At 67.8% G+C, this 115,343-nt stretch carries 90 protein-coding genes (1 of these 90 running past the window's edge); 50 read left to right on the forward strand and 40 right to left on the reverse strand.

Annotation, left to right across the window (positions count from 1 at the left end; translation table 11 throughout):
• Nucleotides 1-16,412: S-layer family protein (locus tag FBZ88_RS08530; protein ID WP_145616426.1), on the reverse strand; the 16,412-nt coding region annotated here is incomplete at its 3' end.
• 497 nt (nucleotides 16,413-16,909) lie between these two features.
• Complete coding sequence (locus FBZ88_RS08535) at nucleotides 16,910-17,284, reverse strand: LLM class flavin-dependent oxidoreductase (RefSeq protein ID WP_246138569.1); 375 nt, start codon at nucleotides 17,282-17,284, stop codon at nucleotides 16,910-16,912.
• 60 nt (nucleotides 17,285-17,344) lie between these two features.
• Here FBZ88_RS08535 and arsH point away from each other — a divergent pair, with 60 nt between their 5' ends.
• From arsH to FBZ88_RS08580, 9 genes are all read left to right on the forward strand, one after another.
• On the forward strand, nucleotides 17,345-18,094 hold the full coding sequence (gene arsH / locus FBZ88_RS08540) for an arsenical resistance protein ArsH (protein WP_145616428.1): 750 nt from the start codon (nucleotides 17,345-17,347) through the stop codon (nucleotides 18,092-18,094).
• Between the two features lie 5 nt (nucleotides 18,095-18,099).
• Nucleotides 18,100-18,453 (forward strand): ArsR/SmtB family transcription factor, encoded by a 354-nt coding sequence (locus FBZ88_RS08545; protein ID WP_145616429.1) that lies wholly within the window; start codon nucleotides 18,100-18,102, stop codon nucleotides 18,451-18,453.
• A 27-nt stretch (nucleotides 18,454-18,480) separates the two neighbouring features.
• Entirely contained in the window at nucleotides 18,481-18,690 is a 210-nt protein-coding gene (locus FBZ88_RS31515; RefSeq protein WP_145616430.1) for an arsenate reductase/protein-tyrosine-phosphatase family protein, read from the forward strand.
• Nucleotides 18,687-19,517 (forward strand): arsenate reductase (glutaredoxin), encoded by an 831-nt coding sequence (gene arsC, locus FBZ88_RS31520; RefSeq protein ID WP_145616431.1) that lies wholly within the window; start codon nucleotides 18,687-18,689, stop codon nucleotides 19,515-19,517. Before FBZ88_RS31515 ends, arsC begins: the two co-directional genes overlap by 4 nt.
• A 23-nt stretch (nucleotides 19,518-19,540) precedes the next feature.
• A complete protein-coding gene (gene arsB, locus FBZ88_RS08560) occupies nucleotides 19,541-20,566 on the forward strand; it encodes an ACR3 family arsenite efflux transporter (RefSeq protein WP_145616652.1) in 1,026 nt (341 codons plus the stop codon).
• A gap of 402 nt (nucleotides 20,567-20,968) precedes the next feature.
• Nucleotides 20,969-21,337, forward strand: a complete 369-nt coding sequence (locus FBZ88_RS08565; RefSeq protein WP_145616432.1) for a hypothetical protein — start codon at nucleotides 20,969-20,971, stop codon at nucleotides 21,335-21,337.
• Between the two features lie 107 nt (nucleotides 21,338-21,444).
• Nucleotides 21,445-22,716 carry a TolC family protein gene (locus FBZ88_RS08570; protein WP_145616433.1) on the forward strand — a complete coding sequence of 424 codons (1,272 nt, stop codon included), beginning with the start codon at nucleotides 21,445-21,447 and terminating at the stop codon, nucleotides 22,714-22,716.
• Entirely contained in the window at nucleotides 22,713-23,957 is a 1,245-nt protein-coding gene (locus FBZ88_RS08575) for an efflux RND transporter periplasmic adaptor subunit (RefSeq protein ID WP_145616434.1), read from the forward strand. The genes FBZ88_RS08570 and FBZ88_RS08575 overlap by 4 nt, the downstream gene beginning before the upstream one ends.
• Complete coding sequence (locus FBZ88_RS08580; protein ID WP_145616435.1) at nucleotides 23,954-27,070, forward strand: efflux RND transporter permease subunit; 3,117 nt, start codon at nucleotides 23,954-23,956, stop codon at nucleotides 27,068-27,070. The genes FBZ88_RS08575 and FBZ88_RS08580 overlap by 4 nt, the downstream gene beginning before the upstream one ends.
• Nucleotides 27,071-27,213: 143 nt before the next feature.
• On the opposite strand, the gene FBZ88_RS08585 is transcribed toward FBZ88_RS08580, so the two are convergent.
• From FBZ88_RS08585 to FBZ88_RS08655, 15 genes are all read right to left on the reverse strand, one after another.
• On the reverse strand, nucleotides 27,214-29,403 hold the full coding sequence (locus tag FBZ88_RS08585) for an NHLP bacteriocin export ABC transporter permease/ATPase subunit (protein WP_145616436.1): 2,190 nt from the start codon (nucleotides 29,401-29,403) through the stop codon (nucleotides 27,214-27,216).
• Nucleotides 29,400-31,556 carry an NHLP family bacteriocin export ABC transporter peptidase/permease/ATPase subunit gene (locus tag FBZ88_RS08590; RefSeq protein ID WP_145616437.1) on the reverse strand — a complete coding sequence of 719 codons (2,157 nt, stop codon included), beginning with the start codon at nucleotides 31,554-31,556 and terminating at the stop codon, nucleotides 29,400-29,402. The genes FBZ88_RS08585 and FBZ88_RS08590 overlap by 4 nt, the downstream gene beginning before the upstream one ends.
• On the reverse strand, nucleotides 31,556-32,530 hold the full coding sequence (locus FBZ88_RS08595) for an NHLP bacteriocin system secretion protein (RefSeq protein ID WP_145616438.1): 975 nt from the start codon (nucleotides 32,528-32,530) through the stop codon (nucleotides 31,556-31,558). Before FBZ88_RS08595 ends, FBZ88_RS08590 begins: the two co-directional genes overlap by 1 nt.
• Before the next feature lie 26 nt (nucleotides 32,531-32,556).
• The gene (locus tag FBZ88_RS08600; RefSeq protein WP_145616439.1) at nucleotides 32,557-33,408 is read right to left on the reverse strand and encodes a hypothetical protein; all 852 of its coding nucleotides are present in this window, start codon (nucleotides 33,406-33,408) and stop codon (nucleotides 32,557-32,559) included.
• Between the two features lie 12 nt (nucleotides 33,409-33,420).
• Complete coding sequence (locus FBZ88_RS08605; protein ID WP_145616440.1) at nucleotides 33,421-35,661, reverse strand: TOMM precursor leader peptide-binding protein; 2,241 nt, start codon at nucleotides 35,659-35,661, stop codon at nucleotides 33,421-33,423.
• A 35-nt stretch (nucleotides 35,662-35,696) separates the two neighbouring features.
• The gene (locus tag FBZ88_RS08610) at nucleotides 35,697-35,978 is read right to left on the reverse strand and encodes an NHLP leader peptide family RiPP precursor (protein ID WP_145616441.1); all 282 of its coding nucleotides are present in this window, start codon (nucleotides 35,976-35,978) and stop codon (nucleotides 35,697-35,699) included.
• Between the two features lie 48 nt (nucleotides 35,979-36,026).
• The gene (locus FBZ88_RS08615) at nucleotides 36,027-36,320 is read right to left on the reverse strand and encodes an NHLP leader peptide family RiPP precursor (RefSeq protein ID WP_145616442.1); all 294 of its coding nucleotides are present in this window, start codon (nucleotides 36,318-36,320) and stop codon (nucleotides 36,027-36,029) included.
• A gap of 8 nt (nucleotides 36,321-36,328) precedes the next feature.
• Nucleotides 36,329-36,610: an NHLP leader peptide family RiPP precursor gene (locus FBZ88_RS08620; RefSeq protein ID WP_145616443.1), complete on the reverse strand. Its 282-nt coding sequence runs from the start codon at nucleotides 36,608-36,610 to the stop codon at nucleotides 36,329-36,331.
• 7 nt (nucleotides 36,611-36,617) lie between these two features.
• Nucleotides 36,618-36,896 (reverse strand): NHLP leader peptide family RiPP precursor, encoded by a 279-nt coding sequence (locus FBZ88_RS08625; RefSeq protein ID WP_004272677.1) that lies wholly within the window; start codon nucleotides 36,894-36,896, stop codon nucleotides 36,618-36,620.
• Nucleotides 36,897-36,983: 87 nt separating this feature from the next.
• Nucleotides 36,984-37,271 (reverse strand): NHLP leader peptide family RiPP precursor, encoded by a 288-nt coding sequence (locus tag FBZ88_RS08630; RefSeq protein ID WP_145616444.1) that lies wholly within the window; start codon nucleotides 37,269-37,271, stop codon nucleotides 36,984-36,986.
• A gap of 38 nt (nucleotides 37,272-37,309) precedes the next feature.
• Nucleotides 37,310-37,564: an NHLP leader peptide family RiPP precursor gene (locus tag FBZ88_RS08635; protein WP_145616445.1), complete on the reverse strand. Its 255-nt coding sequence runs from the start codon at nucleotides 37,562-37,564 to the stop codon at nucleotides 37,310-37,312.
• An 83-nt stretch (nucleotides 37,565-37,647) separates the two neighbouring features.
• Nucleotides 37,648-37,935, reverse strand: a complete 288-nt coding sequence (locus tag FBZ88_RS08640; protein WP_145616446.1) for an NHLP leader peptide family RiPP precursor — start codon at nucleotides 37,933-37,935, stop codon at nucleotides 37,648-37,650.
• A 49-nt stretch (nucleotides 37,936-37,984) separates the two neighbouring features.
• On the reverse strand, nucleotides 37,985-38,260 hold the full coding sequence (locus tag FBZ88_RS08645) for an NHLP leader peptide family RiPP precursor (protein ID WP_145616447.1): 276 nt from the start codon (nucleotides 38,258-38,260) through the stop codon (nucleotides 37,985-37,987).
• A gap of 25 nt (nucleotides 38,261-38,285) precedes the next feature.
• Nucleotides 38,286-38,564, reverse strand: coding sequence for an NHLP leader peptide family RiPP precursor (locus tag FBZ88_RS08650; protein WP_145616448.1), 279 nt, complete (start codon nucleotides 38,562-38,564; stop codon nucleotides 38,286-38,288).
• 74 nt (nucleotides 38,565-38,638) lie between these two features.
• A complete protein-coding gene (locus tag FBZ88_RS08655; RefSeq protein ID WP_145616449.1) occupies nucleotides 38,639-38,917 on the reverse strand; it encodes an NHLP leader peptide family RiPP precursor in 279 nt (92 codons plus the stop codon).
• Nucleotides 38,918-39,105: 188 nt separating this feature from the next.
• On the opposite strand from FBZ88_RS08655, the gene FBZ88_RS08660 reads away from it, so the two are divergent.
• The gene (locus FBZ88_RS08660) at nucleotides 39,106-39,831 is read left to right on the forward strand and encodes a response regulator transcription factor (RefSeq protein WP_145616450.1); all 726 of its coding nucleotides are present in this window, start codon (nucleotides 39,106-39,108) and stop codon (nucleotides 39,829-39,831) included.
• Nucleotides 39,832-39,856: 25 nt separating this feature from the next.
• Nucleotides 39,857-41,812, forward strand: coding sequence for a sensor histidine kinase (locus tag FBZ88_RS08665; RefSeq protein WP_145616451.1), 1,956 nt, complete (start codon nucleotides 39,857-39,859; stop codon nucleotides 41,810-41,812).
• A 151-nt stretch (nucleotides 41,813-41,963) separates the two neighbouring features.
• On the opposite strand, the gene FBZ88_RS08670 is transcribed toward FBZ88_RS08665, so the two are convergent.
• Nucleotides 41,964-43,685, reverse strand: a complete 1,722-nt coding sequence (locus tag FBZ88_RS08670) for a chemotaxis protein (RefSeq protein WP_246138570.1) — start codon at nucleotides 43,683-43,685, stop codon at nucleotides 41,964-41,966.
• 375 nt (nucleotides 43,686-44,060) lie between these two features.
• Between FBZ88_RS08670 and FBZ88_RS08675 the strand changes: the two genes are divergently transcribed.
• From FBZ88_RS08675 to FBZ88_RS08715, 9 genes are read left to right on the forward strand one after another with little or no spacing between them, the layout of a single operon-like run.
• Nucleotides 44,061-44,549, forward strand: coding sequence for an STAS domain-containing protein (locus tag FBZ88_RS08675; protein ID WP_246138571.1), 489 nt, complete (start codon nucleotides 44,061-44,063; stop codon nucleotides 44,547-44,549).
• A complete protein-coding gene (locus tag FBZ88_RS08680) occupies nucleotides 44,549-44,917 on the forward strand; it encodes a response regulator (RefSeq protein WP_186464309.1) in 369 nt (122 codons plus the stop codon). Before FBZ88_RS08675 ends, FBZ88_RS08680 begins: the two co-directional genes overlap by 1 nt.
• Nucleotides 44,914-47,058, forward strand: coding sequence for a chemotaxis protein CheA (locus FBZ88_RS08685; RefSeq protein ID WP_145616454.1), 2,145 nt, complete (start codon nucleotides 44,914-44,916; stop codon nucleotides 47,056-47,058). Before FBZ88_RS08680 ends, FBZ88_RS08685 begins: the two co-directional genes overlap by 4 nt.
• Before the next feature lie 15 nt (nucleotides 47,059-47,073).
• Nucleotides 47,074-47,574, forward strand: coding sequence for a chemotaxis protein CheW (locus FBZ88_RS08690; RefSeq protein WP_145616455.1), 501 nt, complete (start codon nucleotides 47,074-47,076; stop codon nucleotides 47,572-47,574).
• 14 nt (nucleotides 47,575-47,588) lie between these two features.
• Nucleotides 47,589-49,328, forward strand: a complete 1,740-nt coding sequence (locus tag FBZ88_RS08695; protein ID WP_145616456.1) for a methyl-accepting chemotaxis protein — start codon at nucleotides 47,589-47,591, stop codon at nucleotides 49,326-49,328.
• Nucleotides 49,329-49,343: 15 nt separating this feature from the next.
• Nucleotides 49,344-49,859, forward strand: coding sequence for a chemotaxis protein CheW (locus FBZ88_RS08700; protein WP_145616457.1), 516 nt, complete (start codon nucleotides 49,344-49,346; stop codon nucleotides 49,857-49,859).
• 56 nt (nucleotides 49,860-49,915) lie between these two features.
• On the forward strand, nucleotides 49,916-51,892 hold the full coding sequence (locus FBZ88_RS08705) for a HAMP domain-containing methyl-accepting chemotaxis protein (protein WP_145616458.1): 1,977 nt from the start codon (nucleotides 49,916-49,918) through the stop codon (nucleotides 51,890-51,892).
• A 42-nt stretch (nucleotides 51,893-51,934) separates the two neighbouring features.
• Entirely contained in the window at nucleotides 51,935-52,777 is an 843-nt protein-coding gene (locus tag FBZ88_RS08710; protein ID WP_145616459.1) for a CheR family methyltransferase, read from the forward strand.
• A gap of 6 nt (nucleotides 52,778-52,783) precedes the next feature.
• A complete protein-coding gene (locus tag FBZ88_RS08715; protein ID WP_145616460.1) occupies nucleotides 52,784-53,866 on the forward strand; it encodes a protein-glutamate methylesterase/protein-glutamine glutaminase in 1,083 nt (360 codons plus the stop codon).
• 48 nt (nucleotides 53,867-53,914) lie between these two features.
• On the opposite strand, the gene FBZ88_RS08720 is transcribed toward FBZ88_RS08715, so the two are convergent.
• The 6 genes from FBZ88_RS08720 to FBZ88_RS08745 are packed head-to-tail and all read right to left on the reverse strand — an operon-like array spanning nucleotide 53,915 to nucleotide 62,389.
• Nucleotides 53,915-55,018, reverse strand: a complete 1,104-nt coding sequence (locus FBZ88_RS08720; RefSeq protein WP_145616461.1) for an amidohydrolase family protein — start codon at nucleotides 55,016-55,018, stop codon at nucleotides 53,915-53,917.
• Nucleotides 55,019-55,028: 10 nt separating this feature from the next.
• A complete protein-coding gene (locus tag FBZ88_RS08725) occupies nucleotides 55,029-58,052 on the reverse strand; it encodes a TonB-dependent receptor (RefSeq protein ID WP_186464285.1) in 3,024 nt (1,007 codons plus the stop codon).
• Between the two features lie 41 nt (nucleotides 58,053-58,093).
• Nucleotides 58,094-59,056: an N-acetylglucosamine kinase gene (locus FBZ88_RS08730; RefSeq protein ID WP_145616463.1), complete on the reverse strand. Its 963-nt coding sequence runs from the start codon at nucleotides 59,054-59,056 to the stop codon at nucleotides 58,094-58,096.
• Entirely contained in the window at nucleotides 59,056-60,213 is a 1,158-nt protein-coding gene (locus tag FBZ88_RS08735) for an SIS domain-containing protein (RefSeq protein WP_145616464.1), read from the reverse strand. Before FBZ88_RS08735 ends, FBZ88_RS08730 begins: the two co-directional genes overlap by 1 nt.
• A complete protein-coding gene (locus FBZ88_RS08740) occupies nucleotides 60,213-61,499 on the reverse strand; it encodes a D-tagatose-bisphosphate aldolase, class II, non-catalytic subunit (RefSeq protein WP_145616465.1) in 1,287 nt (428 codons plus the stop codon). Before FBZ88_RS08740 ends, FBZ88_RS08735 begins: the two co-directional genes overlap by 1 nt.
• Entirely contained in the window at nucleotides 61,496-62,389 is an 894-nt protein-coding gene (locus FBZ88_RS08745; protein ID WP_145616654.1) for a DMT family transporter, read from the reverse strand. Before FBZ88_RS08745 ends, FBZ88_RS08740 begins: the two co-directional genes overlap by 4 nt.
• A 200-nt stretch (nucleotides 62,390-62,589) precedes the next feature.
• Between FBZ88_RS08745 and agaR the strand changes: the two genes are divergently transcribed.
• Nucleotides 62,590-63,381 carry a transcriptional repressor AgaR gene (gene agaR / locus FBZ88_RS08750; RefSeq protein ID WP_145616466.1) on the forward strand — a complete coding sequence of 264 codons (792 nt, stop codon included), beginning with the start codon at nucleotides 62,590-62,592 and terminating at the stop codon, nucleotides 63,379-63,381.
• Between the two features lie 100 nt (nucleotides 63,382-63,481).
• Nucleotides 63,482-65,572 (forward strand): glycoside hydrolase family 36 protein, encoded by a 2,091-nt coding sequence (locus tag FBZ88_RS08755; RefSeq protein WP_145616467.1) that lies wholly within the window; start codon nucleotides 63,482-63,484, stop codon nucleotides 65,570-65,572.
• 90 nt (nucleotides 65,573-65,662) lie between these two features.
• Here FBZ88_RS08755 and FBZ88_RS08760 read toward each other — a convergent pair whose 3' ends face one another.
• Nucleotides 65,663-66,532, reverse strand: coding sequence for an SDR family oxidoreductase (locus FBZ88_RS08760; RefSeq protein ID WP_145616468.1), 870 nt, complete (start codon nucleotides 66,530-66,532; stop codon nucleotides 65,663-65,665).
• Nucleotides 66,533-66,783: 251 nt separating this feature from the next.
• Between FBZ88_RS08760 and FBZ88_RS08765 the strand changes: the two genes are divergently transcribed.
• The 15 genes from FBZ88_RS08765 (at nucleotide 66,784) to FBZ88_RS08835 (ending at nucleotide 84,073) form a co-directional block, all read left to right on the forward strand.
• Nucleotides 66,784-66,984 carry a hypothetical protein gene (locus FBZ88_RS08765; RefSeq protein ID WP_040847944.1) on the forward strand — a complete coding sequence of 67 codons (201 nt, stop codon included), beginning with the start codon at nucleotides 66,784-66,786 and terminating at the stop codon, nucleotides 66,982-66,984.
• A gap of 136 nt (nucleotides 66,985-67,120) precedes the next feature.
• Complete coding sequence (locus FBZ88_RS08770; protein WP_145616469.1) at nucleotides 67,121-67,813, forward strand: response regulator transcription factor; 693 nt, start codon at nucleotides 67,121-67,123, stop codon at nucleotides 67,811-67,813.
• A gap of 20 nt (nucleotides 67,814-67,833) precedes the next feature.
• The gene (locus FBZ88_RS08775) at nucleotides 67,834-68,961 is read left to right on the forward strand and encodes a hypothetical protein (protein ID WP_145616470.1); all 1,128 of its coding nucleotides are present in this window, start codon (nucleotides 67,834-67,836) and stop codon (nucleotides 68,959-68,961) included.
• Nucleotides 68,961-69,422, forward strand: coding sequence for a hypothetical protein (locus FBZ88_RS08780; protein ID WP_145616471.1), 462 nt, complete (start codon nucleotides 68,961-68,963; stop codon nucleotides 69,420-69,422). The genes FBZ88_RS08775 and FBZ88_RS08780 overlap by 1 nt, the downstream gene beginning before the upstream one ends.
• Nucleotides 69,419-71,227, forward strand: a complete 1,809-nt coding sequence (locus FBZ88_RS08785; RefSeq protein WP_145616472.1) for an ATP-binding protein — start codon at nucleotides 69,419-69,421, stop codon at nucleotides 71,225-71,227. The genes FBZ88_RS08780 and FBZ88_RS08785 overlap by 4 nt, the downstream gene beginning before the upstream one ends.
• Before the next feature lie 117 nt (nucleotides 71,228-71,344).
• Nucleotides 71,345-72,004, forward strand: a complete 660-nt coding sequence (locus FBZ88_RS08790; protein ID WP_145616473.1) for a thermostable hemolysin — start codon at nucleotides 71,345-71,347, stop codon at nucleotides 72,002-72,004.
• Entirely contained in the window at nucleotides 71,997-73,532 is a 1,536-nt protein-coding gene (locus FBZ88_RS08795) for an AMP-binding protein (RefSeq protein ID WP_145616474.1), read from the forward strand. Before FBZ88_RS08790 ends, FBZ88_RS08795 begins: the two co-directional genes overlap by 8 nt.
• An 18-nt stretch (nucleotides 73,533-73,550) precedes the next feature.
• On the forward strand, nucleotides 73,551-74,249 hold the full coding sequence (locus FBZ88_RS08800) for an iron-containing redox enzyme family protein (protein ID WP_211102578.1): 699 nt from the start codon (nucleotides 73,551-73,553) through the stop codon (nucleotides 74,247-74,249).
• The gene (locus tag FBZ88_RS08805; protein WP_145616475.1) at nucleotides 74,239-75,102 is read left to right on the forward strand and encodes an SDR family NAD(P)-dependent oxidoreductase; all 864 of its coding nucleotides are present in this window, start codon (nucleotides 74,239-74,241) and stop codon (nucleotides 75,100-75,102) included. Before FBZ88_RS08800 ends, FBZ88_RS08805 begins: the two co-directional genes overlap by 11 nt.
• A gap of 76 nt (nucleotides 75,103-75,178) precedes the next feature.
• Nucleotides 75,179-75,916, forward strand: a complete 738-nt coding sequence (locus tag FBZ88_RS08810) for a tetratricopeptide repeat protein (RefSeq protein WP_211102579.1) — start codon at nucleotides 75,179-75,181, stop codon at nucleotides 75,914-75,916.
• Complete coding sequence (locus FBZ88_RS08815) at nucleotides 75,916-76,614, forward strand: class I SAM-dependent methyltransferase (protein ID WP_145616476.1); 699 nt, start codon at nucleotides 75,916-75,918, stop codon at nucleotides 76,612-76,614. Before FBZ88_RS08810 ends, FBZ88_RS08815 begins: the two co-directional genes overlap by 1 nt.
• Nucleotides 76,615-76,894: 280 nt before the next feature.
• Entirely contained in the window at nucleotides 76,895-78,052 is a 1,158-nt protein-coding gene (locus FBZ88_RS08820) for a porin (protein ID WP_145616477.1), read from the forward strand.
• A 229-nt stretch (nucleotides 78,053-78,281) separates the two neighbouring features.
• Complete coding sequence (locus FBZ88_RS08825; RefSeq protein ID WP_145616478.1) at nucleotides 78,282-81,734, forward strand: hybrid sensor histidine kinase/response regulator; 3,453 nt, start codon at nucleotides 78,282-78,284, stop codon at nucleotides 81,732-81,734.
• Nucleotides 81,727-82,671: a response regulator gene (locus tag FBZ88_RS08830; protein ID WP_246138572.1), complete on the forward strand. Its 945-nt coding sequence runs from the start codon at nucleotides 81,727-81,729 to the stop codon at nucleotides 82,669-82,671. Before FBZ88_RS08825 ends, FBZ88_RS08830 begins: the two co-directional genes overlap by 8 nt.
• Before the next feature lie 91 nt (nucleotides 82,672-82,762).
• The gene (locus FBZ88_RS08835) at nucleotides 82,763-84,073 is read left to right on the forward strand and encodes a tetratricopeptide repeat protein (protein WP_186464286.1); all 1,311 of its coding nucleotides are present in this window, start codon (nucleotides 82,763-82,765) and stop codon (nucleotides 84,071-84,073) included.
• Between the two features lie 12 nt (nucleotides 84,074-84,085).
• Here FBZ88_RS08835 and urtE read toward each other — a convergent pair whose 3' ends face one another.
• The 5 genes from urtE to urtA all read right to left on the reverse strand — a co-directional run bounded on the left by urtE (nucleotide 84,086) and on the right by urtA (nucleotide 89,004).
• Nucleotides 84,086-84,808 carry an urea ABC transporter ATP-binding subunit UrtE gene (urtE, locus tag FBZ88_RS08840; RefSeq protein WP_145616480.1) on the reverse strand — a complete coding sequence of 241 codons (723 nt, stop codon included), beginning with the start codon at nucleotides 84,806-84,808 and terminating at the stop codon, nucleotides 84,086-84,088.
• Complete coding sequence (gene urtD / locus FBZ88_RS08845; RefSeq protein ID WP_145616481.1) at nucleotides 84,801-85,607, reverse strand: urea ABC transporter ATP-binding protein UrtD; 807 nt, start codon at nucleotides 85,605-85,607, stop codon at nucleotides 84,801-84,803. Before urtD ends, urtE begins: the two co-directional genes overlap by 8 nt.
• Nucleotides 85,604-86,716 (reverse strand): urea ABC transporter permease subunit UrtC, encoded by a 1,113-nt coding sequence (gene urtC, locus FBZ88_RS08850; RefSeq protein ID WP_246138573.1) that lies wholly within the window; start codon nucleotides 86,714-86,716, stop codon nucleotides 85,604-85,606. Before urtC ends, urtD begins: the two co-directional genes overlap by 4 nt.
• A gap of 22 nt (nucleotides 86,717-86,738) precedes the next feature.
• Nucleotides 86,739-87,647, reverse strand: a complete 909-nt coding sequence (gene urtB / locus FBZ88_RS08855; RefSeq protein WP_145616482.1) for an urea ABC transporter permease subunit UrtB — start codon at nucleotides 87,645-87,647, stop codon at nucleotides 86,739-86,741.
• A 151-nt stretch (nucleotides 87,648-87,798) separates the two neighbouring features.
• Entirely contained in the window at nucleotides 87,799-89,004 is a 1,206-nt protein-coding gene (urtA, locus tag FBZ88_RS08860) for an urea ABC transporter substrate-binding protein (RefSeq protein ID WP_246138574.1), read from the reverse strand.
• A gap of 345 nt (nucleotides 89,005-89,349) precedes the next feature.
• Here urtA and FBZ88_RS08865 point away from each other — a divergent pair, with 345 nt between their 5' ends.
• Both FBZ88_RS08865 and FBZ88_RS08870 read left to right on the forward strand, forming a co-directional pair.
• Nucleotides 89,350-89,946, forward strand: coding sequence for a nitroreductase family protein (locus FBZ88_RS08865; RefSeq protein ID WP_145616483.1), 597 nt, complete (start codon nucleotides 89,350-89,352; stop codon nucleotides 89,944-89,946).
• 237 nt (nucleotides 89,947-90,183) lie between these two features.
• On the forward strand, nucleotides 90,184-91,449 hold the full coding sequence (locus FBZ88_RS08870) for an MFS transporter (protein ID WP_186464288.1): 1,266 nt from the start codon (nucleotides 90,184-90,186) through the stop codon (nucleotides 91,447-91,449).
• A gap of 66 nt (nucleotides 91,450-91,515) precedes the next feature.
• Here FBZ88_RS08870 and wrbA read toward each other — a convergent pair whose 3' ends face one another.
• Nucleotides 91,516-92,118, reverse strand: a complete 603-nt coding sequence (gene wrbA, locus FBZ88_RS08875) for an NAD(P)H:quinone oxidoreductase (protein WP_145616485.1) — start codon at nucleotides 92,116-92,118, stop codon at nucleotides 91,516-91,518.
• 216 nt (nucleotides 92,119-92,334) lie between these two features.
• Between wrbA and FBZ88_RS08880 the strand changes: the two genes are divergently transcribed.
• Together FBZ88_RS08880 and FBZ88_RS08885 are read left to right on the forward strand one after the other, a co-directional pair.
• Nucleotides 92,335-93,192 carry a TauD/TfdA dioxygenase family protein gene (locus FBZ88_RS08880; protein WP_145616486.1) on the forward strand — a complete coding sequence of 286 codons (858 nt, stop codon included), beginning with the start codon at nucleotides 92,335-92,337 and terminating at the stop codon, nucleotides 93,190-93,192.
• Nucleotides 93,193-93,359: 167 nt separating this feature from the next.
• Nucleotides 93,360-94,238: an oxidoreductase gene (locus tag FBZ88_RS08885; RefSeq protein WP_145616487.1), complete on the forward strand. Its 879-nt coding sequence runs from the start codon at nucleotides 93,360-93,362 to the stop codon at nucleotides 94,236-94,238.
• A 71-nt stretch (nucleotides 94,239-94,309) separates the two neighbouring features.
• Here FBZ88_RS08885 and FBZ88_RS08890 read toward each other — a convergent pair whose 3' ends face one another.
• The 7 genes from FBZ88_RS08890 to FBZ88_RS08920 all read right to left on the reverse strand — a co-directional run bounded on the left by FBZ88_RS08890 (nucleotide 94,310) and on the right by FBZ88_RS08920 (nucleotide 103,716).
• Nucleotides 94,310-95,038, reverse strand: a complete 729-nt coding sequence (locus tag FBZ88_RS08890; RefSeq protein WP_246138575.1) for a cysteine hydrolase family protein — start codon at nucleotides 95,036-95,038, stop codon at nucleotides 94,310-94,312.
• On the reverse strand, nucleotides 95,038-95,868 hold the full coding sequence (locus FBZ88_RS08895) for a TauD/TfdA dioxygenase family protein (RefSeq protein ID WP_145616488.1): 831 nt from the start codon (nucleotides 95,866-95,868) through the stop codon (nucleotides 95,038-95,040). The genes FBZ88_RS08890 and FBZ88_RS08895 overlap by 1 nt, the downstream gene beginning before the upstream one ends.
• Nucleotides 95,869-95,874: 6 nt before the next feature.
• On the reverse strand, nucleotides 95,875-96,984 hold the full coding sequence (locus tag FBZ88_RS08900; protein WP_145616489.1) for an LLM class flavin-dependent oxidoreductase: 1,110 nt from the start codon (nucleotides 96,982-96,984) through the stop codon (nucleotides 95,875-95,877).
• An 18-nt stretch (nucleotides 96,985-97,002) separates the two neighbouring features.
• Entirely contained in the window at nucleotides 97,003-99,306 is a 2,304-nt protein-coding gene (locus FBZ88_RS08905; protein ID WP_246138576.1) for a TonB-dependent receptor, read from the reverse strand.
• A gap of 252 nt (nucleotides 99,307-99,558) precedes the next feature.
• Nucleotides 99,559-100,839: an MFS transporter gene (locus tag FBZ88_RS08910; RefSeq protein ID WP_186464289.1), complete on the reverse strand. Its 1,281-nt coding sequence runs from the start codon at nucleotides 100,837-100,839 to the stop codon at nucleotides 99,559-99,561.
• A gap of 187 nt (nucleotides 100,840-101,026) precedes the next feature.
• Complete coding sequence (locus tag FBZ88_RS08915; protein ID WP_145616491.1) at nucleotides 101,027-102,400, reverse strand: amidohydrolase family protein; 1,374 nt, start codon at nucleotides 102,398-102,400, stop codon at nucleotides 101,027-101,029.
• A gap of 14 nt (nucleotides 102,401-102,414) precedes the next feature.
• Nucleotides 102,415-103,716, reverse strand: a complete 1,302-nt coding sequence (locus tag FBZ88_RS08920; RefSeq protein ID WP_145616492.1) for a zinc-binding metallopeptidase family protein — start codon at nucleotides 103,714-103,716, stop codon at nucleotides 102,415-102,417.
• A gap of 274 nt (nucleotides 103,717-103,990) precedes the next feature.
• On the opposite strand from FBZ88_RS08920, the gene FBZ88_RS08925 reads away from it, so the two are divergent.
• From FBZ88_RS08925 to FBZ88_RS08940, 4 genes are all read left to right on the forward strand, one after another.
• Nucleotides 103,991-105,070, forward strand: coding sequence for an acetamidase/formamidase family protein (locus tag FBZ88_RS08925; protein ID WP_145616493.1), 1,080 nt, complete (start codon nucleotides 103,991-103,993; stop codon nucleotides 105,068-105,070).
• A 48-nt stretch (nucleotides 105,071-105,118) separates the two neighbouring features.
• Nucleotides 105,119-106,306 carry an aromatic ring-hydroxylating oxygenase subunit alpha gene (locus tag FBZ88_RS08930; RefSeq protein ID WP_145616494.1) on the forward strand — a complete coding sequence of 396 codons (1,188 nt, stop codon included), beginning with the start codon at nucleotides 105,119-105,121 and terminating at the stop codon, nucleotides 106,304-106,306.
• A gap of 146 nt (nucleotides 106,307-106,452) precedes the next feature.
• Entirely contained in the window at nucleotides 106,453-107,244 is a 792-nt protein-coding gene (ygiD, locus tag FBZ88_RS08935) for a 4,5-DOPA-extradiol-dioxygenase (protein ID WP_145616495.1), read from the forward strand.
• Between the two features lie 15 nt (nucleotides 107,245-107,259).
• Entirely contained in the window at nucleotides 107,260-108,240 is a 981-nt protein-coding gene (locus FBZ88_RS08940; protein WP_145616496.1) for a PDR/VanB family oxidoreductase, read from the forward strand.
• Nucleotides 108,241-108,321: 81 nt separating this feature from the next.
• Here the strand turns inward: FBZ88_RS08940 and FBZ88_RS08945 are convergent, their stop codons facing one another.
• Both FBZ88_RS08945 and FBZ88_RS08950 read right to left on the reverse strand, forming a co-directional pair.
• The gene (locus tag FBZ88_RS08945; RefSeq protein ID WP_145616497.1) at nucleotides 108,322-109,347 is read right to left on the reverse strand and encodes an AraC family transcriptional regulator; all 1,026 of its coding nucleotides are present in this window, start codon (nucleotides 109,345-109,347) and stop codon (nucleotides 108,322-108,324) included.
• 157 nt (nucleotides 109,348-109,504) lie between these two features.
• Nucleotides 109,505-110,494, reverse strand: coding sequence for a helix-turn-helix domain-containing protein (locus FBZ88_RS08950; RefSeq protein WP_211102581.1), 990 nt, complete (start codon nucleotides 110,492-110,494; stop codon nucleotides 109,505-109,507).
• Nucleotides 110,495-110,722: 228 nt separating this feature from the next.
• Between FBZ88_RS08950 and FBZ88_RS08955 the strand changes: the two genes are divergently transcribed.
• The 5 genes from FBZ88_RS08955 to FBZ88_RS08975 all read left to right on the forward strand — a co-directional run.
• Nucleotides 110,723-111,916, forward strand: a complete 1,194-nt coding sequence (locus tag FBZ88_RS08955) for a 4-hydroxybenzoate 3-monooxygenase (RefSeq protein ID WP_186464290.1) — start codon at nucleotides 110,723-110,725, stop codon at nucleotides 111,914-111,916.
• A gap of 87 nt (nucleotides 111,917-112,003) precedes the next feature.
• Nucleotides 112,004-112,507, forward strand: a complete 504-nt coding sequence (locus FBZ88_RS08960) for a MarR family winged helix-turn-helix transcriptional regulator (RefSeq protein ID WP_246138577.1) — start codon at nucleotides 112,004-112,006, stop codon at nucleotides 112,505-112,507.
• A gap of 31 nt (nucleotides 112,508-112,538) precedes the next feature.
• On the forward strand, nucleotides 112,539-113,255 hold the full coding sequence (locus FBZ88_RS08965) for a DUF899 family protein (protein ID WP_145616498.1): 717 nt from the start codon (nucleotides 112,539-112,541) through the stop codon (nucleotides 113,253-113,255).
• A gap of 266 nt (nucleotides 113,256-113,521) precedes the next feature.
• Complete coding sequence (locus FBZ88_RS08970; RefSeq protein WP_145616499.1) at nucleotides 113,522-114,286, forward strand: pentapeptide repeat-containing protein; 765 nt, start codon at nucleotides 113,522-113,524, stop codon at nucleotides 114,284-114,286.
• Between the two features lie 166 nt (nucleotides 114,287-114,452).
• Nucleotides 114,453-115,343, forward strand: partial view of an nSTAND1 domain-containing NTPase gene (locus FBZ88_RS08975; RefSeq protein WP_145616500.1) — the start only. Its footprint extends 2,400 nt past the window's final position; the window shows 891 of its 3,291 coding nt (coding positions 1-891); its start codon is at nucleotides 114,453-114,455; its stop codon lies beyond the right edge, outside the window.

Genomic DNA, 115,343 nt, shown 5'->3' on the forward strand with positions numbered 1-115,343 from the left:
CCCGAGGCGAAGGTCAGGTTGCTCAGGCTGTTGCGGATGGTACCGCCGCTGAAGCTGCCCACCGTGCCGTTGCTGCCGCCCACGATGACCAGGTCATTGGCGCTGGCGTTGACCACGTTGCCGATGATGGCGCCGCTGTTGGCCAGCGTGCCCAGGCTGCCGACACTGGTGATCAGCACCGCCGTGGCGGCGTTGATCGTGCCGGTGTTGGTCAACGTCCCCAGCGTGCCACTGACATAGTCGCTGAGCAGGGTCAGCAGCAGGTCGGTGGCGGCCCCGTTGGCGCCCGTGCCCAGCGTGGCGCTGAAGCCACTGGCGGCGGCGCTGAGGCCGCTGGTGGTCAAGGTCCCACCCACCTCGGCGATGGTGTAGCTCTGCCCCGCGATCAGGTTGCTGCCCGACAGCGCCGTCACCGCCACGGTGCCGCCGGTGAAGGCGGCGTTGCCGCTGACCAGCAGCTCACCCGCCGTACCACTGCCGATGCCCATGGCCAGGGTGCCGGCCGACTGGCTGTAGTTGCCCGTCACGCTGATGGCGTTGGTCAGCAGCACGTTGGCGCCGCTGTTCACCAGCGTGCCGGCACCAACGTTGACCTGGTCGTTCAGCACCAGGTTGCCGCTGGCCAGTTCCACATTGGCGCCGGTGCTGGTGATCGTGCCGATGCCCCCAGTCCCCGTCAGCGTGCCCACGGTGGACCCGGTGCCGCCGGTGATGCTGAGGCTGGCGGTGCCGGCGTTGGTGATGTTGCCGGATATCGTACCGCTGTTGGCCAGGGTGCCCAGCGTGCCCGTGCCGGCGATGTAGAGCGCCGTGGCGCCGCCGGCGGTGTTGGTCAGGCTGCCGGTGACGGCCAAGCTAGCCAGAGTGCCGCCGATATAGTCGTTGGCGGCGACGGCCAGCAGGCTGGTGCCGCTGGTCGTGCCGGTCGCCGCCAGGCCGGCGACACCGCTGACCACCGTGGCCCCGGTGTAGGTGGAGCCGTTGCCGCCCCGGATCAGGGTGACGCTGTCGCCCACCAGGTAAGTGCCGGTGCCGCTGAGAGCGGCGGACACCGTGCCGCCGCCGACGCCGGCGGTGCCGCTGACGTTCAGGCTATGGCCGGCCACGTCCAGTGTGCCCGCCGTCTGGCTGTAGTTGCCCGTCACCGCCACGTCGCCGGCCAACGTCAGGCTGGCCCCGCTGTTGCTGACCGTGTGGCCGGTGACGTCGATGGCATCGCCCAGGCTGACATTGCCCGACGCGAAACCGAGGTTGCTCAGGCTGTTGTGGATGGTGCCGCCGCTGAAGCTGCCCACTGCCGTGCCGCTGCCACCCGCGATCACCAGATCGTGGCTGCTGGTGTTGAGCAGGTCGCCGATCAGGGCGCCACTGTTGGAAAGATTGCCCAGGCTGCCGCTGGCCGCGATGTAGACGACCGTGGCGGCGGTGAGGGTGCCGGTGTTGGAAAGATTGCCCAGGGTACCGCCGACATAGTCGTTGCCGATCACCGCCAGCAGGTTGGTGCCCACCACGCCCTGGCTCACCAACAGCCCGGTCAGGGAGCCCTGCACCGCCACGCCGGTATAGCTGGACCCGGTGCCGCCGGCGACCAGCGTTGTGACACTGCCGGCCAGGAAGTTGCCTGTGGACGCGAAATCCGCAAGCACGGTGCCGCCGCTCAGGCTGGCGGCGTCGCTGACAGCCAGGGCCCCGCCGCTGGCGATTTCCAGGGTCAGGGTGCCGGCCGTCTGGCCGTAGGCGCCGGTGACGCTGACCAGGCTGTCCAGAATTACCGAGGCGCCGCTGTTGACCAGCGTGTGGCCGGCCACGTCCACGGCGTCGTTCAGCAACAGGTTGCCCGAGGCCAACACCACGTTGCTGAGGGTGCTGGTGATGAGGCCCTGGCTGCCGGCGGCATAGCCGGTCAGGGTGCCCACGATCGTCCCGCTGCCGCCGGTGATGCTGAGGGTGTTGGCCGACAGGTTCAGGATGTTGCCGGTGACGGTGCCGCTGTTGGCCAGCACGCCGAGGCTGGCGCCTATGTCGATGTACAGGGCCGTGGGTGCTGTGATCAGGCCGCTGTTGGCCAGGGTGCCGATGGTTCCGGCGTTGTAGACACCGTAGGTGGCACCCAGGATGGTGCCGCTGTTCAGCACCGTGGCGATGTTGCCCGTGTTGTACAGGCCGGCGGCGGTAGGGGCGCCGGCATCGATCAGGGCGCCCTGATTGTCCAGCACCTCGATGGTGCCGGCGTTGTAAAGGGCCATCTGGCCGGCGACGGTGCCGCTGTTGCTGAGCGTGCCGATGCTGGCCCCCGCCTGGTTGCCCAGGCCGGTGACGCTGCCCATCACTGTGCCCTGGTTGCCCAGGGTGCCGATGGATCCCGCGTTGCTGATGCCGGCGACGCTGCCCAGGACGGTACCGTCATTGCTGAAGCTGCCGACCCGGCCCTGGTTCAGCACGGCGATGGTGCCGATCAAGGTGCCGGTGTTGGACAGGCTGCCAACGGTGCCCCCGGCGGCGACGTGGACGGCCGTCGGGGCGTTGATCACGCCACCGTTGCCCAGGCTGCCCAGCGTATCGCCGACATAGTTGTTGGCGATCATCGCGACCAGATCGACACCGCCGCCGATGGTGACGGTGCTGAGCGTTACGTCCACGCCGCTCACATTCACCAGGGCCGTCAGCCCGGTATAGCTGGAGCCGGTGCCGCCCACCACCAGGGTGCCCAGCACGGCGCCCACCAACTGATTGCTGGACGCCGAAACCGAGGCCGCCACCGTGCCCCCGCTGAGCGCGGCGACGCCGGTGACCACCAGCTGGTTAGCGTCCAGCAGCAGGCTGCCGCTGGTCTGGCGGTAGTCGCCGGTGATGGTCAGGGTGCTGGCCAGGTGAAGCGTGGCGCCTGTGTTGGACACCGTGTGGCCCGCCGCGGCGATCATGTCGTTCAGCAGCAGGGTACCGCCGGCGAAGACCACGTCGCCGCCCGTGCTGGTCAGCGTGCCGATGCCGGCCCCCGGCCCCGACAACTGCCCCGTCAGCGTGCCGACCAAAGTACCGGCGCCGCCTGTGATCACCAGCGCGCCGGCGCCGCCGTTCAGGATGTCGCCGGCGATGGTGCCACTGTTGACGATGGTGGCGAGGCTGCCCAGGTTGACCAGGGCATGGGCGGTGCCGGTCAGCAGGCCGCTATTGACCAGGGTGGCGAGGGTGCCGCTGCCGGCCACATAGACGCCCGTGGCCGCCGACAGGGTGCCGCTGTTGGTGACACTGCCCAGCGAACCGCCGACATAATCGTTGCCGACCGTAAGGGTCAGCCCATTGCTGACGGTGCCCTGCGCGGCGGACAGGCCGGTGATGCCGCTGACCTGCAGTTGCGCCGCCACGGTGGCGCCGCCGGCCGCCTGCAGCAGGGTGCTGGTCCCCACCAGATAGTTGGCGGTGGAGGACAGGTTGGCCAGCACGGTACCGCCGACGGTGGCGGTGCCGCTGACCACAAGTTCAGCCGCCTGGGTGTCGTTCCGCGTCAGCACCAGGCTGCCGCCAGTCTGGCTGTAATCGCCGCTGACCGTCACGGCATTGGCCAGCGCCAGGGTCGCGCCGCTGTTCACCACGGCGTGGCCGGTGGCGATGATATCATCGTCCAGCAGCAGGGCACCGGCCGCGAAGACCACGTTGCCCCGGGTGTTGGTGATCGTGCCCCTGCCCGACAGGCCCGTCAGCGTGCCCAGGCCGCCCCCGGCACCGGTGAACACCAGGTCCTGCGCCGCGTCGTTCACGATGGCGCCGCGGATCAAGCCGCTGTTGGCGATGGTGCCCAGAGTACCGTCGTTGTACAGCGCCGTGACACCCGCCAAGGTGCCGCCGGCGGCGTTCATCAGGACCGCCAGCGTGCCGCTGTTATGGAGGCCGACGGTGCCGGTGATGGTGCCGCTGTTGGAAACGGTGGCGATGCCGCCGCCGTTGTACAGGCCGGCGCGGGACATGGCGCTGATCAGGCCCGTGTTGCTGACCAGGGTGGCCGTACCGATGTTGTGGACGCCATCGCGGCCGCCGGTGATGGTGCCGTTGTTGGCCAGGGTGCCCAGGGTGCCGACGTTGGCGGCCGCACTGCTGGCCCCCATGACGGTGCCGTCGTTCACCAGGGTGCCGACGACCCCGTTGTTGGCGACGCCGATCGCACCGCCCGACAACAGGCCGGTGTTCGACAGGGTGCCGACGCTGCCGGAGGCGGCGACGTAGCCGGCGGTGCGCACGCCGGAAATGGTGCCGCTGTTCGACGCGTTGCCGATGGTGCCACCGATATAGTCGTTGGCGAACTGCAGCAGCAAGGCGCTGGTGCCCGCCACCGTCACGATGGTGGTGTTGCCGGCGAAGCCGGCCAGGGCGGTGATGAGGTTGGCACCGCTGAGGTCGATGCCACCGCCGGCCTGCATCAGGGTATAGCCGTTGCCATAGAGATAGGTGCCGCCAGCGCTGAGCGTGGCCTGAACCACGCCACCGCTGACGACGATGCCCTGGCTGGCGACCAGGCGGCCGGTGCCGGGATCGATGCTGAGGGTGCCGCCGGTCTGGGCGTAGGCGCCGGTAATGCTGACCTGGTTGGCCAGCCGCAAGGTGGCGGCGTGGTTCACCACCGTGTGACCAGCGGCCTCGATGGCATCGGCCAGCAGCAGGTCGCCGGACGCGAACACCACGTTGGACAGGGTATTCACGATGGTGCCGCCGGTGAAGGTGCCCACCGTGCCGCCGGCCCCGCCGCTGATGGAGAGATCGACGGCCGACAGGTTGCGGATGTTGCCGGCCAGCGTGCCGGTATTGATCAGCTGGCCCAAGCTGCCGCCCGCCGCGATATAGACGGCCGTGGCGGCCGACAGGCTGCCGCTGTTGGTCAGGGTGGCGTAGGCGCCGCCGATATAGTCGTTCTCCGCCACCAGCAGCAGGGTGTCGCCGCTGACGGCACCTGTGCCGGTCAGGCCGGTGAGGACTGAGCTGACAGTGGCGCCGCTGTAGTTTGACCCGTTGCCGCCGGCCACCAGGGTGCCCAGCGTACCCGCCAGGTAGTTGCCGTTGGCGTCCAGGGTGGCCAGCACGGTGCCGCCGGTGATGCTGGCGGCACCGCTGGCCGTCAGCCCATTGTTCACGGTGGCCCCCAGGGTGCCGTCCGTCTGGCTGTAGGCGCCGGTGACGCTGAGGGCGTCCGCCAGCTGCAGGTTGGCGCCGGCATTTGCCACGGTATGGCCGGCGGCCTGGATGCCGTCGTTCAGCCAGATGTTGCCGATGGCAAGGACCACATCGCCGCCGACGGCGATGGTGCCCTGGCTGCCCAGGGCGCCGCCGGTGAAGGTGCCCTGGGCAGCGCCGCTGCCGCCGACGATGGTCAGGGTGCCGGCGGCCACCCGGATGTCGCCGGCGATGGTGCCGCTGTTGCCCAGGGTGTCGAGGCGCCCGCCCCCGGTCACCACGATGCCGCCGCTCAGCTGGCCCTGGTTGTCGAGGGAAAGCAGCGTGCCGGTGCCGCCGATGGAAACGGTGGCGATGCCGCCGACGTTCAGGGCGGAGGCGACCACGCCGCCGTCGACAGCCAGGCCGGCCGTCTGCCCGGTCAGGGTGCCGACATTGTCGAGGAAAGTGATCAGGCCGCCGCTGTTGCGCAGGCCATAGCTGCCGCCGCCAATGGAGCCGTCATTCACCAGCGCACCGACGGTGCCGACATTGCGCAGGCCAGCGTTCTGGCCGACCAGCGTGGTGCTGTTGGTCAGGGTGCCCAGCGACCCTGTGGTGGCCACATACAGCGCCGTGCTGGCGTTGTTGACCGCGCCGGTGATGGACAGCGTGGCGAGCGTGCCGCCAATATAGTCGTTCAGCGCCACAGCCTGCAGGGCGTTGCTCACCACCGTACCGCCCAGACCGAAGCCGGTCACCAGGTTGGTGATGCTGAGGCCCGTATAGTCGGACCCCACCCCGCCCTGCACAAGTGGCCCCAGGATGCTGCCGGCCATATAGTTGGCGGTGCCCGAGGCGCTGATGACGGTGGCGCTACCACCTGTGAACCGTGCCGCCCCGGTGACGGACAGCATGTCGCTGCCGATGCCCAACCGCAGGCTGCCGCCCGTCTGGTCGTAGTCGCCGGTGACGGCGACCGTGCCGCCGAGCGTCAGGTCGGCACCGCTGTTCACCACCGTGTGGCCGGCGGCGTCGATGGCATCGGCCAAGCGCACATCGCCGGACGCGAAGACCACGTTGGACAGGGTATTGACGATGGTGCCGCCGGTGAAGGTGCCCACCGTGCCCCCGGTCCCACCGGTGATGGACAGGTCAAAGGACGAGAGGTTGCGGATGTTGCCGGCCAGCGTGCCGGTGTTGGCCAGCTGCCCCAAGCTGCCGCTGGCGGCGATGTAGACCGCCGTCGCGGCCAACAGGCTGCCGCTGTTGCTGAGCGTGGCGTAGGCGCCGCCGATATAGTCGTTGCCGCCCACGAACAGCAGGCTGTCGCCGCTGGCCGCACCGCTGCCGATCAGGCCGGTCAGGGCGGAGCCCACCACAGCGCCGCTGTAGTCGGAAGCGGCGGCGCCGGCCACCAGGGTGCCCAGCGTACCCGCCAGATAGTTGCCGCCAGCATCCAGGGTGGCCAGGACGGTGCCGCCGGTGATGCCGGCGACGCCGCTGACCGTCAGGCCGTGGTCCAAGGTGACACCTAGGGTGCCGGCCGTCTGGCTGTAGGCACCCGTGACGCTGATGCCGCCGGCCAACGCCAGATAGGCGCCGGTATTGGCCACGGTCGCCGCCTGCACGCTGTCGTTCAGCAGGACATTGCCGCTGGCCAGCACCAGGTTGCCGCCGGTAATGCTGAGGGCACCCTGGCTGCCCAGGGTGGCGCCGGTGAAGATGCCCATCACCGTGCCGCTGCCGCCGGTGACGGTCAGGTCGCCCGAGGTGGCCACGTCGCCGGCGATGATGCCGGTATTGGCCAGCAGGCCGATGGCGCCCGCGGAAATGCCGATGCTGCCGCCGGCGATGGTGCCCTGGTTGATGAGGGTGCCCAAGGCGCCGGCCTCCACACCCACCACGCCGCCGCCGATCACACCCAGACTGGTGATGGACAGCAGGCCGATGGCGCCGGCACCGCCGATGCCGGCGTTGGTGGTGCCGAGGATGGTGCCGCTGTTGACCAGGGTGCCAAGGGAACCGGCATTCCCTATGCCGCTGGCGGTACCGCTGATCACGCCGCCGATGGTGTTGATGAGGGTGCCGATTCCCCCGGTCTGCTCCACATGAATCTGGGTGCCGATGCTGCCGCTGTTGGACAACAGGCCCAGCGTGCCACCGACATCGAACGTGTCGCCGATGGCGCCGCTGTTGACGGCCGTGTCGATGACGCCGTCCGCGAACAGGCCGCCCAGGGTGCCGGCGTTGGTCAGCCTATGGATGAGGCCGGTGTTATGGAGGCCGACCCCGCCGCCGGTGATGGTGCCGCTGTTCAACAGCGTGCCGATGGTGCCCAGGTTGGCGATGGCGGTGCTGCCGACGCTGCTGATCACACCGCCGGTGTTGGCCAAGGTCCCCAGGGTGCCGGTCTGGGCCACGTAAACAGCCGCGCCATTCTGGACACTGAGCGTCCCGGTGTTGCCCAAGCTGGAGTAGGTGCCGCCGATATAGTCGTTCCGCGCCACGCCCACCAGGGCGGTGCCGGCGATGGCGCCGCTGAGGGTCAGGCCGGTGGCGTCATCGGTCACCACCACGCCGGCGTAGTCGGAGCCGGCATCGCCGGCAACCAGGGTCCCCACCGTGCCGCCCTGCAGGCAATTGCCGGCGGCGGCACCGATCAGCTGCACCTGCCCGTTGGTCAGGCTGGCGCTGCCGCTGGCCGCCAGCTGACCAGCGCCTGTCACCAGGACCAGGGTGCCCCCCGTCTGGGCATAATTGCCGGTGATGCTGACGGTGCCGGTCAGGGTCAGGTCCGCGCCGATGTTCCGTACCGTGTTGCCGCCGACATTGACGCTGTCGTTCAGCAGCACGTCGCCCGATGCGAAGAGCACGTCGCCCAGCGTGTTGCTGATGATGCCCTGGTTGGTCAGGGCGGCGCCGGTAAAGGTGCCGGTCCCGATGGTGGTATTGCCCAGCGTGCCGCCCATGATGGTCAGGTTGGGCGTGGCCGTGGCGTTGTTGATGATGTTGCCGGCGATGGTGCCGCCGTTGGCCAGCGCGAAGAATTGGCCTTGGGCGCCGATGCTGAGGGCGGTGGCACCGCTGATCAGGCCGCCGTTGAAGTTGAGGATGGAGCCCAGTGTGCCACCGTCCTGCACCTGGACGCCGCCACTGATCCGCCCGATATTGCCAAGCGCGAACATCGAACCGCCGCCGCTGATGGCGACGGTGGCGATGCTGCCGTCGTTCAGGGCAAACATCACGCTGCCGCCGTCCACCGCCAGGCCGGCTGTCTGGCCCGCCAGGGTGCCGTGGTTGCCGAGGAAGGTGATGGCGCCCCCGCTGTTGCGCAGGCCATAGGCACCGCCGGCGATCGTCCCGTCGTTCAGCAGCGCGCCGATGGTGCCGAAATTGCGCACGCCGGCGTTCTGGCCAACCAGCGTTGTGCTATTGGTCAGCGTGCCGCTGATGGAGGCAGTGGCGGCCACATACAGCGCCGTGCTGGCATTGCTGACGGCGTTGGTGATGGTCAGGGCGGACAGCGTGCCGCCGATATAGTCGTTCAGCGCCACGGCCTGCAGGGCGTTGTTCGCCACCGTGCCGCCCAGCCCGAATCCGGCCACCGTGTTGGCGATGCTGATACCGGTGTAGTCGGACCCCGCCCCACCCTGCACCAGGGTACCGAAGATGCTGCCGGCCATATAGTTGACGGCGCCTGAGAAACCGGTGACGGTGGCCACGCCGCCCGCGAACCGGGCCGCCCCGGTAACGGACAGCAGGTCGCTGCCGATACCCAGCCGCAGGCCACCGCCCGTCTGGCTGTAATCGCCGGTGACGGCCACGGTGCCGCCCAGGGTCACGGCGGCGCCGCTGTTCACCAGGGTGTGGCCGGTCACGTCGACGGCATCGGCCAGGCGCACATTGCCGGATGCGAGCACCACGTTGGACAGGGTGTTGATGAGGGTGCCGCCGGTGAAGGTGCCAACCGTGCCCGTGGTTCCGCCAGCGATGGAAAGGTCGACAGCCGACAGGTTGCGGACGTTACCCACCAGCGTGCCGGTGTTGGAAAGATTGCCCAGGCTGCCGGTGGCCGCGATGTAGACCGCCGTCGCGGCCGACAGGCTGCCGCTGTTGCTGAGCGTGGCATAGGCGCCGCCGATGTAGTCGTTGCCGCCCACGAACAGCAGCGTGCCGCCGCTGAGCGCGCCGCTGCCCACCAGGCCGGTCAAGGCAGAGACCACGCTGGCGCCGTAGCTGGACCCGTTGGCCGCCGCCACCAGGGTACCCAGCGTGCCCGCCAGGTAATTACCGCTGGCGGCCAGGGAGGCCAGGACCGTGCCGCCGGTGATGTTGGCGACGCCGCTGGCCGTCAGACCGTTGTTTACCGTGACGCCCAGGGTGCCGACCGTCTGGCTGTAGCCGCCGGTGACGCTGACGGCACCGGCCAGCTGAAGGTTGGCGCCGTTGTTGATCAGGGTGTGGCCGCTGACGACGACATTGTCGTTCAGCAGGATGTTGCCACCGGCCAGCACCACATTGCCGCTGGTGACGGTGATGGTGCCCCGGTTGGTCACGGTGGCGCCACTGAAGGTGCCCGCCACCGTGCCGGTGCCGCCGGTGATGGTCAGGGTGCCGGACGTGGCCTGGATGTCGCCCAGGATGGTGCCGCTGTTGTTCAGCAGATCCGGCTGGTTGGTGAGGGACAGGGCGTTGGCGCCACTGATCAGGCCGCTGTTCAGGATGGTGCCGAAGGCGCCGGACAGGGCCGTGCCGCCGGCGCCGGTGGCACGGATGGTGCCGCGGTTGTCCACCGTGCCCGTGGCGTTGGAGGAAAAGACGCCGTACTGGGCGCCGCTGATCAGGCCTCGGTTGACCAGGGTGCCTAGGGAACCGGCATTCTCAATGCCGCTGGCGGCACCGCTGATCACGCCGCCGACGGTGTTGACGAGGGTACCGACACCGCCCGTCTGCTCCACATAAATCTGGGTGCCGATGCTGCCGCTGTTGGACAACAGGCCCAGCGTGCCCCTGACATCGAACACGCCGCCGATGGTACCGCTGTTGACAGCCGTGTCGATGACGCCGTCCGCGAACAGGCCGCCTAGCGTGCCGTCATTGGTCAGCGTATGGATGAGGCCGGTGTTGTGGAGGCCAATCCCGGCGCCGGTGATGGTGCCGCTGTTCGACAGCGTGCCGATGGTGCCCAGGTTGGCGATGGCGGTGCTGCCGACACTGCTGATCACGCCGCCGGCGTTGGCCAGGGTGCCCAGAGTGCCGGTCTGGGCCACGTAAACGGCCGCGCCGTTTTGGACGCTGAGCGTCCCGGTGTTGCCCAGGCTGGCGTAGGTGCCGCCGATGTAGTCGTTCCGCACGACGGCGATGAGGTCGGTACCAATGGTGACCCCGGCCAGGCTGAGGCCGGCGCCATCGCCACTGAGCGTCACGCCGGCATAGTCGGAACCGGCGCCGCCGGTCACCAGGGTTCCCACCGTGCCGCCCTGGAAATAATTGTTGGTGGCGGCCCCAACCAGTTGCACCTGCCCGTTGGTGAGGCTGGCGCTGCCGCTGACGGCCAGCAGGCCGGCCCCCACCGCCACGCCCAGGCTGCCCCCTGTCTGGGCATAGTCGCCCGTGATGTTGACGGTGTTGGCGACGGTGATGCCGGCACCGGTGTTCCGCACGGTAAAGCCGTTGGTGGTGATGTTATCGTTCAGCAGCAGATCGCCGCCGGAGAAGACCACGTCGGCATACCGGGTGGTGATGTGGCCTTGATTGGTCAGGTTGGCGCCGGTCAGGGTGCCGATGGTGCCGCCGGTACCCCCAGCGATGGTGAGGGCGGCCGCCAGCGTGCCCGGTCCGGCGTTGTTAGGGTCGAAGTTGTTGTCGATGTTGCCGGCGATGGTGCCGCTGTTGACCAGCAGGTCCACCTGGCTGCCCACGAAGATCTCCAGGGCCGTGCCGCCCTTGATCAACCCGGCATTGGCGAGGGTGCCGATCTTGCCGCCGTTGAAGAGGCCGATGCCGAAACCAGGGGCGGTGATGGTGCCGCTGTTGGCCAGGCGGACGATGGTGCCGGGGCTGACCAGGGCGAAGGACGCGCCACTGCTGATGGTGCCGCCGTTGTTGTCCAGCAGGCCGATGGTGCCGTTGTTATAGAAGCCCACCCCGTTGGTGGACATCAGGGTGCCGCTGTTGGACAGGGTGGTGATGGTGGCGTAGTTGCGCAGGGCGACGTTGGTCCCCCCACCGATCAGGCCGCTGTTGGTCAGCGTGTCAATGGTGCCGTTGTTCACCATGTCCGACCGGACGGCGGTGACCCTGCCGCTGTTGTCGAAGGTCCCGATGCTGCCGAAGTTCATCATGGCCAGCCCGTTGGTCACGGTCGCCGCGATGGTGCCGCTGTTGGACAGCCGGGTGATGGTGCCGCTGTTCCAGATCCCGTAGGACTGCCCAAGGATCGTGCCGCTGTTGTTGATCGAGCCGACGGCGACGACGGTGCTGGCCAGGGACAGGGCGGTCCGGCCGCTGATCAGGCCCAGGGTCTGGTTATCGATGGTGGCGAGGGTGTACTGGTTGCTGCCCAGGATGGCGACCGTGCCGCCGGTAATGGTGCCGGCGTTGATCAGCGTGCCGATGCTGCCCATCGACACGGCGTACGCCCCGCCCTGGATCAGGCCGCTGTTATCCAGCAGGCCGATGGTGCCGCTGGCCTGACCGATGACGCCGTAGGTGCTGCCGGCCAGCGTGCCGCTGTTGGTGAAGGTCCCCAGTCTGTTGGTCAGATACAGGGCGGTGACGCCAGTGGCGACACCGGTGTTGCCGATGCTGGCGAGGTTGCTGCGGATGTAATAGTTGCCAGCCACGGCCAGCAGGTTGGCGCCGTCCGATCCCAGGTTGGCCGTCACACGCTCGGTCGAGGCGATAAGGGAACCGGCCAGGCTGGTGTAGCTGCCGCCGGCGGCGCTCACCAGGGTGCCCAGGGTGTCGCCCAGCAGATAGGTGGCGCCATTGTTGACCGCCACGGTGCCGGTGACCGTGGCGCCGGTGATGCTGGCGCTACCGCTGACGGCCAGGGCGGTGTTGTTGGTGACGATCAGGGCGCCACCCACCTGGGTATAGTCGCCGGTGATGGCAAGGTTGCCGGTCGCGTCGACGATGCCGCCGGTGTTGACCAGGGTGTGGCCGCTGACGTTCACATTCTCGGCCAGGCGCAGGCCGCCGCTCAGCATCACGTTGCCGAGGGTGTTGATGATGGCGCCGCCGGTCAGCACGCCCACCGTGCCGGCCGTCCCGCCGATGATGGACAGGTCGTGCGCCGACAGGTTCAGGATGGTGCCGGACAGGGTGCCGGTATTGACCAACTGGCCCAGGCTGGCGGTGGCGGCGATGTAGACCGCCGTGGGGGCCGACACCGTGCCGCTGTTGGTCAGGGTGGCCAGGGTGTCGCCGATATAGTCGCTCTGCGCCAGCAGCAGCAGGTTGGCGCCGTCGTTCCCGCCGGTGAGGGTGATGCCCGTCTGGGGCGCCACCGTCACGGACGCGCCGGTGTAATCGGAGCCGGCGCCGCCCACCACCACCGTGGTGGGGGCACCCACCACGTAGTTGGCCTGCGTCGGCAGGCTGCTCAGGCTGACCTGGGCGCCGGTCAGGCTGGCGGCACCGCTGACCACCAGCTGGGCGCCGTTGGACAGGCTCAAGCTGCCGCCGGTCTGGGCGTAGTCGCCGGTGATGCTGACGGTGTTGGCCAGCGTGATGCCGGCACCGGTGTTCATCACCGTGTGGCCGGCGGCATCGATGGTGTCGTTCAGCAGCAGGGCGCCACTGGTGAAGACCACGTTGCTGAAGGTGTTGCTGATGGTGCCCTGGCTGTTGGCGGCATAGCCGGTGAAGGTGCCGATGGTGCCGCCGCTGCCGCCCGCGATGGTCAGGCCGCCGTACGAATAGCTGTCGTTCAGGGTGCCGTTGACGATGTTGCCGGCGATCAGGCCGGCGTTGACCAGGGTGCCGATGCTGCCGCCGAAGACCATCGCCACAGCCTCGGGCGCCAGGATGGTGCCGGTGTTGGACACCGTGCCGATGGTCCGCAGCGACTGCAGGAGGCCGTATTGGTTGCCGGTGCCACCACTGACGGTGATCAGCCCGCTGTTCAGCACGGCGGCGATGGACCCGACGTTGTAGATGCCGACACCGTCCAGGATGGCCGCGATGGTGCCGCTGTTGCTGACCGTGGCTACGGTGGCGTTGTTGACGATACCTAAACCGCTGGCGCCCACGGCGATCCGGCCGCTGTTGGACAGGACGCTGGCCACGGTGCTTTGGCTGAGGATGCCGACGTGGGCCAGGATGGTGCCGGTGTTGGACACCGTGCCGATGGCGGCGGCGGTGCCGACGCGGATGCCGAACTGGGCGGTGCTCGCGCTCACGCGCGCGTCGATCAACCCGTCGTTGGCCAGCGTGCCGATGGTGGCGGCACGCACATCGATCCCCGCGCCCACGGTACCGGAGGTGAGATGACCCCGGTTGAGCAGCGTGCCGATGGACGCGCCATCGGCGACATAGGCCGCGATGCTGCCGGTGTCCACGGTGCCGGTCAGCGTCAGGCTGGCGGCGTTGGCGCCGATATAGTCGCTGGTGGCCACCGCCAGCAGGTTGGCGCTGTCGGTGCCCAAGGCGGCCGTCAGCGGGCCGAGGCCGCTGGCGACGGTGCCGCTGAGACCCGTGTAGGCGCCGCTGACCGCGGACACCAGGGTGGACAGTGCGTCACCCACCAGGTAGGTGGCGCCCGCCGACAGGGTGGACAGCATGGCGATGACGCTGCCGCCCGTCATGGTGGCGCCGCCGCTGACCGCCAGCCCGGCACCCGGCTGCAGGACCAGGGTGCCGGCCGTCTGCGCATAGTTGCCGGTGACGCCAACGACGCTGGCCAGCGTGACGGAGGCACCGCTGTTGGCTAGGGTGTGGCCGCTGACATTGACCGCATCGTCAAGCAGAAGGCTGCCGCCGCTGAGCACCAGGTCGCTGAAGCTGTTGGTGAGGGTGCCGCCCGTCAGCGTGCCCACCACGCCGCCGGTGCCGCCGCTGATGGACAGGGTATTGGCCGAGAGGTTCCGGATGTCGCCGGTCAGCGTGCCGGTGTTGACCAGTTGGCCCAGGCTGCCGGTGGCGGCGATGTAGACGACGGTGGCGCCCGACAGGCTACCGCTGTTGGTCAGCGTGGCCAGCGTACCGCCGACATAGTCGTTACCGGCCACCACCAGCACGCCGTTGCCGGCCACGCTGCCGGTCAGGCTGGCACCGGTCAGCGCACCGAGGGAAACGGACACGCCGGTGAAATCGGATCCGCCGCCGCCGACCACCACGGTGACAGGGCTGCCGACGACGTAGTTGCCAGCGGCGTTGGGGGCGATGCTGACGGTCGCGTTGGTCAGGCTGGCGGCGCCGCTGACCGTCAGCGCGCCGCTGTTGGTCAGGACCAGGCTGCCGCCCGTCTGGGCGTAGGCGCCAGTGACGTTGATGGGGTTGACCAGCGTGAGGGCGGTGCCGGTGTTCAGCACCGTATGCCCTGTGGCGTTGATGCGGTCGTTCAGCAGCAGGTTGCCGCCGGCGAAATACAAATCACTGTTGGCGTTGGTGAACACACCCACGACACCGGTGCCGCCGGGATTGAGCGTGCCGGAGAAGCCGGTCAGGGTGCCGACCGTGCCGGCAGTGCCGCCCAGGACGGTCACGTTGGGCACGCTGGCGGTGAGGGTGCTGGTGCTGATGTTGCCGGCGATGGTGCCGGAATTCACGATGGTCAAGAACGCGCCGCTGGGGCCGCTGGCAATGGTTTGCACGACCAGGGCCTCAGGCGCCGAAATCAGGCCGCTGTTGACCAGCGTGCCGATCGTGGCCGTCCGTTGCACGATGCCATAGTTGTAGGTGCTGTTGGCGCCAAGAAGAATGGCGCCGCTGTTGACCAGCGTGCCGAGGGTCGCGCTGCTGAGGACACCGGCGGATCCGGCGCGCATGTCGATGGTGCCGCTGTTGACCAGCGTCTGGATGGTGCTGACCGTGGTGTAGATGCCGATGCCGTTGGTCGTGCCCGTGATCGTGCCGCTGTTCGACAGCAGGCCGACGGTGGCGTTGAAGGCCGTGATGCCGTAGCGGATCTGCTGGATCGTGCCGCTGTTCGACAGGGTGCCCACGACGGCGTTCCGCGCGACGGCAATGCCGGTCTGCGGCATACCGTTGAGGGACACATGCAGGTCGATCAGACCGGCGTTGATCAGGGTGCCGATGGTGGCGCCGGTGCCGATGCTCAACCCGATGGTGTCGCCGGTCAGGTGCCCGGTATTGACCAGGGTACCGATGCTGACGCCGGGCGCCACATAGGCGGCGACGGGCGTGGTGCCGTTGGTGTCCACCGTACCGGTCAGCATCAGGCTGGGCGTGCCGGCGCCGATATAGTCGTTCAGAGCCTGCGCCACCAAGTTGCCGCCGGCCGTGCCGAGGGTGGCGGCCAGGCGAGCCAGACTGCTGGTGATGCTGCCGGTCAGGCCGGTATAGGTGCCGCTGCCGGCAGCCACCAGGGTGGCCAGGGCATCCCCCACCAGGTATGTGGCGCCGGCCGACAGGGTGGACAGGGTGGCGGTCACCTGGCCACCGGCCAGGCTGGCATTGCCGGTGATCACCAGTTCGCCCGAGGCGCCCAGTGCCAGGGTGCCGGACGCCTGGGTGTAGTCGCCGGTGACGGTGACGATGCTGGTCAGGGTGACGGCAGCGCCGCTGTTGATCAGGGTGTGGCCGCTGACGTTGACGGCGTCGTTCAGCAGGAAACCGCCCGTGAGAATCAGGTTGCTGAGCGTGTTGGTGATGGTGCCCTGGTCGCTCATGCCCGTGTAGGTGCCCACGGCGGTGCCGCCACCCAGGGTCAGATCCGTGCTGCCGTTGTTGATGACGGCGCCCAGGATGGTGCCGCTGTTGCGCAACACGCCCAGGGTGCTGTCACTGGAAATGGAGACGGCGAAGCCGGAGCCGCCGATCACGCCGCTGTTGACGATGCTGGTGATCGACGATCCGTTGCCCAGCGCGATGCCGCCCAGGCCGGTTTTGATGGTGCCGCCGGCGGTGATCAGCAGCGGATTGACACGGGCGTTTTTGAAGAAGGCGCCGATGGTGCCGGCACCGATCACCGTATTGCCGGTGAGGGTTACACCGGTGGATAAAAAATTGCCGCTGTAGGTGGTGAAGGCGATCTGGGCGTGGACGGGCCGGGGCGCCGCCATGCCGATGGCCACCACCATTAGGGATGTTCCAGCCAACAGGGTCTGCCGGGTGGAAGGGGACCGCGACCTTTGCTTGTTTTCTACGTCTTCAGGATAGGTTGCCGCCTTGCCAAATCCCCACAACCCCATCACGTCCCCCTGCCCCGGATCGCTAGTGAACCATGCGCCCGCAACACCAAGCCCCAACGTGCTACGCGCATGGTTTCACTGCATTTTTTGCCAAATGGCCGCCAGCCGCGCTGGCCTGAAAGCACCCGTAAATATACGCAATAATTACATGCAATATCTTTAGTATTATAGGACGACACCCAGTTCAAACCAACACAACCTGCGTACACATACAGCATATTCCCCAAAGCAACGTCGCGCATTTGTGCTACAGACACGAATGGATTCTGGCGTCCATTTGGGACGATACTCCCGTCCCCATCCGTATTGTGATCAGTTCTGATGAACGCGACTCGGCGGACGATTTTTAGCGAAGTATGGCAAATGGCATAAGTGTGACGTGGCCGTTACGCCGAGATGGCCCCCGAAGTACCGCGGCGGCAGTTCGCGGCGGAGAGCTGTGCCGTCTTCAACTGGGTGCTGAAGGGGGAAGCGCTGGATCTGCTGCGCGCCGAATGCCCGCGCTTCGTGGCGTGGGTCAATGTGTAGAATTCACCGCTATGGTCGATGGTCTGGCCATTCAGCAAGGCCCGCAGGACGGTCATGACCTCCGTCGCACGGCGGCAGCGCGGGCCCGACGCCGGCGTCTCGCCCCGGAGATCACTGGAGATGATGTTGACGGCCAGGCGCCCGCCCAGCATGCGGTCCAGCGTGGCCAGTTGGCGCGCGGCTTGCTGAGGCCACAGTTCGCCGCAGCGGATGCCGGTCAAGGTGCGCAGCAACCATCCCCACCCCAATAAAGGGCATTGATTTTTCCATAATTGTCGAAACATAGTAGGACTATGATCGACCTACCCAACATCGACGCTCTCCGGTTCGACGCCCCCGACCTGGACAAGCTCACGCCCAAGCGGATTTCCACCCATCCACCGCGCATCCTGCTGCTCTACGGTTCGCTGCGGGAGCGGTCCTACAGCCGCTTCCTGACGCAGGAGGCCGCCCGCCTGCTGGAGCGGTTCGGGTGTGAGACCCGCATCTTCGACCCCGCTGGCCTGCCGCTGCCCGACAGCGTGCCGCCCACCCATCCCAAGGTCGCGGAACTGCGCGAGCTGTCCATCTGGTCCGAGGGCCAGGTGTGGTGCTCGCCCGAGCGCCACGGCACCCTCACCGGCGTGTTCAAGAGCCAGATCGACTGGCTGCCGCTGGAGACGGGTAGCGTCCGGCCCACCCAGGGCCGCACCCTGGCGGTGATGCAGGTGTCGGGGGGCAGCCAGTCCTTCAACGCCGTGAACGCCATGCGGGTGCTGGGCCGCTGGATGCGGATGGTGACCATCCCCAACCAGTCGTCGGTGGCGAAGGCCTATCAGGAATTCGACGACGACGGCCGCATGAAACCGTCCGCCTACTACGACCGTGTCGTGGACGTGATGGAGGAACTGGTGAAGTTCACCCTGCTGGTGCGCGACCGCGCAGACTACCTGGTCGACCGCTACAGCGAGCGCAAGGAGGCGGCGGCCAAGGAGCCGAAGCCCGACCTGGGTGTCGTGGCCATGAGCCATGAGAGGCCCACGCCAACCTCCGGAAAGGCGTGACCGCCATGGAACCGAAAGCCGCCATCGACGCCTTTGCCGCTCTCGCCCAGGAGACCCGCCTGAGCGTCTTCCGCCTGCTGGTGCAGGCGGGCCCCAACGGCATGACCGCCGGTGAGGTCGCCGCCCGCGTGGCTGTGCCGTCCTCGACCCTGTCGCACCACCTGGGCCTGCTGGAACGGGCGGGCCTGCTACGCTCCTGGCGGGTGCAGCGGCAGATCTTCTACGCCACCGACTACGAGGGCACCCGCCGCCTGCTGGCCTTCCTCATGGAAGATTGCTGCCAGGGCCTGCCCGAACTGTGCGGCACCGGTATCACCGAGGTGATCGACTGCTGCCCGAAACCCACCATCGACGCCTGACGGCCGCCATCCAGCCCGGGGCTCCCCATGACCGACCGCGTCTTCAACGTCCTGTTCCTCTGCACCCACAACAGCGCCCGCAGCATGATGGCGGAGAGCATCCTGAACCGCATCGGTGGCGGCCAAATCGAGCGGCGCCTGCAGGCCTTCACCAGCCTGCCCCTGGCCTCGCTGGACCGCATGGCCATCAAGCGCCACCTGGACGACCTGGCCACCCATCGGGAGCCGGCGGCATGAGCACCATCACCATTTACCACAACCCCGGTTGCGGCACGTCGCGCAACGTCCTGGCCATGATCCGCCAGACCGGCGCCGAGCCTGAGGTGATCGAGTACCTGAAGGTCCCGCCCAGCCGTGAGGAACTGGCCGACCTGATCCGACGCGCGGGCCTGACGGTGCGCCAAGTGCTGCGCCGCAAGGGCACACCCTATGCCGAGCTGGGCCTGGACGATCCGAAATGGACCGATGACGACCTGTTGAACTTCATGATGGCCCACCCCGTCCTGATCAACCGGCCCATTGTGGTGACGCCGCGGGGTGTGACGCTGTGCCGGCCGTCCGACGTCGTGCTGGACCTGCTGCCCGACCTGCCGCATGCGGATTTCGACAAGGAGGAAGGGGCGCCCTTCCTGGTGGATGAGCCAATTCCGGCCACCGATTCCGGCCTGGTGGCGGCACTGACGGCCGCCGGCCTGCCGGTGGAGGATCTGACCAACGGCGAGGGCCGCTTCTTCGCCTACCAGACCCTGGGCGGCACGCCGGCGGGCTATGGCGGCTATCTGTCGTTGGGGTCGGACATCCTGGTCCGTTCCATCACAGTACCGGAGACGATGCGGGGCAAGGGCGTGGGGCGCAATCTGGTCACCCTGCTGCTGCGCCGCGCCTGGGAGGAAGGCCACCAGCGGGCCTGGCTGTTGACCACGTCCGCCGGCGGCTTCTTCGAAAAGGCTGGATTCAAGCCCGTGGCCCGCGACCAGGCCCCTGCCACCGTCCTCGCCACCCCCCAGGCCCAGGGCCTGTGCCCCTCCACCGCGACGCTGCTGTCGCGCACCATCACCGTCTGAGGACCGCCCCCATGTCCGGCGCCATGTCCCGCTTCGAACGCTACCTCAGCCTGTGGGTGGCGCTGTGCATCGTCGCCGGCATCGCCCTGGGCCATCTGCTGCCGGGCCTGTTCAGCGCCGTGGCGGCGGCCGAGGTGGCCAAGGTCAACCTGCCGGTGGCGGTGCTGATCTGGCTGATGATCATCCCCATGCTGCTGAAGATCGACTTCGGCGCCCTGGCGCAGGTGAAGGAGCATTGGCGCGGGGTGATGGTCACCCTGTTCATCAACTGGGCGGTCAAGCCCTTCTCCATGGCGCTGCTGGGCACGCTGTTCATCGGGACCCTGTTCGCCGACCTGCTGCCGGCAGGCCAGGGCCCATCCTACATCGCCGGCCTGATCCTGCTGGCGGCGGCGCCCTGCACGGCCATGGTGTTCGTCTGGTCCAACCTCTGCGAGGGCGAGCCCCACTTCACCCTCAGCCAGGTGGCGTTGAACGACCTGATCATGGTGTTCGCCTTCGCGCCGCTGGTGGGCCTGCTGCTGGGCGTGGCCTCCATCACCGTGCCTTGGGCCACCCTGGCACTGTCCGTCGCGCTCTACATCGTCGTGCCGGTGGTGGTGGCGCAGGCCTGGCGCCGGGCCCTGCTGGCGGGTGGCGAGGCGCGGCTGCAGCACGTCCTGTCCGTGCTGCAGCCCCTATCCCTGGTGGCGCTGCTGACCACCCTGGTGCTGCTGTTCGGCTTCCAGGGCCCGCAGATCCTGGCCCAGCCCCTGGTGATCGCCCTGCTGGCCGTGCCCATCCTCATCCAGGTCTACCTGAACGCCGGCCTGGCCTACCTGCTGAGCCGCCAGTTCGGCGTGGCCTGGTGCGTGGCGGCACCGGCGGCCCTGATCGGCGCCAGCAACTTCTTCGAGCTGGCCGTGGCCGCCGCCATCAGCCTGTTCGGCCTGAACTCCGGCGCTGCCCTGGCCACCGTCGTGGGCGTGCTGGTGGAGGTGCCGGTCATGCTGTCGGTGGTGCGCCTGGTGAAAGCCAGCCGGCCCTGGTACGAGCGCGGGACCGTGTGATGGATGCGTCGGTCGGAGACGGTCCCGTGGTGCACGGCCCTGCGCGTCACGGGTTCATCTCCGGCCTTGGCGTGGCGCAGATCGTCTCTTGGGGGACGCTGACCTACGTCCTACCAGCTGGTCCTGGCGGCGTCTCTGGGATGTGGCCTGGTGATCGCCGCCAGGCTTCCTGTTTGCTGCCCGAGCATCGACCCACTGATCCCCTGCTCCGCGATCTCGGCCCTCATAGGGCGCTCCCACGACGTCCGGTCGCTGCGCACCGCCGATCCAATGCCTGGCAAGCCCCTGGTCACACCTGCCGCATTGCATTCCTGGTCAGCGCAGCCTACCTCTAGGCGCATGTCACGCCGTCGGCTTGCCTCTTCATTGATTCCAACCAGCCTGCCGGGCCACCGGTCAAGGATGGTGGCGGCGTGCCTGCGCGGCGTGGTGATGGTCTTTTGCCTGCTGGCCTTCCTGGGCGGCACCACGGTCCAGGCCATGCCCCTGGACTCGCCTGCGGCCACGCCCACGGCCGCGACGGCCATGGCCATGCCCGATGACTGCCCCATGGCGCAGGTCGCCGGCACCCCAGCCAAGGACGGTCCCTGCCATGGCCTGAACGCCGCTTGCCTGAAGCAGATGGGCTGCCTGGGCATCTCCCTGCTGCCGGAGCGGTCCGGCCAGCCGGGGGCGCCGGCGGTCTTCGGCGTGGTCCTGTTCTGGCCGCCATCGACGACCTTGGCCGGCCTGTCCATCGCGCCGGAACCCTTCCCTCCCATCGCCGCGTGACCGGGGCGCCCTGAGGGCGCCCCCGCGACCTGGGGCTTTGCCCGAGGTCCGTCCGCGCCGCCGGCATCGCACGCCGGCCCCGATGCCCTTTCGGGAAGGGAAGCTTCATGACCCGATACACCCATGCCCGCACGGCCAGCGCCGTGACGGCGCTGGCCCTGCTGCTCGCCTTCAGCCCCCACGCCCAGGCCGCATCCGACCCCGACACGCCAACGCTGGGCGCTGATCTGGACGGCCTGCTGGATGCCGGCCGCCACCTGAACCCATCCCTCCAGGCCGCAGCCTTGGAGACGGCGGCCATGGATGCCGAAGCCTCCGCCGCCGATGCGCTGGAGGACCCCACCTTCCGCGTCAATTCCGATGAGGTGGACCGCACCAGCGGCCCGCGCCTCAACAAGACCTACATCACGGTGGAGCAGGAATTCCCCCTGTGGGGCAAGCGCGACCTGCGCCGCAGCGTCGCCCTGGCGGCGGTGGACGCGGCGCGGGGCCGGGAACGGGCGGTAGGCCTGGAGCTGGAGGAGCGTATCAAGGGCGCCTACGCCCTGTACGCTGCCGCCTCGGCCGCCTTGGCCATCAACGGCGATGTGGGGCACCTGGATCGCCAGATGGCCCGCAACGCCGCCGACCGCTACGCCCATGGCCTGGGCAGCCAGGGCGACGCCCTGACGGCCACGGCCGAAGCGGCCCGCACCGAGGTGGAGGCCGCCCGCCTGATGGCCGACCGGACCGCCGCCACCGCCCGCCTGAACACCCTTCTGGCGCGTCCGGCGGATATGCCGTTGGCCCCGCCGACCGGCGCCCGTCCCCTGCCGGCGTCCAATCCACCCCTTCCGGTGTTGGCCGACCGGGCCCAGGCCGACAACCCCCGCCTGGCTGCCGGATTGGCGGAGGTGCGCGGCGCCGAGGAAGAACGCCGCCTGGCCGCCAAGGCCTGGTACCCCGACCTGACCCTGGGCGTGGGCGCCATCCAGCGCGACAACGGCCCCTCCGGCTATACCGCCACCATCGGCTTCAAGATCCCCTTGCAGGCGGAGCCCAAGCGCGCCAAGGAGCGCCAAGCCGCGACCAAGGCCAACGCCAGCCGGCAGAGCCTGGCCGCCACGGCGGCGGACATCGAGGGCGACTTGGCCGAGGCGCTGGCGGCGCTGAACGCCGCCCGCCAGCAGGCCGGCATCTACCGCGCGCAACTGCTGCCCGACCTGGGCGGTGCTCATGAAGCCGCGCTCGCCGCCTATGGCCGGGGACAGGGCAGCCTGGCCGCCGTGCTGGAGGCGGAACACCGCCTGCACCAGGCCCGGCTGGACCTGCTGCGCATCGAGGTGGAGGGTCAAAAAGCCCTGGCTGCCCTGGAACGCCTGGTGGGAGGTCCGCTATGACCCGCGCCCGTTTCCTTGTCGGCTTGGCCATAGCCCTCGCCGCTGCCCAGGCGGCCCAGGCTGAGACGTCGCCCCAGGCATCTGCCGACAAGGGCAAGGTTCTGTACTACCGCAATCCCATGGGGTTGCCCGACACCTCGCCCGTGCCCAAGAAGGACGGCATGGGCATGGACTACCTGCCGGTCTACGCCGAGGGGGCGGAGCCCGCGGGCACGGTGCGCATCGCGCCCGGCAAGCTGCAAACCCTGGGCGTCAGGACGGCCCTGGTGGAAGAGATGCCGGCCCTGGTGGGATCGGTGCAGGCCACCGGCACCATCACCCTGGATGAACGGCGCCAGGTGGTGGTGACCACACGGGCGGAGGGTTGGGTAGAGACATTGGCCGTGGCCGCCACCGGTGATCCCGTCCACCGGGGCCAGGTCCTGGCCCAGCTTTACGCCCCCGACCTGCTTACGGCGGAGAAGGAATACCTGCTGGCCCTGTCCTTGGCCGCCGACGGCCATGCCGACATGGGTCATGGCCAGCCCGCCGATCTGGTGGCGGCCGCCCTGTCCCGCCTGCGCGCCCTGGACATTCCGGCGGAGGAGATCGCGCGCCTGCAACGCAGTGGCGAGGCCGCCCGCCAGATCGCGATCCGGGCGCCGGCGGATGGCGTGGTCATCGACAAGCCGGTGGTGGCGGGCATGCGGGTGGCGCCGGGTGAGCCGCTGTACCGCCTGGCCGACCTGTCCACCGTCTGGCTGGTGGCGGAGGTGGCGGAGCGCGAGGTGGGCCTGGTGCGGCCCGGCCAGGCGGCCCACGCCACCCTGACGGCCTATCCCGGCCGCCGCTTCGACGGGGTGGTGGATTTCATCTACCCCGCCCTGTCGCGGGAGACGCGGACGGCAAGGGTACGCATCATCCTGCCCAACCGCGACCGCGCCCTGCTGGCCGATATGTACGCCAGCGTGACCATAGAAACGCCGCACCCCGGCGGCGACGGCCCCACCCTGCTAGTGGTTCCGGAGTCCGCGGTCCTGGACGGCGGCGCCCGCCAGACGGTGCTGCTGGACCTGGGCGACGGCCGCTTCCAGCCGCGCGCCGTCCATCTGGGCGTACGGGGCGATGGCGAGGTGGAGGTGCGCGACGGCCTGCGGAAAGGTGATCGCGTGGTGGTCGGCGCCAATTTCCTGATTGACGCGGAAAGCAACCTGAAGGCCGCCCTTCAAGCCTTCACCTCCAACAAGGAGGGCCAGCCATGATCGCCCGCCTGATCGATTGGTCGGCGGCCAACAAGGTGCTGGTGCTGGCGGCCACGCTGTTCATCGCCCTGCTGGGCGCCTGGTCCCTAAGGCACACGCCGCTGGACGCCATTCCCGACCTGTCCGACACCCAGGTCATCGTCTACACCGACTATCCCGGCCAGGCGCCGCAGGTGGTGGAGGACCAGGTGACCTACCCCCTGTCCACCGCCCTGCTGGCGGTGCCCCGGTCCAAGGTGGTGCGCGGCTTTTCCAACTTCGGCGTTTCCTTCGTCTACGTGGTGTTCGAGGAGGGGACGGATCTCTACTGGGCGCGCTCACGCGTGCTGGAGTATCTGAACGTCGCGCAAAAACGGCTGCCGGCCGGCGCCACGCCTTCGCTGGGGCCGGACGCCACCGGTGTGGGCTGGGTCTACCAGTATGTTGTCCAGGGCGCGGGCCGCACCCTGGCCGAGCTGCGCAGCATCCAGGACTGGCTGGTGCGCTATCAGCTGGCTAAGGCCGACGGCGTGGCCGAGGTGGCGGCCCTGGGCGGGTTCGAGCGCCAGTACCAGGTGGTGGTCGATCCGCGCAAGCTGCAGGCCTATGGCATCCCCCTGCCAGCGGTGTCGGAGGCCATTCGCGCCAGCAACCATGATGTGGGCGGCCGCACGCTGGAGATGACGGAGACCGAGTACATGGTGCGCGGGCGGGGCTACCTGCGCGACACCCGCGACCTGGAACGGGTGGTGCTGAAGGTGGATACCGCTGGCGCCGCCCCCGTGCTGCTGGGCGATGTGGCCCGGGTGGAACTGGGACCGGATGAGCGGCGCGGTATCGGCGAACTGGATGGCCAGGGTGAGGCCGTGGGCGGCATCGTGGTCAAGCGCGATGGTGCCGACGCCCTGACCACCATCGCCAGCGTCAAGCGGCGGCTGGCGGAGCTGCTGCCGGCGTTGCCGGAGGGCGTGACCCTAAAGGCGGTGTACGACCGGTCCGACCTCATCGGCCGCGCCATCGAGACACTGAAACATACCTTGTTGGAGGAAAGCCTGATCGTGGCGGCGGTCTGCGTCGTCTTCCTGTTCCACGTGCGCAGCGCCCTGGTCGCCATCATCACCCTGCCCATTGGCATCCTGGCGGCCTTTGCGGTCATGCGGCCGCTGGGCATCGGCGCCAACATCATGAGCCTGGGCGGCATCGCCATCGCCCTGGGCGCCATGGTGGACGCCGCCATCGTCATGATCGAGAACGCGCACAAGCATGTGGAGCGGCTGGCGCCGGGCGAGCCCCGGGGGCCCGCCCTGCTGGCGGCGGCGCGGGAGGTGGGGCCGTCGCTGTTCTTCAGCCTGCTGGTCATCGTCGCGTCCTTCCTGCCGGTGTTCGCGCTGGAGGCGCAGGAGGGGCGGCTATTCAAGCCGCTGGCCTACACCAAGACCTTCGCCATGGCCGGCGGCGCCCTGCTGTCCGTCACCCTCGTACCGGTGCTGATGCTGTTCTTCGTGCGCGGCCGCATCGTGCCGGAGGCGCGCAACCCCCTGAACCGCATGCTGATCGCGGCCTATCGTCCGTTGATCACGCTGGTGCTGCGCTGGCCCAAGGTGACGGTGGTGGCGGCCGTCCTGGCCCTGGCGGCGACGGCCTGGCCGGTGTCACGCCTGGGCTCGGAGTTCATGCCGGACTTGAACGAGGGCACGCTGCTGTTCATGCCCGTCACCCTGCCCGGCATTTCCGTCACCAAGGCAGCGGAACTGCTGCAGACGCAGGACCGCATCCTGAAGTCGTTCCCCGAGGTGGCGTCCGTCTATGGCAAGGCGGGACGTGCCGCCACCGCCACCGACCCCGCCCCGCTGGAGATGAGCGAGACGGTGGTGACCTTGAAACCTCAAGACCAGTGGCGGCCGGGCCTGACCCTGGACGGCCTGGTTCAGGAGATGGACCAGGCGCTGCAACTGCCGGGCGTCAGCAACGCCTGGACCATGCCCATCAAGGCCCGCATCGACATGCTGTCCACCGGCATCCGCACGCCGGTGGGGATCAAGGTGTTCGGTCCCGACCTTGCGGTGCTGGAACGGCTGGCCACGGCGGTGGAGACGGCGGTGCGCGGCGTGCCCGGCACCACCAGCGCCTATGCCGAGCGCCTGGGCGGCGGGCATTACCTGGAGATCACGCCTGATCGCGACCGCATCGCCCGCTATGGCCTGGGCATCGACGCGGTGCAGCAGGTGGTGGCCACGGCCCTGGGGGGTGAGACGGTGACCACCACGGTGGAGGGGCGGGAGCGCTACGGCGTCATCGTCCGCTATCCTCGCGACCTGCGGGGCGATCCGCAGGCCATAGCCACCCAGGTGCTGGTGCCGGTGCCGTCCGGCGCCATGGTGCCGCTGGGTGACCTGGCCAGTGTGGCCGTCACCCAAGGCCCGCCGTCCATCCGGACGGAGAACGCGCAGTTGGTCGGCTACGTTTATGTCGATATGCACGGCCGCGACGTGGGCGGCTATGTGGCCGAGGCGGCACGGACCGTGGCGGCCCAGGTGACCCTGCCGCCCGGCTATCGCCTGGAGTGGAGCGGGCAGTTCGAGTACCTGCAGCGAGCCAAGGCCAAGTTGGCCCTGGTGGTCCCGGCCACCCTGGGCGTGATCTTCCTGCTGCTGTACCTTAACTTCGGCCGCCTGGCGGAAACCCTGATCGTCATGCTGTCGGTGCCCTTCGCCCTGGTGGGCGGCGCCTGGCTGGTGTGGGCGCTGGGCTACAACCTCAGCGTCGCAGTGGCCGTGGGCTTCATCGCCCTGGCCGGCGTGGCGGCGGAGACGGGGGTGGTGATGCTGATCTACCTGGACCACGCCTGGTCGGCCGCCCAGGCCCGCCGGACGCGGGAGGGCGCCCCGGCGTCACCCGCCGACCTGCGCGCCGCCATCCTGGAAGGGGCGGTGGAACGGGTGCGGCCCAAGATGATGACCGTGGTCGCCATCATGGCCGGCCTGCTGCCCATCCTGTGGAGCGGCGGTACGGGCTCGGAGGTCATGCGCCGCATCGCCGTGCCCATGGTGGGCGGCATGGTCTCCTCCACCGTCCTGACCCTACTGGTGATCCCGGCGTTGTATGCCTTGGCGAAACGGCGGGCGGCAAGGTAACGGCAATCCCAGGGGGCGCGGGCCATCCGCACCCCCTTCCGCCTTTGATAAATTTTCGCTCTAATAACGAAGTATAATCAAAATATTTTCACTCCGATTTCCCACGTATAAGACGGATTTTTAAAATAGACATGGCGCATCGATCACACCATCTGCCGCCGCGCCAAATCGGCGAAAACGCCGCCCCGGGCAATAAGGTCGGCATAGCTGCCGTTTTCTACCAGGCGCCCCTGGTCCATGACGAAGATGCGGTCAGCCTCGATGATGGTGGACAGGCGGTGGGCGATGACCACGCGGGTGGCCCGCAATTCCCGCACGCTGTGGGTCACGATGGCCTGGGTGGCGTTATCCAGGGCACTGGTAGCCTCATCGAACAACAGGATACGCGGCCGGCCGGCAAGGGCGCGGGCGATTATCAGCCGCTGTTTCTGCCCGCCGGAGATGACGCCGCCCCCTTCCGCGATCACGGTGTGCATGCCCATGGGCATGGCGCGGATGTCCTGGTCCAGGCCGGCCAGCCGCGCCGCCTCCCACGCGTCGTCCACCGTCAGGCGGGTGGAGGCGCCGATGATGTTGGAAGAGAGCGGCCCGGGGATCAGCTTGCCGTTCTGCAGTACCACGCCCAGTTGCCGGCGCACCGCCCCCAAATCCAGCCCCGCCAGATCCTGACCGTCGTAATAGATGGCCCCGCCCTGCGGCTGCTCGAACCCCAGCAGCAGGCGGAACAGCGTGGACTTGCCGGAGCCCGAGGCGCCGACGATGGCCACGAATTCCCCCGGACGGACGCTGATCGACACGTCGTCCAGGATCAGCGGGCCGTCGGCGCTGTAGCGGAAGCTGACATGGCTGATGTCGATGGCGCCCGTGAAGGGCCGCGGCGCGGCCTGCACCCGGTTGGGTTCGGGCATCGCCTGCAGCAGGGGGCGCAGGCGTTCATAGAGGGGGGCCGCGCTCAGCGCGTTGGTCAGCGCCATGGTCATGGCCAGGGTGGCGGCGAAGAACTGGCTGAAGGCGGCGTTGAAGGCGGCGAAGGCGCCGGTGCTGAGCGGCGTCGCAGCCTCCACCGCCGCGAACAGGCAGAGAGAGGCCAGGACGACGTAGCCGGCGTTGAACACCTCCAGCCGGTTGGCCAGGCGCTGCACGCCAAAGCTGAGCGTCTTCTGCTGGGCGAAACGACTGGCCCATAGGGAAAAGGCGCGCTTCTCCGCCCCATTGGCGCGCAGCTTGGCCATGCCGGTCAGCAGTTGGAAGACACGGGACGCCAGGTCGCCCTGCACGGCGATCATGCGCCGCTCCAACCGTAGGCGCAGCAGGTTGATGCCCGCCGCCGCCGCCATGGCGATGCCGGCCAAGACGGCCACCAGCAGGCCCAGACGCCAATCTATGGTGAACAGGAAGGCGAAGCTGGCCAGGCTGAAGATCCAGCTGATCAGGGCCGACTGGGCGCTTTCGCTGATGCTGTGCAGGATCTGCGTGGCGCCCAAGATGCGCTGCGTCAGATCGCCTGCCGCGTAAGTGCGGAAGAAGGGGGCCGGCAGGTGCAGCACGCGCTGCATCACCGCCGCCTGGACACCGATGGCCGCCCGCGCGTCCACCCGCAGCAGGGCGATGGCGCGGGTCAGCTCAAAGGCGCTGACGCCCAGGGTGGCGGTCAGCAACAGCAGGATGAACTGGCCCAGGCGTCCCGGCTCCCCCGCCGGAATGACCGTGTTGATCAGGGCGCCGGTGGCCACGGGCACGCCCAGGCCCAGCACGCCGCCCAGCGCGCCCAGCAGCAGCAGGCGGGCGATGTCGCGGCCGCTGCCGCGGAGGGCGAAGCGCGCCAAGCCCCATAGGTTGACCGGTTCATCCGGCAGGGGGCGATAGAAGACGAAGGCCTGAGTTTCCAGCCCGGCCGCCTGTTCCGCACCCAGCCGCACCCTTGTGCCGGCGGCGGGGTCCCAAAGCCACAGCCCGTCGCCGCGCGCCACCGGCAGCAGCGCCACGGGCGCGCCGTCCTTGCGGAAGGCCAGCAGGGGCATGGCGCCATCCCGCCACCAGTCGCGGCCAGTCAGGGCCACAACGCGCCAGGCGGCCCCGGCCTGGCGGGCCAGGCTTTCCAGGCGCTGGATGGGGTCTTCGGCGGCGGGGGCCGACACGGCCGGCGTGATGCCGGCAGCGCGGAAGACCTGCCGGCAGGCGTCGACCAGGGCGTCGCCCGTACCCAGCAGGACGGCGGAATCCGCCGCCTGCCCGGCCAGCACCTGGGCCAGGTCGCCGATGGATGAGGCGAACATGCGGCCGTCGGCGCGGGCCTTGTCCTGTAGCCGTTGATCGAGGGGCGTATCGGTCATTGGTCGGTCGCGATCAGGGTGCTGTAACGGCCGCCCAGGGCCATGAGCGTGTCATGGCTGCCCCGTTCGGCGATGCGCCCGCGATCCATGACGATGATCTCGTCACAGTCGCGGATGGTGGACAGGCGGTGGGCCACGATCAGGCAGGCGCAGCCACGGCGGCGCAGGTTGCCGTCGATGGCCTTCTCGGTCAGCGGATCCAAGGCGGACGTCGCCTCATCCAGCACCAGCACCCGCGGCCGCCCGGCCAGGGCGCGCGCGATCTCCAGCCGCTGGCGCTCCCCACCGCTGAAGTTGGCCCCCGCCTCCTCCACCGGCGCGTCATAGCCGCCGGTCCGGGCCGCGATGACCCCGTGGATGGCGGCATCGCGGGCGGCATTGACCATCTCCTCCGGCGGCAGGGTGCCGTCCCACAGGCTGAGATTGTCGCGGATGGTGCCGGCGAACAGGTAGACGTCCTGGTCGACGCTGCCCAGGGTGGCGTGCAGCCGCTCGCGGGCGATCTCCTCCCTTGGGATGCCGTCCAGCAGCACCTGGCCGTCCCAGGGCTTCAGCACGCCGGTGACCAGGCGGGCCACGGTGGACTTGCCGCTGCCCGAGCCGCCCACCAGGGCGACGCGGCGGCCGGGTTCCAGCGTCAGGCTGAAATCCTCGATCAAGGGCGCCTCCAGCCGGCTGTAACCGAAGCGCAGGTTGCGCAGCTCCAGCCGCCCCACCAACGCCCCGCCCTCGGGCACGCCGTCCCCAGACCCGCCAACGGCGGCGGGAAAGTTGAGGACATCGTCCAGGCGGGCCATGTCGCCCTGGGCCTCCTGCAGCTTGCCGGCCAGGCCCATCAGGTTGGTCACCGGCTGGGTGAAGCTGGCCATCAGGCCCTGGAAGGCGACCAGCATGCCGATGGACATGCGCCCGTCGATCACCCGCAGCCCGCCCAGGCCCAGGATGGCGACGGAAACCAGCGCGTTCAGCAGGTTGGGCAGCACGGCCAGCAGGCGGGTGTTCAGTTCCAGCCGCTGTTCGCCATTGATGACCTTGGCCAGATGGCCGGACCAGCGGGCGAAGAAATCCCCCTCGCCGCCCGTGGCCTTCAGGGTTTCGATGGTCTCGACGCCCCCCATGGTGACGGCCATCAGCTTGCCCCGGTCCTGCAGCAGCCGCAGATTGTCATCCCGCCGCTTGCGCGCGATGGCCCTGAGGACCAGCAGGTTCAGGGCGGTGATGGCGATGCCAGCCAGGGTCAGGCCCACATCGTACGTCGCCATGATGGCGGCGTAGAACAGGACGGACAGGACGTTGACGGCGTTGGTGGCGAGATCACCGGCCAGCAGATGGGCCACGCGATCGTTGGCGGTCACGCGCACGCTGATGTCACCGACATAGCGCTGGTTGAAGAATTCGATGGGCAGGCGCAGGACATGCCAGAAGAAGCTGGCGGAGGATTGCAGCGACAGCCGCATTTCCAGGCGCAGTAGTTGCGACTGCTGCAGGGCCGTCAGGCCCATGCGCAGCAGCGCCGTGACCAGCATGCCCAGCAACAGCGGCTGCAGCCAGCCATCCAGGCGCTTGATCAGGATCTCGTCGATGAACACCTGGGTGAACACCGGCAGCGCCAGGCCCGGCAGTACCAGGGCCAGGGTGGCAATGACGACGAAGGCGAAGGCGGCGCGCACGCCGTGCAAGCGGCTGGCCAGCGCCCTGGCCAGGCTGGGCTCGTTGCCGCCCTTCTGGAAATCGGGGCCCGGCGCCATGGCCAGGGTGACGCCGGTGTAGCCGTCGCTGAATTCCGCGTCCGTCACCGTGCGGGGGCCGGTGGCCGGGTCGTTGATGTGGACCACGCCCTTGCCGAAACCCTCCACCACCAGGAAGTGGTTGAAGTTCCAGAAGACGATGGCGGGCATGGGCGCCTGGCGCAACTGCCCGATGTCATAGCGCTTGCCGCCGGCGGTCAGGCCGTAGGCGCGGGCGGCCTTGACCACGTTGCTGGCCTTGCTGCCGTCGCGGGAGACGCCGCAGGCGGCACGCAACTCCTCCAGCGAGACATGGCGGCCGTAATGGGCCAGCAGGATGGCCAGGCTGGCGGCGCCGCACTCCACCGCCTCCATCTGCAGGATGGTGGGGGTGCGCAGCCGGCGCTTGAAGGGAAGACCGGCCATCAGTCGCGCACCCGGCTGGGCGAGGACTTGTCCAGGAAGGGGAATAGCAGGGCGATGGGTCGGCGGCTTTCCAGCACGAAGCTGCCACTGCACAGCGTGCCGCTGCTGATCTCCAGCGCGTCGCCGGCGGGGGAGGACCAGCGGTAGCCGCTCTGCGAGCCTGGATCCGGCACCAGTTCCACCTCCACGGCAATGGGTGGGCCCTCCGGCGCCAGTTCGTCCACCAGGGCGGGGTTGGGCAGCAGGGCCAGCATGCCGGCCTGGGTGGCCGGGTATTTCGACACCGAGCGCACCCGGCCGATGAGATAGCCGTCGCGCTCCCTCAGGCTGGTGACGGGTGAGATTTCCGTGGTCATGCCCGGCCGCAGCAGCTTGGCGTTGCTGGAGGGCGGCAGGTACAGCACAGCGCGCAGTGGGGACTCCCCGTATTCCATGCTGACGATGGGGTCGCCGGGCTTCACGGCATGGCCGTTGGTGGCCATCACCTCCACCACCTCGCCGTCATGGTCGCTGATCACCCGGTGGTCCAACGCCGCCTCGAAGCGCAAGCGGTCCAGTTCCTGTTGAGCCTGGGCGCGGGTTTCCTGGGCGCCCGGCCCCGTGGCGGCCGCGAGGGTGCGCACGTAAGCCTCGGCGGAGGCGATCTGCTGCGCCAACGCCGGGTCGATGATGCGGCCCAGAACCTGGCCCTTGGCGATGTGCTGGCCGGGGCTAAGATGCTCCATGTCGGCCACCACCCCATCGACCACCGCCACGACGTTGAAGGTGCCACCGTCATGGATCAGCACACCGCGCCCCATCATGCGCGACGGCAGGGTGCCCAGGATCGACCAGGCCAGGATAACCGCCAGGATGGCGGCCGACGCCCCCAGGGCGATCCAGGCGCGCGCCGGCGTCACCTGGACCAGCCGGTCCAGCTGTTCCGGCGAGGACAGGCCGTCCAAAGCCGCCTTGCGGAATATCGGATTACTCATGCCCCCAAACGCCCCTTTATCCCGGTTCAGGCGCAGGCCAGCGCCGGTGTCGGCTGCATAAGCTCGGCCAGCATGTCGCGCATGGCGTCGTCGCCGGGGTAGTCGTCGCCCCCGCCCATGACGCGCGCGGTGTTGAACGCCTCCCGTGCGATGATGGCCCGGTCCCGCGCGTCCAGGCCGGCGATGAACTCCAGGCTTTCATCGACATGGCCGATGTCGCTGCCCACGGCGCTGTGCACCCGCAGGCAGCGGGTGGCGAAGACGCCAGCCGGCAAGGCGGCCTCCACCTCGGCGATGACCTCGGCGGTCACGTTCAGGCTGGTGCGTTCCAGGACATAGGCGTAGCCCAGCACGGCGATGGGCTCCGCCGCCTCCGCCAACTCCCGGTGCCGTTCCGCCAAGGCGATCGCCGTGCGGGGGCGGAGGCGTTCCACGAAGGTCGCGGCCGGCAGGCCCAAGGCCTCCATGTCCAGCCAGGCCAGGGTATCATGGCCCGTCTCCTCCTCCGCCACGTGGCGACAGTGGGCGGCGACGGCGTGCTGGCCCCGCTCCTCCAGCCGGTCGGCCGCGCGGCGCATGGCGCCCGGCGTGACGCCCGTGGTGCGCCAGCCGGCGGCCAGGCCGTGGACGTAGCGCAGGAACACGTCGCGCTCCGCCGAGGACGGCCGGGCCCCGGTGGCAGTAGTGGCCGCGGCGGAGAATCCGGCGTACATGGCGCCGGACATCAGCTGCCGGGTCGACCGCGCCAAGCCCTGCGCCGACAGGGCGTCGGCCGGGCTGGCTTGCCATGGCGGCAGACGGTGCAAGCGGAACCGCTCCTCGGAGGCCTCCAGATACAGGCCGCCGGGCAAAGACAGGCTTTCGGAAAAGTCGCTCATGGTCGGGTCCCCTCATACGAAGATGGGAATGGGGTTGAGGTCAGTCTCGGCCAGCGGCCGGTCCAGCCAGCCCATGCGCACCGGCACGTCGTACAGCCGGCCCGGGGCGTAGCGCGCCCAGAAGTGGCGCAGGCCGGGGACGACTACCTTGACCACCGGCAGGCCCAGTTCCGCCCGCGTCTGGTCCAGAACCAGCATCTCCAGGCCGGCGCGGTCCAGGATGGACAGGCAGTGGTTGATGTCGGCCAGGAAGTCGCCGCTGTGCTGCACGGGGAAGTCCTCATGCCGCGCCGGCGCCTGGGCCGGGTCGGGCGCCAGATAGGACTGGTTCTCCACCGTGGCCGTCTGCAGCCAGTGCAGCGTCTCCGGATCCTCGATCTTGCCTTCCACCTCGGCGGTGGCCAGGCCCAGCATCTGGTTCATCTCGGCATAGGCGCGCTGCAGGGCGATACGGGCGTCGAGGTGGCAGCCCAGGCCAAACAGGATGCGTTCCTGCGGGGCGTCGACCTCACGGGACAGGGCCACGAACACCGGGATGCCCAGATCCGACGTCAGGTCCAGCGCCCAGGTCTCCCGCCCATGCTTTTCCCGGTAATGCCGGGCGATGCGCGGCAGGTAGGGATCGTTGAAGGTGTCGGTCGCGACACCCCGGCGGCGCAGGCGGTTGTACCACCACAGGGCGGTGGCATCGCGCTCCACCAGTTCGAAGAAGCCCTGCAGCAGGGCCTCCTCCCGGGTGTTGCCGGCGGCGTTGCCGTTGGAACAGCCCATGGCGTAGAAGTCCGGCCCGCTGCGCCCGCCGTCGACGCCGTAATAGACCAGCTGCGTCGGCAGGTGCTTGAACCGTTTCTCGGTCAGCGACCATAGGGGCGTCCAGTCCACCGCATGGTCGTCAGGCAGTGGACGGGGCGTGATGTTGAAGACCGATTGCCTGGCGTTCTGCGCCTCACGGTCAGCGAACTGGGCCTCGCTGTAACCCATGATCGCGTTGGGGTGGATGGCCTCCCCCGCCGGCCAGTCCCGCCAGGCCCGGCGCACCCGCACCTCATCGCCCGCGATCTCGCCGCTGCTGCGCTCCAGCGCCTCGCACAGGGCGCTGACCTTGGCCTGCGCCTCCGACACGCCCTTGCCGGCGCTGCTGCTGCGCAGGCTGCGCTTCAAGTCGCGCAAGCTGCCGATGGGCCGGGCGGCGTTGGAACCCGCGACATAGACATGGGCCAGCGTCTCATCCGGCGGCGTCGCCGGCTGCAACATATTGACCACCCCAGTGATGGGGCTGACCAGATGCCGATACGCCGCCAGCGTCGCTTCCGGCGAGACGCTGCGGTGTCCACCGTCAGCCTGAAACGCCGCCCGGCCGGCGCCCAACTCCATCGCCCGGGCGGCCGGTTCCGCCGGCGTGCCGCAGGCAGGGCAGAGCGGGTTGCGCGACAGGACATGGATTTGCTGGGCATGGGTCACCCAGTCACGGCTGATCACCTGGCCCTTCAGCACACTGGAAAGGCCCGTCAGGATCAGCGCCGCCTCCAGCGCCATGGCGTGGCCGGTGGCGGCCAGGGTGATGGGCAGCCCGACAGGCGGCACCAGCGGACCTTGGGTGTCCAGCTTGGCGGCCGCCAAGCGATGGGTGGCGCGGTTGCGCGCCAGCCGCCGCTGCAAGCATTCCCAGCAACCGGTGGCGCCAGGCTGGAAATACGGGCCCAGCCATTGCTCCCGCCCGCCGGCCCGCGCCAGCAGCCACGGCCTGCCCGCCGCCAGCGCCCGCGCGTTGATGTCCTGAAGGTCCGGCCGCAGGTAATCATCGGCCAGAACGACCCACAGGTCGGCCATCCCGGGCCGCTCTTCCACCAGGCCCACCGTCGCCAGCGCGGCGCGCAAGGGACCCGCCTCCACCTCGCCGACGGTCATGACAGCGACACGCCGGGTGGCGTGCGCGTCACGCGCCGCGCGGGCGTCGGCACCCGCTGCCTGCCAGAAGCCGACCACCGCTGGGGCCACGTCCCGCATGGGGGCCGCCAGGTGGCCCTGCTCCTCCATCCGCGCCAGGGCGAAGTAGACGCGCGCGGCGTCCACCTCGCCGGCCAGGGCGTCGGCGATGTCGTCGGCCGTGCGATGCCCATCGATCAGGGGCACGATCTTTTCATACGCGGCACCGTGCAGCACCTTGGCGCCGTCCTCGGTCAGCATCAAGACGCCTTCGCCGGGGATGACGGCCGCGCGCAGGTGCGCCTTCAGGGCGGGAGTTTTCAACATGGATAGGGTGCCGCGTTCGTCTGGGTGGGGATGGGTCAGAACATCGGCGCGCAGGCCGAGTGGGCCGCCAGGTCGAAGCCGCCCGAGACCACATCCAGTACCTCGTCACTGAGGTCGGCCGGCCGGGCCGGCAGCACCAGCGTGTAGGTGGTGGCGGTGTTCTCCGCCACGGTGACGGCCATGCCCGCCGGAATGTCCACGCCCTCGCCCCGGAGGATGGTCACAGGGTCGGCCTTAAGGCGGGCCTTGAAGGCGTCGTCAGCCCAGGCCTTGGCGACGACACGGCCATAGGCTTTGGCTTTCTCTTCATGGGTCATGGCGCAATTCCTCTCGCGGTCAGGGGTTGAATGGCTATGCAAGCCCGGTCAAATCGCGCAGTTGGCGCAACACAGGCACCAGTTGGCGCAGTAGGAGGGCTCGCCCCCGCCCACGACGCGGCCCAATTCCTCTTCCGTCAGGTCCACGGGCTTGGCCGGCAGCACCAGGGTCCGGACGGCGTCCGTATCCACCGCCACCCGGACGGTGACGCTGGCGGGCAGATCGACCCCCTCGTCCCGCAACACCGCCTCCGGATTGGCCAGCAGGCGCGCCTTGAAGGCGTCGTCAGCCCAGGCCTTGGCGACGATCCGGCCGGTGACGGCGGCGTTCCTCTGGCTCATCCCTTCCCTCATGGCCACTGCATGAAGCTGTCGTAACAGACGGCGGACAGGACACCGGCCGCACCCTCCAGCGCGTCCTCGGCCAACTCCCAGGGCCGTGTCGGCAACACCAGGGTCTGGACGGTGGCGGTGTCCTGCAGCACCTGGACGAGGACGCCGACTGGCAGGTCGACGCCCTCCTCCCTCAGAACCGCCGCGGGATCGGCCAGCAGCCGGGCCCGGTAGGCCTCGTCCCCCCAAGCCTTGGCGATGATGTCGTCGATCGCCGCGTCGCTTTCCGCCTCCGTCATGTCGGCGTCAAAAAGTCGAGCCGCAGGGGATGACGCACAGGATGGCGCCGGCGGCGGTGTTGTCCAAATCCTCGTCCGACAGGTCGGTGGGCCGGGCCGGCAGCACCAGGGTGTAAGCGGTGCCGCTGTTCTCCACCACGTTGAGGGTGACGCCGGCCGGCACCTCCACCCCCTCGGCCTTCAGCACCGCGGCCGGATCGGCCAGCAGGCGGGCCTTGAAGCCTTCGTCGGTCCAGGCCTTGGCGATGATGCGGCCGCCAACCTTGGCGTTCTCTTCGTTCAGCATTTCCTTATTCCTTTCCGAAATATCGGCGCACCGGGATGGGCGGTTCGGTGGCGGCGTTAACCGCCACCGGACGCCTCGTTCCATGTCTTAGAAGCAGAAGACGCCGCCGCCACGGGGGTCGCCCGGAAAGCAAAGTCCGCCCGCGGCACGATCCAGGTCATCATCGGACAGGTCCGCCGGCCGAGCCGGCAGCACCAGGGTCTGGACGGCGGCGGTATCCTCAACCACCCGGAAGGTGATGCCCGCCGGCAGATCGACGCCCTCGGCCGTCAGCACGGCGGCGGGATTGGCCAGCAGGCGGGCCTTGTAGCCCTCGTCAGCCCAGGCCTTGGCGATGATCTTGCCGGTGATTTTCAGGTTTTCTTCGTTCGTCATGTCACTGTTCCTTGCATGATCCGGCACAGCACCGGATCTTAGAGGGTGAAGCACCAGCCGAAGCCGCCGCCGATGCCGTCCAGTTGATCGTCCGACAAATCGGTGGGCGGTGTGGGTAGGATGAGGTTGAGATGCGTGGCGGTGTTCTCCACCACGCTGACGGTCACGCCCGCTGGGAAGTCGACGCCTTCCGCCTTTAAGACAGAGGTCGGGTCGACCAGCAGCCGGGCCCTGAAACGATCGTCCGCCCAGGCCTTGGCGATGATCTGGTTGAAAATGTTCGCGCTCAGCATCACGCCCTTCCTCGGCATTCCTTCGGGAGGTGATCCGACGAAGGACGCGCCGGAGCGTTCAGGGGTTGGCCGGTCAGAAGGTGTCAGTACGTATAAAGCTTCGGCGGAACCGGGGGCCCTGGAAGTGGGCGGCCCCCGGCCACCTCGCCGAGGTCATCGTCGGACAGATCCGCCGGCCGGGCCGGCAGCACCAAAGTCTGAATGCCCGCAGCGTCCTGGACGACCCTGAAGGTGACACCCTCCGGGAGATCCAGACCCTCGGCCGTCAGCACGGCGGCGGGATCGGCCAGCAGGCGTGCCTTGTAAGTTTCGTCCGCCCAAACCTTGGCGATGATCCGGCCAGTGATCTTCTGGGTGTCTTCATCCGTCATGTCTTGGTTTCCTTCGACTTTCAATGTCGGCGCCCACGGCGAGATTCGGTCAGGGGCCGCACAGGCACATGCAGCGGGGCCAGGGCGTTCCGCCCGCGATGCCCGCCAGGTCGTCGTCGGACAGGTCTGCCGGCCGCGCCGGCAGCACCAGGGTCTGGATGGTGGCGCTATCCTCGACCAAGGTCAGGCGGACGCCGGGCGGCACCACCACCCCTTCGGCCGCCAACGTGCCGGCCGGGTCGGCCAGCAGGCGCGCCTTGAAGGCGGCATCGGCCCACGCCTTGGCGACGACCCTGCCGTATGCGTTGTCGGTATTCCCCGTCATCTCCCCGCCCTCCCCGCCGGATGCCTTAGAGGCAAAAGTCGCTGGACATGACACAGCCGCACCAGCCGCCCGCGACCTCGTCCAGGTCATCGTCGGACAGGTCCGTCGGCCGCGCCGGCAGCACCAGGGTGTACCGGGTCGGCGTGTTCTCCAGCACCGTCACGGTCAGGCCCGCCGGCACGGCCAGGCCCTCGGCCTGCAGGACCGCCACCGGATCGGCCATCAGCCGTGCCTTGAACCCGTCGTCGGACCAAGCCTTGGCCACCACCCGGCCATAGGCCCGGGCGCTGTCTTCCCCCACCATCTCGTTTCTCCTCGATGTCAAACGCCTTGATGCCAAAAGGAAGGTTTGGGCCCCGTCAGATCTGGGCCCGGAACTCAGAGGCTGAGTTCACAGAAAACGCACCAGCTACAGGCGCCCCCGGCGGCCCGGTCCAGGTCCTCGTCGGACAGGTCGGTCGGCCGCGCCGGCAGGACCAAGGTCTGGACCGTGGCGCTGTCCTCCACCACCTTGAAGGTGACGCCGGCCGGCAGCGCCAAGCCTTCGGCCTTCAGGATGGCGGCGGGATCGGCCAGCAACCGGGCCTTGAAGCCGTCATCGGCCCAGGCCTTGGCGATGACACGACCGGTGATCTTCAGGTTTTCTTCCGCGCTCATGCCCATACTCCCCGACATTGAGTGGCGCAGCCGACTGCTTGCCCAATACCGGTCGCCTTCGTACCGTTATTGATGTGGCCATGTACTGGCTGCCGATCTCGAGTGAGAGTATTTACGGGGTCGGATCTTGTCTGTAGAACAAACGCGCGACACTGGCTGTCGCACACCCCTGTATGGCAGTGTCCCTCATGCAGCCCATGCCCACCACAGCCCAGGCACCGTCCCGTGTGGCCGTTGCGATCGTCGAGGACGACGCCGGCTTCCTGGACGCGCTGCGCCAGGCGGTCCGGACCGCCGACGATCTACGGCTGTCAGGCGTCGCCGCCACCCGCGCCGACGGGCTGGCGTTGCTGGACGGGCCGCCGGCCGACGTGCTGCTGGTCGACCTGGGCCTGCCGGATGGCAGCGGCATCGACATCATCCGCGCCGCCTCCCAGCGCTGGCCGGAATGCGCCATCATGGTCAGTTCCAGTTTCGGTGATGAGACGCACGTCATGCGCTCGATCGAGGCCGGGGCGGCGGGCTATCTGCTGAAAGACAGCGCGCCGGTCCGCATCGTCGATGAAATCCGCAGCCTGGCCGCCGGCGGCAGCCCCATCAGCCCCATCATCGCCCGGCAGATCCTGCTGCGCTTCCGCGACCGTGGGACGGACCTGACGCCCCCGCCGATGGCCGAGACCGGCCCGGCCGGGACGGAGGCCCCGGAGGAGATCCCATCCCTGCTGTCGCCGCGCGAGAAGGAGGTGCTGTCCCTGATCACCAAGGGCTTCACCACGGTGGAGGTGGCGCGGATGCTGGACCTGTCACACTTCACCGTGCGCACCTTCGTGCGGCGCATCTACAGCAAGCTGGAGGTCACCTCCAAGGCGGAGGCCATTTATGAGGCCAGGACGCTGGGCCTGCTGAACGGTTGATCCCTTGGCCCCGCGACCGCCGCTGATGACCTTCCGTCCCGCCTCCCTGCTGGCCGCCGCCGTCCTGCTGTTCTCCGCGATGTCGCTGCTGATCGCCGGCGTCCATGATATGGTCGGTGAACCGGGGAAGGCCGTGCACCTGACGCGGGCCGAGATTCTGCTGGCCGACGGCGGCACGCCGTCCCGGCCGCCCACAACGCTGGATGGCGGGTCGCCGACCGGCGCCTGGCGGCCGATCGGCTTGCCTTATGCCGAACCCATGGTTCCGGTCGATCGCACCGTGCCGGCCATGGCGTCCGGCTATCCCGCCACCACCTGGATCCGGCTGTCGGCGCCCGACCTGGCGGCGGGGTCCGGCCCGATGGCCCTGTATGGCGCCCGCATCGACACCGACGGCCCCTACGCCATTTACGTGAACGGCAGGCTGGTGGACTGGAAACAGCGACAGGGCCGCCCGTGGAACGGCCTGTTCACGCCCCTTTGGGTGGTGCTGGACCAGGACGCCAATGGCGCGCCGCCGACTGACATCCTGATCCGCCTGGACCACGCCCCGACCACGCCGGTTGCCCTGTCCAGCCTGTGGCTGGGACCGGAACCGGCCTTGAACCTGCGCCACCGGGTGCGTCAGTTGCTGCAGCGTGAACTGCCCATGGCGCTGAACTCCGCCTTCCTGGCGGTCGGTGTGTTCGCCCTGGTCGTCTGGTTCCGGCGCCGGCATGATACCGGCTACCTGCTGTTCTTCGGCCTGGCCGCGATCTCGTTCGCGGCCCACCTGCACTTCTACCTGGACGTGCCCATCACCAGCGACTGGTTCGCCTGGCTGACCATCAACGCCCTGTTCTGGCTGATCGTCATCCTTCACCTTTTCCTGCGCATGTTGCATGGCCGGCCGCTGACGCTGCTGACCGGCGCCGTGGTGGGCGTGACCAGCATCCTGACCCTTCTGACCCTGCCCATGGTCGGCGTCCTTCCGGTGCTGCCCAGCACGCCCGTCATCGTGCCCCGCATCTACGCCGTGGCCCTGGTGATGGCGGCCACGGTCAGCGTGGTGGGCGTGGCCTGCGCCTGGCGCCGCTTCCCCGAGGCCAGATTGCTGGCCGCCGCCCTGGCCATCTGCACCGTGCTGGGCCAGACCGATTGGATGATGCACAACCATGTGCTGAGCCCCGAGGGATGGTTCCTGGGCGCCTACACCAACGCCGTGACCTTCGCCATGTGCGGCACGGTGCTGTACCGGCGCTATATCGCCGCCATCGCGGAGGTGGAGCGGGTGAACGCCAGCCTGGCGGAACGCCTGCGCGCCCGGGAAGCCGAACTGGAGGTGAGCCACCAGCGCCTGCGCGAGGCCGAACGGCGGCGGACCATCAGTGAGGAGCGCCAGCGCCTGATGCAGGACATGCACGATGGCGTGGGCGCCTCGCTGATCAGCGCCATCCGCTCCGTCGAGAAGGGGGCGGTGGACGACACCAAGGTCTCGCAAATCCTCAAGGGCTGCCTGGACGACCTGAAGCTGGCCATCGATTCCATGGAACCGGTGGATGCCGACCTGCTGCTGCTGCTGGCCTCGCTGCGCTACCGGTTGGAACCGCGGCTGGAGGGCTCCGGCATCGCCCTGGTGTGGAACGTACAGGACTTGCCGACCCTGGAATGGCTGGACCCGTCCAGTGCCTTGCACATCCTGCGCATCCTGCAAGAGGGCATCGCCAACATCCTGCACCACGCCCAGGCCAGCCGCATCCGTCTGGACACCATGCCCGATACCCAGGGTGATGCGCCCGGTGTCCGCGTCACCATCGAGGACGACGGCCGGGGCTTCGACGCTGAAGCAACCGTATCCTCCCCTTCCGGGCGCGGCCTGCGCAACCAGCAGCGCCGTGCCCAGGCCCTGGGCGGCATGGTCGCCTGGAATTCCGGCCCCTCGGGCACCCGTTTCAGCCTGTGGCTGCCACTCAACCGCGACATGCCCGTGACTGCCGGCTGACGCCGTCCCGAGCGACGGAACTTAAGCTCCCTTGGCGGTCGCGCGTGACACGGCCGGCGCTCGGACACCCGAGGGCCGCGCCAATGGAGCGTGAATCCGTCCGCTGATTCCGGACGGGGACCAACCCGTATCTGGATAATACGGCTGGACCCTAGAAAAAGATGTCTTCCAGATCGTCCGCCGTGGCGGCCGGTCCGGGCACCGCCGCTGGCGCCTGGTTCTTTCCGGGCGCGTACCGGTCCAGCACCTGGCGTTCGCGGGCCATGGTATAGCTGCGGGCCATCAGGGCGACCAGCGGCTCGGCCCGCGCCGGAACATCACCCAGGTGCGGGCCCGGCGCGAGGAGGGCCAGGTCGGCCGCGGCCTGCCGCAGCACCTGGCCCATTTCACCGTGTGCGGCGGCCCGATCCACCGTTTCCTGCAGCAGATCCACCACCGTCTCGCCATCCCGTTCCAGGGTTTGCAGGGCGGCGGCGAGGTTTTGGCCCGCGGTTCCCAAGCGGGCAATGGAACGCGTCATGACGTCGGCCATGGCCGCGGTATCCGCAGCACCGGTGTCGCGTGCCTGCCCCGACAGGCTGGCGGCGATGGCGGCGATTTGGTCCAGTTCGCCCATCACGCCGTTGGCCTCCACGGCGATCTCATTGGCGTAGAGGCGCAATTCCTGCGCGATGATCGACAGCGGTCGGCCAATGGCACCCAGGCGGCCGCAGCGTAGGCTGGTGTTCAGGCCCATGATGCGGATGTCCGCCTCCAGGGCTCGCATGGTGCCGATCTGGCGGGCCAGCCGCGTGGTCGCTTCCGACACCGACGCCGCCACCTCGTCAGCCTGGCGCCGCGCCGCGCCATAGCCCTGCAACAGGGCATCGACCTCCGCGACCTCCCCTTCCAGTTCACCCACGAAAGTGCCCCGCTGGCTGCCGGAGGCACCGAAAGCGTCATGCCCCAGGTTCAGGATGTCCCGGGCATCGCGCGCCAGGTCGCGCAGCGAGGTCAGTATCTGCCCGATCTCCTGCGCCAGTTCGTCCGCCGTGTCGTCCAACTGCGCCGCCTGCAGGCGACAGCAAAACCCGGCGGTCGTCGCCACGTCATCGGCGGCGGCGGCGTCAGGCTGGAGTGGACCGGCTTGGGCCACCATTTCCGCCACCAGGCCCAGGGCGTAATCGACATGTTCCATGCGCTGTCGCGTGATGTCCCCCACCTGCAGCGCCATGACCGCCAGGCCGATGCGCTTGGCGATGTCCTGGGCACGCTGGCCGACGGTGGCGGCGATGGCGCCCGCCCGCCCGCCACGATCGACCACCGTGCCGATGCTGTGGGCCAGCCGCTGGGGGACGGTGCGGATGGCGGTCGCCTGCCGCGCATCCAAGGCGGACTGGTCGGCGGCAGCCGCCTGCAGGTGCCGGCCCACACCCGCCAGTTCGGCGGCGAACTGGTCCAGGCTGGCCTGCGCCAGTCCCAGCGTGCGCCGGATTTCGGTGGCGAAGTTCATGAACTCGGCACTGGTGTCGCCGATGACCGCCGCGGCGATCTTGGCGTTGGTGGCCAGCATGCCGACGCCCTTGATCGACTTGTCCATACGCGCCAGCCTGCCGGCTATGGCGGTGACCAGCGCCGTCAGCGTGCGGAAGGCCCCCGCCTCCCCACCCGGGGTCAGGGCCGACACGAAGCGCGCCACCTGCGACAGATCCTGGGTGGCCAGGCGCAGGCCGTCCCCCTTCATCTCGTCGGACAGCGTATCGAAGGTGCGGGTCAACGCCGTCAGGATGTCAGCCGAGGTTTCCAGGCGGCGGCCGATATCCAGGAAACGCGTGTCGGTCGAAATGGACGCGGCCCTGATCGCCTTGGCCACGGTATCCAGATCCCTGCCCATGCGTATCCCCAGTCAATTTTTCGGCGTGTTGATGGCCACTTTTCATCAAACAGGTAAATTGGTGGTTAATCCTGGAGCGACCATTCACCCCCATGGCGATGCTACGTCATAATGAACCCGTGAACGTTGGGCCGCACCGCGCGCGCCTAACGTCTCCCCAGAAAGGGTCGGCCTACGTCAATTGTGATGAAGTGTGACTTCTGAGCGATGACTGTAATGGTTCCTATCATTTTGTTAATTACCTATTTACATTGAATTTTATTCAAAATTCTTTTCGGCCATATTGATATAGATCAGTCAATATGCCGGTTGGCATTTACACTTTATCAACCAACTACCCATAAGGTGCGTCAAGCCATCAGGTTTGATTGGCATTTGCGTTGGGAAAATTCTTTTAACGGCAAATCCTTATCAATATTCAATAAATCTGTGGCTGGCAAATACCTGCCACCAAAGGCGGACGCATGTTCTTTTCAAAGAAACTCAAGCGGGGTGCTTATGATGCCAAATTCCTCGAATGACGATGTCGGGAAAATCGTTCTTGAGGGCGCCCGCACACTGCGCAACGCCGAAGAGACACATGCGGCCCTCGTGAGCGCGATGAAGGCCCACGCCGTCCTGGAAATAGACTGCGGCGCGCTGGACGAGGTGGACCTCAGCTTTGTCCAACTGCTGCTCGCCGCCCGGAAAAGCGCCAGGAATGCCCAGCGGATACTCAAGCTGGCGCAGCCGGTTTCCGGCGCGCTGCGCGACACGCTGCACCGGGGCGGTTTCCTCATGACCGCCGAACTGGTGGCCGGAATCCCCGCCCCCGCCGACCAAACCACCGATAGCGATTTCTGGCTGCACACGGAGGCACGATGATGGCCAAGACCGTCCTGAGCGTTGATGATTCCTCCAGCGTGCGCCAGATGGTGAAGCTGACCCTGTCCGGCGCCGGATACGACGTCGTGCAGGCCAGCGACGGCGCTGAAGGGCTGGCCAAGGCCAAGGACACGGCGGTCGACCTGGTGGTCACCGACCTGAACATGCCGGTGATGAACGGGCTGGACCTTATCCGCGCGCTGCGCCAGCTGCCCGCCTATCGCGGCGTGCCGATCCTGTTCCTGACCACGGAATCCGATGCCGACATGAAGCAGGCGGCCAAGGCGGCGGGCGCCACCGGCTGGATCACCAAGCCCTTTCAGCAGGAACAGCTGGTTGCCGTCGTGCGCAAGGTCCTGGGCGCATGAGCACGCTGGACCCGGCCGCAATCTTCCGTCAGGAAGCGCAGGAACTGCTGGAGCAGTTGGAGCAGGCGCTGCTCGACCTTGAGCATGCGCCGGATGACGACGACCTGATCAACAGCGCCTTCCGCGCCCTTCATACCGTGAAGGGATCGGGGGCGATGTTCGGCTTCGACGCGGTGGCCGCCTTCACCCACCATGTGGAGACGGCGTTCGACCTGGTGCGCAAGGGCAAGGTGGCGCCCAGCCGCGCGCTGATCGCCGTGGGGCTGGCGGCCAAGGATCATATGCGGCTGCTGATCGAGGCGCCCGACCTGGCGGAGACCGCGGATGGCGATGCCATCCTGCAGTCGCTGAAGCAGATCGTGGGCGGTCCGCCGGCATCCACGGCGGCGGCTGAAACCGCGCCGGAGCCGGAGGATGCACCGCAGAGCACGTCCCCGGAAGGCACGTCCACCTGGCGCATCCGCTTCCGGCTGGCCCGGGACGCCATGGCGATGGGCACCAATCCCCTGCTGCTGCTGGATGAGTTGCGCGGGTTGGGCGTGGCCACGGTGGTGGCGCGGACCGAGGGTGTGCCGGCGCTGGAGGAAATGGCGGCGACGGAGTGCCACTTGGCCTGGGACGTCGTGCTGACCACCAGCCGGCCCCGCACCGCGATCGAGGAAGTCTTCATGTTCGTGATCGACGACATGGAGTTGTCGATCGACGCCATCGGCAGGACCAGCGAAGGCCGCCGCATCGGCGAAATCCTGGTGGACCGGGGGGATGTGGCGCAGCGGGCGGTGGACGCCGCCGTGGCCGCGCAGATGCCCCTGGGCACGCTGCTGGTCAAATCGGGCGAGGTTTCCCCCGACACCCTGGCAGCGGCGCTGGCGGAACAACAGCATGTGCGTACCGGCCTCGGCGCCGGCGCGGGCCCGTCGGCTCTGCCGGGGAACCCGCAGGGTGGGGCCAAGGGCGCCGCCAAGGGGGCGGACAGCATCCGGGTGCCGGCCGAGCGGCTGGACGAGTTGATGGACAGGGTCGGCGAACTGGTGATCGTGCAGTCCCGCCTGTCGCAGGTCGCGGCGTCCAGCAACGACGTGGAAGTGAAGGCGATCGCCGAGGAGATCGAGCGGCTGGCGCACGAGCTGCGGGACACGACCATGGGGGTCCGCACGGTGCCCATCGGGTCCCTGTTCGGGCGTTTCCGCCGGCTGGTCCACGACCTGGCCAACGAGCTGGGCAAGCGCATCGAACTGGTGACAGTGGGTGAGGAAACCGAACTCGACAAGACGGTCATCGAACGCCTCAACGACCCGTTGATCCACCTGATCCGCAATGCCATCGACCATGGCCTGGAGGCACCGGAAGGGCGCGCGGCGGCGGGCAAGCCGGCGGCGGGGCGCATCACCCTGACCGCCTGCCATGCCGGGGCCGAGGTCATGGTGTCCATCAGCGATGACGGCCGCGGCCTGGATCGCGCGCGCATCCAATCCCGCGCCGAGGATCAGGGGCTGGTCCCGCCCGGCGCCAAGCTGTCGGACGCCGAACTGTTCCAGCTGATCTTCGAGCCCGGTTTCTCGACCGCGAAAGAGGTGACCAGCCTGTCCGGCCGCGGCGTGGGCATGGATGTGGTAAAGCGCGCCATCGAGGGGTTGCGCGGCAAGATCGATATCGCCAGCACGCCCGGCGAGGGCACCCGGCTGACCCTGCGGCTGCCGCTGACGCTGGCCATCATCGACGGCCTGCTGGTGCGCGTCGGCACCGGGCGCTACGCCCTGCCCCTGTCGGCGGTGGAGGAATGCGTGGAACTGTCGGCGGAAGAGGATGCGCGCTCACGCGGGCGCAGCTTCCTGAACATCCGGGGCGACCTTGTGCCCTTCCTGCGCCTGCGCGAGCTGTTCCAGGTGTCGGAGCCCCCGGACCGCTACCAGAAGGCGGTGATCGTCTCCTTCGGCGGGCGGCGGGTCGGCCTGGTGGTGGACCAGGTGATCGGCAATCACCAAACCGTGATCAAGTCGCTGTCCAAGCTGCACGCCGATGTCGAGACCTTCGCCGGCGCCACCATCCTGGGCGACGGCGCCGTGGCCCTGATCCTGGACATCGCCAATCTGGTCAAGCTGGGCATGGCCTACGAGAACCGCTTCAAAGCCGCAAGCTGACGGCAGGGGAACATCATGACAGCGTGGAAAAGCGGCGCGCCGCTGGAAGTCCTGACCCTGGGCCTGCAAGGCGAGATTTTCGCCCTGGAGGCGGCGCAGGTACGCGAGATCCTCGACCTCATTCCCGTCACCGGCGTGCCCAACAGCCAGCCCTTCGTCGGCGGGCTGATCAATGTGCGGGGCAAGGTGCTGCCGCTGGCGGACCTGCGCCTGAAGTTCGGGATGGAGCTGCAGCCGCCGACCATCGACACCCGCATCGTCGTCACCGAGGTGATGATCGACGGGGACCCGGTGACCGTCGGCATCCGCGCGGACAAGGTGTACGAGATCACCCAGGTGGCGGCCTCCGCCCTGGAAGAGACGCCGCGCATCGGCATGCGCTGGCGGCCGGAATACATCCGCTGCATCGCCAAGCGCGGTGCCGAATTCATCGTCGTCCTGGACCTGGAACGCATCTTCTCCCGCGGTGACGCGCGGGACGACGCGGCCACCCCATCCCAACGCTCCGCAGCCTGACGGGAGAACCTGACATGCGTGTTACCATCAAGCTGAAGCTGGCGTTGACCTTCGCCTTCATCATCATGCTCAGCACCGCCACGGCGGGGCTGGGCATCAGCAGCCTGGCCACCATCAACACCACCATGCGCGACATGATCGCCGGCCCGGTGCAGAAGCTGCAGTGGGCCGAAGAGGTGCTGGTTGACCTGGTCCAGATGGTGCGGGCCGAGAAGAACATGCTGCTCTCGACCAGTCCCGAGCAGATAGAGAAGTACGACCGCGATATCCTGGGCTATCGCCAGGACTTCGCGGAGCTGGTCGGAAAGGTCCAGGCCATCATCAGCGCGGAAGGCAAACCGAAATGGCAGGCGCTGCAGGCGACCTGGCAGCAGTTCCTGGCCGCCAACGATAAGATACGGGAGTTGGCCAAGCGCGGAGAGCAGGCCAAGGCCGTGGAGATATCCGTGGGGCCGGCGCGCGAGGCGGTGAATGAGGCGGAGCGGCAGCTGGCCGACATCATCGAACTCTACCGCGCGCAGATGGCCCGCGCCGATGCCGACGCCGTCGCCCAATACGAAAGCGCGCGCCTGATGCTGGCCGTCGCCGTGCTGGCGTCGCTGCTGGTCGCCATGGCGGCCGGGACCTGGATCGCGCTGGGTATCAGCCGTGGCCTCAACCAGGCGGGCGCCTTGGCGCAAGCCGTGGCGGACGGTGATCTGACCCGCACCGCCGAGGTGACGTCACGCGACGAGGTCGGCGACCTCATGCGTCACGTCAACACCATGGTCGAAAAGCTGCGGGATGTCGTGGGCGAGGCGGCGTCGGCCTCGGACAACGTGTCGTCGGGCAGCCAGGAGCTGTCGGCGACGGCGGAGGAGCTGTCGCAAGGGGCGACGGAGCAGGCGTCGGCGGCGGAGGAAGCGTCGGCGTCCATGGAGCAGATGGCGGCGAACATCAAGCAGAACGCGGACAACGCCAGCCAGACGGAGAAGATCGCGCGGCAATCCGCGGCGGACGCGCAGACGAGCGGCGAGGCGGTGACGCGGGCGGTGCAGGCCATGCGGACCATCGCGGAGAAGATCACCATCGTGCAGGAGATCGCGCGCCAGACGGATCTGCTGGCCTTGAACGCGGCCGTGGAGGCGGCGCGGGCGGGCGAGCACGGCCGGGGCTTCGCCGTGGTGGCGTCGGAGGTGCGCAAGCTGGCGGAGCGCAGCCAGACGGCGGCGGCGGAGATCAGCACCATGTCGTCGCAGACGGTGCAGGCGGCGCAGGAGGCGGGCGAGATGCTGACGCGCCTGGTGCCGGACATCAAGAAGACGGCGGAGCTGGTGGCGGAGATCAGCGCGGCCTGCCGGGAGCAGGACATCGGCGGGGAGCAAATCAACCAGGCGATCCAGCAGCTGGACAAGGTAACGCAGCAGAACGCCAGCGCGTCGGAACAGATGTCGGCGACGTCGGAGGAGCTGGCGGCGCAGTCGGAGCAGCTGCAGGCCAGCATCGCCTACTTCCGGGTGGATGGCGCGTCGCCCACAGCGGTCACGGCCGTGCGCCGGCCGTCGCGGCCGGTGGCCAGCGCCGCCAAGCCGGCGCCCTCCCCCGCGCGCCCGGCGAACCTACGGGCCGCGAATGGGCACGGGCACGGACACAATGGCCGCGTGGTCCCGGCGTCGGTTCGCGTCGGGGCCGGGCGCAAGGCCGCCGCCGGCTTCGCCCTGGACCTGACCACCGGCGCCGGCGATGCCCGCGACGCCGAGTTCGAAAAGTACTGAGGTCTCGAGGCCATCATGAACAGCCTGACTCAAACCTCGCGGGAGGCGCAGTTCGTCACGCTCGGCATCGAGCGCGAGATCTACGCCGTCCCGGTCGAAGCGGTGGTGGAAATCCTGGACATGCGGCCGGTGTTCCGCATCCCGGAAACCCCGCCTTACCTTGTCGGACTGATCGACGTCCGGGGCCGGGGCGTGCCGGTGATCGACCTGCGGCTGAAGCTGGGCCTGTCGCCCAGTGTCCCCTCGGAACATACCCGCATCCTGGTCCTGCATGTCCCGATCAACGGGCGGGACATCGCCCTGGGCCTGATGGCGGACCGGGTGTTCGAGGTCCTGCCGCTGGACTTGAGCCAACTGGAGACACCGCCGGACATCGGGGTGTCGTGGCGGTCCGACTACATTCGTGGTGTGGGCCGCCGCGGCGACGGCTTCGTCATCGTCTTCGACCTGGCGACCCTGTTCACCGCCGACGAAGCCTCGGTCATCGGCCGCAAGGCCCCGCCCGACCTGGCGGCCAGCACCGCCGCATAGCCGCTGCCGGCAGCCAGCGCCCTTTAAGACAATCCGACGATCAAGGATCCTTCGCGATGCGCATGACCATCAAGCTGAAACTGGGGCTGACCTTCGCGGTCATCGTCGCCTTGTCGACCACCAGCGCCGTGTTGGGCATACAGAAACTGGCCGCCCTGGATGAAAGCCTGCACCACATGGCCCAGGGGCCGATGCAGCAGATCAAGGTGGCCCAGGATCTCTACACCGACCTCATGACCGTGACGCGGTCGGAAAAGAGCCTTCTGCTGGCGGACAGCAAGGAGCTGGTGAGCCAATACGAGGCGCGGATCGCCAAGGAACAGCAGGCACTGGAAACCGACCGTGCCAAGCTGGACTCCCTCACCAGTGGTGAAAGCAACAAGAAGGTGGCCGCCTTTACCGCCGTGTGGAAGCAATTCCTGCCCATCCAGAACCGGGTCATCGCCCTGGCGAAAAGCGAGCAGCGGGACGAGGCTGTCCGCCTGTCCCGCGTCGAGGGGCGGCAGGTGCTGGACAGCGCCGACGCGGCGCTGGACGAAGTGGTGGCCCTGGCCCAGGCGAACATGACGCAGACGGAGGCCGCCGCCAGCGCCCAGTATGACGCCGCGCGGACGGTACTTACCGCCACGGTCGCCGTCTCGCTGTTGATCGCGCTGGCCGCCGCGACCTGGATCCTGATCAGCATCAGCCGGGGCCTGCAGGGCGCCATCCGCCTGGCCAACGGCGTCGCCCGCGGCGACCTGGACCAGTCGCTGGCCGTCAGGTCCGACGACGAGATCCGGGACATGGTGACCGCACTGAACACCATGATGGACAATTTGCGGGCGACGGCCGGCATCGCGGACACGGTGGCCAACGGCGATCTGACGGTGGAGGCCACGCCCCTATCCGACAAGGATACGCTGGGCATCGCACTGAAGCGCATGATCGCCAACCTGCGGGCCACGGCGCAGGTGGCCGATACGGTCGCCGATGGCGACCTGACGGTGGAGGCCACGCCCCTGTCCGACAAGGATGTCCTGGGCCTGGCGCTGAAGCGCATGGTCGAGAAGCTGCGGGATGTCGTGGGGGAAGCGACGTCGGCGTCGGACAACGTGTCGTCGGGCAGCCAGGAGCTGTCGGCGACGGCGGAGGAGCTGTCGCAAGGGGCGACGGAGCAGGCGTCGGCGGCGGAGGAAGCGTCGGCGTCGATGGAACAGATGGCGGCGAACATCAAGCAGAACGCCGACAACGCCAGCCAGACGGAGAAGATCGCGCGGCAGTCCGCGGCGGACGCGCAGACGAGCGGCGAGGCGGTGACGCGGGCGGTGCAGGCCATGCGGACGATCGCGGAGAAGATCACCATCGTGCAGGAGATCGCGCGCCAGACGGACCTGCTGGCCTTGAACGCGGCCGTGGAGGCGGCGCGGGCGGGCGAGCATGGCCGGGGCTTCGCCGTGGTGGCGTCGGAGGTGCGCAAGCTGGCGGAGCGCAGCCAGACGGCGGCGGCGGAGATCAGCACCATGTCGTCGCAGACGGTGCAGGCGGCGCAGGAGGCGGGTGAGATGCTGACGCGCCTGGTGCCCGACATCAAGAAGACGGCGGAACTGGTGGCGGAGATCAGTGCCGCCTGCCGCGAGCAGGATATCGGCGGGGAGCAGATCAACCAGGCGATCCAGCAGCTGGACAAGGTGACACAGCAGAACGCCAGCGCGTCGGAACAGATGTCGGCAACGTCGGAGGAGCTGGCGGCGCAGTCGGAGCAGCTGCAAGCCAGCATCGCCTACTTCCGGGTGGATGGGGCAGCGCCCGCGTCGGTCGCGGCCGCGCGCCGGCCGTCGCGGCCGGTGGCCAGCGCCGCCAAGCCGGCGCCCTCCCCCGCGCGCCCGGCGAACACGCGGGCCGCGAATGGGCACGGGCCTGGACACAATGGCCGCGCGGCACCGGCAGCCGTGCGCGTCGGGGCCGGGCGCAAGGCTGCTGCCGCCGGCTTCGCCCTGGACCTGACCAATGGCGCCGGCGATGCCCGCGACGCCGAGTTCGAGAAGTACTGAGTGTTGGCGGATCACGGGGAGGCGGTTTCCAGGGCGGCAGCGGTGGCTGCCACCGACCGCCTCGGCGCGCGCGACTTTCGTCGGCTGGCCGCCTTCATCCAGGATTACAGCGGCATCAAGATGCCCGAGAGCAAGCGGACTATGGTCGAGGGCCGCTTGCGCAAGCGGGTGGTGGCGACCGGTGCTGCCGACCTGGCGGACTATTGCGCGCGTCTTTTCGACGGCGGCGGCCTGGCGGACGAGGCCATCCATCTGATCGACGTCGTCACCACCAACAAGACGGAGTTCTTCCGCGAGCAGGAGCATTTCCGCATCCTGGAGGAGGTGGCGCTGCCGGAGCTGCTGGCCCAGCGCCGCGCCGGGCCGTATACCAGCCTGAAAGTCTGGAGCACCGCCAGCTCGATCGGGGCCGAACCCTACACCCTGGCCATGGTCCTGGCCGATGCCAGCCAGCGTCATGGCGGCTTCCGGGTCGACATCGTGGCCACCGACATCTCGACCCGCGTGCTGGAAACGGCGGCCACGGCCATCTATCCGGAGGAGATGATCGCCCCCGTGCCGCCGGAAATGCGCCAGCGCTATCTGCTGCGCTCCAAAGAGCGGGCTCGGCGCCTGGTGCGCATCGTGCCCGAACTGCGCCGCATGGTCCGGTTCGGCCGGCTGAACCTGATGGACGCGACATATCCGGTCGATCGCGACCTGGACGTCATCTTCTGCCGCAACATCCTGATCTACTTTGACAAGCCGACGCAGCAGGCGGTGCTGGCCCGCCTGTGCGACCACCTGCGCCCCGGCGGCTACCTGTTCCTGGGGCATTCGGAATCCCTGGCGGGATCCGGCCTGCCGATGCGTCCGCTGGGTGCCAGCGTCTTCCGGCGGGAGTGATCGGCCATGCTCCGCAAGATCCGTGTGCTGGTCATCGACGATTCCGCATCGGTCCGCCAAGTCATGACCGACATCCTGCAATCCGATCCTGAGATCGACGTGATGGCGACGGCGTCCGACCCGTTCGTCGCCGCGCGCCGCATCCAGCAGGAGGTGCCGGACGTCATAACCCTGGATGTGGAGATGCCGCGCATGGACGGCATCACCTTCCTGCGGCGGCTGATGTCGCAGCGGCCGGTGCCGGTGGTCATTTGCTCCTCGCTGGCCGAGGCCGGTTCGGAGACGGCCAACCAGGCCTGGGACGCCGGCGCCGTCGACATCATCCTCAAGCCCCGCGTGGGCACGGCCGAGTTCCTGCAGGATGCGAAGATCCGCATCTGCGATGTCGTGAAGGCGGCGGCCCGGGCCCGGCTGAAGCATGTGCCCACGGCCCCGCGCGTGCGCGAGCCGGAGCGCAAGCTGACCGCTGACGTCGTCCTGCCGCCCCCGCTGGCCCGCCACCACGCCATGGCCCGGACCACGGAAACCGTGGTCTGCATCGGCGCATCGACCGGGGGCACGGAATCACTGCGGGTGGTGTTGGAAATGCTGCCGGCCGCCAGCCCGGGCATCGTGGTGGTGCAGCACATGCCGGAGAAGTTCACCGAAGCCTTCGCCCGCCGGCTGAACGGCCTGTGCGAGATGGAGGTCAAGGAGGCGGAGGACGGGGACACGGTGATGCGCGGGCGGGTGCTGATCGCGCCCGGGAACCGCCACATGCTGCTGCAGCGCAGCGGCGCCCGTTATTACGTCTCGGTCAAGGACGGCCCCCTGGTGTCCCGCCACCGGCCGTCCGTCGATGTGCTGTTCCGGTCGGCGGCCACCCATGTCGGCCCCAACGCCGTCGGCATCCTCATGACCGGCATGGGCGACGACGGCGCGCGCGGCCTGCTGGAAATGAAGGGGGCCGGCGCCCATACCATCGCCCAGGACGAGGCCACCTCCGTCGTCTTCGGCATGCCGCGGGAGGCCATCGCCCTAGGCGCCGCCGGCAAGATCCTGCCCCTGGATCAGCTGGCCGCGGAAATCATCCGGGCGGGCAGCCGGTGATCCCATTCCATGACGCGGGACGGCCCATGACACGGGCGTGGCGGTGACCTACGGCCGCAGATGGAACTCGCGGCGGGCGTTGGACCAGTAGATCTTGTCGATCACGGCCTTCGGCAGGCCCAGGCCCTTGACCTCGGCGTTCAGCGCGTCGATCCGCTGGCTGCCGGTGGTGGCCAGGTATCGCCAGTCCGAACGCCAGAAATGATCGGCCTCCGCCGTGATGCCGCCCTCTTCACGGGGCGGATTCTGGGCGCGCTCCTGCGGTGAGGGCGGGTTGTCGGTCAGGTCGGTGCCATACAGCAGCCGGTCCTGGTAGCGGATGAAGAAGGCCCGCACCTTATCGTGATCGCGCACCGACTGGTACTGCACATTGGTCAGGCGCGCGGCCAGATCGACCACCGCGTTGGGGTGGGCGTCCAGAAACTTGGCCAACAGATCGACGTCCCATTCCAGGCTGCCCATATGCGCCCCGTCCACCGCCAGGTCGGGATGGCGTTCGATCATCCGGTCGCGCGCGGCCAGGATGGTCTCCAGGCTCGGCTGCTCGGGATGCAGATACATGTGGTATTCGGGGTGCTCGCGGAAATAGCTGCGGTCATTCTCCGTCGTCATCTGGTCCAGGGGCAGCCAGCAATTCTTCGGCTCGCCCTGATGCGCGATCAGCGGGATGTGCCTTTCCGCCAGATGGTTCATCACCGGGTCGAAACCGGGATCATCCAGCATGATCAGCCGGCCCTGGGCGTTCCTTTCCACCATGCCGATGTTCTTCCACACCTTGACCGCCAGCGCGCCCCGGGCGAATTCGGCGTCCAGGTGGCGGATGGTGGCGGCGGCCCATCCTTTCCCGCCATATCCCTTCATGGAAAAGGTGGTCGCGAAATGGAAACGCCCGGGGTCCAGCGCCTTCAGCGCGTGCGCCACCTTGGCCTGATCGGCCAATGGCGGGAAATCGGGATAATCGACGTTGATCGACAGCAGCTCGAACCCGTCCTTCCGGGCGATGTCGAGGAACTCGGATCCCTGCCGGTTGGCGTGGACATGGGCGTCGAATTTGGGCACCGAGGCGAAATCCGCCTCGGTGTAGAGCAATTCGTCGGCGTTCGCCGCGAACGCGATCAGCGTCACGGCGAATGCCAGTGCAAGCTTGGACATGGGTTCGCCCTCAGAACTGATAGGCCGCGCCGGCCACGAAGGTGCGGCCATAGGCGGAATATCCGGCGCCCACGCCGCTGGTGCTCTGCCCCACGGACTGGCCGGGCGCCCAGGGCAGCAGCGGGTTGCCGTTGAGGTAGGTGCGCGCCACCGAATTGGTCAGGTTCTTAGCCTCGACATAGACGTCGAAGCCATGCAGGAACTTGTAGTGGACGCTGGCCGTGACCCAGTCGAAGGAGTCGGCCTTGGCCGGCCAGCCGGGCACCTCGGTGCACATCGAGCAGGCGTAGGTGTAGCCCGACGCGTGGTCCCAGGTGATGTCGCCGGACAGCCCGTCCTTGTCGTAAATCAGGCTCAGCGACGAGGTGATCGGCGGCACCGGGTCGATCGCGCCCAGCGATTTGCCGTTCTGGTCGTAACCCTGGCTGCTGGTGGCGGTGAACTGGGCATGGATGCCGACGCCCAGATCGGTCATGTGCTGCCAGGTCAGCTCGATGCCGGCGAAGGTGCTCTTGGCACCGTTGGAGGGGGCCGTCACTGTCCACAGGAAGGGCGTGCCGGGCACGGTGCCGGGCGGACCACCGACATACTGCATGGTGCCGAGATCCACATTCGTCGACACGCCCTCATAGATGTCGTCGCGGATCCGCTTGCCGAACAGGGCGACGGTGAAGGCGGCGTGCGGCATGTAATACCATTCGGCCGACAGGTCCGCCTGCCAGGCCTTGATGGGGCGCAGGCCGGCCGTGCCGCCGTAGAACAGCTGCGGCTCGCCGTTGATGGCGTTGTTTGATGAGGTCGGTGCCAGCTGGTTGAGATTGGGGCGCGACAGGGTCTGGGCCACCGCGGCGCGCAGCTGCAGCTCCTCCGGCATGGCCCAATAGGCGAAATTGGCGGACGGCAGCGGGATGATGTAGGAGCCGTGCGAGGTCGAGGCCTGGCCGGCGGCATATTGCACGTTCCAGGTCTGGGTGGCGCCGACGTCGGTCGGGGTCCATAGCGACACCGGCACGGCCGCGGCGGTGCTGGCGTCGGTTTCGGTGCGCACCACGCGCACACCGATGTTGCCCGACCACCGCGTGCCCGACATCTCCGCCTCGACATAGAAGCTGTCGGTGCGTTCCTTGACGCTGTAGGAGTTGTAGGGGTTTTCCTGCGGCAGGGTCTGTGAGAAGTCGAACGAGGTGTAGGGTGCTGCGCAGACGGTCGGGTAATTCTGGCAATAGAAGGGGTTGGGCTTGCCGTTCAGGCTCCTGAGGAAGTTCAGCAGCGCCGCCGAATTAAGGCGCGGCAAGGTGGTCGGGAAGGACCCGCCGGCGCCCTGCATGAAATTGGGCGGGCTGACCATGGTGACCACGTCATAGCCCTGCGAGGCGAAGGAATAGGGGCTGCATTGGATGGGACAGCCGGCGGTGTTGTACAGCGTGCCGTACTGGCCCGAGCCGTTGTCCCAGTCGTTGCTGATATCCAGGCGGCTTTTCTCACGCCGCGTCTCCCCCCCGCCGAAGGTGAGGCGGTCGATGAAGAAGGCGTTGACGTCATAGGTGCCGTCGAGATTGATGCCGCGCACCTGGTCCTTCACGGTGTAGCCGTTGAGACCGACATAGTGGGTCGACCAGTATTTGTTGTCGTTGAGGAAGCCGGAGTTCATCAGCGCCGTGTAGGAGCAATATCCGGCATTGGTGGAACTGGCCGTTCCCGACGGGCAGGCGCCGAGGCCGAGCTGGCTGGGCGGGATGGCGACGTTGAGGCTGGGTAGCCCCCGCACGGTATCGGACATGTTCAGGATGTCTTCGGCATAGGGCGTGGCGGACACCAGACCGGCGGTCATGAAGGTGTCCTTGCCGCCCTCGGGCCGGTCGGCGGCGGAGCGGTAGGCGTCCAGCGCCAGGGATAGCCGCGACGTGGCCTGCCACTTGGCATTGATGCCGACCAGGCTGGTATCGACCTTGCGGGCCATGGTGTTGTTGACCATTTCCGGCTGGAAGTCGTTGACCGACACGCCGCTGATGATGCCGTTCTGGTAGGTGGCGTTGTTCCAGGTCGGATTGCCGTTCTGGTCGCTGCCGTAGGGGAAATAATAGCTCTCGTTATAGCCGACCTGCGGGTCCTGCAGCCGGGTCCACAGGCCATCAACGGCGATCTTCAGCGTGTCGGTCGGACGCCATTCGATGCTGCCCGACACCGCGTCGCGCTTCTTCTCGTCATAGATCGAGCCGAAGGTGATGCAGCAGGGCGTCGCCGCCAGGGCGTGCGGATTGCCGCTGCCATCGAACGGATAGGTGTTGGGGCCGTAGATGTTCTGCTGGTAGGCGTTCAGCGAGTCCGTACGGATATTGTTGTCCGAATGCACGGCGCCGATCAGGATTCCCCAGGTGCCGGTTGAATCGGTATCGGACAGGAAGGCCGTATATTTCTGGCCGTGCAGGGTCGACATGTCGTTGTAGTCGCCCTCGGCGTGGACGCCGCCATGCAAGCCGGGATTGTCGAAGGGGCTGGCGGTGCGCAAATTCACCGTGCCGCCAATGCTGCCCTCCAGCGCCGACGCCTGGGGCGATTTCAGCACATCGGCGGCGGTGATCACCTCGGACGGCAGCACGTCGAAGGCCAGGTCGCGGCCGTCATCGTCGGTGGCCAGGACGCGGTTGTTCCAGGTGACGATATTGTACTGTGCGCCCAGGCCGCGCACGCTGACCTTCTGCCCCTCGCCGCCGGTGGTACGCGAAATGGTGATGCCGGGCAGATGCGCCAGTGAATCGGCGACGTCCGCGTCGGGGAAGCGTCCCAGCTCGGTGGAGTTGATGGAATCAAGGACGACGGAGGCGTTCCTTTTCACCTCCAGCGACTTTTCCAGGTCGGCGCGGATGCCGGTGACCACGATCTCCTCCAAGTCGCCCGTGGCGGAGGATGCATTGGCGGCACCCGAACCCGCCGACTGGGCCCAGGCCCCGCCCCCGCATCCCATCGCCAGGATCAACGGCAGGATCCAGGCGCTTTGCGGCGTTCTGCGGGCCGTCTTCAGACCTCTCCTCATTCTTTCCACCTCCTGTTCGGTCGCGGCATTCGAGGCCGCTTTCATTTTGATGCGAGCGTCGTCACCTGCTCGCGGCTGAAACGGATCCCGGCGGCGCGGGCGGCATAGAGTGCGGCGCCGATCACGGGGGTCAGCAGCGGCGGCCGCAGGCGATAGCGATGGCCGCCGGCCTCAAGCGCCGCGGCGAAAGGGTCGAGCACCAGCGCGCCGGCGCGGAACACCCCGCCGACATATGACAGGGCCAGTTCCTCGCCCTCCGGCACGCCGAGGCCCGCGCGGACGGCGTCGGCCAGACGGGCCAGTTCGCCCCCGGCCTGGATGAGGATTGCCCTGGCCGCCCCGTCGCCGGCCTGCGCGGCGGCGGCCACGGTCTGCGATACCTGGGCGACGGCGCTGCGCGCGGCACCGCCCGGCGTGTTGACCAGGCCGCACAGGTCGATGTCGCGGGTCAGCTGGAAGCGGGCGCGGACCAGATCGAGCAACGGACCGGGCGACACGCGCCCGTCGCTCATCTTCGAGAACAGGCCCAGCCCCTCGCGGCCGATCCAATGGGCCGAGCCCTCGTCGCCGAAGACCTCGCCCCAGCCGCCGGCGCGGGCGCCACGGCCCTGGTATTCGCCGTAGGCGATGGAGCCGGTGCCGGCGGTGATGACGATACCGTCCTCGCACGCCAGGGCGCCCGCCCAGCCCCCGACCATGTCGTTGCCGCAGCTGTACCGGCCGAAAGCCACGGCGGCACCGGCCGCATCCGCCAGGACGGGATCGGTGGCCGGATCCTCACCCAGGGTGGGCAAGCCGAAGAAGGCGTGGCGGATGGCGGCGGTCGGCAGGCCGGCCTGGGCCAGCACCGCGCGCACGCCATCGTTCAGCACCGCGCGCACCCCCTCGATCCCCACCTCGGGATGGTAGGAGGAGCCTCCCTCATGGTGCGCCAGCACCGCGCCCTCGGGGCTGAGCAGCAGGAAAGCGGTCTTGGTGCCGCCGCCATCGACGCCGAGGAACATCAAGCCCTCCCCGGCTCGGGATAGATGGTCACGCCCTGCACCACCCGGTTGACTGCGCCGGTGCGGCTGGGGTTGTCGGGCGTGCGGCCCAGGGCCAGCGAACCGCCGAGGGCGAAGGCCTGGGCCCAGGTCAGATAAGGGAAGCTCAGCTCGGCGTCGGACGCGGCTTCCAGCCCGGGCAGCAGGTCGGCGCCCAGCCCGTCCAGGCCGTCCCCCTGCCCCGCCAGCACCAGCAGCCTGCCGGCGATGCCGTCGCCGGCGATCTCGCGCGCCACGTCCAATTCATAGCGGCGCGCCTGCGGGTCGTTGGACAGGAACAGCACCACCAGAGTCTGGCCGTCGACGAAGGTTTTCGGGCCGTGGCGGAAGCCCAGCGGCGTCTGGGCCATGGCCATGATCTCGCCATCGGTCAGTTCCAGCAGTTTCAGCGCCGCCTCGTCCGCGATGCCCGCCAGGCCACGGCTGCCCAGATAGACCACCCGCTTGAACCCGCCCGCGGCGGTGGCGGACAGCGAACCGCCGTGATCGGCGCAAACCAGATCCGCGGCCGCGCCGATGCGAGCGATGTCGATGGGCTGCGCCGGCAGCAGGATGCGCCGCGCCGCCAGCGCCATGGAGGTGAAGCTGGATGTCATGGCGAAGCCGCGATCGTGGGTGGCCTCGGGCAGCAGCGCGACCAGGCTGCCCGGCCTGCCGTGATGACGCCGATACAGGGCGCCGTCACCATTGCAGGTGATGATCAGATGGCGGCATTCGGCCAGATGGGCCTCGGCGATCTCCGTGGCGGCGACGCTCTCGGGGCTGTTGCCCGAGCGGGCGAAGGACACCAGCAAGGTCGGCACGTCGCGCTGCAGCAGCTGGGCGCCACCAACCACCAGGTCGGTGGTGGCGATGGCCTCGACCCGGCGGCCGAGCCCGGCCAGCAAGTCCGGCACCAGCGAGCGGCCGATATAGTCGGAACTGCCGGCGCCGCTCAGCACCACCCGCAGGTCGGTGCGCGCCAGCAAGGGCGCCAGGAACGCCTCGGCGCGTGGGCGCAGCACCTGCACAAGCTGCTCGGTGGCGGCCCACATGGCAGGCTGCTGGCGTATCTCGCGCGCCGTCCACCCGCCGCCGCGCGCCTCCAGCTCGTCGGCGGCCAATACGGTGAAAGTCATTAATGGGTGCTCCGTTGATCGCAGGCGCGGGAGTACGGGGTCAGCGTCTCCCGGATGTGGTGGATGACGAGATCCTCGCCCTTCAAGGCCAGCGCGCCGGCGCGGATCGCCTCGTAGGCGGCGGGCATGTACTGGCTGACCAAGGCCAAGGGGGGCGGGTCGGCATCGAATGCGGCGCACAGCCGGCGGACCGCGCGGGCGACCCTGCCGGTCGGCCAGTAGTAGCGGATGCGGTCGGACAGGCTGTATTGCAGCTGCAGGTCCAGCTCAGCGCCCCGCCCCTCGTAATAGGGCTTCCAATAGGTCGGGTCGTCACGCATGGCCGCCAGCACGGTGTCGCGCAGGCTGGCGGACCGATCGTCGCCCTGCCATTCCTGGCCGATGCGGTCCAGGGCCCACAGCGCCTCCCTGAGGGCGAAGGTGACCCCGGGACCGACCTTGAGGATGGCGAAATGGTCGCGCACCAGGGCAGCCAGGGCGGCGGCGCTTTGGTAATCGGTGGAGTGGGCCTCGAACACCAGATGCGGCTGGCCTTCGATCGAGGCGCTCAGCTTCTCGGCCTTGGCCGGCACGTAATCGACCACATGGTGGTTGTCGAACTCGACGCCCGGCTGGACCACCAAGCCGACCACCCGCTCCCATGCCGCCTCCAGCCCGTGCCGGACGAAGGCTTGGCGATGCGCCTCGATGGTGGCGCGCGCGGCATCGGGATCGGTCACCGCCAGTTCATTCAGCGCCTCCTGCGCGCCGCCGGGGACCGGCACTTCCGAGCCGATGACATAGACCGGCGGTTCGCCGCCGGCGTCTTTCCAGGCCGCCTCGGTGCATTCGCACAAGGTGGCGGTGCGTTCGGCGATCACCGCGTCCGAAAGGCCGCGCGGATCACCGCCGCAGGACATCGAGCAATCGAGATGGATCTTGCGGAAGCCGGCCGTCACATAATCCGCCACCATCACGGCGGCGCGCTTCATCGCCTCCCCGGCATCCATCGCCCGCCAGGCATTGGGGCCGAGATGGTCGCCGCCCAGCAGCACGCGGTCACGCGGCAGGCCGGCCTCATCCGCCAGGCCCATGACCAGGTCGCGGAACCCGTCGGGGCGAAGGCCGGTATACCCCCCCTCCTGGTTCACCTGGTTGGAGGTCGCCTCGATCAACGCCTGGCCGCCCGCCTCGCGGGCGTGGCGCAGCGCCGCCTTGATCGCCAGCGGATGGGCGCAGCAGACGGAATAGATGCCGACCGGTTCGCCGGCGCGGTGCCGCTCGATCAGATCGAGTATCGCTTTCATGCCTGGTCCTCGGGTTCAATGGTCAGGAGGGCCGCCGCGGCGAAGGCCAGTCCGATGCCGGCCAGCTTGGGCAGGGCCGGCACCAGCCCCAGCGCCGCCAGCGAAATCAGCGCGGTGATCAGCGGGGCGCCGGCATTGGCCAGCGGTGAGACGACGATCGCCCGGCCGTGGCGGAAGGCGTAGACCAGGGTCAGCGCCCCGATCGAATTCAGGATTTGGGTGGCGGCGGCCAGGCCCGGGCCCGACCAGCCGTAATTGATCGGCTGCGAGAAGTCGGTCATGGCCAGCGCGACGGGGGCCAGCAGCAGCCCGGTCAGCGCCATATAGGCGAAGATGGCCTCGGCACTCATCACCGGTGCCGCATACTTCATGAAGAAGCCCTGCACGCCCCAGGCGACCAGCACCAGCAGCGCCAGCACGAACCAGGCCAGGCCCTGCCCGGTCCCGGCGCCGCCCGGCGAAAAATCGAACAGCGGCAGCGCCATCAGGGCGCACAAGATGCCCAGGCCCCCGATCCAGGTCACCCGCTCCCGCAGGATCGCGGCCGACAGGACGATGGTGACCAGCGGCGACAGGGCGATGACTGGGAAGATCAGATAGGTCGGGCCGATCCGCACCGCGTGGAACAGGACCATCTGGCCGCCGGCGCCCAGCAACCCGACCGCCGCGCCATAGATCAGGGAGCGGCGATCCCATGGCCAGTTCCAGTCGATCCGCCACAGGGCGTACAGCGCCGGCGGGATCATAGTGAACGCCCACACGACATAGATCAGCGTCTCGGGAAAACCGTTTTCCGCCGGGGTACCGGCGAAGGCGCCCCACACGCCCCACAAACCGGTGGTCAGCAGCGCGAAGAGCAGCCAGGGACGGCGATAGGCGGGGATGGCCATACTGGACACGCGGCACTCCCTTGAGGTTCGTTTTGCTAAGTTTCGTTTTCTTGCCACTTCGCGACCTTACTGAAAGAAGATGGAAAACGCAACACACTGAATCGCGCGCTTTGAAGCGGAACCCTGGCGGGCGGTTTTTCCAATTGACGCGCCTGGGCAAGTGCCGCACTCGTAGGCGTCCAAGGCCAGGAAAACGAAAGATGAGCATCAAGCGCGATACCAGCGAGCGGCGCAGCCAGATCAGCGCCATGGTGCGCCAGCACGGCAGCGTCCAGGTGGCGGACCTGGCCAAAAGGTTCCGCGTTTCGATGCAGACCATCCGCAAGGATTTGCACTTCCTGACGGAGCATGGCGTCATGGCGCGCTCTTATGGCGGCGCCATCGCCTCCGACGTGGTCGGCTCAGCGACGACGGCCGCCATTGAATCCCCGGTCGCGGCCAAGCTGGAACTGCAGCACGCGGAGAAGGAGCGCATCGGCCGCTACGCCGCCAGCCTGATCAACCCCGGCGAGTCCATCGTGCTGGATTCCGGCACCACCACCCTGCAAATCGCCCGTTTCCTGCCGGATATCGAAGACCTGACCGTCGTCACCAACGACCTCAACATCGTGACCGAGCTGGCCGGCAAGAGCCATATCCGCGTAGTGCTGATCGGTGGGGAACTGCGGCGCAAGAACATGGCGTTCTACAGCGCCCAGACAGTGGCGGCGCTGAGCGAACTGGCGGTCGACAAGCTGTTCCTGGGCGTCGACGGCATCGACATCGACCGGGGTGTCACCACCCATCACGAGGCCGAGGCCATCCTGAACCGCAAGATGGCCGACGTGGCGCGCCAGACCATCGCCGTCACCGACAGTTCGAAATTCGGCCGGGTCTGCCTGCATCGCATCATCGGCGTGGGCGAGATCGACATGCTGATCACCGACGAGGCGGCACCCGATACCATCGCCACCGCCTGCCGGTCGCTAGGCGTGGATTTGCGGCGGGTATAGCGACGCAAGTTTCGTTTTATTGCGATATTCATATTGAATTTCGATTTCGTTCGCCATAGCTTTGGCAAACGAACGACATCGACAATCGTCTGGACTCGCCATGAAGCAGCCCTCCTCGCGCCGCGCCTTTCTCAAGATGACGACGAGCCTGGCGCTCACAGCACCCATGGCCACGCCGATGCGGGCGCTGGCGGCGCCGGGGAGGGTGGTGGTTTTCGCGGATGACCGGCTGCGCATCGAATTCGACAATCAGATGCGATCGCGCATCGCCCTGGTGACGGAGGGCAAGCCGCTGTGGCTGACCGGTTTCGACGCCGGCGAAACCCTGTCCCTGGTCGGTGGCCACGACGCCGTGTTGTTCGAGCTGCGCGAAACAACCTCGCAGGCCATCAACGACCGCCATGGCCCCGGCCGCCAGGTGCGCCTGACCGGCCTGTCCGGGCAGGGCATCGAAAAGACCCTGACCCTGCGCCAGTACGCGCGCTACCCCGGCGTGGCGTTCATGCAGGTCTCTTACCGCAACATCACCGCGAAGGCCGTGGCGGCGACCGGCTGGCGCAATGGCGCGCATCGTCTGTTGCCGCCGGGGCTGCCACCGGGCGATCCGGCCCCCGCCTTCTGGTCCTATTCCGGTGGCACCTATGCCGACCGGCGCGACTGGCTGCAACCGGTGAAGGCAGGTTTCGCCCAGGACAATTACCTGGGCATGTCGTCCTCGGACTACGGCGGCGGCCCGCCGATCGCCGACCTGTGGCGGCGCGAGGGCGGCCTGGCCGTGGGCCATCTGGCGCCGGTGCCGGAACTGGTGTCGCTGCCGGTCAGCGAGGACAAGGGCGGCGCGCGCCTGGCCCTGACCGCCGAGCGCGATGTCGTGCTGGCGCCCGGCGGGACGTTCGACACGCTGGAGACGCTTCTGGCCGTGCATGCGGGCGATTACTTCGCGGCGCTCGACGCCTACCGCCGCATCGCCGCCGATCGGGGCGTGCGGCCACCGCAACCCTCCGCCGCCTCTTTCGAACCCATCTGGTGCGCCTGGGGCTATGAGCGGTCGTGCACGCCGGAGCTGATCGAGGCCACCTTGCCCAAGGCCAAGGAATTGGGGCTGGACTGGGCGGTGATCGATGACGGCTGGCAGAAAGCGATCGGGGATTGGGTGGTCGACCCCGCCAAATACCCGGGGCGCGAGGCCGATTTCCTGAAACTGGTGGGCAGCATCCGTCAGGGCGGCCTCAAGCCGCGCCTGTGGTATGCGCCGCTGGCGGCGGCGCCCGGCAGCGACCTGCTGCACGACCATACCGACATGCTGCTGCTGTCCAAGGAGGGCGCGCCCCAGCTGGTCACCTGGTGGAACAGCTTCTACCTGTGCCCGGCCTATGAGCCGACCCGCGCCCACACCGTGGCGCTGGTGAGGAAGTTCCTCGGCGACTGGGGATTCAAGGGGTTGAAGATCGACGGGCAGCACCTGAACGGCGTGGCCCCCTGTTACAACCCTGCGCACAACCATGCCCGGCCCGAGGAGTCGGTCGAGGCCTTGCCCGGCTTCTTCCGCGCGATCTACGAAGCGGCGATGGCCATCGACAAGGACAACATCGTCGAACTGTGCCCCTGCGGCACCGCCTACAGCGTCTACGACTTCCCCTACGTCAACCAGGTGCCGGCCTCGGACCCTGAGTCCTCGTGGCAGGTGCGGTTGAAGGGCAAGACGCTGAAGGCGCTGATGGGCCCGTCGGCGCCCTTCGCCGGCGACCATGTCGAGTTGTCCGACGGTGGCGACGACTTCGCCTCCACCGTCGGAATCGGCGGGATCGTCTCGACCAAGTTCACCTGGCCGGTCGACCCCAAGCCCAAGGATTCCTTCCTGCTGACGCCGGAGCGCGAGGCCCACTGGAAGAAATGGATTGGGCTTTACCGCGACAAGCGGCTCGCCGAGGGCCTCTATCGCGGCGACGTCTACGATATCGGCTTCGACAAGCCGGAAGGCCACCTGGTGGAAAGCGGCGGGCGCTATTACTACGCCTTTTACGCGCCACACTGGAGCGGCCCCCTGACCCTGCGCGGGCTGCCGGCCGGGGGCCGCTTCCGGGTGCGTGACTATGTCGAGGAGCGCGACCTTGGCCTGGTGCCGTCGGCCCATCCGGTACTGACGGTCAGCTTCGAGAAATCGCTGCTGCTGGAGGTGTCGCCGGCGTGAGCATGGGGCATTCATTCTCCGCTGATGCGTTGCTTTCAAGGCGCGCCCTGGGCCGGTAGCCCGGGGCGCGCCTTTGAGCGAAGTTTCGGTTCAGGCCGAGGGTACGATCCCACGCGCGACGTCGCGGTAGGAATGCAGCGGACGACCCAGGATGCCGGTCAGCCGTTCGACATCGCCGGCTTCGGGGATCATGCCGTCGCTGACATAGCGCTCGGCCATCAGGCACATCTCGTAGGCCATCCACGTCGGCATGAAGCTGGCCATGGTGCGCTCGAAGCCGCTGGGGTCGTCACCACCATAAGCGACCGGCCGCCCCAGGATGTCCGACCAGATCGCCGCCACGTCAGTACCGGTCAGCGTATCGGGGCCCACCAGGTTGATGGTTTCGACCGGCAAATCGGCTGCCCCCTGCCGGCGGCGGATCAGCTCGATGGCGGCGACCTCGGCGATGTCGCGGGCGTCGACCATGGCGACACCCTTGCCGCCGATCGGCATGGGATAGACGCCATGATTGATGATGACGTCCTTGATCATCAGTTCATTGTCGATGAAGTAGGTGGGCCGCAAGATGGTAGCGCTGAAGCCCATCTGTTCGATCATGCGCTCGGCGCCCAGCTTTACCGCGAAGTGAGGCACGTTCACGAAGCGGTCGGCGTGGATCACCGACAGGTAGACCAGCCGCTGCACGCCCGCCTCACGGGCGATGTTGAGGGTGATGATCGCCTGCGTGAATTCATCGCCGGTGACTGCGTTCAGCAGGAACAGCGTGTCCACGCCGGCGAAGGCGGCACGCAGGGCGTCGATGTCCAGCAGATCGCCCTGCGCCACCTCCACACCGGCCGGGAAGTCGGCCTTGGACGGGTCACGGGTCAGCACCCGGACAGGGGCGCCGCGTTTGACGAGCTGGTCGACGACATGGCGGCCGACGCGGCCGGTGGCGCCAGTAACAAGGATGGTCATGGGGATCACTCCAGGTTGGGGTCAGAAGACACCCCTGTAAATGACCGATCCAAATTCCACTCAATAGACGCCGATTTTGGACATACCGTCCCGCTGATAAGACAGTCAGCCGAAGCCTGCGGTGCGTCCGATCAGCCGCAATTCCGCAGGACTCGACAAAACTCCACAATTGGTCTCCAGGCCGCAGGGTATATTGCCCTCGAAAGCGACAACGCACCCGAACCGACCAACACTTCCGTGGAGTTACGATCATGAGCATTTCTTCCATTGGCGGGTACGCCAGTTCCGTCGCCGCCCTGTACCGCCCCGCCGCCCCCGCCGCGACGACCGACACCACCGCCAGCCAGGCCGCCCCGCAGCAGCCCGCCACCCTGGATCGGGATGGCGACGGCGACGTGGACACGGGCGCCGTCGACAAGGACCGGGGCAACAACATCAATATCAAGGCTTGATCGCGTCCGCGTCGCGGGCGGCGGCACATCCCTTTCAGAGACGCCCCTGTCGCCGCCCACGCCGCGCCCAACCCAATATTCGCCCCCACCATGGGTCGGCAGTCGACTTGGCTGCCCTGTTCGCCAATAATCAGGCATGGATCGAATACTGCTCGTTGACGATGATGTCGCGCTTGTGGACATGCTGCGCGAGTATCTGGAACAGGACGGGTTCGCCGTCGACGCGGCCCATGACGGCGCCGCATGCTTCGACCATGCGCCGGAGGAATTGGACCTGATCGTGCTGGACGTCATGCTGCCCAAGCTATCGGGTTTCGATGTCCTGAAACGCCTTCGCCAACGATCCGACGTGCCCGTCATCATGCTGACGGCCCGCGATGACGACGTTGACCGCATCGTCGGTTTCGAAATCGGCGCGGATGACTACGTGCCAAAGCCCGTCAATCCGCGCGAACTGGTGAGCCGAATTCGCGCTGTCCTGCGCCGCGTCAACGGCGGGGCCAACAAGGCGCCGGCGGACCTGCAGGTGGGCAGCGTCCGGCTGAACCCGACCGCCCGCGTCGCCTGGAACGGGGAATGGCGGCTGGACCTGACCTCGGCGGAATTCAGCCTTCTGGAACACCTGCTGCGCGGGGCGGGCCGCATCATTTCCCGGGACGAGCTTTCGGCGGCAGCGTTCGGCCGACATCACGCGGCCGGCGCCGACCGCAACGTCGACACGCTGGTGAGCAAGGTCCGGCGTAAACTCGACGCCACCGCCGTCGATGGTGAGCAGCCCATCAAGACCATCCGCAATGTCGGCTATCTTTACGCCCTGCCCCCATCGTGACGGGGTGGGGATCCGTTCCGATGGCCATGACCTTCCGGCACCTTTCCCGTCTTGCGCGGGCCACCAGGCTGTCCAGCGCCATCGTGGTCGCCGCCCTGGCGGCCGGCACTGCCCGGGCGCAAGACGCCGAACCGGCGGACAGCTATGTGCCGGGCCAAGGGTTCAACGTCGGCCCGGTCAACCTGGCGGGCTATTCCAGCCTGGTCGCGAGCCTGCCCGACCAAGGCCGCAAGACCCTGAGCCTTGAGGATCTCAGCCTCTACGCCAGCGCGCATGTCGGCATCTTCGTCAACCCCTTCATGGAAGCCGAACTGACGGGGCTCAACCTCCTGCCTTGGGCGAAGGGGAATGACGGCGGCGATGGCGGAAAGGGTCATGGCTATGTCGTGCTGGAGCGTCTTTACGACGACGTCCAGTTGCCGGACGGCTTCACCATACGGTTCGGCAAGATGCTGGCGCCGGTCGGCGACTGGAACCAAATCCACGCGGCCCCGCTGGTCCTGTCAACGGTCCGGCCGGCGGCGACCTACCGCGGCTTCAGCCAATACGCCACCGGCCTGTCGGTTCTGTATAACGATCCCGAGGCCCATTGGCCGGATGTCCAGGTCTACTGGCAGCCCATGGACGAATTCTCCGCGCGGCCGGACAGCATCGTCGATGATCATTACCGCCTGGTCGAAGGCCTGCACGTCAGCTTTCCCCTGGCCCTGCTGGACAAGGTGGGATTTTCGGTCCAGCGCACCATCGACCGGCTGGGGGTGGAGCAGCACCTGGCGGGCGTCGACTTCCGGTATACGATGGGCCCAGTGACACTGCAGGGTGAAGGGGTGGTGTCGTCCCTTTCCCAGCCGGCTGGCGTACAGACGCCGCGCAGCCTGGAGTGGAGCGCGTACGTGGCGCCGTCCTACGCCTTCGATGACCGGTGGTCCATTTACGGCTGGTACGAGATTTATGATGGGCGCGGCACCGCGTCCGCCAGCGCCGGGCAGGCCGTCCCTGCGAGCGACGGAACGGCCCAGGACGTCCTGGCCGGCTTCGCCTTCCGGCCGCAGCCGGCCATGGTCTTCAGGCTGGAATATCTGCTGAACGTCGGTGGGCCGCCGGTCAACCCCACCGGATTGTTCGCCTCCTGGTCCGTGCTGTTCTGATGCGGCGGCGGCGGCCCCTGCTGGCGGTTCTGATAGGGTTGTTCCTGTCGGACATGGCGCGGGCAGAGGACATCCTGGTGGTGGCCAATCCGTCGGTAACCCTGGGCCACCCGCTGAACTCCGGCGATGTCGCCGCGATCTACCTGCTGCGCCTGACCTTGTGGCCCGACGGGAACGCGATCATCCCCGTGAACCGCGAAATCTCCAGCGATGTCCGCGCCCGTTTCACCGCCGGTGTCCTGCACCAGGACAACGCCAGCCTGATCGTTTATTGGAACGAGATGCACTTCAAGGGCAAGGCACCGCCGGTGGTCCAGGAATCCGAACAGGCGCTGCTCACCTTCATTCGGCGGGTGCCGGGCTCGGTCGGGTACGTCAGCGGCGGCGGCGGGGTGCCGGAGGGTGTCGTGGTCCTGGCCAGGTTGCCCGTCGCGGCCGGTTCCGGTGGGGGCGGCCCATGAAGGCCACCATCGGCAGTTCCATCGGACGCAAGATCGTCGGCGCGCTGTTGGCGATATACCTGCTGACCTATGGGCTGACGGCGGCGGTGGTGTACACCGGCGTTCACCGGTCGCTGCTGGATTCCGCCGAGGGCGGCCTGGCCCAGGTGGCGGACCTGAAATACCAGCGTCTATGCAACCGGATGGACGAGCTGGCGACGGACCTGACCGCCTGGGCCCAGCTGGAGGTGATGAACGACCTGGTGTCCGGCGACGTTGACCGGCGGATCGGAACGACGCTGGAGGCGCTGCAGCGCCTGTACGGGCTGGCGGGTGGGATTTACGCCTTCGATGCCGGCGGCACCCTGATCGCCGATGCCGATGGCGACGACGGCGCCCCGCCGCGCGGCACCCGCCTTCCGGCGGCCTGGACCGTGACGGCCCACGGCGTCACCTTCTTCGACAAGCATCGGAACCCGCTGGGTGGCGGGGACGTCGTCGCCCTGGCCATTCCCATCTTCGGCAGCTTCGCCCCGGATTATCGCGTGGGCACCCTGGTCATCGCCCTGCCATGGACCATGGTCGAGACGCTGTTGAGCGGGGTGGAGCCCCGCACGGTGCTGGTCCGCCGGCCTCCCCATCCCGCCGTCCTGTCCAGCGCGGCCGATCCCGATATGGACAGGGAAAGCCACATCACCGGCCGTTCCGTGCAGCGGGACGGCCTGCTGCGATCCTGGCAGGTGGTGGTTTCGCAGCCGATGTCGGTCGTGACGCGGCCCTTGCGCCGGGTCGCGCTGGAACTGGCCCTGCTGGGCATCCTGCTCGCGGCGCCCATCTTCGCCTTCGTGCGCTGGATGGGCCGGCGGCTGACGGCGCCCATCATGGAACTGACCCGGGCGGTGCGGGTCATCGCCGACACGGACCAGCTGGACATCCAGGTACCGGTCACCAGCCAGGATGAACTCGGCTTCCTAGCCCGCTCGTTCAACCGCATGACGGCCAGCCTGCGCAACGCCCGGGCGGAGCGCGACCGCAGCATGCGCGACCTGGAACACCTGAACCTGACATTGGAGGGCAAGGTGGCGGACCGCACAGCCGCGCTGGAGGCCGCCGTGACCGCCCAGCGGCGGCTGATCAGCGACATCTCCCATGAGATCAAGTCGCCGCTGGCCCGGCTCAGCATGGCGTTGGGCCTGGCCCGGCGCCAAGTGGAACCGCAGGCCCCCCGCCACTTCGACCGGATGGAGCGGGAGATCGCGGCCGTCGCCGCCCTGGCCTCGGAACTGCTGACCCTGGCCCGGCTTGAAGGGGCGGCGGCGGGGTTGCAGCGGGCCCCGGTGGACCTGCCGGACCTGCTGCGCGCCATCATCGCCGATGCCGCCTATGAACGGCCCGACCGGCAGCGCGACCTGGCCCTGGTCGTGGCGCCGGATTTGCCGGACGGCGGCATTCTTCCCGGCAACGCCGACCTGCTGCGCCGCGCCATCGAGAACGTCATCCGCAACGCGTTGTTCTATACGACGGCAGGGGTGCAGGTGACCGTGACCCTGGCGGCACCGGCGGCGAACGCCCCGCCTGGCCTGAGCCTGACCGTGGCCGACAGGGGCCCGGGGGTATCCGACGACGCCATCGGGCAGCTGTTCGATCCGTTCTACCGCGCGGATCCGGCCCGGGCCCGCGACACCGGCGGCACCGGCATAGGCCTGACCATCTGCAAACGGGTGGTGGAACTGCATGGCGGAACGGTAAGGGCGACACACAACCATCCCACCGGTCTGGTGGTCGAAATCACCCTGCCCGCCGCGCCGGACACGCCGCAGAACTGAAAATAACCGGTGGGCAAGTCCACACAACTCCACGACGCGCGGCCCTAGCATGGGACCCATCGCTTCACCGCCCCGACGGCGGCCGAGGCGCGGTTCCACCAGCGAAGGCGCGGCCCCATGAATGCGAACCCCCATCCCCGCCCCGTCCCGACGGAAGACGCCTGCAGGTCCGTGTCGGCCCAGGCGAGGCTTACCGACATCGTGGTCCTGTCCGCCGGTCATCCATCCCGGCCCGCCGTTGAGCAGCTGGTCCGCGAAACCTATGCCCAGGCTTATGGCGCGCGCATAGGCCGCTTTCCCCGCCTGATGATGGCGGCGTTCGATCAGCACGGGAACCCCGCCTGTGCCGCAGGCGTGCGCACCACCGCCGATGGCTTCTTTTCCGAAGCCTATCTTGACCAGCCCATAGAGCGCATCCTTGGCCAGAGGAGCGGGCGCCATGTGCACCGCGCGCGGGTGTTTGAGATCACCACCCTGGTCAGCCGCCGCGCCGACCTGTCCGCCGGCTTTTTCCACAGCCTGGCCTGCCGAGGGGCCCTTGACGGATACGACTGGTGCTTTTTCACGGCCACGGCGCGCCTGCGCCAGTTGTTGGCGCGCCTTTATCCGCCCCTGCTGGTCCTGGCCCAGGCGGACCCCGCCCGCCAAGCCGATGCCGCCGCCTGGGGGCGTTACTATGAAAGCGCCCCGGCCGTGTGCGCGGCGGACGACTGGCCGTTCCTGAGCCCCGGGCCGACGCGAACGGCGGAAGCGGCTGCGGGGGCGGCGCATGCATGAGATCCTGCGCGCCATCCGCCGGCACGCCGCCGTCACCCCCCACCGGCCGGCGGTCACCGACGGCATCTCGTCCCTTGATTATGCGCAATTGGCGGCCCGCGTCGCGGGCGCGGCGCATGCCCTGACGGCGCTGGGGGGATCCGGCCCGCGCCCTGTGGTGGGCATCCTGGGCGCCAACCGTGTCGAATGGGTCGTGGCCCAGCTGGCCATTTGGCAGGCGGGCTACACCGCCGTCCCGCTGCCGCCCTTTTTCTCAGCCGCCCAGTGCCGGCACATCGCCGCCGACGCCGGCATCACCCATATCATCCACACACCCGACGCGGATCCGGGACCAGGCGCCCCCTTGGACCTGCCCGTCCAACCCGTCCCGGCCGCGACCGCGGCCACCGCGACCCTGGACCTCGCCGGGACGGCGCGGCAGGTCATTTACACCTCGGGCAGCACGGGCACGCCGAAGGGCGTGCTGCTGGAGGGACGCCAGCTGTCATGGAGCACCCTGGCGCTGGCCCAGGCCATCGACGCGCGACCCGACGACCACTACCTCAGCCTTCTGCCCCTGGCGCTGTTGCTGGAGACCCTCTGCGCCATCACCATGCCGCTCAGCGCCGGCGCGCGGGTGACCCTGATGCCCGGGCTCACGGACCGCATGGGCGGCCCGGCCCCCCTGCCGCTCACCGACGCCATCACCGCCGCCGCCCCGACCTGCCTGATGCTGGTGCCCCAGCTTCTGGCCGCCTGGGTGACGGAGCTGGAGCGGACGGGCGGCATGGCTCCGCCGGGCCTGCGCCTGGTGGCCGTGGGCGGGGCGGCCGTTCCCCCCGCCCTGGCCGAGAGGGCCTGGACCCTGGGCATTCCCGTGCACGAAGGCTATGGCCTGTCCGAGTGCTGCTCGGTCGTGGCCTTGAACCGGCCCGGCCAGCGGCGGCCTGGCACGGTGGGCCGGCCCCTGCCCGGCCTGCGCGTGACCCTCGACGGGGGGGAAATCGTGGTCACCGGCCCGTCGGTCATGTCGGGATACCTGGGGATGACGCCGGCAAATGAGCCTGCCGGCCCGGCGACCTGGCGCACCGGCGACCTGGGGACCTTCGATGACGACGGTCACCTGACGGTCCATGGACGGCGGGACGCCCTGATCGTGACGCCCGGGGGGCGCAACATCAGCCCGGAATGGGTGGAGGCGCATTTCCTGAACGACCCCCGCCTATCGCACTGCCTGCTCAGCGATGGCGGAATGGACGGGCTGGCGATGCTGCTGGTTCCGGCGCCGGCGGCGGAATCATGGTTCGAGGCCGCCGGAAACGACGCCATCGCCGCCTTGGCATCAACCGCCGCCGCCGGCCTGCCTGCCTATGCCCGGCCCCGCCGGCATCACGTGGCACCACTGCGCGACCTGGCGGCGCGCGGCCTGCTCACCGCCAACGGACGGCTGCGCCGCCGGGAAACCACGGCGGCCTACCACCCGCAGCTCCATCCACCGGCCATGCCGGCGATCCCGACCCCGCTGGACCATTCGACCACCGACCATTGACCATTGACGGAGGCCCCCTTGCCCGACACCTCAGCAACACCGTATCAGCGCCTGCTCGCGCAGACCGCCCAAGCCCGTGGCGCCTTCCTGTCCATCCCCGTGCTGAGCATGGCGATGGATGGGGCCGTACCGCTGCCGCTCTATCGCGATTTCCTGGCGCAGGCCTACCACCATGTGCGCCACACCTGCCGGCTGCTGGCCCTGGCGGCGGCCCGGACGGACGACGAGGATTACCGGGCCGCGCTGTTCGACTACATCACCGAGGAACAGGGGCACGAACAGTGGATCCTGGACGACATCGACGCGGCGGGCGGTGATGCCGCGCAGGTGGCCGCATCCGTGCCGGGCCAGGCCTGCCGCGTCATGCTGGCCTATGTCTACGACGCCATAGACCGCGTCAGCCCCTACGCCCTGCTGGGCATGGTCCATGTCCTAGAGGGCATGTCGACGCTGCTGGCCTCCCGCGCGGCCGACGCCCTGCAGCGGGCCTACCGGACCGACGGCACCTCCGGCTTCCGCTACCTGACATCCCACGGGGCGCTGGATAAGGAGCATGTGGCCTTCTTCCAACAGCTGGTCGACGGTTTGCGCGCCCCGGAGGCGCTGCCGGTCATCGCCGACACGGCGAACATGGTCTATCGCCTCTATGGCGACATCTTCCGCGACCTGAGCCGGGGCTTGGACGTCGCGCAAGGAGGTGCCTGCCATGCCGCATGACTCCGCTTCAAGCGGCATGACCGCGCTGATCACCGGCGCAGGCTCAGGCATAGGCCAGGCGCTGGCCGTCGAGGCGTCGCGGCGGGGGTTGGGGCTGGTTCTGGTTGGACGGCGGCGCCCGCCGCTGGACGCCACCAAGGCGTTGTTGCGACCCGGCACGCGGTGCCTTGTCCTGCCGGCCGACGTGACCCTGGCCGAGGATCGCGAGGCCTTGGTCGACGCCGTGCGGGACCATACCGGCGGCCTGGACTTTCTGGTGAACAACGCCGGCCTGGTATGGGCGGGGGCCTTGTCGACCCTGGACGACCGCACGCTGACCGCGCTGGTGGCCACCAACCTGGTGGCGCCGCTGGCCCTCACGCGGGACTTCCTTCCGCTGCTGTCCGCCGCGGCCGGGCGGGTGGTCAACATCGGTTCCCTGCTGGGGGATATTCCCTATCCCCTGTTTGCCGGCTATTGCGCCTCCAAGTATGGCTTGCGCGGCCTGTCCGACGCCTTGCGGCGGGAATTGCGCTGCCAGGGCGTGGGCGTGACCTATGCCGCGCCGCGGGGCGCCCGCACCCCGGCGACGGAGGCTCTTGAACCGCTCCTGGCCCTGCTGGACATGCCGACGGACCCACCGGCGGCCATCGCGAGACGGATATGGGCGGCGGCACTGGCCGGTGCCGACACCGCCTATCCCGCCGGCCCGGAACGCCTGTTCGTCCTGCTCCAGCGCCTATTCCCCCGCCTGGTCGATGCCGCGGTGCGGCGCCAATTGCGGCGCGGTCCCCTGGACGCGCTGATGCCACCGCCGGCGCCGCAGACCGGCCGGCGCGCCGGCGCCCGCGTCGATTGCCTTCCCCTGGTCTAAGCTTTTGTTTCGTCGTGCGATTGCGCTTCGGATAAGCCCATCCGAGGCGATCGAGCTCTGAAAGGAACCGCCGCCCATGGATCATCCCCTCACGCCCAGGGCGCGCCGATTGGCCCTCGCCATGACGGTCGCCCTCCTTCCCCTGTCGGTACCGGCGGCAGGGCATGCGTCGCCGGTGGAAAGCGAGGCCATCGCCCACACGGTCGCGACCGATGCCACGCCCTCCGGGATGCTGACCGCCCTGGCCGACGTGGAACGGGAATGGTCCCACATCTCGTTCGAGGTGACGGATCACGACGCCCGCGTGCAAGCCATGACGGCACTGGCCGACCAGGCGGGCCAACTGGCATCGCAATATCCCGGCCATGCCGAACCTCTGATCTGGCAAGCCCTGACCCTGGCCAGTCTGGCCGGCTTGAAGGGTGGCATGGGCGCGCTTTCCCTGGCCCGCGAGGCCCGCACGCTGCTGGAGACGGCCGGGCGCCTGGACTATCGCGCGGTGGGGGGTGCCGTGCCCACCAGCCTCGGCTCCCTCTATTACAAGGTACCTGGCTTTCCCCTGAGCTTCGGCGACGATGACAAGGCCCGCCGTTACCTGGAGGAAGGACTGGCGATCAATCCCGATGGCTTGGATGCCAACTACTTCTATGGCGACTTCCTGTTCGAACAGGGGGATTACCGCAAGGCGGCGGAAGTGCTGGCGCACGGCCTGGCCGTGCCGCCCACCCCCGACCGGCCCGTCTGGGACGCGGGACGGCGCGTCGAAATCCGCTCGCTGCTGAAGCGGGCGCAACAGAAACTGGCGGCCGGGTGATGGACGCCTTCAATCAGCTGGCGCGGCCGCCGGTCCGTTTCCGCGCGGCCTGGCATGCCCTGGGCAGCCAACTGCGCCATCCCACCGGCGTCCTGGGGCATTTGCTGGGCTTGGTCATGAACCGCCTGAACGCCCGTCCCAACCGGGTGGCGGTCGAGGCTTTGGCGCCCCGCCCCGGCGACACGGTCCTGGAACTGGGCTGCGGTCCGGGCCATGCGCTGGCCCTGGCTGTGAAAGCGGTGGGGCCAGCCGGCACCGTTCACGGCATCGACCAGTCGGCGGTGATGCTGCAACAGGCGGCCAAGCTCAACCGGCAGTCCCGACAGCAGGGACAGCTTCACCTTCATCTCGGCCGTTTTGATACGCTGCCGCTGCCGGCCGGCGCGGTCGACGGGATGCTGGCGGTCAACGTGGCCTATTTCTGGCAGAACGCGGCCGATGTCCTGCGGGAAACGCGTCGCGTGCTGCGCCCGGGCGGACGGCTGGTGGTTTACGTGACCGACGCGGCCACCATGCAGCGCTGGCCGTTCGCCGGGACCGGCACCCACCGCCTGTTCACGCCCCTGGACCTGCGGGCCATGCTGCTGGCGGGCGGCTTTCCCGGTGACAAGATCTCCATCCGATCCGTCCGGCTGGGGTATGGGATGACAGGCCTTGTCGCCATTGCCGAAAACCAGCCCTGCCGCCCGTTGCGATAGGTTGGCGCCGAATTATGGGCCATCATTTACGTGAAATCGAAAATCAAAGAAGGCAAGCCAGCAACAGAGAACAATTTATGAAATAGAGATTAAGTCCCGTGAGAATACCAGTTTTGCACAATGGTCTTTTATTTAAACCATCGCCAGCAAACAAAACATACGCAGTTTGACGTATTAGGATTTCGCTTTCCTGCCCCCATCCTGCCCCTGAAGCCGACGCCGGGACCTGAGTTCCCGGCACCGATAACGGCAACGGGACCTAAGGACGGGGGAGTACATCATGTCGGGCATCATCAACACGACGCAACGCCGCCTGCGCCTGGCGCTTCTGGCCACGACCCTCACCCTGCCCGCCCTGGCGGCGCAGGCGGGCGAGACCATTTCCGCCGGCGGCGACAAATCCATCACCGTGGGGCTGGGCGTGCGCGCCAGTTTCACCAGCGTGGAGGATGGGGCGCCGGACGGCACCTCGCGCTCCGCCGATTTCAACCTGGACAGCGTGCGCCTCTACATCAGCGGCCAGCTGACGCCCATGATCAAGGCGACCTTCAACACCGAACGCGACAGCGCCGGCCGGGTGGAGGTGCTGGACGGCTACGCCCAGTTCGAGCCGGCGGATGGCATCAACCTGTGGGTGGGCCGCATGCTGCCGCCCAGCGACCGTGCCAACCTGGACGGCCCCTATTATCTGAACACCTGGGCCTACCCCGGCACCGTGTCGCAGTACCCGGCCAAGTTCGCCGGCCGTGATGACGGCGCCACCGTCTGGGGCAAGCTGCTGGACAAGAAGCTGGTCTATTCCGTCGGTGCGTTCGAGGGGCACAACCGCATCACCGGCGCCAGCAACCAGTCCGACAACCTGCTGTACGCCGGCCGCGTCGCCTATAACTTCCTGGATGCCGAGCCCGACCCCGCCTACTACACCAGCAGCACCTATTACGGTTCCGTCGACGTGCTGACCCTGGCCTTCGCCGCCCAGTACCAGCAGGACGGCGTGGGCACGCTGGCCCGCCGAGGCGACTACACCGCCTGGAACGTGGACGGCCTGTTCGAGAAGAAGCTGGACGGCATCGGCGTGGTGACGCTGGAAGGCGCCTATTACCAGTACGACACCGGCGGCGTGGCCGACGTGCCCAGCAGCTTCGGCGGCGCCGGCCCCACCGACAATGTCGGCGGCCTGACCCAGGGCAAGGCCTATCTGGTGGGCGGCGCCTTTCTGATCCCGGCCAAGGTGGGCTGGGGCCAATTCCAGCCGACGGTGCGCTACCAGCATTTCGACGCCGACCTGACCGGCATCTCCACCAGCCAGACGGACCTGGGCGTCAACTACATCATCGACGGTCACAACGCCCGCATCAGCGCGGAATATGTCATCACCAGCACCACCGGCAAATCCGACGGCAACGCCGTGGTGCTGGGCGTGCAGCTGCAGTTCTGAGACATACCCATACGTCAAACGCCCCATGGGGTTCTCCCCGCCCCCGCCCCTATGCTGCCGGCGGCGGCTAGCCACCTTGCCCCCGGCTGAACCCCTTTCTTGGGGGGAAAGGGCTGAGGGGGCTTCCTTACAGCCCCGCGACCGGTAAAGTCGGTCGCGGGGCCGCCTCTTTGGGAAAGAAGCACGGGGAACGATGGGGGACAGCGGAGCCGCAGTTGAGGCGGGGGGCATGAGCGCGCGGCAGCGGATCGTCAGGGAACGGCGCCAATACAACCAGCTGGCCGCCAGCCAGACGCTGGAGGACTACGCCCTGCGCTTCACCGCCACGCGGGCGCGGCGCTGGTCGTCGTTCCGCGTTGCCAACACCGCCTTCGGCGCCATCAGCTTCCTGGCGTGCGAGGCCATCGGCGGCAGCGCCACCCTGACCTATGGCTACAGCAACGCCAGCGCCGCCATCCTGGCCGTGGCCATCCTGATGTTCCTGGTGGGTCTGCCCATCACCTATTACGCCGCCCGCCATGGCGTGGACATCGACCTGCTGACCCGTGGGGCGGGCTTCGGCTATCTGGGGTCTACCCTCACCTCCCTCATCTACGCCAGTTTCACCTTCCTGCTGTTCTCCATCGAGGCCAGCATCATGTCGGCGGCCCTGCAGATGGCGCTGGGCATCCCGCTGTGGCTGGCCCACATCATCAGTTCCCTGGTGGTCATCCCCATCGCCGTCTATGGCATCCGCCTGATCAGCCGCATGCAGCTGCTGACCCAGCCCCTCTGGCTGGTGCTGCAATTGGCGCCCCTGGCCTATCTGGCGCTGAACCACGGCGCGGACCTGGCCGCCTGGCGGGAATTCCCCGGCGCGCTGGGCCATGCCGACGGCCATATCGACCCGCTGCTGTTCAGCATGGCGGCCAGCATGCTCCTGTCCCTGCTGCCCCAGATCGGGGAGCAGGCGGACTACCTGCGCTTCCTGCCCACCTTGCGCAAGACCGGGCGCTGGGCCTGGTGGACGGCGCTGATCACCACCGGGCCGGGCTGGGTCGCCATGGGCGGGCTGAAGCTGCTGGCCGGATCCTTCCTGGCGGTGGTGGCGTTGCGCCACGGCCTGTCGGCGGAACAGGCCACCCAGCCGACGGAGGTGTTCTACATCGCCTTCCAGGAGATGCTGTCCTCCCCCACCATGGCGCTGGTGCTGACCGGCGTGTTCGTCGTCGTCTGCCAGATCAAGATCAACGTCACCAATGCCTATGCCGGGTCCATCGCCTGGTCCAACTTCTTCTCCCGCCTGACGCACAGCCATCCGGGCCGCGTCGTCTGGCTGGTGTTCAACGTCATCCTGGCCCTGATGCTGATGGAGCTGGGCATCTTCCGGGTGATCGGCGGCATCCTGGGCCTGTACGCCAACTTCGCCGCCGGCTGGATCGGGGCGCTGACCGCGGACCTGGTGGTCAACAAGCCGCTGGGCCTGAGCCCGCCGGGCATCGAGTTCAAGCGCGCCCACCTTTACGACATCAACCCGGTGGGCGTGGGCGCCATGGCCCTGTCGGTCGTGGCCTCCACCCTCGCCTCGCTGGGCGCCTTCGGGCCGCTGCTGGGGCCCCTGCCCCAGGCCATGGCGCCGTTCATCGGCCTGGCCGTGGCCTTCGTCACCGCCCCCCTGATCGCCAAGGCCACCCGGGGCCGCTATTACCTGGCGCGGCCCGACACCGACCTGCCGGCCGATGCGGCGGAGGCCCGCTGCGTCATCTGCGAGAACGTGTTCGAGCGGCGGGACATGGCCTATTGCCCCGCCTATGCCGGGGCCATCTGTTCCCTGTGCTGCACGCTGGAAAGCCGCTGCCACGATCTGTGCAAGAAGCAGAGCCGCATCACAGACCAGCTGGCGCGCCTGATGGAAACCCTGCTGCCCGGCCGCATGGCCGGCGGCGTGCGCACCCGCACCGCCCGTTTCCTGGGCGTCATGGCCGTGTTCACCCTGGTGAACGGCGGCCTGCTGTCCTTCATCGGCATGCAGTATGGCGCCGCGGTACCGGAGGCGCGCGGCGTGGTCGCCACCACCCTGTGGATCGTCTTCTTCGCCCTGCTGATCGTCTCCGGCGTCGCCGCCTGGCTGCTGGTGCTGGCCCTGGAAAGCCGGCGGGTGGCAGAGGAAGAGACGGCGCGCCAGACCGGCATGCTGATGGAAGAGATCGAGGCGCATGAGCGCACCGACGCCGCCTTGCAGAAGGCCAAGGAGGTGGCGGAGGCCGCCAACGTGGCCAAGAGCCGCTACATCATCGGCATCAGCCATGAGATCCGCACGCCGCTGAACGCCATCTTCGGCTATGCCCAGCTGCTGGAACGCGACGCCAGCATCCGCAACCCGGACGGCGTGCGCGTCATCCGCCGCAGTGCGGAGCACCTGTCCAACCTGGTGGACGGCCTGCTGGACATCAGCAAGATCGAAAGCGGCCTGCTGCGCCTGACCCGCGACAAGGTGCGGCTGGTGGAGTTCCTGGACCAGATCGTGGACATGTTCCGCCTGCAGGCCGCCGCCAAGGGCATCCGGTTCCACTACGACCGCCCCGCCTACCTGCCGGCCTTCGTCCATACCGACCAGAAGCGCCTGCGCCAGATCCTGATCAACCTGCTGTCCAACGCCCTGAAATACACGGCCCAGGGCCACGCCACCCTGCGCGTGCGCTATCGCAGCCAGGTGGCGGAGTTCGAGGTGTCGGACACCGGCTTCGGCATCCTGCCGGAGGACAGGGAGCGCATCTTCGAACCGTTCGAGCGGGGGCGGACGGCCAGCGCCCGCGCCGTGCCCGGCACCGGCCTGGGCCTGACCATCACCCGCCTGCTGACCCGCATCATGGGTGGGGAGATCGCCGTCGCCAGCACGCCCGGCCAGGGCAGCACCTTCACCGTGCGCCTGCTGTTGTCGGAGGCGCAGTCCGGCCCGGACGACCCGCCGGCGGCCAGGACCATCCACGGCTATGCCGGCCCGCGCCTGCGCGTGCTGGTGGCCGATGACGACCCCGACCATTTGGCCCTGATCCAGAACCTGCTGCGGCCGCTGGACTTCCTGCTGTTCGCCGCCCGCGACGGGCGGGAATGCGTGGATCTCGCGCGGGAGTGCCGGCCGGACCTGGCCCTGCTGGACATCTCCATGCCCCACATGACGGGGTGGGAGGCGGCGGCGGCCCTGCGCGCCCTGGACCTGCCGCGCCTGAAGATCATGATGGTGTCGGCCAACGCCCACGACTACGCCCCCGGCCGCGCCGCCACAGGCGGGGAGGATGGCGGCAGCGCCGCGCACGACGCCTTCATCATCAAGCCGGTGGACATGGACGTGCTGCTGGAGCGCATCGGCGCGCTGCTGGGCCTGGAATGGCTGTACGCCCCCGCCGCCGCGCCGCCGCCCGCCACGCCCGCCGACGTCGTGCCTGCCCTGGCCCGGCCGCATCTGGAGGCGCTGTGGCAGCTGGGCCGCATCGGCCATGTGCGCGGCATCGAGGCCAAGCTGCGCGAGCTGGAGACGGAGGACGCGGCCACCGCCGCCTTCGCCGCCCAGTTGCGCACCCTGGTGCGCGCCTTCGACCTGAAGCGCTATATGGCGGTGCTGGAGGCGGCACGGACACAGGCGGGAGGGGACAATGACGATACAGGCGATGGACAGGACCGGGTGGAGCATGGCCATGACTGATATGGTCCAGGCCGCCCCCGCCCGCCGCGATACCGTGCTAGTGGTGGACGACACGCCGGAAACCCTGGGCTTCCTGACCGACGCCCTGGACCAGGCGGGCCTGACCGTGCTGGTGGCGACGGATGGCGAAAGCGCCCTGGCCCTGCTGGACCAGGTGACGCCGGACCTGGTGCTGATGGACGCTGTCATGCCCGGGCTGGACGGGTTCGAGACCTGCCGTCGGCTGAAGCACGACCAGGCCCTGGCCCACCTGCCGGTCATCTTCATGACCGGCCTCAGCGAGACGGAGCACGTGGTGCAGGGCCTGCAGGCCGGCGGCGTCGATTATGTCACCAAGCCCATCGTGGTGGATGAGCTGATGGCCCGCATCCGCGTGCACCTGGCCAACGCCCGCGTGGCCTATGGCGCCCAGGTGGCCCTGGACACCACCGGCCGCTATCTGCTGGCGACCGACGGGCGTGGGCTCTTGCGCTGGTGCACGCCCCAGGCCCAGCGCCTGCTGGCGGCCTTCTTCCCCGGGGATGGGCCCGGAGGTGGGGCAGCCGACCGCCTGCCCCCGGCGGTGGCGGAACGCCTGGCCCAGCTGCGCCGCGACGGCGCGCCGTCCATCCTGATCGACGGCCCGGACGCGAACGATACCCGCCGGCTGGAGGTCGCCTACCTCAGCCAGACGGAACCCGACGAGTTCCTGTTCCGCATCAGCGAGACCGGCGCCGGCCGCGAGGAACGCGCCCTGCAACAGGCCCTGGGCCTGACGGCGCGCGAGGCCGAGGTGCTGGTCTGGATCGCCCACGGCAAATCCAACCGCGACATCAGCGACATCCTGGGCATCAGCCCCCGCACGGTGAACAAGCACCTGGAGCAGGTGTTCGTGAAGCTGGGGGTGGAGAACCGGGCGTCCGCCGCCGCCGTGGCAGTGCGAGTGATGGCGGGGTAATTTCACAATCAGGGCAAATTATTTGCAGTTTGCTAATTCAACTAAAAGTATAATATCGAAAGGCCTTGGTCGAGAGCAAAGGGGTATTATGATGACCGACGACAATCATAAAACTAAGATCAATAATAATTCCACCAAAAAGCAAAAGCCAATGAATAGGAAAAATTATCGAGTTTATGTTAAAAAGCATAAATTTTCAGCTAGCATTTTAGCTACAATATTTATATTTATTGTTACAATTTGGCCAGCATTATTGGGGAAGTATATCATAACTGATATTACAATCCCGGAATCTATGATAAAAGACGGTTTTGATCGTCATTTTATAGCACGCTCCATGATGGACAGCATTTTGAGCGAAGAAAGAAAATTAAATACACTTCTGCCCTTAACTCAGGTGAACGCATTAAACCCTGCTTTCCCTAAATTAACACCAAAAATCGGCCCCATATCTGATGATATTTACCAGATAATTTCTCCAATTCTTAACATGATATATGATAAAACTATATCAATCAATATTTTAGAAAAAAACAACGAAATTGGATTCAATATCAGAATCAACAATATTCTAATTTTTAGTCAATATGAACCATATAGGAACAACACAGACCTGACTGATATAATTAATCATGCATCCGCCGAGCTCTTTAATTATATTAATCCTTACGCTAATATTATGCGATTATACAACATGTCAAAATTTGATCAGGCAATTTTAGCTGCCAATGCTATCATCTATAATCCAGAAAGCCACAAAAGCGATATTAAGTACGCTTATAATCTACTCGGGAATATATACCTAAAGATGAATGATCGATATTCCTCAAAAATTAATTTTGAGAAATCAATTAGTATAGATAGCAAATTCAGCGCCCCATACTACAATCTTGGAACCATATTTGATGATGATGGCAACGAAGAAAAAGCCATGGAATATTATAAATCTGCAGCTAAATACGACAACACATATCCTCACCCGCACGACAGGCTTGGCGATATATTTGCAAAAAAGGGCACAAAGGAATTTAACAATAAAGCCGAAGAACAATATAGAATAGCAATATCAATCGCTCCACTTGACCCATACGCCCATAACAATTTAGGAAATATATTTTTTGAGCGTGGGGATCTATTTTCATCACTAGACGAATACATGGTGGCTATTTATGCAGATCCAGATGACAAATATCAATACCTCGCCGCCGCAAGGGTTCTTGCAAATATCGCAAAGGATGAGCAAGGTGATAAACGAAAATATTACGTCCGCGAAGCATGCCAAAAATATGCAAAATCCATAGAGAATCAAGATGATGACGGTGCATCATTATTCGTTATTGAAAGCCGCATGCCAGGGAAAAATTTTACATTAAACTGCAGCAACTTCTCCCTAACGGAATAAATTTTGGAAATCTCAAATATTCACCAGGTGCGCCACCTCGGCCGCCGTCTCCTCTCGCGTGCTGCCGGCGCGGATGATGCGGCCGCGTTGCATGACGCGGTAGCTGTCGGCGAAGGACCAGGCGAAGTCCAGGTACTGCTCCACGATCAGGACGGTGACGCCCAGGTCGGCGCGGATGCGGCGCAGGGCGTCCTCGATCTGCTGGACCACGGAGGGCTGGATGCCTTCCGTCGGTTCGTCCAGCAGGAGCAGGCTGGGCTGGCCGGCCAGGGCGCGGCCGATGGCCAGTTGCTGCTGCTCCCCACCGCTGAGCACGCCGCCCTTGCGGTTGATGATCTGCGCCAGCTTGGGGAACAGGTCGAAGATGTGGTCGGGCACGCCCGCCTTCATGGCCCCGCCGCCGCGGCCGGCCAGGGCGGACAGTCCGGTCTCCAGGTTTTCGCGCACCGTCAGGTGGGGGAAGATGTGGCGGCCCTGGGGAACGTAGCCGATGCCGGCGCGGGCGCGCTGGTGGGGGCCCAGGGCGCTGACGTCGCAGCCTTGGAAGGTCATGCGGCCGGCCGTCAGGCGCTGGGCGCCGATGATGGTCTTCAGCAGGGTGGTCTTGCCCACGCCGTTGCGGCCGATCAGCGCCACGGCGCCGCCGGCCGGCACCGCCAGGTCGATATCCCACAGAACCTGGCTCTGGCCATAGGATGTCGCCGCCCCGGTGAGCGTCAGCAACGGTTCAGCCATGATGGGTATTCTCCTTGGCACGGCCCAGATAGACGGCGGCGACGTCCGCATCGGCGCGGATGGCGGCCACGCTGCCTTCCTTCAGAAACTGGCCCTGGTGCATGACGGTGACGCGGGCGTCCAGTTGCTCCAGGAAACTCATGTCGTGGTCGATGACCAGCACGGTGTGCTGGCCCACCAGGCGGCGGATCAGGGCCGCCGTCTGGCTGGTTTCCGCCGGCCCCATGCCGGCCGTGGGCTCGTCCAGCAGCAGCAGGTCGGCGCGCGTCGCCACCACCATGCCGATCTCCAGCCACTGCTTCTCGCCATGCGCCAGCTGGCCGGCGGGGGCAGCGGCGCGGTCGGCCAGGCCTATGGTCTCCAGGATGTCGGCCACGCGGGCCTTCTCCTCCGCCGCCACGCCGTGGCGGAAGGAGGACCACCAGCGACGGTCGCGCCGGGCGGCGATCATCAGGTTGTCCAGCACCGACAGGCCGGGCAGCACGCCCGGCGTCTGGAACTTGCGGCAGATGCCCCGGCGCACGATCTCATGCTCCGGCAGGTGGGTGATGTCCTGGCCCTTGAAGATCACTCGGCCGCTGGTGGCCCGCACCCGGCCGATGATGGTGTCGCACAGCGTGGACTTGCCCGCGCCGTTCGGGCCGATCAGCACCCGCAGGGTGCCCCGGTCCAGGGTCAGGCTGAAGCCGTTCAGGGCCTTGAAGCCGTCGAAGTCCACGGTCACCCCATCCACCGCCAGCAGCAGGTTGCTGGCGGGGGCGGTGGTGCCGATGTGGGACGCGGGCGCCTGCGCGTTCATTTCGCCTCACCAATGATCAGGGTTTTCAGCCGCTTTCCCCAGCCGGCAGCACCGGCGTCGGTTACCAGGCCGGCCAGGCCGCCGGGCAACAGGGTCACGACCAGCACGAACACCAGGCCCAGGGCGTAGAGCCACAGGTCGGGGAAAGCGCTGCTGACGCCGTCCTTGGCCAAGTTGACGGCCAAGGTGCCGGCGATGGCGCCGGCCAGGCTGTTGCGGCCGCCCACCGCCACCCAGATGACCATCTCGATGGAGGGCACCACGCCCACCAGGGCTGGCGACACCACGCCGGCATGCAGCGTGAACAGCGCGCCGGCCAGGCCGGCCAGCACGGCACCGATGGTGAAGGCCACCACCTTGAACGGCGTGGGGTCATAGCCCAGGAAGCGGATGCGGTTCTCACCATCGCGGATGGCGCGCAGCAGCAGGCCGTAGCGCGACGCCATCAGGGCGCGCAGGGCCACGAACACACCCACCACCAGGGCCAGGGTCAGCCAGTACAGGCCGTGGACGGCCGCCGGCGTGCCCAGATCCACCCCCATCACGGTCTGGAAATCCGTCAGGCCGTTGAAGCCGCCGGTGGAGGGCTGCTGGCTGATCAGCAGGGTGGCGAAGGCGAGCGCCAGCGCCTGGGTGATCAGGGCGAAATAAACGCCGCCCACCCGCCGCCGGAACACCGCCCAGGAGAACAGGGCCGCCAGCGCGCCCGGCACCAGCACCACACCCAGGATGGCCACCAGCGGGCTTTTGAACGGCACCCACCACCACGGCAGGGCGTCCAGGCCGCTCCACACCATGAAGTCGGGCAGGTCGCCATCGGCCAGCGCCGCCAGCTTCATGTGCATGGCGATGGCGTAGCCGCCCAGGCCGAAGAACACACCCTGCCCCAGGCTGAGCACCCCGCCCTGGCCCCACACCAGCACCAACCCCATGGCCAGCAGCGCCATGGCCAGGAAGCGGGCCAGCAGGTTCAGCTCATAGGCCGAAACCAGCCAGGGAGCCAGCACGCCCAGGGCCACCACGGCCAGCGGCACAGCCAAGGAGCGACCGAAGGTGATGCCGGCCAACGGCCCCGACAGCGGCGTATTCTTGCGCAGGCTCATGTCCATGCCGTCCTCCTTCATCTGTTCCTCACGCGTCCAGCGCGCGGGACCGCACGGCCACCACCCCCTGGGGACGGAACTGGATGAACCCGATGACGAACAGCAGCAGCAGCACCTGCGCCAGGCTGACATCCACCAGGATCTGCACCAAGGCCGAGAACAGCCCCACGATCAGCGAGGCGATCGCCGTGCCCTTCAGGCTGCCCAGGCCGCCCAGCACCACCACCAGGAACGCCGGAACGACATAGCTTTGCCCGACATTGGGGGTGACGGGGCCCAGCAGGGCTAGCACCACGCCCGCCAGGCCGGCGATGCCGGTGCCCAGGCAGAACACCGACAGGTCGACCGCCCGCACGTTGATGCCCGCCGCCGCCGCCATGCCCCGGTCCTGGTTCACGGCGCGCACCAGCAGGCCGATGCGCGTGCGCGCCAGCAGCAGGCTCAGCGCGCCCATGACGGCAAAGGCCACGGCCAGGATGAACAGGCGGGTGGCGGGGATGGTCAGGCCCTCCAGCAGGCCGGACTGGACGGTATAGGCGTGGCTCAGCCACTGCGGCGCCCGCACGTCCACGCCGATGGCGCCGAAGATGTTGCGCGCCGCCTGCTGCAGGATGAGGCTGACACCCCAGGTGGCCAGCAGCGTGTCCAGCGGCCGGGCCGACAGCCGCTTGATCAGCGTCGTCTCCAGCACCGCACCCACGGCCGCGGCACCCAGGAAGGCCACCGGCATGGCCACCAGGATGCCCAGGGGGCCCGGCACCACCTGCAGGGTAAGGTAGGCCAGGTAACCGCCCAGCATCAGCATCTCGCCATGGGCCATGTTGATGACGCGCATGAGGCCGAAGCTGAGCGCCAGGCCCAGGGCCGCCAGCACGTACAGCGAGGCGACGCTGAACCCGTTGAAGATCTGCCCAGCGATAAGGGGCCACTCAGCCATTTTTTTCTCCCTCAGACGCCGGGCGGCCACATCCGTGGCCTTGGCTGTCCTCGATTTCCAGTCCGCTGACGCTCCCCGGAAATCTCCGGCGGACACGGTCGCGTCCTATAACGGCAAGGGGAAAGGCCCCTTGCCGTTGGCGCGGTCTGCGTCAGGATGCCGGGCACTTCTTGCCCGGGAAGACCAGCGGGTCGTAAGGGTCGGGGTCGATGGTGCCCTTGGACTGCCAGATGATCTTGAACTGGCCGGTAGGGTCCAACTGGCCGATGTAGCCGGTCTGCACCAGGCTCTGGTTGGCGGCGAACTTGACCTTGCCCATGGCGGTGTCGAGATAGTCCAGCGCCACCGCCGCCGCCCGCACCTTCTCCGGATCGAAGCTGCCGGCCTTCTCCACCGCCGCCTTCCAGGCGTAGACGTCGACATAGCCATGGACCATCGGGTCGGTGACGGCCGCACCGGCGCCGAACTTGGCCTGATAGGCGGCCACGAACTTCTTGTTGGCCGCACCGTCCAGGCTCTGGAAGTAGTTCCAGGCGGCGTAGCTGCCCTCCACCAGGCTGGGGCCCATGGCCACGGCCTCCTGCTCGCCGATGCTGAAGGACATGACGGGCAGCTTGGCCGAGGGCAGGCCGGCGGCCGCCATCTGCTTGAAGAAGCTGACGTTGCTGTCGCCGTTCAGGGTGCTGAAGATGATGTCGGGCTTGGCCGCCTGCACCTTGGCGATGACGGCGCTGAAATCGGTGCCGCCCAGGGGCACGTATTCCTCGCCCGCCACCTTCAGCTTATCGGCGTCGATATGCTTCTTCAGGATCAGGTTGGCGGTGCGGGGAAAGACGTAGTCCGACCCAATGAGGAAATAGCTTTTGTAGCCCTTCTCCACCGCCCATTGCAGGGCCGGCAGGATCTGCTGGTTGGGCTGGGCACCGGAATACATGATGTTGGGCGAGCATTCGTTGCCCTCGAACTGCACCGGGTACCACAGCAGGCTCTTCAGCTTCTGGAACACCGGCAGCATGGCCTTGCGGCTGGCGGAGGTCCATCCGCCGAACACGGTGACCACACCGCCATCCTGGACCAGCTTGGTCGCCTTCTGGGCGAAGATGGCGGGGTCAGACCCGCCGTCCTCCACCACCGCCTCGACCTTCTTGCCCAGCACGCCGCCGCTGGCGTTGATCTCGTCGATGGCCAGGATCTCAGCGTTCTTCACCGTGACCTCGCTGATGGCCATGGTGCCGGTCAGCGACTGCAGCACGCCCACCTTCACCGTGTCGGCGGCCCACGCCGTCGCCGGCGCCGACAGGCTGGTCGCCGCCAGCAGCAGGGCCGCGAGACCGGCCGGCTTGTACATCCCCCTCATCACCATCCCCTTCCCGTTCGCTTTGGTCCGGCGCCGCCTTGGAACACGGCGCTCACGAGGCAAAGGCTAAGGCCGGGGCATGGAACGGGGTATGGGGCGTTTAACGTAGCGGCCCGGGATGAAGGGCCTGGCCGAACGCGGTGTGACCACGGTCCTGGAACTGGGGCACGGCCGGGCCCTGGACGATTTCCATCGCCCGGCCGGCGTGTGGGCATGGCTGAAGGATCACCCGGGCCGGTGTACGGCCAGCGTCGGGCAATGATAAGTCTCCATGGTTCAGCGACTACGCCGGGCGCTTGCGTCCGGCCTCACCTGCGTTTGGCATTGAATGGAGGCTTCCCAGACATGACGACGGACGTTCCGCAGCGCACCGCCGACCACCCCATCGACCCCGACATCCTGGCGCGCTGGTCGCCCCGCGCCTTCGACGGGTCCACGCTGGACGACGCGACGCTGGCCACCCTGTTCGAGGCGGCGCGCTGGGCCCCATCGGCCTTCAACGCCCAGCCCTGGCGCTTCGTTTACGCCCACCGCGGCACCCCGGAATGGGAGGCGCTGCTGTCCGCCCTGGTGCCACGCAACGCCGCCTGGGTGCAGCACGCCTCCGTCCTGCTCTTCGTCCTGTCCGATACCCTGTTCCTGGCGCCCGGCCAGACCGACCCGGTGCCGGCCACGACCAACAGCTTCGATGCCGGCGCCGCCTGGGCCCTTCTGGCCCTGCAGGCGCAGAAGCTGGGACTGCACACCCATGCCATGGCCGGCTTTGACCGGGCGCGGGCCACCGAGGTCACCGGGGCCGGCGACCGCTTCCGCATCGAGGCGGCCGTGGCCATCGGCCGCAAGGGCGACCCGGCCACGCTGCCGGAACCGCTGCGGGCCCGGGAGTTCCCCAGCCCCCGCCGCCCCTTGGCTGAAACCGCCTATCGGGGCCGTCTGCCCTGACCATCGGGGAAGCGGCCGGCACCGCCGCCGCCGCTCCCCCCCCCGCGCTTCCCATTCCCCGCAAGCAAATGCCCAGGCGCCCCTGATCAAGATCGGCGGGCGGCATTTGATATGCTGCACCGCAACGCATAGGCCGTGGCCACCCAGGCGGGGCCGGTAAAAATGCGACGGGCAGTTGGGTCCCGCCGGACCCTGACGGTGCCGATGCCGGCACCCTTCATAAAGGGGAATAGCGCCATGACCGTCCTCGGCCCTGTGGCGGAGCCTGTTCCGGCCGCGCGCATGACGCCGGCCCAGGCCCGCGTCCTGTTCGCCGCCACCATGGGCAATTTCATGAGCGCCACGCCGGTGCTGTACACCGTGTTCGGCATGGTGCTGATCCCCATTTCCCAGGAATTCGGCTGGCCCCGGGCGCAGGTCTCGGGCGTGCTGGGCCTGGCGGCACTCTGCGCGGCGGCGATGGCCTTCGCCACCGGGCCGCTGGTCGACCGTTATGGGCCGCGCCGTCTGATCCTGATGGGCAGCCTGTCGTTCGCGGTGGCGCTGGGCCTGTTCTCCTTGGCGCCGGCCCGGGTGCTGCCGTTCTACGGCCTGTTCCTGCTGGCCGACATCGCCGCCGCCTTCGCCTCGCCCATGACCTACAGCAAGGCGGTGTCCGGCTGGTTCGACCGGGGGCGCGGGGCGGCGCTGGGCTTCGCCGGCGGCGTGGGCAACGGCCTGGGCGCCACGGTCATCCCCATCATCGGTGGTGTGCTGTTGTCGCGTTTCGACTGGCGGGTGACCTATCAGGGCATGGCCCTGATGGTGGGGGCCATCGGCTTCCCCATCCTGCTGCGCTTTCTACGGGACCCGCCGCCCGGCGGCCTGCGGGACGCGGCGCCAGCGCGGGCGGAGAAGGTGGCGGCCCCGGCCAAGGACCTGACCCTGCGCCAAGCCGTCGGCACCCGGGCCTTCTGGATCACGGCCCTGGCCATTGGCCTGTGTGCCGCCTGCATGACGGCGATGTTCACCAACGTCGTGCCGGTGCTGACGGAGCGGGGCTTCGCCCTGGCCGATGGGGTGACGGTGGTGACCGTCTTCGCCCTGGTGTGCGCCGTGGTGCAATGGCTGATGGGCCTGGTGCTGGACCGCATCGCCACGCCGCTGATCCTGGTGCCCTTTTATCTGCTGGGCCTGGGCGGCCTGCTGCTGCTGCAGTACGGGCCCAGCATGCCGTGGCTGGTGGCGGCCGGGGTCATGATGGGCTTGGGCCTGGGCGCGGAGTACAGTGCCCTGCCCTTCCTGGTGTCGCGCTATTTCGGTTTCCGCAGCTATGGCGCCATCGCCGGCGTGCTGTACGGCGGCATCAATGTCGGCATGGGGCTGATCCCCTTCGCCATGAACGGCATCTTCGACGTCTACCGGTCCTACGATCCGGCGCTGCACCTGATCCAGGGCCTGATGCTGGCCGCCACCGCCGCCTTCCTGTTCCTGCCGTCGTACGGCAGGCCGCTCAGGGGCTGACGCGAGACTCCCGGGGCATGAAAAAGGCGGGGCGCGAACCCCGCCTTTTTCATTTCCGCCTATGCCTCAGCCGAACAGCTTGGCCGCCAGCGTGGCGACATGGGCGCCCTGGAAGCTGGCGATGCCCAGTTCCGCTTCCGATGGCTGGCGGGAGCCGTCGCTGGCCGACAGCGTGGTGGCGCCGTAGGGCGTGCCGCCCTGCACCGCGCCCAGCTCACCCAGGCGGGGTTCGGCGTAGGGCACGCCCACCACCACCATGCCGTGGTGTAGCAGGCTGGTGTGAAAGGACAGCAGGGTGCTTTCCTGGCCGCCATGCTGGGTGGCGGTGGAGGCGAAGACGCTGCCGATCTTGCCGATCAGCTTGCCCTGGGCCCACAGGCCGCCCGTCTGGTCCAGGAAGTTGCGCATCTGGGCCGCCATCATGCCGAAGCGGGTGGGCGTGCCGAAAATGATGGCGTCATAGTCCGCCAGCTCTTCCGGGGTGGCGATCGGCGCCTCCTGGTCCAGCTTGGCATAGGCCTTCTCCGCCACGTCACGCGGCATCAGTTCCGGCACGCGCTTCACCACCACCTCGGTGCCGGCCACGGACTTGGCGCCGTCGGCCACGGCGTAGGCCATCTTCTCGACATGGCCCCAGGTGGAATAGTAAAGGACAAGGATCTTGGACATCAACAGTCTCCCAGGCGGGTTAAGGGTGGCCGGCATATGCCATGCCCCCCTTAACCCGCCAAGGCATGGGCCGCCTGAGGCAAGTTCCCGGGCAGTTCTGGACAAGACGGACAGGATGGCCTTCCCTACCCTCACACTCGCGACGGACCTGGTGTCGTGGATGCTGGGACATCCCCATCGGACGGTCCGCGAGACAGGAGTAGTGAGGAGAGGTTAGTGGAAACCCTCGAAGCCCTGCGCACGCGCCCCCTGAAGCCCGGTTTCGGCGCGGAAATTCTGGATGTGGATCTGAAGACGGCGTCGCCGGCGGAAGTGGACCAGGTGGTGGACGCCTTCCACCGCCACGGCGCCATCCTGCTGCGCGGCCAGGATCTGGACCCCGCCGGCCTGAAGGCCTTCCTGGGCCGCTTCGGTCCCCTGGAGGGCCACACCCAGAAGCAGTTCACCCTGCCCGGCCACCCCGAGGTCTACATCCTGTCCAACAAGGTGGTGGACGGTAAGCCCATCGGCGCCCACAACGACGGCGTGGGCTGGCACACCGACTATTCGTACAAGGCCGAGCCGGTGATGTGCACCATGCTGTACGCGGTGGAGGTGCCGGCCGAAGGCTCGGACACCCTGCTGGCGGACCTGTGCGCCGCCTATGACGCCCTGCCGGAGGAGCGGCGGGCCCAGCTGGACGGGCTACAGCTGCACCACAGCTACGAATACTTCATGACCAGCCGCCAGTACCTGCGGGTGGACCAGCTGAGCCCGGAACTGAAGGCTGAAAATCCGGACGTCATCCACCCCCTGATCCGCACCCACCCCGCCGACGGGCGCAAGGCCCTGTGGGTCAGCACCGGCACGGTGAAGGAGGTGGTGGGCATGCCCAACCCCCAGGGGCTGGAACTGCTGGATGAACTGGTGGCGTTCGTGACCCAGGACCGCTTCGTCCATGCCCACAAATGGCAGGTGGGCGACATCCTCATCTGGGACAACCGCTGCACCCTGCACACCGGCACCCTGTACGACGACAAGAAGTATACCCGCCTGATGCACCGCATGTGGGTGAAGGGCGACCGGCCGTTTTAACTTCCCTCAAGCGCCGGGCGGCCACGTCCGTGGCCTTGGCTATCCTCGTTCCGCCCTGCGGTGCTCACTCCGGGGCCGACGGTCGCCTGCGGTTCAGGATGGTTCGATCTCCGAAGACTGGCCGTGGGCGTGGTCCCACGGCCACTTTTTTACCGATGGGGCGTTTGATGACGACGACAAGACCGCGCAACTGGCTGATCACCGGCGTCAGTTCGGGCTTCGGCCGGGCGCTGGCCCAGGCGGCGCTGGCCCGGGGCGATCGGGTTTGGGGTACCGTGCGGAGCGAGGCCGACGCCGACGCCTTCCGCGCCCTGGCGCCGGACCTGGCCCGCGCGCCCATCCTGGACGTGACGGACGAGACGGCGGCGCACCGCGTGGCCGCGGCGGTGGAGGCCGACAGCGGGGGCATTGACGGGGGCGGCATCGACATCCTGGTCAACAACGCCGGCTATGGCCTGGTCGGCGGCGTGGAGGAAACCAGCCTGGCCGACGCCCGCACCCAGTTCGAGGTCAACGTCTTCGGCGCGCTGGCGATGATGCAGGCGGTGCTGCCCTACATGCGCGGCCGCCGCGCCGGGCATATCGTCAACATCACCTCCGTCTCCGGCCTGGTGGGCTGGCCCAGCCTGGGCCTGTACTCCGGCAGCAAGTTCGCGCTGGAGGGCATCACCGAGACGCTGGCGCAGGAGGTGGCACCCCTGGGCATCAAGGTGACCATGGTGGAGCCCGGCGGCTTCCGCACCGACTTCGCCGGCCGCTCGCGCAAGCGCAGCGAGGCGGGCACGGACCGCCCCGACCTGGCCGCCGACTACGACGCCACCGTTGGGGAATGCAAGCGCATCCTGGCCAGCCATGCCGGCCAGGAGCGGGGTGACCCCGCCCGCGCGGCGCTGGCCATCCTGAAGGCCCTGGACGCGGAAACGCCACCCCTGCGCCTGTTGTTGGGCGAGGACGCCGTGGGCTACGCGACCATGAAGCTGACCGGCCAACTGGCCGATATCGAGGCCTGGCGGGCCGTGTCGGTGGACACCGATTTCCAGGCGTGATGCCACGACGGAAGCCAAGCGCGTTCAACCGCGAACGCGCTTGGCTCCAGCCCCTTGTTCAATGGGAGGCGTCACGCCTCGACACGTGCCTGGCCCCAGACCGCCGCCACGTCCCCGCTTTCCACCAGCAGGGCGCAGTTCTTGGACAGGGCGTGCAGGGCGCCCCAGTGCAGGGCCGGCTCGTACGCCGCGCAGGCGTCGGCCACGATGAAGACGTGGAAGTCGCGATGGAACGCATCGCGCACCGTGCAGTCGATGCAGCATTCGGTGGTGAAGCCGCAGACCACCAGGGTGTCGATGCCCTGGGCCCGCAGCCGCGCCTCGAAATCCGTGCCGGCGAAGGCGGAGAACAGCACCTTCTCCACCTCCATCTCCCCGTTCTCCGGCGCCACGCCGTAATAGTCGGCACCGGGGGTGCCGGCGCGGCAGATGCCCACCGCCTCCGCCGGCCAGCCGCGCCGCTCATAAAGGGCCTTCAGGGCCGCGCCGTCCGTTTTCGGCCGGGTGATCACGCGGATGAAGACGGGAGGCACGCCGGCGGCGCGGGCGGCGGCCAGCAGCGGGCGGATGCGGTCCAGCGTCGGCTCGACCACGCCCAGATCCAGGCCCGCCTGGCCGATGGCGCCTTCGGGCGCGATGAAGTCCACCTGCGGATCGATGACCAGCAGGGCCGTGCGGTCCGGCCGGATCATGGGCGGCAGCGCCGCCGCGGGCACCGGTGGGTCCAGCGTCAGGGTGACGGTCACGGCCCCAACTGGGACGCCCTTTGCCGGCACGCCCTCTTTCGGAATGGTCGGCATCAGTAGGGCCTGTCCCCGGCGACGGTGACACGGAAGCCGGAACGGACGTTGGGAAAGTAATCCCACACCGCCAGATGCTGCACGGCGCGGTTGTCCCAGAAGGCCACGGAATGGGGTTCCCAGCGGAAGCGGATCTGGAAGTTCGGGTTCTTCACATGGTCGAACAGCAGGCCCAGCACGGCCTTGCTCTCCTCCTCCGGCACACCCTCGATGCGAGTGGTGTAGGAGGAGTTCACGAACAGGCACTTGCGCCCCGTCACCGGGTGGGTGCGCACCACCGGGTGGCTGTTGCAGGGGTAGCGCTTGTCGTAATCCTTGAACAGCGCGTGATAGACGGGGTTGGCGTCATGCACCGCCGTCAGGCCGTCCAGATAGGCCTTCATGCGGTCCGACAGCGCGTCGTAGGCGGCATACATGCTGGAGAAGCAGGTGTCGCCTCCGACCGGCGGCAGCGTGTGGATGTAGAGAATGCTGCCCAGCGGCGGCTCCGCATCGCAACTGAGGTCGCTGTGCCAGTTCTCCCCCGCCACGTACTTGGAATTGGCGTCCGCGTGGATGGCCACGATCTCCGGATGGCCGTCGATGCCGGCCACGGCGGAATGGATGGCGAGGCGGCCGAAGTGCCGGCCGAAGGCCTTGTGCGCGTCATGCGTCAGGGCCTGCTGGTCGCGGAAGAAGATGACCTGGTAACGGGCGAAGGCGTCCTTCACCTCTGCCACCTGCAGGTCCGTCAGCGGCTGCGACAGGTCGATGCCCAGCAGTTCCGCCCCTAGCGCCACGGCGCTGGGCTTCACGCGGAAGCTCTGATACTCGCGGATGCCGTTGTCCATGGCGCGTCACACCTTAGCGGGAAAAGCCTCACGGATGGCCGGCAGCACCTCTTGGGCGAAGCGCGGCACACCGGTGATGTAGTCGGGGAAGATCAGCATCATGCCATCCAGGTCGCAGCCGCCCAGCATGTCGATCAGCTTGGCGGCGATCGTCGCGGGCGCGCCCACCAGATGGCTGGACATGAAGCCGGACTTGGCCTTGGTGGTGAAGTCGTTCTGGCGTCCGATCTCCACGTCCAGGAAGCCGTAAGCCTTCATCATGCCGCGCCAGGCGCCCTCGTCGAAGCCCTCGACATACCGGGCGGCCAGGGCCTCGGCCTCCGCATCGGTGTCGCCCAGCACTAAGGTCATCATGGAATAGGTCTTGATGGCGCGTCCGGCCTCTTTCGCCATGGCTTTGGCCATGCCGCTGTTCCTGGCCAGTTCCTCCTTGCTGGAACCGGACAGGAAGATGGCGTCCATCTCATTGATGGTGAAGGCCATGCCCCGCTTGCTGGACCCGGCGCAGACCAGGAAGGGCCGGGAGAACGGCTTGGGATCGGACTGGCAGTCCGTCAGGGTCACGTACTTGCCCTGGTAATCGACCGTATCCTCGGTCCACAGCCGCTTGATGGCGTGCACCCACTCCTCGGCGAAGGTGTAGCGCTCGTCATGGTCCAGCTCATCCCGCCAGGCGCCCATCTGCTCGAACTCGCCCTTGTACGAGCCGTTGACGACGTTCAGGCCGGCGCGGCCCTGGCTGATGTGGTCCAGGGTCATGATCATCTTGGCAGTCACGGCCGGATTCTGCAGCAGGGTGTGGACGGTGGCCCACACCTTGACCTCCTTCGTCACCTCCGCCAAACCCGCCATCATCATCTGGCTTTCCATGGCGTAGCGCCAATGCTCGGTCGCGCCGCCGTAGCCGCGCCACTTGGCCATGGCCATGATGAAGTCATAGCCGGCACCGTCGGCCAGCTGGGCCACCTGGCGGTTGTAAGCGTAGGAGCCGTCGATGCGCGGGGCCGAGGAGGACAGGATCCAGCCGCCGTTGGCGATGGGCAGGAAGATGCCCAGGTCCTTGCCGCCCGCATCGGAGGGCAAGGGCGCGCGCTTCAGTTCGGTCGTCTGCGTCATGATGGAACCAGGCCTCCCTTAGAACGAGTAATTGACGCTGAACAGCATCTGGCGCGGTGGAATGTACTGGTTGCTGACCACGCCGCTGCCGTAAGGGTCGGTGTAGCGCCCAGAGATACCGGCCCGGTCCAGCAGGTTGGTGACGGTGAAGGTGGCCCGCCACGGCCCGCTTTGCGGGGTGTATTCGAAGAACAGGTTCACCTGGCTGTACGACGGCACGTGATCGGTCCCGGCCTCGTTGAACACCCGCGCCTGGTAGTCGCTGCGGAACAGCAGCTCGGCCCGCGACACCAGGGTACCGTATGCGCCCAGGGTTTGCTGCCAGCTGGCGTTGACCCCGCCGGCGGCACCCGGCATGTCGGGCGGGGTGTTGCCCTTGACGTTGATGGACTGGGCGGCACGGATGGCGAACCACTGAGCACTATAAGGATATGTCACGCCGGCGGCCACGGCCTTGGCGGCGGCGGCATCGGCCAGGCGGCGGTCCAGCGCCAGGTAGCTGTCGGGGATCTCGCCATCCATCAGGGTCAGGTTGGCGCCCAGCTCCAGCCGGTTGTCCAGCAGGCGGTACTTCGCCTCAACCTCCGCACCCCACATGTTCACCTGGGGGATGTTGCCGATGCCGCCGCTGTAGGGCACCGGATCCTCCTCAATGTACTGCATGTTATTGTACTTGGAGTAGAAGGCCGACAGGTTGACGTTCAGGTGGTTGGCCAGGAAGCGGTTCTTGGACCCCAGCTCGAAGCTATCCACCGTTTCCTTGTCATAGCTGCCGGAGACGACCATGGCGCTGCTGGTGCCGGTGTTGACGCCGCCGGGCTTATAGCCGCGCGACCAGCTGGCATAGACCATGTTGTCCGGCGTCAGGTCGAAGTCGGTCTCAGCCTTGCCGGTCAGGGCGTAGACGTTGGTGGAGCGGGGCGACGGCTTGCCATAGTAGTCGGAGCCCCAGCCGTCATACTGATCGACATTGTAGCGCACGCCGCCGGTGAGGCGCAGGCGGTCGGTCAGGTGATAGGTCGCCTGTACGAAGGGCGCCACGCTGTCGCGGTCCACCGACGACAGGTTCTCATAGCTGAGGTTGGCCGGCAGGGCGGCGGGCGAGGTGTTGGTGGGCAGCACCGGCGTCGGATCGCTGCCGTTGGTGCCCTTGTATTCCACCACGTACTGGCTGCTGTGGGAATGCATGTAGAAGACGCCGGCGATCCAGTCCAGGTCGGTCCCGGGATTGGAGCTGAGCGTCACCTCCTCCATGATCGCGCGGCTCTTGGTGTTCCAGGCCGCCACGGTGTCATAGCCGCCGAACAGCGCCACGGTGCTGCGATCGCTGTCGAACGACTGCTTGGCATCCATGTACTGATAGCTGCTGATGGACTTCAGGTTGGCGAACGGCAGGGAGTAGTTGACCGTCAGCGTGTCGACATCCATGGCCAGCTTGAACTTGGCCGGATAGTCCTGCGTCACCTGGCGCGGGTCGCTGTTGGGATCGTCCAGCGCCTTCAGGGCGGCCCCATGATGGTCGTCGTCGAAATGCTGGCCCGTCAGGGTGACGGTCAGGTTGTCGGTCGGCTGCCACAGGCCCGACAGCTTGTAGTTCACGTTGTTGGCGTCATCCAGGTCATAGCCGCCGGGCACGCCCGTGGCGGTGGAATAGCCGTCGTGGCTGGTCTTCTGCACCACGGCGCGGATGGCGGCCGTGTCGCCCACCGGCACGTTCAGCGCGGCCTTGCCCATGGCGTAGCTGTAGTTGCCGAAGGTGGCGGTCGCGTCGCCGGACAGCTTGCCCAGTTCCGGCTGCTTGCTGATGACGTTGATGGCGCCGCCGGTGGAGCTTTGCCCGAACACGGTGCCCTGCGGTCCGCGCAGCACCTCGACATGGTCCACGTCCAGGAAGCCCAGGTTGAGCGCGATGTTGTTGGGGATGTAGACGTTATCGATATGGAAGGAGACGCCCGGCTGGGTGAAGAAGTTCTCCGGCGTCTGCGAGCCTACGCCGCGGATGGAGACGATGACCTCAGACCCGCCGCTGGGGGTGATCTGCAGGCCCGGGACATAGCCGTTCAGGCCCAGCGGCCCCGTGACATTACCCTTTTCCAGCGTGTCGGCGGAAACGGCGGTGACGGACAGCGCGGCCTTCTGCAGGTCGACCTGACGCTTCTCCGCCGTGACGATGATGGGCTCCAGCGCGTCCAGGTCGGCATCGGCGGCACCGGCCGGCGCGTCCACGGGGGCCGGCGGAGTTTGGGCGTAGGCGGAGGCGGCCGTCATCATCGCGGCCGCCAGGAATCCTTGCCAATAGCGCAGCTTCACATCTCTCAACATGCCCGACCCCCATTCTTTGGTAGATGACGATGTGCATCGTCTTGAGGTCAAGCATGCGGGCATCCCGCGAAGTATTCTTGTTATAGGACGCCCGGGAATTTGCCTGAATTCACCATTCCCCATGCCCACCATGCACCCCTGCCACAGTCCATTATTTTGCTTTTACCGCCAGACGCGCGGGCACCACCCGCAGCCCTTGCCACGGGTGGTGCCCACGTCGCCAGATTTAATGTTGTTATTCTTTAAACGTGTTCAGCTTGCGGGCACTTGGGCGACGGCGCCCTGGGACCCGTCATCCGGCGCGGCCGCGCGCCGGGCGAAAGGGCTGGCGCCGGCCAGCATCGGCCGCCCCAGCAGCATCAGGGGCACGATGGCCGCCACCATCAGCACGGCATAAAGATAGAAGATGGGGGCGAAGGTGCCGATCTGGTCGGCGATCGCGCCGGCCGCCACCGGCCCCGCCGCCGCCACGGTGGTGATGGTCCACACCATGCCCAGTACCTGGGACCCGATGTCCTTGCCGAAATATTCCAGCAGCAGGACGCTGGCGGCCAGGTAGGCCACACCCCAGCCGATGCCGAAGGCCAGCGCGAAGGCGCCGATGCCGACCAGCGTGCCGGCATGGGCGAAAAGGGCGATGCCCACCACCTGCAGCGCCAGGCCCAGGACCAGCAGCCGCCGGGTGGACATGATCTCGCACAGCGGACCGGCCACGCCCTTGGCCACCGTCATGACCAGGGCCATGGCAGCCAGCGCGAAAGCCGCCGTGTCGGGCGCCACGCCCAGGATGCCCAGATGGTTCAGCGCCACGCTGTTGATGGTGGTGACGCAGGCCATGGTCATGGTCATGGAGGCGGCAACGGCCAGGAACTGCGGCGTGGCGATGGCGCTGCGGTAGGTCCAGCCCGTCGCGGTCATTTCGGCCGGCCCCGCAGGCGCCCCTTCGGCATCCGCCGGCGGCTCGGCCTCGATGGCGCGGTCACGCAGGAACAGCAGGTTGACCAGGGTGACGGCCACGGCGACACCGGCCATCTCCATCCAGTAGACGCGCCAGTCCGCGCTGAACGCGACGATGGCGCGGGCCAGTGGGGGACCCACCACGCCGCCAAAGGCGCCGATCATGAGGTAGAGGCCAATCATGCGGGCCGAGCGGCGCGGGAACCAGCAGGCGATGGTGTAGATGGCCGGCACGTTGCCGGTCAGCGAATAGCCCAGGCCCAGCAGCAGCATGGCCGCGTAGAAGGCCAGCAGGCCGTGGGTGTACGAGGCCAGCATATAAGCCGCCACCAGCACCAGCCCACCCAGGGCCATGGTGTAGCGGGGGCCGATGCGCTTCATCAGCGTGGTGGGGAAGACGCTGGACAGGCCGCAGGCGATGCCCAGCAGGGAGAAGCTGAAACCGGCCGCCTTGAAGGACCAGTGCAGTTCGCCGACCATGGTGTAGAGCACCACGCCCAGCGAGGCGAACGTCGCGGCGTTGAGGAAAAAGAAGCTCAACGACACCGCCGCCAAGACCAACCACTCTCGCCGCATCAGGAAACTCCCGGGCTCATGGGTGTAAGTCATCACCGAAACGCTATCAGCCGATGCGGTCGCCGCGCTTGCCAACAGGCGAACAAATTCATGCCGAAAACGTTCGCCCACTGTGATGATAGGCACACTTAACGGTTCTATCGCCTAAAAAAACAGCGATCTTAAATTTGCCCAATAATTAACCAAATCAGCATACGGGCCACACCGGGCGCGGGGCCAGTCCGGCGCGGGCCAACAGCGCGGCCTGGGACGCGCGCGCCTGCCGCCGCAGGGCGTCCTCATCCACCGTCAGGCAGCGCCCGTCCCGCACGACGATACGGCCGTCGACCACCACGTCGCGGACCGACCGGCCGTCGGTGCCCCACACCAGGTGCAGGGCGGGATCGCCCGCCACCAGGAACGGGGCGGAATGGGGGTCGTGCACCACTAGGTCGGCCCGCTTGCCCACCTCCAGCGAGCCGATGCGGTCGGCCATGCCGACGGCCCGCGCTCCGTCGATGGTGGCCAGGGCGAAGGCCGTATCGGCTCCGAAACGATGGGCGTCCAGGCTCATGTCCCGGGCCAGGCCGGCGGCCAGGGCGGCGGCCCGGTGGATGTCCGGCAGGTCGCCGGCGTTGGGCGCGTCACAACCCAGCGCCACCCGCCCGCCGCGCAAGACCATCTCCGCATGGCGCCCAGCCCGGCTGACACCCTGGGCCAGGCGCAGGTAGGCCCAGGGGCAATAGGCCACCGCCGTGTCGCTGGCCAGCAGGGCGTCCATCTCGGCATCGTCCAGCCAGACGGCATGGGACAGCAGCAGGTGCGGACCCAGCACGCCCAGGTCGGCCAGGTGCAGCAGCGGCCGCCGCCCCGACCGGCGCAGATAGGCCGTCACGTCGGCCTCGGTGGGGGAGATGTGCATGGTCATGCCCGCGCCCCGCCGGCGCGCCAGCTCGGCGGCGCCGGCCAGCAGGGCGTCGCTGGCGAGGTCATGCCCCACCAGGGTCACCCACCCCTCCACCAGCCCGCCTTTCGGCAGGCCATCCAATACGGCCGCCTGGCGGGCCAGCACCTCATCCGTCGGCGCGGCGTAGGGGGCGTCGGAAACGTCCCAGCCCCAGCAGCCCACCGCCGCCCGAATCCCGGCGCGGGCCAAGCCGGCAGCCACGCGGAAGGGATGGGCCACGGTGCCGGCCTCTATCAGCGTGGTGGTGCCGTATTTCAGGGATTCCACGGCGGTGAGCGTGGCTGACAGCTCATCATCATCGGCGGTGTGCGCGCCGTGAATGGGCACCGCCCAGCCGAAGATGGATTCGTCCGACGACTGCCGGTCCGGGATCAGGCTGCGCACCAGCGGATCGCCCGTCAGGTGCTGGTGAGCGTTGATCAGGCCGGGCGTGATCAGGCCGCCGCCGGCATCCAGCACCGGGGCCGCCGGCCAGCGCGCCCGCAGCGCCTCGGCCTTGCCCACCGCGATGATCCCGCCGTCGGCGATGGCTACCCCGCCCTGGCGCCAGACCGTGCGGCTGGCATCCATGGTGACGACGTCGCCGCCCAGCACCAGCAGATCCGGCACCGGCATGCCGGCATCCCGCCTCACGGCGCCCGGCCGCACAGCGCCAACGCCGCCATGGCGTACAGGCGCGTGCAGTCCACCAGGTCGTCGATGCTGGGCCGCCAGCGGCGCGGCCCCATGGTCACGGACGGGATGCGGTTCATGTTGAAGACGTTGTGGTCGCGCCACATGCTGGAATAGACGGAATTGCTGATGGGCTGCGGCCCGCCCCGCACGCGGCCATGGGCATGGTCCAAAGCCATCTGCAGCGGCCGGACCGCCACCGGGTCGGCGGTGAAGCCGTGACGCACGGTGTAGGGCTGGATTTTGACGTCGCCGAAGCCGGCCTCGCGGAAGGCGCGCTTCAGGTCGCGGTCCACGGCGGCGATGGTCTGCACCGGGGTCAACGCCACCTGGACGTAGACGTTGCACACCTCGCTCGCCGCCCCCATGGCCTGCGGCGTGCCGCCCCGGATGGCGCCGATCTGCACCTTGGGCACGGCGGTGCCGCCCGGCCCCTCGTACCGGTGCTTGACCTCATACTCCCGCGCCCAGCGCTGGATGATCTCGATGGCCGGCGCCACCTTGACCAGGGGGCTGGGATGGTCGGCCAGGGCCTCGGGATGGGTCAGCAGGGGCGTGAACACCCCCTGGCCATAAATCGTGACGCGGAAGTCGGCATAGCCGCACGCCGTCCAGTTGACACCGAAGTCCGTGCCCTCGGCCGAGATGACGTAGTCCGGTGCCACCCCACCGTGGGACATCAGGTAGCAGGCGCCCAGCTCCTTGCCCAGATAGTCGACGCCGCCCCGCTCCTCCGCCGGTTCGGGGCCGATCTCGCCCGGGCAGGCCGTCAGGTATAGGAGGCCGCTGAGGTCGATACCCGCCTTCTTCAGGGCCTTGGCCGCCATCAGGAAGCAGGCCATGGGGCCGCGGTCGTTGCCCACGGCATGACCGAAGAAGGTCTCCCCCTCCAGCCAGGCACCCAGCCATTGCGGGTCCGCCACCGTTTCCGGGCGATAGGTGTACCGGTCCGTTTCATCATAAAACGGGCTTTCGGTGTCGAGGTGGCTGGTGAACAGCAGGTTGGGTCCGTCCCCCTTGCCGCCATAGGTGCCGATGACGTTGAAGCGGTGCTCCAGCAGCCCGGCCTTGCGCGGGGCGAAGCCGTTCTCCGCCATCCAGCCGTGGACGAACTCGCCGGCCCGGCGTTCCTGGCGCATGGGCGAGGGAATGCCGCACAGGTCCAGCACCAGCTTCACCAGCTCGTCCCGGTCGATGGCCTTGGTGATGGCGGCGGCCTCTTCATCGGAAACCACCAGCGCCGTGTCATGCGTCGTCATGCCCTATCCCCTGCCCCATGCTTTGCCTGGATGCGTTACTGGGCCCCGCCCCTGTGCGCGGGTGCCGTCAGGGGATCATAGGCGGCCCTGTTCCCCCCGCTCTTGCCGATTAACGCATGAAAGCTTGCCCGGGCGGAACCGTGGGGCGGCGACGGCGTGCTGGCGAAAGCGGCCATGCGCGTGCAGGCAAGATCGCCGCACCGGGCGGCCCTAAGGTTTTCCCCATGAGGGCGCCCCCGGCGGGGCCGCCCGGACGCTTGAACCAGGGGGACACATGACCGTTCAATTGGATCGCGCCGCTGCGGCGGAACGGCACAAGATCCGGCCGACGCTGCACCTGTTGCCGGCCACGCCGCGCACCGTGCATTGGGGCTATTTCACCCCCGACCAAGCGCCGGCCCTGACGGTCAAGAGCGGTGACATCATCCAGGCGGAGGCGATCACCCACCACGCCGGCGACGCCCCGGACCTGATGATGGACGAGGCGGTGGCCCGCATCTTCAAGGAAATCCCGGAGGCTGACCGCAACCCGGGCGTCCATATCATGACCGGCCCCATTTATGTCGAGGGCGCCAAGCCCGGCGACATGCTGGAGGTCCACTACCTGAAGATGACGCCCCGCACCCGCTACGGTTCCAATCTGGCGGCCAACTGGGGCCATCTGTTCAAGGAAATGGGGGAGAAGGAGCGGGTGACGATCTATGAGATCGACGCCATGAGCCAGCAGGCCCACGCCCTCTACGCCTATGACTTTCCCGGCCGCTACGACGTGCCGGGCAAGATCACCAACTGCCCGGAATGCGACCGGCAGAAGGCCCTGCCCGGCGTGCGCGTGCCGGTACGCCCGCACTTGGGCACGGCCGGCGTGGCACCGGACGTGGCCGGCCGGGTCAGCACCATCCCGCCCGGCCTGCACGGCGGCAACATCGACAACTGGCGCATCGGCGCCGGCGCCACGATGTACTATCCCGTCCAGGTCGATGGCGCGCTGTTCTCCATCGGCGACCCGCACGTCTCGCAGGGCGATGGCGAGTTGAGCGGGACCGCCATCGAGGCGTCGCTGAACGTCATGTTCCAGGTCTTCCTGCGCAAGGACTTCCGCTTCCCCTCTCCGCTGCTGGAAACGCCGGACTGCTGGATCGTCCACGGCTTCGACCCCGACCTGAACGTGGCCATGCGCAACGCCTCGGTCGACATGCTGAAGCTGCTGACCGAGCAGCAGAACCTGAGCCGCGACGACGCCTATTCGCTGATGAGCATCGCGGCCGACTTTGGCGTTACTCAGGTGGTGGACGGCACCCAGGGCATCCATGTGCGCATTCCCCGCGGCGTGTTCCCGCCGCGCGAGGACTGACGCCGCGACGATCAGACAAACAAGGGGCATGGCGTGGGGGTTCAAACGATGAAGCACTCTTTCCTGAATGACGCCTTTTTCAGCGGCCTGGACAGTTCGGCCCTGGGCGTGGAGGCGGCGGAGACCTTGCCGCCGCTGTGCTACACCGACCGCGAATTCTATGAGTTCGAGAAAGAGGCGCTGTTCAATCACGAATGGCTATGCGTGGGCCGGGAATCCTGGGTGAAGGAGACGGGCGACTACTTCACCACCAGCATCATCGATGAACCCATCGTGGTGGCGCGTGGCCGGGACGGCATGATCCGCGCCATGTCCAGCGTCTGCCAGCACCGCGCCATGCTGGTGGCGGAGGGGCAAGGCAACACCCGCGCCTTCCTGTGCCCCTACCATCACTGGTCCTACGGGCTGGACGGCCAGCTGATCGGCGCGCCGGCCATGGAGAAGACCTGTAACTTCGACAAGAAGGACATCAAGCTTCCCCAGTTCAAGGTCGAGGTCTGGCACGGATTCATCTTCGTCAACTTCGATCTGGACGCCCCCGCCCTGGCCCCCCGGCTGGCGGCGCTGGAGGGGGTCATGGCGCCCTATTCCATGGCGACGCTGAACGGCCCGGCACCGGATCGGGACATCAAGTTCCCCTGGAACTGGAAGGTGATGTTCGAGAACAACAACGACGGCTATCACGCCAACCGTCTGCACGGCGGCGCCCTGCATGACTTCGTGCCCTCGCGCCTGGCGGCCTTCCCCGACGACCTGCCGGCGGACACCGCCGGATACTACCGCACCAACGGCACCCTGCACGCCGACGCCAGCTTCAACCCCACGCAGAAGGCCATCCTGCCGGTCTTCCCCGCGCTGGGGGAAGCGGAGCGCAACCGCATGCTGTTCGTCAACGTGCCGCCCACCCTGTCCCTGGTCATCACCAGCGACATGATCATCTATCTGATCCTGCGGGCGGATGGGGCGGAGACGCACCTGATGGACCAGGGCTATCTGGTGGCGCCGGGCGCGCTGGAGGATCCGCTGTTCGACGACAAGCTGGCGATGAACAAGCATTCCACCGCCGCCATCATCGCCCAGGATCTGCATGTGGATGAGATGGTGCAGGTGGGCCTGCGCTCCCGCCACGCCATCCGCGGCCGCTATTCCTGGCAGGAACAGGCGCAGCGGGAATTCAACGGCTGGCTGGTGCGCCGCTATCAGGACACTTGGGCCCGCGTGAAGCCCACCGCCTGAGCCTGATAAAGTGCGGCACGAGGTCCATCTCGTGCCGCTAGGCTGCGACCGCAGCCGCCGGAACCTTTCGGGGAGCGTAGCGGACTGAAAGGTGAGGATAAGGCAAGCCGGCGGACGCCGGTGCCCGCCGCCTGAGGGACTAAAAAATGACCACTAACCGCCTACCCACCATCTTCTTCGGCCATGGCAGCCCCATGAACGCCCTGGAGGACAACGTCTGCACCCGGGAATGGACCAGGATCGGGCGGCTTCTCGGTGCGCCCAAGGCCATCCTGGTCATCTCCGCCCACTGGTACACCCGGGGCACGGCGGTGACGGCCATGGAACGGCCGCCCACCATCCATGATTTCGGCGCCTTCCCCCAGGCCCTGTTCGACGTGCGGTATCCCGCACCGGGCAGTCCGGAACTGGCCACGCGCGTGGCGGAGGTGCTGGCGCCCCTGCCCGTTATCCAGGACCAGAAGTGGGGCCTGGACCACGGCACCTGGTCGGTGCTGGTCAAGGCCTTCCCCAAGGCTGACATTCCGGTGGTACAGCTGAGCATGGACGGAACCCAGCCAGGCGCCCACCATTTCGAGGTGGGGCGGCGGCTGGCGGCCCTGCGTGACGAGGGCGTGCTGATCGTGGGCACCGGCAACGTGGTCCACAACCTGGGACGCATGAACTGGGACCCCAGCACCCCGCCCTATCCCTGGGCCGCCCGCTTCAACGACCTGGTGAAGCAGTGCATCGCCAGCGACACGCCCCAGCCCATGATCGACTTCCAGAAGGCCGGACCGGACGCCGCGGCCAGCATCCCGTCACCCGACCATTTCCTGCCCTTCCTCTATGTGCTGGGCACCCGACAGCCGGGCGACGCCGTGACCCTGGTCAACGACCGGGTGGAACACGGATCGCTCAGCATGCTGACCGTCGCCTTCGGCGACCTGGCCGCCTGACGGGGGTATGGGACGATGACCGGCACCGATGACTGGTTCCCCGTGCGCGTCACCGCCAAGGTGCGGGATGGGGGCGACGTCTTCCTGTTCGACCTTGCCGACCCGATGGGCGTCCCCTTGCCCGCCTTCCAGCCCGGCGCGCACATTGATGTGGCAGTGGGGGGGGCGGGGGACGGCACCGGCTTGACCCGCCAGTACTCCCTGTACAGCGCGCCGGCCGATAACCGCCGCTACGGCATCGCCGTGCAGCGGGAGGCCGAGGGACGCGGCGGATCGCGCACCCTGTGCGACACGGTCGCGGCGGGCGACACCGTGCGCATCCGCCGGCCCCGCGCCCTGTTCACCCTGGCGGCCGGGGCGACATCGCATGTCATGATCGCCGGCGGCATCGGCATCACGCCCCTGCTGTCCATGGCGTCGCACCTGGCGGGGGAAGGCGGCGTCACGCTGCACTACCTGGTGCGCAGGCGCGAGCGTGCCGCCTTGCTGGACACCGCCCGCCAGGCGGTGGGGCCGGAGAACCTGCACCTGCACGTGACAGCGGAAACGGGGCGGCCCGATCTGGCCGTCCTGATCGGCCCACCCGCCCCGGGGCGCCATTTCTATCTCTGCGGTCCCGCCGCCCTGCTGGACGCGGCCATCGCCACGGCCGAGGGCCTGGGTTGGCCGGCCGACCATATCCACCTGGAACGCTTCGCCGCCGAGCCTGGGACCGATGCCAGCGCCAACCGCCCCTTCCTGTTGCGCCTGCGCTCCACCGGTGCCGTCATCCCCGTCATGGCCGACCAGACAGCGGCCGAAGCCCTGGCCGGCGCCAATGTCGAGTTGCCCATTTCCTGCGCCGAAGGGGTGTGCGGCGCCTGCATCACCGGTGTGTTGGACGGCACGCCGGAGCATCGCGACTGCGTCCTGACGGAGGCGGAGCATAAGGCGAACCGCCTGTTCACCCCCTGCTGTTCCCGGGCGGTCAGCGAGATGCTGGTGGTGGACCTTTAAGATGCCTCTGCCTGGATCCCAACACCGCAAGGTCCAACGGCGCCCCGCAGATGGGGCGCCGTCGCCGTTTATAGGCCGGCCCTATTCCGCGAACTGACGGGCGGCGGCACCCTCCGTGCCCGCGCCAGGCGGCACCTGGAAATCGCCGTTGTCGTTATCAGCCAAGCCCGCCGACTGGCGATAGGCGCGCGGGGTGGTGCCATACCGGTCGCGGAAGGCGCGGCTGAAGTGCGCCGCCTCGTTGAAGCCCCAGCGGAAGCAGATCTGGGAAATGCCGAGATGGGCGAAGGTGGGGTTGATCAAATCATGCCGGCAGCGTTCCAGCCGGCGGTTGCGGACATAGCCGCTGAAGGTCTGGTCGACCTCCTTGAACAGCTTTTGCAGATAGCGGGCGGAGCCGCCATATTCGTTGGCCACATCCTCCAGCGTCAGGTCAGGATCGCTGAGCCGGGTCTCGATGATCTGGCAGATCCGCTGCAGCGCCATGGAGCGGATGCCGGCCGAACCGCGCGCCGTCTGCACCTGCGGATTGTCGGCCAGGGCCGTCATCAGGAACTCTGACAACGCCATGTCGATGGGTCGCAGCGGACCTTCGGTCAACGTGCCGAATGTTTCTGCCAAAGCCTTGAGCATTCCCGAAAGCACATGCCCAATTCCTGACCGCCCCGGCAAATGCAAAACACCGAAAGATAGCGGCGTTATCAATCGAGGGTTGACCGCCGACTTGGGAATTAGAGCGTAAAGGACCTGGAATTTGGTGCTGAAGGACAACGAGGCGGGGATTCCCGTCTGGCCATAGATGATATCCTGCGGCGCCAGCTCCAGTTTACCACCCGGATGAGTCAAGGTGGCGCTTCCCTCGATCAAGACAATCAGCCAGACAGCGTCCACCTTCTTCATCAGGCGGCCGGATATTTCCTGCGGCGAGGAAGTGATGCGGGCGAATTCGATGCCAAGAGGCGACTTCAGGCACAACAATTTGGCGAAGAAGTCTTCATCTTCCGGCAAATGGTCCAGTGGAAGCTTCAGTTTCTCCAGCGCGTCGCGCCATACGTCGCGACGCTGCTCGACGGGGAACTGATCGGTGATCAAGTGCCATGCGGTCATCGGAACCCTCGCGCCCCCGTGTTGTCAGGCGACAGGCCGCCCCTGCTGGGCGGCCGCGACTACCGGATTAAGCGCAACATCCATACCGTTAAGAATCAAAATCATTTAGCCGGCAGGCGGCCGCATGCGCCAGGCGCGGGCCCCGGCAAGCCGTTGTTTACGTATCAGCGATCGGGGACGCCAGTGGGTCCGGCGGTTCCAGCGAGGCGGTATCGGCAACCGGCCATTCCGCCATCAGCCGCCGTCGCCAGACGCGCGGCGCCTCGCCACTCTGCTTGTTGAAAAAACGGGAGAAGTAGGCCGGATCCTCGAAGCCCAGTTCATAGGCCACGGCAGCAATGGTCTGGCCGCTGTAGAGGATCAGGCGCTTGGCCTCGGTCATCAGCCGATCCTGGATCAGGCCGATGGCAGGGCGCCCGGTGACCGCCAGGCAGGCCGCGCGCAGGGTGGAGGAGGAGGTGCGCAACTCCGTCAGGTAAGCGTCCAGCGGCCGGTGGCTGCGGTAGTGCCGCTCCACCAGAGCGCGGAAGGCCGCCACCAGCGCCACCTGGCCGGAGCGGCCGCCGGCCGCGGTGCTCATCGCCTCGGGCGGGCGCGCCACCCGCAGCATGGCGGCCAGCAGCAGCAGCATATGCCCCTCCGCCGCTGCGCGGTGGCCGGCACCCTGGCCGCGCAGTTCACCCAAGATGCCATCGGCGGCGGCCAGCACGGCGGCGAAGGCCTGCCCCTGCCCCGCCATATCCAGGCAGGCGGGTTCCCGAGCCAGGACGGCGAAGGCGGGATCGCGCTGGGCCAGGCCGCGCAGGATGCGGTCGGACAGGGTGACGACCCAGCCTATGGTGCCGCGTGCGAAGGCGAAGCCGTGCACCGCGCCGGCCGGCACCAGAATCAGGGTGGGCCCGTCGAAGGTCCAGGTGCGCTGGTCCGCCTGCACCCGCCCCCCGCCCTCGCGGATGGCCAGGAATTGCACCAGGTCGCCATGCTGGTGCGGGCGGATGCGCCAATCCACCAGGCTGCTGCGGTCCTCAATCAGCTCCACATGCAGGAAGCGGTCCTCGGCCGTGGCCGGCGCCTCGCCATACAGGGAAAAGACGGGAATGTCCGGACGGCTCATGACCGCCGCGTCGGCGTGGTGGAAAAATGCCAAGAATAGATCGATATGGCCGATAACATGTATCGATAGGCTCGATGGTTCTAATGCCCCGCCCTGTTAGGTGGGCAGACGGTTATCTTGGGCGATCGTTGCGAAAAAATCCAATTTTTGTGAACCCCCGTCCATTCCAGGACGGCCTTGCCCACCCCTATCGTTCCGGGGTCGGCCGGCCTGATGCAGGCGGTCCAGGATAAAAATCCCAGCCTAGGGAGGGCCCACCCCATGGTCGCAACACCCAAGATCCGCACCCAGGTCGGCATCATCGGCGCCGGTCCCGCCGGCCTGTTCCTGTCGGAACTGCTGCACCGCCACGGCATCGCCAGCGTCATTCTCGAATCCCGCACCAGGGAAGAGATCGAGGGCACCATCCGCGCCGGGGTGCTGGAGAACTGGACCGTCGATCTGATGAACCAGCTGGGCGTGGGGGAGCGCATGATGCGCGAGGGCCATTTCCATACCGGCATCACCCTGCGCTTCAAGGGGCAAAGCCATCACCTGGACATGGTGGAGCTGACCGGCGGCAAAAAGGTGACGGTCTATCCCCAGCATGAGGTGATCAAGGACCTGGTGGCCCACCGCCTGGCCCAGGGCGCCGAAATCCATTTCGGCGTGAGGGACGTGGCGCTGCACGACATCATCAGCGACCGGCCGTTCATCACCTACGCCCAGGCCGACGGCACGCCCGCCGTGCTGACCTGCGACTTCATCGCCGGCTGCGACGGTTTCCACGGCCCCAGCCGCCAGGCCATCCCGGCCGCGGCGCGCAAGGAGTTTCAGAAGATCTACCCCTATGGCTGGCTGGGCATCCTGACGGAGGCGCCGCCGTCCCACCATGAGCTGATCTACGCCCGCCATGATCGGGGCTTCGCCCTGCTGAGCATGCGGTCGCCGGAGATCCAGCGCCTGTACGTCCAGTGCGATCCCAAGGACGACATCGCCCTGTGGCCCGACGCGCGCATCTGGTCGGAATTGCACCAGCGGCTGGAAACGGTGGACGGCTGGACCCTGACCGAGGGGCCCATCATCCAGAAGGGCATCATCGCCATGCGCAGCTTCGTCTGCGAGACCATGCGCCACGGCCGGCTGTTCCTGGCGGGCGATGCCGCACACATCGTGCCGCCGACCGGCGCCAAGGGCCTGAACCTGGCCGTGGCCGACGTGCTGGTGCTGTCCCGCGCGTTGGAGAAATTCTACGCCCAGGGCGACAGCGCCGGCCTGGACGCCTATGCCGCCACCTGCCTGGCCCGCATCTGGAAAGGCGAGCGCTTCTCCTGGTACATGACCACCATGCTGCACACCGATGAAGCCGCCAGCCCCTTCGAGCATCGCATCCGCGAAGCCGATCTGGATTACGTCGTCAGCTCCCGCGCCGCCGCCACTGCCCTGGCCGAGAACTATGTGGGGCTGCCCATCTGACCCCGCGATATGACTCACCCGACGCGGCGGCCACCTGGCCGTCGCGTTGTTCTTGACTCATAAGGTTGATATCAACATAAATGGCTGATGTCCAAGACGCTCGACATCGCCGCCACGGCCCTGGGCACGACGATGCCCGACGCCACCGTGCCCTATGCCACCACGCTGCATGTGCGCGACCATTGCCTGTGCCTGCATCTACAGCGCGCCGCCCGCCGGGTGGCCCGGCGGTTTGACGAGGCCCTGCGCCCGGTGGGCCTGACCAACGGCCAGTTCTCGCTGCTCATGTCGCTCAACCGGCCGATACCCGCCCGCCTCGGCCCGGTGGCCGAGGTGTTGGCGGTGGACCGCACCACCCTGACGGCGGCGTTGAAGCCGCTGGAGCGGGACGGCCTGCTGACCGTCACCGTGGATCCGGAGGACAGGCGCGGCCGGGTGCTGACCCTGACCCCCACGGGGCTTGAGCGGCTGGCGGCGGCCCTGCCCATTTGGCGCGCAACCCATGCGCAGATCGAGGGCTGGCTGGACACCGGCGATACCGGCCAACCGGGCCCCGACCGCCTGCGGGCGGACCTGGCCGCCCTTTCCTGAACGGCAAAAACCAACGGAGGAGTTCGTGACCATGGATGCCCCCACCCTGATCCCGGCCGACCAGTTGGCCCGCGACAATCCCGTGCGCTTCCCCAACGAAAGCGCCGAGTACCGTGCCGCCCGCACCGCCCTGCTGGCGGAGGAGATTGAGCTGCGCCGCCATCTGGAACGGGTGGCGGCGCAGCGCCGTGCCCTGCCGCCCGGCGGCCCAGTCACCGGCGATTACCGCTTCGTAGGCGAGGATGGCGACACCACCGACTTCGCCGGCCTGTTCGGGACCAAGGACACCCTGGTGCTCTACAGCTATATGTTCGGCCCCCAACGCCAACGCCCTTGCCCCATGTGCACCAACCTGCTGGGCGGGTGGGAGGGCAACGCCGCTGACATCGATCAACAGGTGTCGCTGGCCGTCATCGCCCGGTCACCCATCGACAAGCTGCTGGCCTGGAAGCGGGAGCGCGGCTGGCGCCACCTGCGGCTCTACAGCGACGCCGACGGCGCCTACTCCCGCGACTATTTCGGTGTGCTGGCCGACGGGTCGGAAATCCCGGCGCTGAACGTCTTCACCCGGCGCGACGGCACCATCCGCCATTTCTGGTCGGGCGAGATGACCGGTGCCACCGCCGACCCCGGCCAGGATCCGCGCGGCGCGCCCGACCCGGCGCCATTGTGGATGGTGCTGGACTGCACCCCAGGCGGCCGGCCGCCGCACTGGTATCCCAAGCTGGATTACACGCCCCAGGGGTAATTCGGCTGATACCGGAAGGACGGGTGCATTGGCGGACGCGCGGCGGGTTCTACTTCAACATCCTCCCGCCCCCAGCCGATGTCCGCCCCATGTCCCGTCTCCTCCGCCACGCCGCCACAGGCCTGTTGCTGGCCTTGGTGCTGACCCAATGCGCCCTGACCGCGGTAGTGCGGAACGAGCCGCCGCACCTTGCGCAGAAGGCACGATGACGACAGCCCCGCCCACGTTATCGTAGGGCCCTCCCCGTGGTTGACGAGGCTGGCCGGATGGACATCGACACCCTGGAAGATCTGCTGGCCACCGGCTTGGTCCGCGACGCCCGCCTCACCGCCATGGACTGGCGTGACCTGGATGCCGCCGGCTGCCGGTTCGAGGATTGTGTTTTCGAGGATGTGCGTTTCACCGCCATCGACTTCAGCGACGCCCATTTCAAGAACTGCCAGTTCATCCGCTGCCGCCTGTCGCACGCCAAGCTGCGCGACGCGGTGCTGGAGGAGTGCCGCTTCATCGACCCGGAGGACAAGACCGCCGGCTGCACCCTGGCCTTCAGCGACCTGCGGGCCGCCCGCCTCAGCCGCTGCGACCTGTCATTCGCCACACTGGACCGCTGCACCCTGTTCGACGTGGAGGCGGAAGGCTGCACCTTCCTCGGCGCGCGCTTCCACCTCGTGGATTTCCACCACGTGCTGAGCCGCACACAGACCGTGCATCGCGCCACCTTCCGCGACTGCACCTTCGAATTGGCCGACCTGTCGCGGCTGTCGCTGCGCGACGCCGTGATCACCCGCTGCCGGCTGCGGGAAACCGACCTGCACGCCGCCGACCTGACAGACGCGGATCTGCGCGACAGCGACCTGTTCCAGGCCATCGTCACCGACGCCAAGCTGGATGGCGCCGACCTGCGCGGGGCGGAGGTCAGCGGCCTGGATATCCGTCAGTTGGCGGGATACAGCGGCCTGAAGATCGCGGGCGACCAGCAGCATCTGTTGCTCGCCGCCGCCGGCATCGAGGTGTGCGGAGACGGTGCCTGAGCTGCCCCTTTCCCCCGGCGATCCCATCGCCGCTGGCCGGCCATCACGAGCAGTTCCGAAATACTTCCTCTATTTTAACGCATTAACCCTTTTGGGGATGTGCTAAAAGCACCCCAGGGGCAGATGCCCACACGGGGAATGGGTGTGGGCCCAGCGGGGGGAAGAATTGCAAACGAAGAGCTTTCACTTCGGTGACTGGCTAGTCGATGCGCAGACCTGCACATTGAGGCAAGAGCAGGGGAGTCATGGGCTGGCCCCGCAGATCTTGAAGGTCGAGCCGCGGGCCATGGATGTCCTGCTGGCCCTGTGTGAGCGCTCGGGCCAGATCCTAAGCGCGGACGACCTGTTGAACCTATGCTGGGACGGTCTGGCGGTAGGGGAGAACCAGGTCCACAAGGCGATCACGCAGTTGCGCAAACTGCTGGGCGATACCGCCGGTGACCCCAGGTACATCGAAAACATCCGCAAACGCGGATACCGCACCGTGGCCACGGTCACCCCCGTCGCGGCGGATGGCAAGACCACCGTCCTGGACATGTGGATCGACACCTCGCCCTTCGTCGGCCTGGACGCCTTCGATGAGAGGCACGCGACCGTGTTCTTTGGCCGGGACACGGCGATCGCCCAATTGCGGGCGACCGTGGCCGCCCAGGTCGCCGGCGGGCACGACCTAGTCCTGATCCTGGGCCCCAGCGGCAGCGGCAAGACATCGCTGGTGCAGGCGGGCCTGATTCCGTCCCTAAAATCGCAGGACCGGCTTTTCCCCTTGCTTGGTACCAGCGTCCTGGATCTGGGCGATGTCCAGGACATCCCCCTGCCTTTGGCCATCGGCGGCGCCCTGCTGGACCTGGAGGTTGACGGACGCCCCCTGCTGCAAGGGCTGAGCGCCGACACCATCGGAACGGCCCTGACCGGGGTTGATCGCCCCCTGTTCCTGGACGAAGCGGTTGGCCCCCCTCGGGACGGCCGGGCCATCCTGTTCATCGACCGCCTGGAAGCGGTATTCCACGACGCCACCGTCGGCGAGGCGCAGCGGTTGCAGTTTTTTACCGCGCTG

The organism is Nitrospirillum bahiense (assembly GCF_007828025.1).
Taxonomy (GTDB): domain Bacteria; phylum Pseudomonadota; class Alphaproteobacteria; order Azospirillales; family Azospirillaceae; genus Nitrospirillum; species Nitrospirillum amazonense.

Excerpts from the sequence above, each read along its gene's own strand:
- arsH (WP_145616428.1), top strand. The coding sequence starts at position 17,345 with ATGATCGACCTACCCAACATCGACGCTCTCCGGTTCGACGCCCCCGAC.
- FBZ88_RS08545 (WP_145616429.1), top strand. The coding sequence starts at position 18,100 with ATGGAACCGAAAGCCGCCATCGACGCCTTTGCCGCTCTCGCCCAGGAG.
- FBZ88_RS31515 (WP_145616430.1), top strand. The coding sequence starts at position 18,481 with ATGACCGACCGCGTCTTCAACGTCCTGTTCCTCTGCACCCACAACAGC.
- arsC (WP_145616431.1), top strand. The coding sequence starts at position 18,687 with ATGAGCACCATCACCATTTACCACAACCCCGGTTGCGGCACGTCGCGC.
- arsB (WP_145616652.1), top strand. The coding sequence starts at position 19,541 with ATGTCCCGCTTCGAACGCTACCTCAGCCTGTGGGTGGCGCTGTGCATC.
- FBZ88_RS08565 (WP_145616432.1), top strand. The coding sequence starts at position 20,969 with ATGGTGGCGGCGTGCCTGCGCGGCGTGGTGATGGTCTTTTGCCTGCTG.
- FBZ88_RS08570 (WP_145616433.1), top strand. The coding sequence starts at position 21,445 with ATGACCCGATACACCCATGCCCGCACGGCCAGCGCCGTGACGGCGCTG.
- FBZ88_RS08575 (WP_145616434.1), top strand. The coding sequence starts at position 22,713 with ATGACCCGCGCCCGTTTCCTTGTCGGCTTGGCCATAGCCCTCGCCGCT.
- FBZ88_RS08580 (WP_145616435.1), top strand. The coding sequence starts at position 23,954 with ATGATCGCCCGCCTGATCGATTGGTCGGCGGCCAACAAGGTGCTGGTG.
- FBZ88_RS08585 (WP_145616436.1), bottom strand. The coding sequence starts at position 29,403 with ATGACCGATACGCCCCTCGATCAACGGCTACAGGACAAGGCCCGCGCC.
- FBZ88_RS08590 (WP_145616437.1), bottom strand. The coding sequence starts at position 31,556 with ATGGCCGGTCTTCCCTTCAAGCGCCGGCTGCGCACCCCCACCATCCTG.
- FBZ88_RS08595 (WP_145616438.1), bottom strand. The coding sequence starts at position 32,530 with ATGAGTAATCCGATATTCCGCAAGGCGGCTTTGGACGGCCTGTCCTCG.
- FBZ88_RS08600 (WP_145616439.1), bottom strand. The coding sequence starts at position 33,408 with ATGAGCGACTTTTCCGAAAGCCTGTCTTTGCCCGGCGGCCTGTATCTG.
- FBZ88_RS08605 (WP_145616440.1), bottom strand. The coding sequence starts at position 35,661 with ATGTTGAAAACTCCCGCCCTGAAGGCGCACCTGCGCGCGGCCGTCATC.
- FBZ88_RS08610 (WP_145616441.1), bottom strand. The coding sequence starts at position 35,978 with ATGACCCATGAAGAGAAAGCCAAAGCCTATGGCCGTGTCGTCGCCAAG.
- FBZ88_RS08615 (WP_145616442.1), bottom strand. The coding sequence starts at position 36,320 with ATGAGCCAGAGGAACGCCGCCGTCACCGGCCGGATCGTCGCCAAGGCC.
- FBZ88_RS08620 (WP_145616443.1), bottom strand. The coding sequence starts at position 36,610 with ATGACGGAGGCGGAAAGCGACGCGGCGATCGACGACATCATCGCCAAG.
- FBZ88_RS08625 (WP_004272677.1), bottom strand. The coding sequence starts at position 36,896 with ATGCTGAACGAAGAGAACGCCAAGGTTGGCGGCCGCATCATCGCCAAG.
- FBZ88_RS08630 (WP_145616444.1), bottom strand. The coding sequence starts at position 37,271 with ATGACGAACGAAGAAAACCTGAAAATCACCGGCAAGATCATCGCCAAG.
- FBZ88_RS08635 (WP_145616445.1), bottom strand. The coding sequence starts at position 37,564 with ATGCTGAGCGCGAACATTTTCAACCAGATCATCGCCAAGGCCTGGGCG.
- FBZ88_RS08640 (WP_145616446.1), bottom strand. The coding sequence starts at position 37,935 with ATGACGGATGAAGACACCCAGAAGATCACTGGCCGGATCATCGCCAAG.
- FBZ88_RS08645 (WP_145616447.1), bottom strand. The coding sequence starts at position 38,260 with ATGACGGGGAATACCGACAACGCATACGGCAGGGTCGTCGCCAAGGCG.
- FBZ88_RS08650 (WP_145616448.1), bottom strand. The coding sequence starts at position 38,564 with ATGGTGGGGGAAGACAGCGCCCGGGCCTATGGCCGGGTGGTGGCCAAG.
- FBZ88_RS08655 (WP_145616449.1), bottom strand. The coding sequence starts at position 38,917 with ATGAGCGCGGAAGAAAACCTGAAGATCACCGGTCGTGTCATCGCCAAG.
- FBZ88_RS08660 (WP_145616450.1), top strand. The coding sequence starts at position 39,106 with ATGCAGCCCATGCCCACCACAGCCCAGGCACCGTCCCGTGTGGCCGTT.
- FBZ88_RS08665 (WP_145616451.1), top strand. The coding sequence starts at position 39,857 with ATGACCTTCCGTCCCGCCTCCCTGCTGGCCGCCGCCGTCCTGCTGTTC.
- FBZ88_RS08670 (WP_246138570.1), bottom strand. The coding sequence starts at position 43,685 with ATGGGCAGGGATCTGGATACCGTGGCCAAGGCGATCAGGGCCGCGTCC.
- FBZ88_RS08680 (WP_186464309.1), top strand. The coding sequence starts at position 44,549 with ATGGCCAAGACCGTCCTGAGCGTTGATGATTCCTCCAGCGTGCGCCAG.
- FBZ88_RS08685 (WP_145616454.1), top strand. The coding sequence starts at position 44,914 with ATGAGCACGCTGGACCCGGCCGCAATCTTCCGTCAGGAAGCGCAGGAA.
- FBZ88_RS08690 (WP_145616455.1), top strand. The coding sequence starts at position 47,074 with ATGACAGCGTGGAAAAGCGGCGCGCCGCTGGAAGTCCTGACCCTGGGC.
- FBZ88_RS08695 (WP_145616456.1), top strand. The coding sequence starts at position 47,589 with ATGCGTGTTACCATCAAGCTGAAGCTGGCGTTGACCTTCGCCTTCATC.
- FBZ88_RS08700 (WP_145616457.1), top strand. The coding sequence starts at position 49,344 with ATGAACAGCCTGACTCAAACCTCGCGGGAGGCGCAGTTCGTCACGCTC.
- FBZ88_RS08705 (WP_145616458.1), top strand. The coding sequence starts at position 49,916 with ATGCGCATGACCATCAAGCTGAAACTGGGGCTGACCTTCGCGGTCATC.
- FBZ88_RS08715 (WP_145616460.1), top strand. The coding sequence starts at position 52,784 with ATGCTCCGCAAGATCCGTGTGCTGGTCATCGACGATTCCGCATCGGTC.
- FBZ88_RS08720 (WP_145616461.1), bottom strand. The coding sequence starts at position 55,018 with ATGTCCAAGCTTGCACTGGCATTCGCCGTGACGCTGATCGCGTTCGCG.
- FBZ88_RS08725 (WP_186464285.1), bottom strand. The coding sequence starts at position 58,052 with ATGAGGAGAGGTCTGAAGACGGCCCGCAGAACGCCGCAAAGCGCCTGG.
- FBZ88_RS08730 (WP_145616463.1), bottom strand. The coding sequence starts at position 59,056 with ATGTTCCTCGGCGTCGATGGCGGCGGCACCAAGACCGCTTTCCTGCTG.
- FBZ88_RS08735 (WP_145616464.1), bottom strand. The coding sequence starts at position 60,213 with ATGACTTTCACCGTATTGGCCGCCGACGAGCTGGAGGCGCGCGGCGGC.
- FBZ88_RS08740 (WP_145616465.1), bottom strand. The coding sequence starts at position 61,499 with ATGAAAGCGATACTCGATCTGATCGAGCGGCACCGCGCCGGCGAACCG.
- FBZ88_RS08745 (WP_145616654.1), bottom strand. The coding sequence starts at position 62,389 with ATGGCCATCCCCGCCTATCGCCGTCCCTGGCTGCTCTTCGCGCTGCTG.
- agaR (WP_145616466.1), top strand. The coding sequence starts at position 62,590 with ATGAGCATCAAGCGCGATACCAGCGAGCGGCGCAGCCAGATCAGCGCC.
- FBZ88_RS08755 (WP_145616467.1), top strand. The coding sequence starts at position 63,482 with ATGAAGCAGCCCTCCTCGCGCCGCGCCTTTCTCAAGATGACGACGAGC.
- FBZ88_RS08760 (WP_145616468.1), bottom strand. The coding sequence starts at position 66,532 with ATGACCATCCTTGTTACTGGCGCCACCGGCCGCGTCGGCCGCCATGTC.
- FBZ88_RS08765 (WP_040847944.1), top strand. The coding sequence starts at position 66,784 with ATGAGCATTTCTTCCATTGGCGGGTACGCCAGTTCCGTCGCCGCCCTG.
- FBZ88_RS08770 (WP_145616469.1), top strand. The coding sequence starts at position 67,121 with ATGGATCGAATACTGCTCGTTGACGATGATGTCGCGCTTGTGGACATG.
- FBZ88_RS08775 (WP_145616470.1), top strand. The coding sequence starts at position 67,834 with ATGGCCATGACCTTCCGGCACCTTTCCCGTCTTGCGCGGGCCACCAGG.
- FBZ88_RS08780 (WP_145616471.1), top strand. The coding sequence starts at position 68,961 with ATGCGGCGGCGGCGGCCCCTGCTGGCGGTTCTGATAGGGTTGTTCCTG.
- FBZ88_RS08785 (WP_145616472.1), top strand. The coding sequence starts at position 69,419 with ATGAAGGCCACCATCGGCAGTTCCATCGGACGCAAGATCGTCGGCGCG.
- FBZ88_RS08790 (WP_145616473.1), top strand. The coding sequence starts at position 71,345 with ATGAATGCGAACCCCCATCCCCGCCCCGTCCCGACGGAAGACGCCTGC.
- FBZ88_RS08795 (WP_145616474.1), top strand. The coding sequence starts at position 71,997 with ATGCATGAGATCCTGCGCGCCATCCGCCGGCACGCCGCCGTCACCCCC.
- FBZ88_RS08805 (WP_145616475.1), top strand. The coding sequence starts at position 74,239 with ATGCCGCATGACTCCGCTTCAAGCGGCATGACCGCGCTGATCACCGGC.
- FBZ88_RS08810 (WP_211102579.1), top strand. The coding sequence starts at position 75,179 with ATGGATCATCCCCTCACGCCCAGGGCGCGCCGATTGGCCCTCGCCATG.
- FBZ88_RS08815 (WP_145616476.1), top strand. The coding sequence starts at position 75,916 with ATGGACGCCTTCAATCAGCTGGCGCGGCCGCCGGTCCGTTTCCGCGCG.
- FBZ88_RS08820 (WP_145616477.1), top strand. The coding sequence starts at position 76,895 with ATGTCGGGCATCATCAACACGACGCAACGCCGCCTGCGCCTGGCGCTT.
- FBZ88_RS08825 (WP_145616478.1), top strand. The coding sequence starts at position 78,282 with ATGAGCGCGCGGCAGCGGATCGTCAGGGAACGGCGCCAATACAACCAG.
- FBZ88_RS08830 (WP_246138572.1), top strand. The coding sequence starts at position 81,727 with ATGACTGATATGGTCCAGGCCGCCCCCGCCCGCCGCGATACCGTGCTA.
- FBZ88_RS08835 (WP_186464286.1), top strand. The coding sequence starts at position 82,763 with ATGACCGACGACAATCATAAAACTAAGATCAATAATAATTCCACCAAA.
- urtE (WP_145616480.1), bottom strand. The coding sequence starts at position 84,808 with ATGGCTGAACCGTTGCTGACGCTCACCGGGGCGGCGACATCCTATGGC.
- urtD (WP_145616481.1), bottom strand. The coding sequence starts at position 85,607 with ATGAACGCGCAGGCGCCCGCGTCCCACATCGGCACCACCGCCCCCGCC.
- urtC (WP_246138573.1), bottom strand. The coding sequence starts at position 86,716 with ATGGACATGAGCCTGCGCAAGAATACGCCGCTGTCGGGGCCGTTGGCC.
- urtB (WP_145616482.1), bottom strand. The coding sequence starts at position 87,647 with ATGGCTGAGTGGCCCCTTATCGCTGGGCAGATCTTCAACGGGTTCAGC.
- urtA (WP_246138574.1), bottom strand. The coding sequence starts at position 89,004 with ATGAGGGGGATGTACAAGCCGGCCGGTCTCGCGGCCCTGCTGCTGGCG.
- FBZ88_RS08865 (WP_145616483.1), top strand. The coding sequence starts at position 89,350 with ATGACGACGGACGTTCCGCAGCGCACCGCCGACCACCCCATCGACCCC.
- FBZ88_RS08870 (WP_186464288.1), top strand. The coding sequence starts at position 90,184 with ATGACCGTCCTCGGCCCTGTGGCGGAGCCTGTTCCGGCCGCGCGCATG.
- wrbA (WP_145616485.1), bottom strand. The coding sequence starts at position 92,118 with ATGTCCAAGATCCTTGTCCTTTACTATTCCACCTGGGGCCATGTCGAG.
- FBZ88_RS08885 (WP_145616487.1), top strand. The coding sequence starts at position 93,360 with ATGACGACGACAAGACCGCGCAACTGGCTGATCACCGGCGTCAGTTCG.
- FBZ88_RS08890 (WP_246138575.1), bottom strand. The coding sequence starts at position 95,038 with ATGCCGACCATTCCGAAAGAGGGCGTGCCGGCAAAGGGCGTCCCAGTT.
- FBZ88_RS08895 (WP_145616488.1), bottom strand. The coding sequence starts at position 95,868 with ATGGACAACGGCATCCGCGAGTATCAGAGCTTCCGCGTGAAGCCCAGC.
- FBZ88_RS08900 (WP_145616489.1), bottom strand. The coding sequence starts at position 96,984 with ATGACGCAGACGACCGAACTGAAGCGCGCGCCCTTGCCCTCCGATGCG.
- FBZ88_RS08905 (WP_246138576.1), bottom strand. The coding sequence starts at position 99,306 with ATGTTGAGAGATGTGAAGCTGCGCTATTGGCAAGGATTCCTGGCGGCC.
- FBZ88_RS08910 (WP_186464289.1), bottom strand. The coding sequence starts at position 100,839 with ATGCGGCGAGAGTGGTTGGTCTTGGCGGCGGTGTCGTTGAGCTTCTTT.
- FBZ88_RS08915 (WP_145616491.1), bottom strand. The coding sequence starts at position 102,400 with ATGCCGGTGCCGGATCTGCTGGTGCTGGGCGGCGACGTCGTCACCATG.
- FBZ88_RS08920 (WP_145616492.1), bottom strand. The coding sequence starts at position 103,716 with ATGACGACGCATGACACGGCGCTGGTGGTTTCCGATGAAGAGGCCGCC.
- FBZ88_RS08925 (WP_145616493.1), top strand. The coding sequence starts at position 103,991 with ATGACCGTTCAATTGGATCGCGCCGCTGCGGCGGAACGGCACAAGATC.
- FBZ88_RS08930 (WP_145616494.1), top strand. The coding sequence starts at position 105,119 with ATGAAGCACTCTTTCCTGAATGACGCCTTTTTCAGCGGCCTGGACAGT.
- ygiD (WP_145616495.1), top strand. The coding sequence starts at position 106,453 with ATGACCACTAACCGCCTACCCACCATCTTCTTCGGCCATGGCAGCCCC.
- FBZ88_RS08940 (WP_145616496.1), top strand. The coding sequence starts at position 107,260 with ATGACCGGCACCGATGACTGGTTCCCCGTGCGCGTCACCGCCAAGGTG.
- FBZ88_RS08945 (WP_145616497.1), bottom strand. The coding sequence starts at position 109,347 with ATGACCGCATGGCACTTGATCACCGATCAGTTCCCCGTCGAGCAGCGT.
- FBZ88_RS08955 (WP_186464290.1), top strand. The coding sequence starts at position 110,723 with ATGGTCGCAACACCCAAGATCCGCACCCAGGTCGGCATCATCGGCGCC.
- FBZ88_RS08960 (WP_246138577.1), top strand. The coding sequence starts at position 112,004 with ATGTCCAAGACGCTCGACATCGCCGCCACGGCCCTGGGCACGACGATG.
- FBZ88_RS08965 (WP_145616498.1), top strand. The coding sequence starts at position 112,539 with ATGGATGCCCCCACCCTGATCCCGGCCGACCAGTTGGCCCGCGACAAT.
- FBZ88_RS08970 (WP_145616499.1), top strand. The coding sequence starts at position 113,522 with ATGGACATCGACACCCTGGAAGATCTGCTGGCCACCGGCTTGGTCCGC.